The following is a 115,343-nucleotide window of genomic DNA, read 5'->3' on the forward strand; positions in this document are numbered from 1 at the left end:
CGTTCTGCCTCTTACAGTCGACGGAAAGAACTCCGTTATTAAAACGTCTAAAACTAATATTGCCTCTGGTCCAACTCCTACACCAGCTATAAATCTTAATATTCCAAAAGTTAGAATATTTGGAGAAAATGGTATCAACAGTAAGGTGATAGAGGTTATTGCCATGTTGATTATCAGTGCAGTCCTCCTACCTACTGAATCTCCTATATAGTTGAAAATTATCGCACCTACGAATGCTCCTAGAAAGAAGATTGCAACAGTATAGTAGATTCCAGTTGCCGATGATACTTTAAAAAACGATGCCACTTGTGATGCTACGAAGCCTCCAGTAAATAGATCGTAGAGCTCGAAGAACTCTCCCAGAGTTAAGAGGGCTAAGAGTCTCGTATGAAAAGAAGTCCAAGGTAGTCTTTCTATTCTCCCAGCGATACTCATATGTGTTTATAAATTAAATAAACTAATAAATTTTGCAAAGGGGAGATGTTCGAAATTTTATGCAAATAATCTTATTTATCTTCTACTTTTTAACGTAAGATATGGAGAAAATTAGGGTTATCGAACTAGGGAGTAATATATCCGCACCGCTAGTTGGAGAAATCTTAGCTGATTTAGGTATGGAAGTAATTAAGGTTGAGCCACCTCCTCACGGTGACGATAGGAGAAGGGTTAAGCCTGAAATTAATGGGATTAGTATTTACTTTGCTAGTACGAATAGGGGTAAGAAGAGCGTGGTAATTAATCTGAAAAGTGATGAGGGCTATGAGATCTTCCAAAGGCTAGTTAAAACTGCTAACGTTATAGTTACTAACTATAGACCCTCTGCATTAAAGAGGCTCAAGGTTGATTACGAGAGTGTTAAAAAGATTAATCCTAAAATAATTTACTGTTCAATAACCGGTTTCGGTAATTTCACTGAAGAAGCTGATAGATCAGCTTATGACACTATAATTCTCGCCTTAAGTGGATTAATGGACATGACTGGTGAGGAAAATCCGGTAAAGTTTGCTACGTCAATTTCAGATATCACTACTGGGCTACTCGCTAGTATAATGATATTATGGGCCTTAAATAGGGGAAGTCCATCTTTTATTGATGTTCCAATGATCTATACTCAATTTTATTTGACCCTAGAAGACGCTTACATGTATTTAAATACTGGGAAAGTTCCCAAGAGGATGGGCTCTGCGCATAGATATTTAGTACCTTATCAGGCATTTAAGACTGTGGATGGTTACATATACGTTGCGGTATTTAATGATGAGCAATATTTGAGGCTCTGTAAGGCAATAAATAGGGAGGATTTAGCTAAGTTCGATACTCTCCAAAAGAGGGTTGAGAATAGAAATTATATAATAAACGAGTTAAGCAGAATTTTTGAGAAAAACACTAGGGACTACTGGGTAAATTTATTAAGTAAAGCTGATGTGCCAATTGCTCCAATATTGAACCTTGAAGAGGCATTTAAAAAATATGGTAATAGGTTAGTTTACGAGAATGAGGGTGTTAAGTACATCAATTTCCCCATAAACGTAACGTCAAATAAGAGTAAAGCACCTAAACTCGGTGAGAACACTAAAGAAGTTTTACTTGAGTTAGGATATTCGGAAGAGGATATAAAAAAGCTTGCTGAAAAAGGAATATTAAATACTAATATGATTTAGGAAGACCTAATATATGATGAGAAATGTATGCTAATACTAAGTTTTGTGATATTGGGGCTACCTTATATAATCTAGTCTCTCTAAGTTTCCTTTCTATTCCAGTTTCTACAGCATATCCGTAACCTCCATAAACGTCCATTGCCACATTTCCAGCCTCCCAAGCTATTTCAGCTGCCAGATATTTTGATACGTTTGCGTAATTTCCGATAGTTTTTGTATCCTTCCCTTCTTCTAGTGCTCTCAAACCTTCACTAAAGTAAGAGGAGAGGGATACTAATTGAGCATACACTTTAGCTATTGGAAATTGTACGCCTTGGAAGCTACCTATTTGCTTATCAAAAACTACTCTATTATTAGCGTATTCCACAGCCTTATTTATGAACCATTCTGCGTTACCTATCATTTCTGCAGCTATCATAAATCTCTCAGCATTTAATAGGTCAAGCAAGTAATAGAATCCCCTTCCAACTTCTCCTATAACGTTATTCTCTGGCACTTTAAGACCGTCTATAAACATTTCGTAAGCATTAGTATTTGACATGGTCTTTATTTCCCTCATCTCAATTCCTTCCCTTGCCTCTCTTAGATCAACTAAAAACAAGGTTATGCCATCGGTCTTCTTTTCAACCTTGTCATAAGGTGTTGTCCTAGCTACCAATATCATAAAGTCAGTGTGTTTTACCCTAGAAATGAATATCTTGTGACCCTTTATAACGAAATTATTTCCAACTTTATCTGCAACTGTCTTAATCTTTGTTGTATCTGACCCCACTTCTGGTTCAGTTAGGGCTAATGATAATACTTTAGCGCCATTTGTAATATCCTTGAAGTATTTATCTCTTACTCTTTTACCAGCGTGTTTTGATAGTAGCGCAGTGTTGTAGTAGTGTCCATGTACAAAATACGAATTACCACCCCTTAGATTGAGAGTATAGAGGATTAGACAAGCTAGTTTAACCCCTTTCCCTATCCCGCCATATTCTTCTGGCATTAAAATTGACCCTAATCCTAATTTTATGAAGTCATTGAGGAAATCTATTGGAAATTCCCTCTTTTGATCTTTATCCAACCAATATTTCTCATCGTATTTTTTCATCAATTGGTCAACTGTTGAGAGGATCAATTTCTCTTCTTCATCTTTTGTTTGCAATAACATACAAATAAAAGGTAATTAACTTGTTTATATAGATTTTCCATTAAATTTCAACCGGAATTGGTAATTTCCCAATATAACCTCCTATAAAACTCTGCAAAATGAAGGAAAATCCCACCAATACTCCCATATACGTTAATGGAATTAGGATGAAGGAGTAAAATAGAGCTGGAATTTGGGCATAGAACTCCTCAGTTTGTAATGCAATGTCTTGTAAGACAAAGTTTTGGTTTTGGAGAGGGGAACTATTGGATATCAGTATTGGTAAAAGGGGGAGCCCCACGTAAAACACTATCGTAAAAGCTATTAACATGGCTCCAATTCCTTTACCCATCTGAAATGGGAGAGCCATCAATAGTATTCCAATTGCGATTAGTACCATATATGATGAGTGAATGAAAAGACCCAAGTCCATGTAGAAGTTTAATAGAATGAGTATGTCTGTTAGGAATGAAATATATTGTAAAAGTGGCGTTACTAAGGAGTAGAACTGGCTAGGTACCTTAAAGTAATAGAATATTAGTACTATAATACCGTATAAGAATTTCCCCATATTGATGGCTACACTTGTTTGGATTTGAAGAAGACCTATGTCTAAGTAAAAGATACTCCAATTTACTCCTAATATTTTTTGCAATTGGGATAGTATGGAAAGGAGGAGGCCAAAGATGTTAGCTAATACTGCTACGTAAATCGAGTTAACGATCATTTTATGACCCATCTCTTTTAATCCTCTCACTGGAATTGGTGAGCCGTAAAGTAGTGTACCTATGGTGTAAGAGAGGGAGTCTATTACAATTGCTAAATACAGTATTTCAAATGATGAGTACACGAGAGTTTTTAAGAGATTATATTATCTGAGGGAAGACCGATATTATTTTTTAGTTAAACGTTAAATGTTAAACGAGATGAGCTCACTCTCAAGCAGGGAAATTAAGTTAATATTCCTAAATTTCATGAGTTATACATTTCTGGTATATAATTATTCAATATTGTTAGTATTTAACTCACCATATATCTCTCAAACGTTATTTAAAGGTTCATACGTACCCTCACTATTAGGTGTTTATGGCTTACTATTGGTTGACGTAATAATGAGAGTCCCTGGAGCTTACGTATTGGGACCAATAAGCGATAGGTATGGTAGGAAAGTGGTTACCAGAATGTCCAGTTTAGGTTCAGCTTTGCCTTTAGTTGTAGTAGCGCTAATTCCGGATCCCTCACCCTCTTTGTTAGTGCTATTATATATGATACAAGGTTTCTTTACGGGAGGATTATCCACTGGAATTACTGTAGTAGGTGTTGAGGATTTGCCAGAAAGACATAGAGGTTGGTTTGGAGGATCTGGATTCGCTGTTGGCGGTTCAGCGTACCTACTAGCATCAATAGTGTTTTTCATGATAATTACCGTAATAGGTAGTTCTAACTATACTGAAATAGGATGGAGAATAATGTTCTTGACCTCTCTTCTTATATTACCCTTTGGACTCTTAATGCCTGAGTCCTTAAGGTTTAGGAGAAATAAGGAGAGAGTTAAATCACCTGCTAAGGTGTTAATCTCGTCATACAAGAGGCAATTTATATTGGCATCAACATTAACGGCCTTTTGGGCTTCAATGAATGCATTAGTTAACGTCATGTTACCTAACTTTCTTTATGCCGTCGATCACTTGTCAAAGGTTGAAATAGGATATATGTCCTTGATATATAGTGTAATAGCTATCATTTCAGCATTTATAGGAGGTGAATTGAGCGAAAGAATTGGCAGAAAGAAGATATCAATGATAGGTGGGATTTTGGGAATTTTGCTTTCACCAGTTTTCATATTAATGTCCATATCTTCAAGATCGTTAATTCCCATTTTTGTTTCAATCTTGGCTTTCGTATCTGTATTTGGAGGTGGTGGAATAATGAGCTACGTAAATGAGAACTTCCCAACTAAAATCAGAAGCACTGGGGTATCTTTAAGCTGGAATATAGGATTCCTAGTTGGAAATTTCATCCCGTTACTTCTCACAGCCATCCTTTATTTTACCTCAATAACGTTATTCCCACTTGTGGAAATGATAACTGTGCTTATTCTTGGTGCATTAATAAGCTCGGTAAGTACTATCTCGCATGAGACAAAGGGCAATATAGAGAAGGAGTAGTTTCATCAATTCTCCTTCAATTATACCTCAATTCTTAAATGATATTTAACTGTATACAATTCCCAATTTTTTTTATTTAGAAAACTTAATGCTCCAAGATCACGTTAAAATAGAAAACTAGGATAGGTTAAAGGATAAGTCAGTTCACATAGCTAGAATAAATCTATTCAGTTTCTTAACCTTACCTTCTAAAGAACTGATAGCAAAGGATTTAATGAGTGACGCTATGGGACCGCTTATTACGGTGTGCTTTAGCAAACCAATATAGTCTTCACCAATCTTAAATACTATAGCCTTCTGTACTGGTTTAAACTCGACTTTCTCATCTTTTATTGCATTATTCATAGCAACCTCACCAGCCTGTAAGGAAACTTGTGCTGATTGTGGTATGAACCCATCCTTAAAGTTAGCGCAATCACCAGCGCCATAAACGAAATCATAATCTACTGATCTGAGGAATCTGTAAACTAACATCCTATTGTTCCTATTTGATAATCCGATTTCATTTATTATTTTGGGGCCGGAAAAACCCGCAGAGAATATTATATAATCACTCCTTATTCTTCCTTGCGTGGTAATTACCTCATTTTCCTTTACTTCCTCTACCTTAGCCCTTAAAATTACGTTAACGCCTTGCTTTTCCAAAACCTTTTGAACCTCATTAGAGAAATCTGGTATCAGATAGGGTACTAATCTATTTTCTGCCTCAACCAAATTTACAGTATAGCCCCTCTTCCTTAACGCTCCAGCTAACTCAACGCCAAGTGCTCCTCCTCCAAGAATCGTAACTATCGAACCTTCTCTAAATGACTTGATCTTTTCTACATTTTCCAAGGTAAATCCTATACCGTACTTTTCAGCTCCCTTTATCTTACTTAAATCTTGCTCATAACCCAACGCAATTATTAGCTTATCGAACCTAATTTCACCATCACTCGTTATTACTTTCTTCTCCTTAAAGTCAATCTTTAAAACCTTAGCCTTAACGTCAACTTTCCTAGGAATTAAAGCGTGAGATAAAGGGAGGCTTTTCTCTATAACCTCTACTAACCTTGGAGTAACCACCATGAAATCCTTTTCGTCAACAAGTATTGCATTAGGATATACCAACTTAGCTGCAATTCCAGCAAATCCTCCTCCTAATATTACTACTCTTTCAGTTTGCATATGTTTATACTTTACACATCGCTATTTAAATATTACAGCTAATCTCTTAACTAATGAGCCGTTCTTTAGTATGTTTTGTTTCAATACATGATGGTACCTATATTTCTAACAACTTTTTAAGAACATAAGTGTTTATCATATAGTGTGAAAAGAGAGGATTTTTTATTAGTATTAGCTTCTTCCGTAGAGGGAATAACTTGGGGAGCAGATACTGTAATAATGGCGTTATATCTGAAATCACTAGGTCTAAATCCTTTAACAATAGGAGCAATATTGGGTAGCGATATAATAGTTAATACATTATTATCTTTACTCTGGTCAGTATTGGGAGACGCTTATGGGAGAAAGAAGTTCGTATACATATCTAGAGGTATTGGAGGACTCTCCTTTCTCCTACTCCTAATAGCCCCCTATGCATATCTTTTTGCAAACCAAGGCTTTGGTCTAATAGCTTCAATACTAGCTGAGAAAAGTGGAGATTTAGATAAGGCAATGGCTTATAGGTCATCCTTGAACATTTTATTTTCAGTTATTGGTTCCTTACTGCCAACAGCACTAAACTTTAAAGGTATTATAATAGTTGACGGTATCGTAACATTCCTATCCTTATTACTAGTAATTCCAGTTAGGGAAAATTATAAGGGAACAAGTAGAGTGACACTTAAGATCTCTTCCTTTAAGATTTTAGGAAAGCTTTCAACTGAGGCGATTATAGGATTAGGTGCTGGTGTTCTATTACCAATGTTATCTCTATGGTTCAACTTAAGGTTTCACGCTACAGCTTCCTCACTTTCTCCAATATACGCCATATCCGAGATAACTTTAGCGCTAAGTACCTTATTCTCACCAATTTTAGCCTCAACGCTAGGGCGAATTAGGGCAATACTGACTTTCTCACCGCCCTGGAACGGTAGACCCAAAATCACCTCCTTAAAAATAAATCTATAGTGTAAATAAGTGTTTCAATTACATTAAATGTAAAATTCTCTGGATTGAATAAATCAGGAAATAAAAGAATTAATAATAATCTAAACTCCTCTCTCCCCACCTCCCCCTTGAATATGATATATAAGGAGTAGAGTACAAGGGCCAGCACGAAGATCAACGTGCGAAAAACAAACTTAGTAGAACCAGTAAATGGAAGAAAAGCCTTAATGTTCCTATAAGAGGTCTCTATGGGACCTCTTACCTTATTGTACAAATCCAACACTTCCCTCTTGGATAGGTCTAGGTTAGTAGCCCTAGCAAAATAAACAACACTCTTTCTCCTCACTTTTTCCTTGCTGTACACGAGAAGCCTGAACTCGACCTGCTCATCCCTCCTATGCCTCTTACTATTAGTCTTGTAATCCCCGTCAAACTCCTCAAACACCTTAACATCTTCAACAGGCACAGCAACTATATACTTAAACTGTGAAATGAAATTGAGCACATCAACAGTATAGAAACCAGCGTCAAGAGTTATCAACCTTATCTTGAATCCCATTGCCATTACTTGCTCCACAAGAACCTTCACTATCTCGTCCTTAGTCATACCGTTCACTTGCGGAATAAAGGCAAGTAAAAGTACTTTCCCCTTATACTTGGTTGTTGCGTAGTTCCACGAGTTTCCTTTTTCAGAGCTCCCTTTCACTGGTTTCCCATACCACGTCTTGGTTGTCCAGTCTATTGAAAGATCTATCTCCTTTACCCCCTTTAATATCTCCAAGGATATTTTCCTAGCTCTTTCCAATAGCTTTTCAATCACTTCCATCCCTTGCTTCTCTACGTAATTCCTCACGGTCTGTGGGGATACGTCATACGCTCTGGACTTGTTCTCTACAGAGTCGTTCCACAAACACGCGGAGATGAGAGTTTTCGCTACCTTCTCTACCTTTTCCCCTTGGAAGTCTAACATGGAAAGTAATTTATATCCTATTTGTTGAATGTTATTTTGGTGAGGGAGACCGGGTGTTACCATCTTCCTATCTCACGTGGTAATACTCCATCTCCCTCACCTTAAACCCTTTCTTCAATTGAATTCTTTATACTCTTATAAATTTCTTTATCGTTTATAAATTCGATATTATCCTATCAGAAATATTTTTTCTAATATGATTTTGGGTCTACCGCAGAGAGGCGAGGCTTTTCGCCCCCTTAACCCCCCAACTTTGTAATCCGTAAATTCCCGTAATTGCCATAAAGCCTCCTAAGGCGAGAAGTGGTACGTAAGTACTCTTCATAGCATTCTATAGTCGACTACTGTACTGTGAACTCTAAAGGTCTTAATTAAGGAATAGGCTAATACGAAGAAGCTAACTGCCATGGCTATAAGTTGACTTGTTAACGGATCTATGAATAAAGCCATTTTATCACCAACTATAATTATGGATAAAGTTAGCTATAAGTAAAGTATGTTAAAGTATATACTTTTGTAGAACAATAAGATATAACAGGGATAGAATTTACATAATTTTAAATGGTTATTCTTTTTTAACTCTTTTAGATTTATTTGTATAATCCAATAAATTAAAAGGAAATAAGTGAGCATATATAAATGTTATGTAGATAAATGTTAGGGTCATTCACGCATCCTTTGCGAATTCAGTTTATTTAAAGAATCGTAATGAATTTAATCAAATACCACCCCACTGACTAGGTGGAGATCCACGCTCAGTAGTTTACTTTGTTTTATCCATCTTATTCACAAATTACAATTCGCAAAAGAGACCTGAATCGCCCAAATGTTAATGTTATATGGTTTTATGATCCTAATGTTAAATTATCTGGAATTTGATTAGACAGTAAATAAGCCTGACAATTTAGTTTCCTCATTCTTTGGAGCAAACTTTATATTTTAAAAATCAATAATAGTATTTTTAATATTCAGTACTCTATGAACAAGATCTGTTATTACGTAGGAAAGCGGAGAAAAATTTTAAGCTATTAACGGTGTTATAGAAATATAGGTGATAAAAATGATTGGAAGAACACTAAGTGGTATAGGTGGTATTATTGTTCTAATAGCTAGTTTGGTGAGTATAACTACAAGAGAACCACTAATTGATCATCTTATAAAAATATTACTCATCACTGGAGATGCAGTAATAGGTTTAGGAATAATAGGGCTAATCGGTTCTTTAACAACATTATATGGTGTATATAAGAACAACTGGAAGTATATGGTTAGTGGAGGTATACTGGGCCTCTTTGCACCGTGTATACTTTCAATTCTGAGCATAATAGGAGGAGTTTTGGAGATTAAAGGGCAAAAGGTTTCTAAATAACTTTTTTGACTAATTTTACTTAAATCGATATTTTTTATCTCTAGCTTAGTTGACTTTTTTAGTTGTCATGAAACTCTTACCTTATGGAATGCCCTAAAATCCTTGTCCTATTCTATGGATATGGTTCGATAGTGGATTTAGCTAAAAATGTAGCAGAAGGAGCTAAGGAAATAGCAAAAGAAGTCAAATTGGCTAGAGTAAAAGAATATCTTCCAGAGGAAATGGTTAAGAAGTTTAGAATCCCTATTGATACTGTTAAGGATATACCGGAGGCTACGCTATCAGATCTTGAATGGTCTGATGGAATTGTAATGGGATCTCCAACTAGATATGGAAATATGACTGGTCAACTAAAATTATTTTTAGACCAAACTGCTGAATTGTGGACGAAAGGGGCATTGTACGGAAAACCAGTGGGATTCTTCACAGAGGCATCAACAATACATGGAGGACATGAGAGTACAATATTAGCAATGGCGAACTACGCTTATCATCATGGAATGATAATAGTTCCATTAGGATATGGAATAAAGGAAGTCTCAAGTACTACGACTGGAGGAAGCCCATATGGGGCATCGCACTTGGGAAATAAGAAGGAGTTAGATGAAAATGAGATTAAGATTGCGAAGTTCCTAGGTAAAAGAGTTGCAGAAGTTGCAAAGAAGTTGAGATGTTAACGTTTATAAATGAACTCTTTTTTGGAGTACTTTTCATTAGCCAGCCTCATTGCATGCTTCAATTCCCTATCACTTATATCGTCTAAAAAATAATCATCACAATGTAAGAGTGACGAGAAACCTCTTATGAAAACTTCAACTACTTCATCATAGCTTATATTGCCGTTTATCAGGTTTAGGAGATTGCTGACTTTATACTTTATCATGTTAATATTGTCTTTTTTTATGTAATTTTTAGGAGGTATGATTAATACCTTATGCAATATATCCAAATTAGATGAAACGAGAAGAGTGCCATGTAAAAGATACCTATCTTCATTTATATATCCAGCATTACCAGAAATCTTGTAACCCTTAAACGCAATATCAGTTTCGTTATAAACCTCAACTCTATCATTTATTAAACTCTCTATAGCACTAATCGTGCCTTTTAGTAAATAGCCGTAAAGGTAATCTATGCCACCTTGACCGTTTGTTATGAAAGTATAGTTTATGTTCCCCATATCATGAAAGACTGACCCTCCCCCACTAATCCTCCTAACCAATTTTACACCATATTTCTTAATCATTTCTAAATTAACCTCATCATTAACAGTTGACAATATTCCTAAAATTACGCTCTTATCATTTCTCCATATTCTTAAAGTAGGAACATCTTTACTATTTAATAAAAGTGCTTCGTCCATTGCAACATTCAAATAGGGATCATTAGGATATTCCTTTAATAATACCCTAAGCTTCACTATGTTTTTATTTTCCATTATCAATTTATAGTTTGTGCAAGCTGAGTTAAAGATCCCTGAAGATATATGGCCTAGAAGAAGAGATTGGGGAGGCGAAATAGTCTCATTATACATAAAAGAAGGAAGTGAGATTAAAATAGGAGATGTTATAGCTGAGGTTGAAATTGAGAAAGCAATATTGAAGATTTTATCCCAGTACAATGGCAAGGTAATTAAAGTTTTGGTAAAAGAAGGAGATAAGATATTGCCGGGATCAGTTATAGCATTAATAGAGGTTTAGACGATGGAGAAAAAAGTTCAAATTACAGTTTACGAGAATGAAAACTTCAAAAGAGTGGCAGAGATCGTAAAGACAAAAAGTATTGCTACTGTATGTGAAGAGGCACTATGTCCAAACATTATGGAATGCTGGGGATCTGGGACTGCAACATTTATGATCATGGGAAGCATTTGTACTAGAGGTTGCAGATTTTGTTATGTATTAAAGGGGAAGCCATCGCCATTGGACGATGAAGAGCCTAAGCGAGTTGCAGAAGCGGTAAAGGAGATGAAACTGGATTATGTTGTAATAACTAGTGTTGATAGAGACGATCTACCTGATAGGGGAGCACAACACTTCGTTAACGTAGTAAAAACAGTAAAGGAACTTAACCCATCTGTAATAGTCGAAGTTTTAGCTCCAGACTTTAGGGGAGATATTAATTCAGTCAAAAAGGTAATTAATGCGGGAGTTGACGTATTTGCACATAACGTTGAGACTGTAAGAAGATTAACGCCAATAGTAAGAGACCCTAGAGCATCATATGAACAAAGCCTTAACGTTTTAAAATACGCAAAAAACGTAATAAAAAAATCCTCGATCCTCTTAGGTTTTGGTGAGACCTGGGATGAGATAATTGAGACCATGAGAGATTTGAGAAGTGTAGGAGTTAATATATTGGTACTTTCACAATACATGAGGCCTAGTCGTAAACAATTGGAGGTTAAGAAGCGTTATACTTTTGAGGAATTTAGGAAGCTTGAGGAAATAGCCTACTCTATGGGTTTTTCAGCAGTGCTCTCCTTACCATTAGCTAGAACCTCTTATAAGGCGAAAGAGGCATATTTTAAGGCGATTGAAAATGCTAAGAGTAATAGTCGATGGTCCTAGAGATCCATGTTATAATATGGCAATTGATGAGGCAATAATGCTGAATAGAAATACTGTTAATTACGATACGTTAAGACTATATATGTGGTCTCCCTCTGGAGTAAGCCTAGGGAGGGGACAGAACGCCAACGCATCGTATTTGGATAAGATTAAGGAGTTAGGCTTTAGGTTAGTGAGAAGACCCACTGGTGGTGGGGCATTGTTACACCCAGAGGATAACGAGATTACATATAGTGTAGTATTGTCAACAAATAGTACAATAGCTAAGTCTAGTGTTGATGAATCTGCCATAGAGATCGCTAAGGGCATATTATATACTCTTCAAATCTTAGGGGAGAACGTTGATATTAGAGGCTTAGGGGATATGAAAAAACATGACTTATGCTATTTGAGGAGTGGATCAAGCGATGTGGTAGTAGCCGGGAGAAAAATATCTGGATCAGCTCAAGTAAGGGATGATAAAGCGTTATTACAACATGGTACATTGCTGCTTAAGTTTGAACCAGAAATTTGGCTAAAGGTTATTAGAGCACCAGAAGTTACTGAAGAGTTCTTAAAAAGTAGGATAGTGGGCTTATTTGAGTTTATGGAAGTGGGATTAGATCAAATATTCGACGCAATGATAAAAGGCTTCGCTAAGGCGTTAAATGAAAAAGACGTATTTATGGGGAGTCTAACTCCGAACGAAATAAAATTAGCTAATAGACTTTACAAGGAAAAATATTCTAACGAGAGATGGAATTTATTAGGTATCCAATAAGTCAGCAATATGATATACATCATAACCCATTGACCTTATGGCTAATGCACAAACGCTATTTGTTACAATAACCTTTTTAGCTTTACTTTTAGCTATCTTTTCCTTCTTAACGTTTATTACCATATCAGACAGCTTAGGATGAGATATCCAATAGTCTCCACCAGCACCACATTCAAAATGTGGATCTTCCATTTCACTTATTTTAACCCCCATTTTCTCGACTGCATTACGAATATGCGTAGTTAGCTTTTGCCTATATGCATGACAAGGATAGTGAATAGTAAATGTATCACTAACCTTAGGTAATTCTATGCCTTCTTTGATTAAAAATTCTGCAAAATCATTTGAATTGATTTCTATACCAAACCATTCCTTATACTCCTTCATAAATGCAGCACAATTAGACTGTAATGTTATGACCTTTTTACCCTTAACCTTTTCAGCAAGTTTCATTGCTAACTTTCTAGCCCCTTCATGATTTCCATTACTTATATGAGCTAAACCACAACATCCATTAATAATTTTTATCTTATAATTTTTACTTAAGAATTTGTAAGCCTTTTCAACAGTTCTTCTAAATATAACGGATTCTATACAACCAGGAAATAATATTATGTCCCCCTCATCATTAGTTTCTAATGGTTCTGAGATCTCATTAGGTTTAATGAATTTCATAAACCTTTCCACCTCTGGATAGCTACTTACCTTATCTAACAGTTTTAATGACTTGCTTAGTAATTTTGGGTTCTCTAACATCTTTTCCATTAGGGTTTTCTTTGTGGAGCTTTTCCTAACTGGCGTGATAATTTGACCGTATTTAACGCCTGCTGGACAAGCAGTTTCGCATAATCTACAATACATACACGTCTCAAATCCAACACTGTTTATTCCAAGCCTTACGGCCTCAATTCTACCCCTTGGTGAGTGAACTTCGTTTCTAGTTACAACATAAGTTGGGCAAGTTTCTAGACAAAATCCACAATGGGTACACATTTCAGTTAATTTCAAAGATGAGATCATATATCTCCCTCCAACAAGTAAGTATGCACCCTATTAACGGTATTACATATTTCATTCTTAGCTGGGGGGACTAACTTACATGGATTTAGAAGTCTCTTGGAATCAAATACTGTCTTCAGTCTTCGCATTAAGGTTAAGTCGTCTTCTGAGTAATAAAGCTTCATAAACTTTATCTTTTCTATTCCGATACCGTGTTCCCCGCTAGGTACCCCACCTAATTTTATAGCAAGTTTCGTTATCTCCTCAGCTGCCTTAATTGCATTAATTGTCTCATCAACGTTTTTAGGATCGAATCCTATTAGCGGATGTAAAGTGCCATCCCCTGCGTGAAAACTATTTGCAACTGGCAATCCATATTTCTTACTGATTTCATATGTGAATCTCAACATAGTTGGCAAAGTTGATCTAGGAACATTGGCGTCTAATGTTAAATAAGCTGGAGAATAGTAGGCAAAAGACGGAAAAGCTCCTTTTCTGCCCCACCACCATCTGTTTTTCTCTTCATCATCTTTGGGAATGAAAACTTCACCATTATTTTCCCTTACCACCTTTACTACTCTAGCCTCTTCCTCTTCTACATTTGCACTGTATCCGTCTAGTTCTATTAAAAGGATAGCTTCAGCCATAGGGTAATTTGCCTTATATTGAGTACTCTCTATTGCAATTATGGAATTCTTATCCAGAAACTCCATTGCAGCTGGTGTTACCCCAGATTTATAAACACTTACAACGGCTTTTCCGGCATTGTCAATTGAATTGAACGCTGCTAGAAGGGTCTTACTAACTTCGGGTTTTGGAAATAACCTTAACGTTGCTCTTAAAATAACCCCTAAAGTACCCTCTGCACCTACAAATATTGATGTAGGATCAAAGAAATTATTACCACCAATTTCCTCAACCTTTCCATCACTTAAAAGAACCCTTAATTTTATTACACTATCGAAAGTGGTGCCGTATTTTGGAGTGTGCATCCCCCCAGAGTCGTGACTTATATTACCACCTATTGATGATACTACATAACTTGAAGGATCTGGGGCATAGAAAAGGTTAGGATTACTTAACGTTTTATTAATTAGAAAGTTTGCTAATCCTGGTCCTACGGTGATTTCAAAATTATCCAGTGAATAAATTCTGTTTAGTCTTGTTAACGAAATTATGACCTCTCCTTGTGTCGGAGTAGTTGCCCCGCTTAAACTTGTCCCAGAACCCCTTACTAGATACTTTATATTATTCTCGTTAAGAAAATTCACTAAGGAAATTACTTCCTCCTCGCTTCCAGGTAAAACAACTAGTGGTGGCTCTATTTTCAAAGGTATAAATGCAGGATAAGAATACAGCTTGGCTTCATCACTTGATATTACCCACTCCTCGCCTACTATCTCAGCTAATTTTTCAATCACATGGTTAATGTCTTCAAGATAGTTTATAAAATACCCTTTCTATTTTCTCTTTGCCTTATATAAACTTAGTTACTAAAGTAATAATCCGGGTAGAAGAGTATTATTGGGATCAAAAGCTTCCTTTAGCTTGCGCAATATTCCTTTATCATTAATTCCCCAGTAATCTCCCTTATAATCCCCTTTTTCAACAACCACATGTCCGCTTATTTCTCGTCTTAATACCTCAAGATTGTCAAATGAAGCTATTTCCAATCTACAATACCCAGTCCCAATTATTCCTATTGCCCTTTTAACCTTCATAATACTTTTAGCCCTCTTAATCTCTTCAACTTCTCTCCCTCTTACGGTATGGATTGAAACAATCCTTTCATTCTCAACATAGTTTATATCATAGAAACCATCTTGTCCTTTTACTCCAATCTCCTCCTCTATTTTGTTCATTGCTTTTCTAAATCCGATAAATGTAACGTGAGTCCTCTCACCTTTCTCATCAACTTCATATATTATGGAAATTGGTCTATATTTACTAATTAAGGCAACTTTATCGGTCTGAAATGTAGCAATCACTTCTGGAAATGGGTATACCTTTAGTGTCGCCTCCAGATAAATACCTAACCAACCTAGCATACCAGATAGAATTTTGTGTATTTTATATCCGGAAGAGAACTTAAGGGTCCTACCACCACCCTTAGCTATAATACCGTCTCCAGTGATTATCTTAGCCATTAATATTAAGTTTTTAGGATAGCCGTAAAATGAAGAGAAAGGTGTAGGTAAGTTGGTTGCCAATAATCCTCCTAAGGATCCATCATAATATGCTGGAAGAAATAAGCCATTAGCTTTTATCATTTCAAATAAATCGGAAACTTTTACTCCAACTTGCGATGTGACATAAAGATCCTCGTCTGAAATTTCAATAACGTTATTAAATTGGCTTAATTTAACTCCTATATCGGTATTAATAGGAGGACCTATATGATGCATATTGAATGAAAAAGGGTAAATAGATAACTTCCTCTCATTAGCAAACTTAATTACGTCCCTAAGTTCTTCGTAAGTTTGTGGTATGACTGTAATTTTCCATCGAGTAGAATCATCATTTTTTCCGTCAGATATCTTTACGATTCTGGCTAATTCATCAATCCACTCCATTAATAGATAAAGTGGATAAATCATAAAAATAGTTTTTTATCGAGAGTATATTTATGTCAAGATACGTTTACTGCGTAAATAAAGATAAACTGATACATTGTAAGGGTAGGGAATTTTATTATGTGTTTGAATATACGAGGAATAATGGGTTGTTGTTATCTAGATGTCAAAACGGTCACTGTGAACAGGTTGACGATATCATTTCGGAATTAGCGAAATATAGGTTTGCTTACGAGATAGATATCTTTGATGAGATAATGGATAAAATAGATGAAATAATTCCGTTTCTTATAAAATATAATATAGAAATCTATTTTATTGGTGACAACTCCGTATTAGAGGCAGTATATACACCATCACTATTTTATTATAAATATTTTGGACTAAAGGAAGCTAAGGACAAGGTAAATTTCGTAAAATAGTGGCTTAATAAAATCGTTTTAGCTAAAAGAGTTCTAGATGAAATAGGAATTATGGAATTCAAATCTCATATGGACACTATAGATGGAAGGTATGCAATGTGGTTGAACACTGAAGATGAGTATGCTTCTTTCATCTCACGCGAAGGAGATCTAGTTAAATTTTGGATTTCACATAATGGCTGCGATGTATTTATCAAGAGAAAAGGAAAGAGAATTTGTAGTAGGAGTGAATAGCTTCTTTCCTCATTTTCTCAATCCCAATTTCTATTAATCTTCTAATTGCACTATATGCATCATTTATTATTTCATAACCATTTATTGTAAGAATTTTATTATCTTTAACCTTACCAACGCTAATAATATTTGCACCTTTCATTAGTTTTAGATCAAAATCCCCTCCTTCAAAGTAATCAAAATTTATCCTTAGATTAACGTCAGAAGCGATATCACTAATAGCGTCTATAATGTTCCTTATAAAAATAAACCTTTCGAATAGAGTCCCTATGCTGTTTATCGTTAGCAACAAATAATTATCAGTTTCTTCCTCCTTACTCTCGTCATAATTAATTATATAATCAATTATCTTATTTATCCCAGTCTCGATGTTATTAATAGTCTCAAATTTTAACCTATCAACATAGTATATCTTATCGTAGAATAGGATAGCTATTTGCCTACTATCGTCTCCATCTTCGATATTAGCAAAAGCGTAAATTTTCTTGCTTTCTATTGAAGAGACTATTAGGCTTAACATTATTATCTTATCATTAGCCTTTATCAAATATTGAAATTGATCTTCAATTTTATTCCTACCAATTATTGGATAATTCTTTTCAATAATATTGATTATACTAACAAAAATTTCAGAATTAACGTAAAGAAATTTCTTGGAAGAAACCCCAATAGATTTCTCCTTAACAAATTTTGAAATTGAAAACAAACAATACTTTACAGATTCCTTATATTCATTAAACTTGTAGAGACCTTGATTAACGTAGTCATGGACTTCATTTAAATCAAAAATCTCACATAGTTTTTCCTGTCCATAGTAGAAAGTGGTATTACTAAGTCCAAAGCCAATGTAACTTCTTATTTCAATTAAAGAATCGTCTAACGATATTAGGACAACATCTTCCATATCACTGACTACTATATCTTTTATTGCCTCTTGAAAAGTTTTATATAACGATATTGGAATCTCAGCTCTTATCATTCAATTGCCGTTAACTATATATAAAATTTAAATTTTAAGTTCAGCTATTTCAAACAATTTAGAAAGTATCCTATACGTCATCCCCCAAATTCTATATTGCTTATAATAAAACGCGTTATCGCCCCTTGCAAATTCACTCTCGTGAACCCAAAATACCTTATCCACCTCCGCTGGATTTGGCCTTGGTTCTATTAGCTCATCAAGTAATGCAATATATGCCCTAACTTTTATTCTAGCATTATTAGGTGAGAATACTCCTAGACTGGACCTTATATTTGGCCTGATTCCAATTTCCTCCTCACATTCTCTAATAGCTGCTTTAAGAGTAGTCTCATTATCTTCTCTATGACCACCTGGCAACGCCATTTGACCTGACCATGGGTCCTTTGGGTTAATAACTCTTTTTATCAACAAGATATACTGGCCTTTAGCTATTAATACTACAACTGCAGCATCGCTCTCACTATCATCAGTTAGTGGTAGCTGAAGAAGTTTGCTTATGTTCATAATTAGAAACTCAAAACAGTTCCAATTAATTTTTATGCGCTGCTACCTCTACATCTTATCAAATGGAAAAATGCTTAAAAAGATGATAGAAAAAAGAGGTATTCTATGGCTAGAAGAACTTGTCCTAAATGCGGTAAGGTTGTTGAAATCTTAGTGGAACACGTTAATAATAAGGTTGTGAAAAAGTGCCCTAATTGTGGTTATGTATTTATAGAGTATGAAGTTAAGTCTAATTCCTCTTTGTTATCATCTTTCTCTCCATCTGCTAAATCTAACAGAGAGGAAAAAGAACAATATAGATTCGAGTAACAGAACTAGAAACGATACAACTAACATTTCTACGCTTGTATTTACCAAATTTGTGATTCCTTGTGAGAATATTGCAGAAGCTGTAGTTGGCAATATAAGCAAGGGAATGTAAAGAGACTTAGGGAGGAATGTATAAGGATAAAATACTGGTGGTATTATAGTTAAAATGCTAGATAAAAGACCAGCAAGACCCCAACCATATCTCGTATGAGGAACTAGACTAGCTAAGAAGAACCCTATGGAGGATGTTGAGAACAGGAGAAGAGTGACATCAATTAATAATGGTATGAAGTTGGTTAAAGTCAAAACGTGGTAAATTACTGCAAGCATAATGTATAGTATAACACCTGGGGAGGAATATAGTAAATTTGCAAGCATTAATCCCATGATATAGTCACTAGGCCCTATGCTAGTTGCAACCAATAAATCTTGAAGTCTACTTTCAAGTCTTAAGAACACTAGATCGCCAATTAGTGAAAATCCGTTATTGGCCATAACGCTAATTAATCCTCCAACGATGGCGAACTTTACGAAATCCCCCCTCGTGATAATATATATTAAAAATAATTCAGCTAGAGGTATACTGAGATAAGTTAATACGTACACAAATCCTCTCCTTATTGAGGACCATCCATAAAATATTGTAAAAGCTAACAGAAAACTACTCCTCAAGACTCTCACCTCCGTAAATTATGAACAGATCCTCCAACGTAATTGGCTTAATAACATATTTTCCTACATAATCAGATGCTTCATTCCTATCCACATAACTAATCCTTAATCTTCCTATCTTATACTCACCAATTCCCTCCACTCTAACCTTATTATCAAATTTAGCCAAAAGTTCCTTTATGCTTCCTTTAGCTATGAGTTTACCCTTATGCAAAAGGATTACCTCATCCGAAAGCTCTTCAGCCTCTTCCATATAATGTGTAGTTAACAAAATCTTACTCTTTATACTCTTTAACACAGACCAGACTTCTAACCTAGAATATGGATCTAACCCTGTAGTAGGTTCATCCAGTAGTACTAACTCAGCATTTGATGCTAAAGCCATAGCGACAAAAATCTTCCTCTTCATTCCACCTGAAAGTTCATCACTTGGTTTATCTTTAACTTCCCATAGCCCGACTTCTTTGAGAGCACTCCTAGAAATTTCGGTAGCCTCTTTAAACGATAATCCTCTAGCTGTTAAGTACATGACTAAGTGTTCCATAGGACTAGCTATGCCTATTGATTTAGCCTCTTGGGGTATTGAAGCTATTATTTTTCTAACTTTCTTAGCGTCTTTCACTACATCAAAACCTTCGATCCTCGCAATTCCGCTAGTGGGTAATAATTGAGTAGAAAGAATTCTAGTTAGCGTTGTCTTACCGGCCCCATTCCTACCTAAAAGCGTAACTATTCTACTATTCGCAATAAACGTTAAATTATCCAATGCTATAGTCCCGTCTCTATAAATCTTAGTAAGGTTAATAGTTTCAAGCACAGAACTATATTAATGGAAGCTTGCTTTAAGTATATAGGTTTTATAAAGAGAAATGACAATTCCGCATCTAGAAATGCAACCGTGGAAATCCATATAAATGAGGAATATGAGGAGAGGTTAAAAGGATTAGAGGAGTTCTCGCACATTATAGTCCTTTATCATTTACATTTAGCTAACTTTGATGGAAGATTATTGAAAGAAAGGGAAGGAGTTATGGTAGGAGTTTTTGCAACCAGATCCCAATTTAGGCCGAATCCTATAGGTATATCTGTAGCCGAATTGATTGAAATTAAAGATAATATAATAATAGCCAAGGGCATAAATGCATTTAACAATACTCCAGTTCTCGATATAAAACCATACGACAAATGGGATAGGGCAGAGGAAGTTAGAGTTCAAACATGGCATGATGTTGTGTGATATTTCCATATATTAGAGAAAAAATAAATAGTCTAATCGAGTTTATATAATATTATGTATGTTGCAGATTTGATTGTTAGAAACCCAGTTACAGCCAAAGCTGAAATAAGTATACGAGATGCTGCGAAGATTATGAAAAAGGAAAATCTAGGCTCACTTATAATAGTAGACGAGACAAATAGGCCGATTGGGATAGTTACTGAAAGGGATATTTTGAGAGCGGTAGCCGATGAGATATTATTAGACTCTCCCGTTTCTACAATCATGACTAAAGGTTTGATAACTATTGCCCCAAATAAGGATATTACAGAGGCATTGATAATCATGTATCAAAATAACGTTAGACATCTAGCAGTAGTTGGACAAAATGGGGAGCTAGTCGGAGTAATATCTATAAGAGATGCCGCTAAGGCAGTTAATCTGTTGGCACTTGATCTGGCAATATGGTAGGTTATCTTACTGAAGTAAATTGTTAAAATCACAACGAATTAAATATTGACAACAATCTAATTCCATATTATAAATATTTTTTAGTACTAATTTAGTAGATGAATTTAAATGGGATAATCCGGAAAAGGAGAAGATGAAAAATAGATTTATAATGTATTTTATTTTATTCTTATTTCTGATATCATTGGGTATTATACCTCTAGAACATGCTAATATACAAAAAGAACAAGTAATTATCCAACAATATTCGACATACTTAATGCAAAATGGTAACTATCTAAATTACACCGTGGTAAGTGGAGTTGAGGACAAGATACTCTACAGCAATGTATCACAGATAGTAATCAACTATAATAAAACCACATATTTGCTTAAACCGTTGGGTTTAGTATATTATAACAACTCAATCATAAATGTTACAATAATTGGAGAAAAACTAAAAATATATAGCGGCATTCCACAATTAATTAAGGCCATACTTTATACCCCAGGTTTACAAGAAGTAATATGGGCCGGGTATCTATCAAAACCAGCCTTTATTTCGGCTTACGCTTATGTAAATGGGACTGGAACTCTAGAATTACAATACCTAAACGGTTCTTCAACATATAGCTTAAACGTTTCAATTGGGACCAACCTAAAACTCTCAGTTCCCCTTATAGGCCTAAACTATACAATGCTTACATTCAACTCTTATCGCCAAATAACGATTTCAACTGAATTACCTATACCGTATAGATCATTTGAAAATATAAGTGACTTTTACATCTCAATGTCATCTTTTTTCAATAATACGTTATTACCCTCGATGGTATGGAAATCAGGTAATATCACAGCAGTAGAGTTCTTTGGAATTGATGGTACTATTGCAGGATTCCTAGAGGTAAATGGACCAAGACTATTGATCTTGAAGAATCTTAACGCAGAATACTATACACCTAAGTACGTCATTACTACAACAATTAACAATATGACAATAATATTGGGAATTGGGAATAACAGTGTGGAAAGTACTGATAATATTGCGTTTTCTTACTTCGTAGATGTTAGTAAACAAATAGGGTTATTATTTAGTACTGAAAATACATCAAGTGTGTTCTTAGCTTTTAATAATGGTAGTGTCTATGATATTCAAATCTCATATCCAAAAAATATATCTGTTTCCAATATTACAATTCAAAACACAGTATTCTTAGCAGAAAAAATAATTGTCTCCCTTAACTCATCAATCTCACTAATACCGATAACTCCTAAATATAATTATACATTTTTCATATTAAAAGAGTTGCCTAATGGTTCAATATTATTTGTAAATGAAACAGACTTTTTCATGCGTAATAATACCTTATACATAGTAGCTTCTAGGCCTAGTGAAACGTATTATATTGTCTACTCTAACCATCCATTACTAACTACAACACAAACTAATCAAGCTTTAATACCATATGGAGCTAGTAATCTTGTTTTAATCGCTGGAATAGTTGTAATTTTGTTGGCTATTGCATCAATAGTAGCAATAAGAAAAAGAAGATTATAGCACATAAAGTATATAAGACGTAACTTCGTTAAGTGTAAATAATGAGAGTTTCTAAATCTAATAAACCAAAGGAAATATGCCCAATAGTTTCCGCAATAGCTGTAATAGGAAGTGAACCAAAGCTGTTAACAATAAGGTATCTACTCGAAGGACCGAAACGATTTAATGAGCTTCAAAAGCTTACCTTGTTAAGCTCCAAAACCCTCTCAAAGACACTAAAAGAATTGGAAAATTACGGAATAATTGAGAGGAAAATTATAAACTCTCACCCGGTTATAATAGTTTATGAATTAACAGATAAAGGTAAGGAACTGAAGAGAGTATTCGATGAACTTAGAAAATGGGGAGAGAAATTTACTCTATCACAAATTACTATAACAAATAGCATTCGCGTAAACGAGAATTTTTAGAACTAAAAGGAAAACTGACTTCCTTATATAAAACATATTAGTCAGATCTGTGTAATACAGATCTGACTGGGGTGTAGACCGTTGACTTCCTTGAGCGTAAAGCTCAACGGTGAGCTTTACCTCCAATTCGGACCGGAAGTTGGGCTTAAAGCCCGAATAAGGGTGAATATACACGGAGGCCCCAATTGCAGGAATAGATGTATCAAAAGACAAACTAGTCATATATTTCCAAGATAAATTCTACGAGTTACCAAATGATAGGCAAGCGTTTGAGGAGATAAGGAAGATCTTGCCTAAGGGCTGTAAGAGAGGTATAGAAAGTACCGGAGTTTACCACATTAACCTCACCAAGTACTTGGGTAAAGAGTACGACGTGAGGATTATTAATTCCTTCATACTCAAGAAGTTCAAGGATTTTGGGGGAAGAAGAGCGACAAGAATGATGCTAAACTTGTTGAACTAGTTGTAATGTAGTGAGTTTGCAATGAGTGATGTTAGGGAGTTAACAAGCCAATGGGATTTTGTTACTAGGAGCATTGCTAGAGTTAAGAACAAGTTTTCTGGGGTTCAAATCCCCTGCGGCGGCACCTTAACTAAATTTGCTGATAATTTCGGACAGTTTTCTCGATGAGGAACTGCTAAAAAGTAAGGATTAAATAATAATATCTTAATAACATCGTATAAGTTTAAGCTTTTATCTTTCTCCGAATCTATACTTGTAAGTCTTAATTTTACTCTTCAAATTCTCAACAAGTGCTTTAGTCTCGAAGCTTACACTCTTCCCCTCCATGGCCTCCTCAGCCCTTGATAAGTATTCCTTAGCCCTCAAGTAGAGATCCTTGTTATCATAAGCTACAGCGTTTTGCAAATACACCATACCAATCATAGCTAACTGCTTGATATATTCCTCACCCTTAGCAAACTTGAGATTAGCCTCAAAGCCCTTAATGTATCTTTCATCAATCGGTTGCCCGCTATCCGGTAAGATTGTAATTGTCACTTTTTTCATAAAGGGGGATATAAGACCATGGCTTCTAAGGTATCTATCAAAGTAACTTGATGAAGTCGCAAACACTGCCAAGGGAATTATAATAATAAGAATATTGGCTAACGTCAAGTTATGCAATAAGTAGTAAGTGATGGAAAACGATAATATAAAGGCTATTGCTATAGGTAAGCCTATAAACAGTAATGCTAAACCTAGCCATTTAGAGAAGGACAGTCTTTTTTTTCATTCATTGCTTTCCCCTAAACAATTTCTGCTTTTTAGGATAAAATATCTAATGTATCTGGTTTACTGGGTAGCTTAACACTTTAAAAATCTAAAATCGACTATAAATTTGATTATCTAGCTTATGATTAGAAAATGCTCTAATAAGCTTCAAGGACTAGAAAATGTTAAAGGTTAAGTTTATTACAAATAGTATGTATGCTCATTAAATTCTGAAATCTCTAATGTGGTGAACGAAAGGTAGATCGCTTACCTTTCTGAGCAATTTTTCATCAGCAGTGTAAACTTTCTCTCCTAGAACTTTTCCAAGAGATATGTATGCTGAATCGTAAATAGTTATTCCGTATTTAAGGGATAGGGAGACAGTATCGTTTAATATCTCGTCAAGAGGATAGAGGGTTATTTGAAAATCGGATAAGATCTTACCCACCTCTTGTAATTCCTTTTCTCCCAAACCGTATGTGTATTTTAGCCCATCTAATACCTCAAAGGGGAGAATTCAAGGGGCTGATAAGTCTTCCAAACCCTTAACGTAAGCTTCTCTTACTAAAAGTGCTTCTTTACTGTAATTCTCGTTAGCGAACCACTTTATTACTACTGAGGCATCTACAACTGCCAATTCTTATCACGCCATTCCCTTATAACCTCCTCAGACTTCTTTCCTCCATAATTCAGAAAGAATTCGTATGACTTGATTGAGGCTTCAGCAATTCTCTTATAATCCTTCCCCCTCTTTTTCTTCCTCTCCTCCTCTTCAATAACCTCTTCAATTTTCCTCCTTATTACATCACTCCAGTTAATTTAACTGAGCTCATCCATATTTTTCTTCAACTCATCATCAATCCTTTACTAATTATTGGCATATTTTATTGTTCTCGCCGTATATTATAAACCTTACGTCCGTGTAATAAATGTATTACATCCTGAAAGAACTTTACTAAAAGTGATTCATTGTGCACGGTTGAGCGTAAGTGTTAATGCGTTTTTAGAGTCCAATACTAATTTGCGCAAGAATATAATAACGTTTTAACCCTTACTATCTTGCAACTTCAGCATACCTTGACTATAAACATTCCTTGAGAGGATGCTAGTAAATATGCTAAAATAAATTAGAACTATTACGTTCCATAAAACCATCAAATTGATAAAAAGCCATATTGAAATAAAGATTATTTTTTTAATAATATAAAAACTTCTTAATGACAGCCTTCCTTCCCCTGATCATGATAGAACAGTTTAAATATTTAAGAGTACTATTATACTACTGTATGCCAGAAACTGTGGTCACGAGAAAATACCAAGTTACAATCCCTAAGGAGGTTAGGGAAGCCTTAGGAATAAAGATGGGGGACAAGCTAATTGTGAAAGTTGAGGACGGTAAGATAATAATGGAACCTGTAAGAGCACAAGATGCGTTAAAAAGGTTATCCACGCTTGCTGACAGATATCTTGGAGGACCGAGAGCCATTGATGCGGTGAAACTTGTTGAAGAATCTATTGAAAGGTGCTTTGTGGGCTACTTCAGAATTATACAAAAATTTATAAATAATTATACCGAGTATTACCCATGGGAAAGAGTAAGTACAAGAGGGATTGGCCAAGTACGACGAGAACGTTATAACGAGATATACCCTAATGTTCCCCTTCTACGTCTTCGAACACTGGTGGGATTTACTAGCAGAGGAGAATAGGAATGCCAAGAAAACCTACAAGGCACCAAAGGAGTTCAACGAATTCCTAGCATTCCTCCACACCTTCCTACCTTATAGGGCCATAGAAGGAGTATTGAGAGCACTAGAGAGACTGAAAATCATCCCAACAAGCCTAGACTACTCAACAATATGGGAAAGAGTAAGAAACATGAACATAAAATTCCCAGAGGCAAATGACCAACTTGAAGTAATAGCAGACGCAACGGGAATAAGCACAAACAAGGGAGGACAATACATTATAGCAAAATGGGGTAAAACCAAGGACTCAAAATTCCTCAAAATCGAAATAGTAATTGATAAGGACCAATTCAACGTAATAAACGCTGAAGTAACCAGCAACGAGGTTGAGACTGCAGTTAAGACAGTTAAGGATTTACAAGATAAGGGAAAGAAGGTCAAGAAGTTTTATGGAGATAAAGCTTATGATGCTAATGAGGTTTACAAGACTGGGGTTGAGATTGTTGTCCCACCTAGGAAGAACGCTTCTACTAGGCGTGGCCATCCTGCCAGGAGAAAGGCTGTAAGGGAGTTCAAGAGGTTGGGTTATAATCGTTGGAGGGAGGAGAAGGGTTATGGTGTTAGGTGGAGGATTGAGTCCTTATTCTCTGCTGTGAAGCGTACTTTTGGGGAATCTGTTAGGGCTACAAGTTTTTTAGGACAAGTGGTTGAGGCTAAGCTCAAGTTCTGGGCTTATGCATGGATGGTCCACTTGGCTAATTCTTTAGTTGGTAGAGCTCCGGGTATTAGGGTGTGAGCTTGCGAATAACGTTGAAATAAATATTAATTACTGAAAAATTCTCAGTGTATCATATCATGCTTATGAAATAAATTGAAGAGATCAACAAAGCAATTGAAAGGGAAACGGGTATATATTGATACTAATATCTTTATTTATGTAGCATTAAAAAACCCAGAGTTTTACGATGAGTGTTATAAAGTTTTGGAAATGCTTATATCTAACGAATTTGAGGGTTACGGCTCTGATCTTGTTTTATTTGAGCTATTCGGTAGCTTAGCTAAGATCAATGTTAATGTAGCGTATGAAGCGGTTAATTCGTATCTAGATCTTCCAATAATAATTCTTAAATTAAATAGGGATACGTTTGGTTATGCCAAGGAAATATCCGAGTTGGCTGAAGTCAATTACGATTCCCTACATGCTGCTCTAGTTGCACAAAATGAGGTTGAAGTAGTTGTTACAGAGGATGTAAATGATTGGAGTAAAATATTGAAAGTGTGGCCTAAAATTAAGGACAAATTTAGTGCTAAAGAACTGACTGTCATTTCACCTACAAAAGGTAAATTACCAATATGAAAATTACCGATTTTAGGTGAGTTATTAAAGTTTCTAATACTTTTTTGTAAAAGTTATTGAAATAGTTACTTATTCTATCTGTTACTTGCTTCAGTTACGCTACTGGTGGTTAGAGAAAAATATCCACGGTATATCAGTCCGTTAGTATTTCTGGAAAATTCTTAGACCTCAATTTTATCTAATCCTAAGTACGTTATTATATTAAGATTAAACCTATACTTATTTTCCTCAAAGAACTACTTAATACAGTTTTTTAACGTCCTTTATCGTATAAAATATTTTATTACTCATGTAGTCCTTGAGGGACTTGAAGACCACCTCAACCATGTTAACCTCAGACGAGTAGTTAGGAGTAAAAATGGGATGAATACCCTTTCCTACCACAAACCTCAAGCCTAGTCTTGTGAGGAGAATAATTATCCATATAAACCCCTCCATTACCAAAACTTAAAATACCTCAAAAAGTACTTCAAAGACTCGGAATTAGGCCTACTGAAGATACCAGTAATTACATCACCAAGCGTTTATAGCAAGAAAAACGCGAACCGAAGAAAAACCCATATTGACGCACATAACAAGCTTACTACCAATCTTAACCATCTTGATCAACGTACTAATTACTGCCCTACTCTAGAAAGAACAGCGCCTCTCCTTCCAATTTTAAAGTCTTCCCGCATGTTCTTTTCCGCTTGAACGTTTGTTGGTCTAGGTTTCACTAGGTTATATCCTAGTTCGTGAACTAGCTCGTATAATCTTGATTTCTTGTACTCTATTCCTTGTTGTTTTATTTTTAGTGTTCTCATTGTCCAATATTCTTGTTGCATTCCGTACTTTTGTGGTTGGTCTTCCAGTATTTGTTTTTCTTTCTCAGCTTTTCTCGGTCTTCCCGATCTGGGCTTGTCTCTTAGTCCATTAAGACCTTCTTTCTTGTACTCGCCAACCCACAATTTTATTGTGGAATAACCCTTGTTCAGCATTTTCGAAACTTCCTTCTCCGATTTACCGTCAACTAAGTGCAACTTTACTGCGAGAATTCTCTCCTTAATCCTAGCGTCCTTCTCTTCCTCATAAGCTTGAACCAAATCTTGTATAATTCAATTTGGAAATACTAGTCTATAAACTTTTTGGAAATACTAACAGACTTCGAGACCTTAACATGGGACGCAAAGAGGTTCTTGCGCTCCATATCTAAGAAAGTAAATGACCTCATATACAGTGTGAATAGATGCGGTGAACCTTGGACGTTAATACTGAATGAAGTTACCTTGCCCTTTAAAGTCTGACTAAGTAAGAATAATCTGTAAAACCTCATTGCATATTATATCGCAAGATACTGAACATATAGCATATATAATCGGATCCTCAATGAGTATTATACAGACATCCACTTCACATACTTCATCACATGCAATTGCACTAGCTACTTTAGTTGCAATTAAATTACATAATACTTGGCATATTTCAAATTCTATCGGATTCGGATCTTTCCCTTCTTCACTCTTTTGTTGCAAAGGGTAAGGGTGGTATAGCTTATCTGGTATCAATACCTCCATTCTCTATCTTTCTAGTCTTGGTTCCACATCCCGTTACCCCTTCCTTAATCAAAATTCTATGCTTGTCCCCTTCTCTTCCTAAATACTTCACTTTAAAACTTCTAAGTACACTTTCAGAACCGTAGTTTATCCTATAAGTTATCTCGTGCTCACCGAAAGGATCACCCTCTATTAACTGACTCCACTGAATTATCTTTGACGGTTGTCCTTCATACTCCATTAATGTCACTCCTTGCCTAAAAACTTGCTTATTATCTTTCTTCTCCCCATAACGCAACAATTTAACACTTTTAGGCTTTAAACTCTGAAGCATAAAAGAATTGAAATCTTTTAAAAAAGTTAACTATAATGGAATACCTTAACATTACTCATCACTTATTTTGCTTCTAACCTAACTAGGTTATAGTTTGAAAGAATAGGCCTCTTTTTGAAACTGGAGGCAACAGAAAAATTCCTTAACTCAGCATAGAGATGCTAACAGCCTTAACAAATACTCAAGGTATAAGCGATAGTAAGAGAACAAAGTTAAGTTAAAACTCCATAGTAGTTGTTTCAATAAATCATTTAACACAAAGGCGTTAAATCAAACCTATTAATTTAACGTTTTATACATCCGATTTTCCGGGGTTCAAATCCCCGCGGCGGCACTCTCATATCTACGAATTTATCTTTCTCCGAATCTGTACTTATACATCTCAATCTTACTCTTCAACTTACAACTAATATTTTAACCTCAAAACTCACATCCTTTCCTCGTATCACCTCCTCAGCCCTTGCCAGATACTCCTTAGCCCTCAAGTAGAGATCCTTATTATAGCCTTTTTCATAATAGTTTTAAAGGCTTATAAGGATCAGTTTTAACTTAAGATGTTGAAAACGAGCAAATTGATCAAATCAACCAGTATACCTTGTATTGATAAATATTGATTTCCCTTAGTATTTAATGATAAAAACATTATATTTATATTTCTATGAGTTTTTAGCGCATAGTAATGTGTTAATTCAATATTCCTACTCATTATAAAGAAAGAACATTTAATAAATTTATATACAAATGATGGCAGCATATCTACACTGGATATTCTGATAGTTAAGTTTAATTATTGGTGATTAGACTATTCTTTGGTAAAAGATGGAGAAAGTGGTAATAAAGAGAGTTGACATCCAAGGAAGGATAGTTATACCAAAAGAATGGAGGAACAAGTTTAACACTGACGAGTTCATCCTAGTTCTAAAAGACGATAGGATTGAGCTTTACCCCCGTGTTTCAAACTTAACAAAACTTATTGATAGCATTAATGTTGAAGAATTGCCAAGTGATTGGCATGAGCTTAAACGTAAAGTTTATAGACTCTAACGTGTTCATATATGCATTACTGAAACCAAAACGTTCAGTTGATGAAAAAATTGTGAAAATGAAAGAGAAAGCAAAGGAAATATTGACGCGAATTGATAACGGGGAGGAAAAAGTTCTAACTACTGTAGTTCACATCTCTGAAATTGCTAACGTAATTGAGAGCTTATCTAACCTCACGACCTCAATTAAGGTTATCGAAAACGTGATTAACAACGAGAATATTATCGTTAAAGAAGTCACAGTGCAAGATTACACTGAAGCTGTTAAAATAGCCAATGAGGAAAACCTAAGCATTAATGATGCTCTGGCTTATGTTATAATGATGAAAAATGGTATCAACGAGATTTACACTTTTGATGAAAAACATTTTAGGAAATTGAATGTGAAGATTTTGTGAATGTCTACCTCAAAGTGTAACTATTAAGCTAAATATTACTAGCTAGCTTAGAGTTTTTCTTACTGAATTAACTTAAAGTTCAATGAGTGTACCAGGTCTAACTTTCAACAATCCTCTTCCTCAATAATAAAAGCTTTTTCAGCCTCCTATTTCACCTTAATGAGTCCTTAAACCCATCGTTCATGGATAGGCTCGTTAAAAGGAGTATAAAAGCTGTAAATAGGAGTTTAGAGGTTATCAAATATTCACAAGATGCAGTCTTATGGTGAAGAAAATTAATACTAGAATTTATACCTTAATTACGATACCATCTCTACACTTTAATCCGTTATTAGCAAGAAAATTAAAGGATATTAACATATATATACGATCTATTTAGGTGAACAAGCTCTTCCTCATCTTTACAAGACGACTAGTGTTTCTTAATACCTTAGACATAATTTATGTAAATTGTCTTTTTATGGTTCTTAAGTATTCTAAACTATGTATGTTCAATATGCATACCTTATCAAGTTCTCACTTCTTATGTTAGAGAAAACTTTTGTAATTACGAGCCTAGCTCTGGTATTGTAACCGTTTGTCCCTAAACTTTTATTTCACTCGTTTTATAGAAATAAAGTGAATTCGTAATGTACACTTGAATCTCCCCAACATAAGATTTAGAATTTATTTTGCTTCTTCTAGCTTAAGACCTAAGAAATCTCAACTAATCCACAAAGCAAATAACGCGAGAAAACCTAACTTTCATAAAAATTTTTATATGAGAATCATCACACTGTACGTAATGCCAATTAAGGGAAAAAGGAAGTATAAGGTGGAATTCGATGATTACACATTGACTTCAGTAAATGGAGAAATATCACTAATTGATCAATTAGGTTCAAAGGTAGATTTCTCAAGGCTGGAGATAGGAGACGATATAGCCAGTAAAATAAATTCTGATCGATATTTCTATTACAAAATAATCCCACTATCCAAATATTCTGATATAATAACGTATAGTCTCATCGATAGTATAGTAAAAGTGGGTGGATTCTATGGAGATCTATTGGAAGCGTGTTATTTGAAAGATAGGAAAAGTGGAAATAATGATTATAATTATTTAAAATATGCCTTTGGCAAGATTTCAATAAACAACGTGAAAATATACGACACGATAGCAGATGAAGCAGTACAGAAGCTTATAGAAGAATATGGATGGGACTTCATAAATATATATGAGAATTTACGAAGTTTATTTAGAGTGTCAGTTGAAAAAGCTTACAATAAAGTAATCGAAAGCTTAGACAGCAAAAGAGAATTGGACGCCTTTATGGTCTATATTACATACTCCTACGATAAAAATAAGGCTAAGGAAATTCTAGAGAAAACTGTGATTACACCAAATTTAGACTACAATTATGAGTATGTAATCCCAAGATGGGGGCTAGTAGGAATTGATGATAATATTATAAAAATGTTTAGCGAGATGGGGGTAAAGGTTCATATAGACTCGCTTAAATTCAATGAGGTTAAATTCCTTCTGGCAAAAATAAATAATGAAAAAGTTGAATTAATTAGTTAGATAATTCACGTTCCTACGTAGACCTTTCTTCCATCTTTAAGAACTAATAATAGGCATCTCTCCCCTTTCCTCACATTATAATACATTACCTTACCATCTATCGTGCTTCCGGCAAATATAACTCCCTTATATCTCGCAAAGCTACATATCTCATCTGGAGGTATCGCTTCTTCAATTTTTTCAATTTGATCTCTAGGGAATGAAATGAAAGTAGATAATGTACAGCAGTTATGGGACTTTAACGTATCTTAAAGATTTTCATCAGCCCCAGCGGTCCGCCTAAATGACGTTCAACGAACCTGAGGAACGCCTCCACGCTCCTCAGGTTAAGAGCCCCCACCAGCTCCCTGACGACGTTGGTCATGATGGTGAAGATCGCGAGGTAGCCCTGGAGCCTCTCCCTCCTCCACGGTAGACCCAAAATCACCTCCTTAAAAATAAATCTATAGTGTAAATAAGTGTTTCAATTATATTAAATGTAAAATTCTCTGGATTGAATAAATCAGGAAATAAAAGAATTAATAATAATCTAAACTCCTCTCTCCCCACCTCCCCCTTGAATATGGTATATAAGGAGTAGAGTACAAGGGCCAGCACGAAGATCAACGTGCGAAAAACAAACTTAGTAGAACTAGTAAATGGAAGAAAAGCCTTAATGTTCCTATAAGAGGTCTCTATGGGACCCCTTACCTTATTGTACAAATCCAACACTTCCCTCTTGGATAGGTCTAGATTAGTAGCCCGGGGCTACTGGGTATAGTTGTGTAAGAAAATATGTAAGCAGAAGGTTAAAAGTCTTCATCAAGACTCACCTGGAACCTTGAAGCGTGGAGTTGTTTGAGATGATATGAGTAATGCCTTATCACCGACATGGGCCTGAACTTCCAACGCGAATTACTTTCATGGATCGAAACGTAGAGATAGACCTCCAAGGAGCGAAGAGAGGGAAAGTAACCTCCGAGCTCCTCCTCGAACCTAGCCAGGATCGAGTTGAAACTCTCCGACGTGTTATTAGTGTAGAGGTAGTGTCTAATCTCCCTGGGGAAGTTGAGAAAGGAACAATAGGGGCTACCAGTTATAGTTGTGGTAGCAAAAGGTGAAAAATAATGACAAAAAGTAAAAATAACCCCGGAAGGGGTAATACCATAAGGGAGAGTAATACCATGAAGGTAATGGAAGAAATAAGAGAAAAGATAAGAAAGGCAATCAAAGAAGGAGTTAGCCTAAGGGAAATAGAGGAGATAATCTTGCAAGAGGCCATGATGGAAGAGAGGGAAGCCTACCTAGAAGTTGAGGACGACCACAAGAACGGGACCTACTTCAGATATCTGGGAACCGGAGACGGAGTATTAAGACTCAGAGTACCGAGAACCAGAAAGGGTGGCTTCAGACCCAAGATCCTTCCGGAGAAGTACGAGAGGACCAGCCCAGATTACGAGGACTTCCTCCAGCAGCCTATCAGGCATGACTCCAAGTCAAGGCCGTGTTAGCAGCCAAGGGAATACCGTATAGTGAGATCGTAATGAATCGGGTTGCCGAGAGAATATCCAACAAACTCAAGGAATACAAGAGCCGCGAACTACCTCACGATCTCCTAGCCCTTTACATCGATGTGAAGATCGTAAAGGTCAGAATCAGCGAGTCGATCATGGAGAGAGCCATTTACATTGCCATAGGAGTTGACTTAGAAGGGAATAAGTTCGTCTTGGACTACGAAGTTAGGGATAGGGAGGACTTGGACGGTTGGAAGTCCTTCTTGAGCGGACTCGTAAGCAGGGGAGTCAGCAGGGTTGACGTAATCGTGAGCGATGACTTCTCTGGACTCGATCGCGTCGTGTCCACGCTCTTTCCCTCCTCTCAACACCAGCTCTGTATAACACACATGGTTAGGAACCTCATGAGGGTCCTCCCAGACAAGGAGAAGGAGGAACTAATGATTAGAGTTAGGGATCTAAAGTCCTCCAGGAAGGTGGAGGAGGGAAGGAAGGCTATATTGTCCCTCAGCCAACTTGTCCAACCCTTTTCTCCAGCTCGAGCCAAGAGGCTTCTTGACGCTGCTGACAAGTATTGTTCCTTTCTCAACTTCCCCAGGGAGATTAGACACTACCTCTACACTAATAACACGTCGGAGAGTTTCAACTCGATCCTGGCTAGGTTCGAGGAGGAGCTCGGAGGTTACTTTCCCTCTCTTCGCTCCTTGGAGGTCTATCTCTACGTTTCGATCCATGAAAGTAATTCGCGTTGGAAGTTCAGGCCCATGTCGGTGATAAGGCATTACTCATATCATCTCAAACAACTCCACGCTTCAAGGTTCCAGGTGAGTCTTGATGAAGACTTTTAACCTTCTGCTTACATATTTTCTCACACAACTATACCCAGTAGCCCCGGGAAAAGATTGTAGTCAGCGTATTAAAAACAGGTGCACCAGTTAACGTAGCTAGGAAGATAGCTTACATGACTGTCGGAAAAATATACATGGATGGAAAAGATAAGGTGACAGCAAGGGAATTAACAGGTATAATTCTAGGATTTCTAAAGAAGGAAAATGAGGAATGGTATAAGAACTGGATTATCTACGATAGGGCAGTCAAGAAGAGGGAGACTGAAAAAGAATTACAAAAATAAAAATAAAAAATATTTGTCTTTTAACTATTATCATCGCCTTGTGGATGGATAATGAGTAGTGGCTCATTACTAACGTTTAAATCTCCTCTAGGATCTTGGGATACTTGGAATAGTATTAATATTGAAACCTTATAGGACCCACTCGCTAAACTGACATGCTCACTATCATTTTCTGGTGTAAGAATTATAGTATGGTTGTTTATCTTCAATTCTACCGTGAAATTGCTGAAAACCTTTTGAAGTTTATCAGCATGGAGCAAATCTATTGTATATGTTCCATTAGATGAAATGTTGATCACTGCAGTAGCAGTTGTATTTCCCTTTTCCCCAGCAGATAGATTACCTAAGTTAATATATGCTGGTATTACTTGCGCTTGACCTTGTTGTTGACTTACCATGATATGGTATGATATATACGCTAGTGGTCCATAGCCCGCTACACCTGCAGTTGTTAGTCCCGCTACAAATGCACCCGCTATCACTAAGGCTAGTAGAGCCGTTTTCATTAAGATAATTTAAGTGTTTAGTTCTTTTAAGGATCACGTTTCAAAACGCGTTCCAATTAAAGTGAGACGGAAAAGAAACACCAAAACTTAATGAATCTCCGAATATAATAGCTTTATTTAGTAATTATTTCAAATATTAAGTTTGACTAAGATTTATCAAAATATTGTCAGTCATATTTATAATACTGACTTACCCTTAGTAGGAAGTCTTATTATTAATTAGCAAATTGAGAAACTGATAGAGCTCTAGTAGTCTATTTCCGTTGGACTAAAAATTTATAACTCCACATTTTATGTTTAATTTCAATACTTAAGAGGCAAGAGAAGTATGCGAAAGCGTTACCTCTTTCCATAAACTACAGAACTACGTAAAGAAAACATAAAACTAATAATCCTAGAACGCGAATGGAGGTTCAAAGTAGAGGAAATGGAAAAGTTAACGACCCTTAACTAAGTTAGGATAAATTGCAGTATCTTTATCCTTATATACCACCTTTCTCAACACCATTTAACTTCCCAATAATTGATTCAAATGTTACACAACTGAAATTTATAATGACTAAAGGTTCCTCACCATAATGTTATCATATGATTCAAAAAAAAATAAAACGTAAAATTTCCGTATTAAAAGAGAAAAGAAATACCACTAACTAAAATGATGTCATTTAAAAAAGACTTTTTACATATAGTTAATTTATGCAGAGGCTTTTTCTTCTTGAACAATTACCTCTTCTTCACTTACTTCCTCTAAACTCTTACCTTTAGTCTCCTTAACAGCTATTATAGTTACTATCGCGCCTAGTATTGATAGCACTGAAAGCATTAATAAAATATTCTTTATTCCTATCGAGGCCAAAAGCGTAGGGAATAGGTAAGTAGCTATTGCAGCCCCCAATTTACCTGATGCTGCACTAATCCCATGGCCAGTAGTCCTAGCCCTAGTTGGGTAAGTTTCAGCAGGGAGTACAAAGGTTGTAGTATTAGGACCAAAGTCTATGAAAAAGAATGATAGTGCATATATCAAGAATCCAAGTTCAGCTGGAATCGTTAAACCAATTACCTTAGTTCCACTAACTATTAAGAATGAGGAAACAACTGCATAAATTATACCCAGTAATATAAAGCCTTGTAACTGTATAATTTTTCTTCCTAACTTATCCATCAAGGCAACTGCCGTAAAGTAACCGAAGAATCCTGCCATGTATGGCAAACCTTGTTCTAATATTAAATTTGCTATACTACTGGGTTTCCCTAATATTAATTGAGTTATTGCACCAGAGTATATTCCAGTTCCATATAACGCTATATCAATGATAAACCATGAAACTGCAGTACCTATGAGTGTTAGCCAGTACTTAGATAGGAACTGTGACAAAGAAATCGGCTTTGAGTTAAATTTCTTTTCCTCAATTCTAGCACCTAGGAACTCGACAGCTTTCTTAGCCTCTTGTACGCTACCCTTCACTAACATTGAATATCTAGGAGTTTCTGGAGTTTTTCTTCTAAGATATATTACAGTAGCAGCTGGTATTGCACCTATGGCTGCCATTATTCTCCAAGAAATATTTAAGGGAAACGCTAAAACACTACCAATCCCTATTGCAACTGCAGCTAAACTACCTAATCCTTGATTTGCAAACACTAAAGCTATCAGCTTACCCCTATCTTTAACATTAGCATACTCACTCATTATAGTAGCGGAAATTGGGTAATCTCCACCTATTCCCAAACCCATAATTGACCTAAAAATTATTAGCCAGTATATATTTGGAGAGATCGCAGAAAGTAAAGCACCAACCGCCATCAACATTGCTTCAAACCCATATATTGCCTTCCTTCCTATCTTATCACCTAAGAAACCAAAGACTAATTCCCCAATTACTGCCGTCCATATCGCAGATGACGCTAAAAGACCCTCTGTAAAACTATTTAGTGGAAAATTAGGATCATGCAACTGTATTAAAACGTCCAGAATTGCACTTATTATGAACAAATCATAAGCATCAGTAAAAAATCCCATACCAGAAGTGTACCAAACTTTAATATGGTTGAAAGTTAGCTTCAGTGAATCAATAGAAGCAAAAGGCGTTTTTGAAATTCCTTTATCCATTTTTTCTCATGCCTATCTCAGCTTCGACTATTATATATTTTACCTATAAAGTAAATATAATCTATTGTCAACTATATAATTTATATAGTCCTCTTTTTTGCTTAAACATTTGTAGATTAGATTTAAAAAACTCTAGCGGAATATCTTATTTATAAGCAAAATTAGAATAGTTAATAGAGAAGATATAATAGCTGCAAAAAGAAGCTGAATAGTGTCTATATTTAACAATAAGGACTGGGGTAAAGCAAAATAATATCCCTTGTTAAAGCTTATGAAGTAGGTTGATCCTTTAGTGGTTACGTATGGAGCATTAACCAGACTATAGTGCCCACTTACGTGGTAAATTCCTGGAGAGCTAACAAAAATTGAATAGCCTAAGAGTATTTTGCCGTACATGAAAATGAAACTAGGCTCTTCTGAGGTTATATTGTAGATTGGTAAATAAATTTCACTTTTGTTCACTATTATCAATGCAGTAGCTGAGTTAACAATTACAAATGATAAATTTTCACTAGCTAACGAGGATTTGACTGGAAATGGAGTTTCTACTCCATTGGTTGTTATTACAAGGTTTTTGTCAATTTCAACTGCGGGAAATACTCGTTTATTTGATATGTTATAGAAGTAAAATGTGAGATTATTGGAGTGCACTAATCCAACCTCTAAGACGGATATCCCATTAACACCCCTAACAATGTTAATTAGATCTTCAGATGAGTTAAATACTGTAACTGGAGCATAGGTGTAGTTGTAAGTTAGTATATAATATGAGGGAGGAGAGGGAAGAGGAGGCAACGTGTCGTTTATCTTTAATGTATTCAAGATTTCTGTTCTAAAAGTGTATAGATTAGTAATTTCGCCCGGAAGTGCAATTTCTTCTCCCATTTGTATTATTCTGTTCAAATAAATTGGATTAGGATAATTCATTATCCATATCGTTAAGTTTAGGGGGTTCATATAAGGGATAAGAAATGTTGCGTTAAATCCACTAGTCTCAAAACCACTCCATAGTAAAAACTTTCCTACAAATATTGAGAATATATTAGGCAGATTTGTTGAAATACTCAAGGTCCAGTTAGGGAAATACGATATTCTAACTACATAGCTAACTGAAGTTATGTTTATTGGAATGAGCTTTTCGTCTATAATACATGATGAGTTAGAATAAGAGTAAAGAATCTCTGAACCGCGAAGTTGATATGAAGAGTAATTTACTAAGACATTACCATACGATATTAAAGATGAAAGTAAGAAAATTAGAGTTAGCATGATAAGTGGGAATACTCTCATATAACATACACATTGGGCTAAATATTTTAAGTGTTACCAGTAAAATAGTAATACCATGAGGAATAATCTGTTACAATACATTGCTGGATTTCTAGGATTTATAGCATTATTTTACGGAATATTCTCTCTACTTAGTGAATACAAATTTCTTGAAATTAAATCTTTGGAAGTGTTTATATTAATCTTTTTTGGTTTTTTTGCCATAACTTATGCATTTACTGGTAGAATCATGATAGAAAAACCGTTTGCACTTACGTTTTCTGTAATATTGTTTTATCTTGCACTCTTTAGTCCATTGCCCCTTACAAGTAAAATACTACTTATTACAGGTGGGATAGTTGAGACACAATTGACATCGAGAAGGGGTATCGGAGGAACATTATACATAATACTTGGTATCTTAACACTCCTTTACTTCATATATGTACATTTCGTTGAATTATCATCAACACTTTCCTTGATAGGAATTGGATTATCCTCCCTTATTATAGTGTTAGGTAATAGGGATAGAAAAGTGAAAGCTATCTCATATTTCGCCTTCCCAATTGGTATCCCGTTAATAGTTTATGGTATTAATGGGTTCTTTCCTCTGTCACTAAATCCAATATTCATTATAGTGGGATTAGCTACAGTGTTGCTAAACTTAATTCCGAGCAAGGGAGCAACCAGTAATGATAATGACCTAAAACTTGACGAGAAATTGTGTAATGATATCCAAAGAAATGAGTGCAAGGATGTTATTGAGGTTTACAATAAATATATGGTTTACATTCCTCAACGTTGTCTCGACAAAGTAATATTATGTATTATAGATCAAAATGATATGCAGAATTTTAATTTAGTTGTAAGTAATAACCTAGCTCGAAGTGTCGCTGAAAAATATATAGATAAAATGTCACCAGAGATGATATATTCCTTAGCATTCTTATCAAATAGAAAGAAAGAACTACTAGAATTAGCATGTAATAAGGGATATAAGAAAGCATGCGAGCAAACAAAACCGGTCCTAGATCTGAAGAATTGGGATCCTAAGGTATGGGTAGGAAAGGAGATATACAATTACAACATTGTCGATATAATCGGAGTTGGCGGCACAAGCTATATACTAAAGGGTGAAAAGGATGGGAATTTCTATGCCCTCAAGGTACCTTTAATAAATTACTTAAATAACGTAATGGATTTAGTTGGAGAATCGTCCAAATTGATAGAACTTTCCACTAAATCCCCCTATATAGTTAGATTATACGCAATTTATGCTGATCAGCTTGATGTAAAGGAAATCTTAGGAGGAAATTCAGAAATTTACTACAATAAACCACCGATGTTAGTAATTGAATTGATGAAAGGCGGATCCATAAATGATGTAATAAATGTCAAAGAGTTAGTGAGGAGCGAATATTGGAGAAAAATAGTATTTATTGCTACAGCGAGGATTGCTGAAGCACTAGAGACCATACATTCCGAAGGCTACGTTCACTGTGATATTAAACCTCAAAACATATTGTTCAACGAGAAATTACCTCCTAACGCCAGACTAGCCTATGATAACTTGCAGAATGGTAAGATTATAGCTAAGTTAGCGGATTTAGGTTCTGCAGTCAGAGCTGGTGCAAAACCATTTAGTTATACTCCAGCATATGTACCATTTGACCTAGTTAAGTCAACTGCCTTTGGAGGAGTTTCCCCAATGGCTGATATATACGCATTAGGAGCTACTGTGTACAAATTATTAACTGGAGTCCCATTAAATACTAACGCAATGATAGAAGCTATAGATAAATTTGATGTTAGTAAGGATATGAGGTATTTGGATAATTCTTTATACAATACCAGGAATTTGGACTTGCTAAGAAAGTACGTAGATAAAAATACTTATACCTTTATAGCGAAAATGGTGGATCAAGATCCTAATAAAAGGCCAACTAGTAAGGAAGTAAAGGAGTTTTTCTATTCCAAGATATAAATACTATTTAAGGAACTTATTTAACGACTAAAACTGGAACATTGGACTTTGAAACTAAAGCATTCGACACACTTCCCAATATGGCCTTCTTAATCCCTGTAAGCCCTCTACTACCAGTTACAATTAGACCGCATCCTATATTATTACAGTACTGTAATATTGAGTCAGCTACGTCATTACTTTCCAAAATTTTTTGCACTATCTTATAATCGCTAAGTTCACTTACTACCTCATCTTGCATTTGCTTTGCCCTTTGCTCACTCTGTATTATGACTTGTTCTGGACTTCTGGGTGCTTCTTTTACTATTGTAACTAGGTGTATTTCGTCTTCCTTTTTAATTAGATTTAATGCAAAAAATAAGGCATTTTTAGCATGATCTGAACCATCATATGCTACAACCACTTTCATATAGATAATTCTCTATCTACACTATTTTAAAAATTCCTATCATAGATATTAAAAAGTTTGTAGAAATAAGATGGGTAAGTTAACCGTTAAGAAATATATTAACGAACATTTAAAGCTTTTATCTTTTTAAGATATTCATCTATGGTTATTACATTATTATTTTCATCAACAACTAGTGTTCCCGGAAATCCTTTTCTAGCTTTTAATATATACCAAGAAACCACAATACCAGCAAATACGGTGATCATTAAAAGCTGAACAATATCCATTTGTAGTACAGATTGAATATCTCCCCAAGAGTTTACTGCAGTTGCTGTAATGGGTATTACTATATTCGCTATTCCTAAACTATTTATCCTCCAGTAAAATACTGGAGCTCCGAAACCATCTAATATTCTACCTAGGAGCCACAATACTCCCTCAACTGCAGCTACCTCAGTGAAAGCCCCAGTAATACCTAATACAGAAACAGATAACACTACAATCATGGCTGTTGAAATACCGATCATTGCAGTAGCTACCAATGGTTCTCCACTCCTATTAACTTTAGTAAAAATCTTAGGTGCTGCGTTTTCCCTTGCTAAATTAAATAGGATCCTAGCTGCCCCTATAGTTGTCCCTATATTAGACGCTAACAGACTATTAATTGATAGCATTAATGCTATATAAAATGCGATTACTCCATATTTTATCATTTCTACGAATAATGGTTGATTCGAGTTAGCCAGACTATTTATCGTGCCGGGCCACAACACTATCATAGCGTAAGTTCCTAAAAACATGGAAATACCGCCTATGATTAGAGCTAACCACATTCCCTTAGATACATTCTCATGAGGATTCTTTGTCTCTTCGCCTAGGTAGGTAGCGGCTCCAGCTCCAGATATGCTTACAGTAGTTAGCACGTATGCTGTAGCCAGGTCTCCAAAATTCCTAAATTTAGGTACAAAATAATCGAAATGAATACCCTTACTTAACGATAAGAAGAATAGTGAAATTAACAACGCTGCTTCAGCCGTAGCGCTTATGGTTACAACGTACCCTAGTAATTTTTTAACGTGAGTAAATGAAATCAATGTAGGATAAGCTACACTAAAACCTATTATAGAATAAATTACCCAGCTTGGAATTATAATTCCCAAAATTTCAGATACCACTGATAAGATTGTATAAACTGCAATTACATTGACAACGTTTAAAAGTGTATAGGCTACCATCTCAGTAAGTGCTTCTAAAAACGCAAGTTTTTTACTTCTCCACGCTCCATAATTGAAGTTATAGTATCCTCCAGCAGATGCAAGCTTTTTAGTGTACATTGATAAGGTGTAAATCCATAAGGCACTTGTTAGTAAGGATAAAAATGTGGTGAATATGACTGAAGATCCAGCATACAATATGGCTGCTGTAGTTGTTGAAACTACACTACCTAAAGGCGCTGTAACTGCCATTGCTTGAGCGTAAGTTTCCTTAAACGATAAAACGGCTTTCTTAAGCTCCATAGTATCTCCCTTTAAGCTTTACTGTCCTAAAAGTTTAAAAATTTTCCCTAAATTAGGGCAGAGAGTTTCATGAAAGCTTAAAAGACTTTCCCTTGAAAAGGTTAAAAATTGGCTTATAGGACTGCTAGAAAGCATTCAAATCAAAGACGATTAATTCTTACAAACACGTTTAATAAAAGATTATAAGGGGAAAAATTATTTATTTATTTATTTTCACAATTAACTCCAGATTTCTCTTTAAATCTTCAAATCGTATTTTCATTTCAGGTGGCATTGGTTTCTTAGGAGAAATAGAATTTATAATTTCTAGAGATTTCCTAGCTTTCTCAACAGCAACGTTCTCGTTTTTATAAGCGTCATGATATGCCTCTCTAATTAACCTAATCGCTTCCCTCCACTTCTTTAAGTCATCCTCTGTTAATATCCCTTCCTTGATGTGATACATCTTTATATCGTCATCAACTAATGGGGCTTCATTATTTAGAACCTTCCATAAAACATTCTTCACATCTTCCATACGTTATAATCTAAAATAAAAAGTGGAATAAAAAGTCTCATGTGTATTTTAATGAAGTTTGTTGTTGGGGTTCATAAGGTCCAAATCTTTGGGTGAATTTCAACATTATACTAACGCCAGCATTTCTCACATCTAATAAAGTATTGATAAATTCGTTTGCGGTTAAGCCGTCTATAAATATTGGTTTAGATACTTGAATAACATTAGGAATTTCTTGATTTGGAGGTAGGGCTACGAAATCCACTCCATACCGTAAAGCTTCCAATTGTAAATCTATTATAAATTTGATTCTTTCCTCCCTATTTAGAGTCATTAAAGCACTGACATGAGATGGATGTATCCCTATTCCCATTGCTATAATATAGAATTTTGAACTATCATTTACCCTCACCACACTAATAGTAGGCCCACCTTGCGGAGGTGTGGCAACAACGTGAAAGAATTCTTTAGCTTGAGGCGGTCTACTCGCAACTAGTCCTAATTCCTTTAACCAGTCCTCTATTTGTTTATCCATCGATTTGTCAAACATAATCTTCCCTTCTTACTTCATTATCTGCAACTCCCTTATCTATATATTTTTTCACATTCAAACAAGCCATGAACATTGCCCTCTTCATTATGCTCTCATTACCATAAGCTCCAGCAGTGTGAAGCGTTCCAGTAAAGTTATCTAATTCCCATAGCTTTGTATTATAGAAATCCTCCTTACCGTTTTTTCTCCAAAATACATCAGTCCCAAACCTCACGTCTTGCCTCTCCTTAAGCAACCTATAAATACCTTCTTCATCCACTGTCTCACCTCTGCCTACATTAACAATTATAGCATTACGCTTTACATCTTTTAGTAGATCATAATTTAAAAGACTCCTAGTTTGCTTGTTTAGAGGTAACGTATCGACAATTATATCAGCCTCTTTAATTTTCTCCCTTATCATTATCATTTCGTGCTTTTCGTCAAACCATTCAGGTTTTCTGAATGATCTGGAAATTCCTATTACATAATTTCTAAAAGCCGTTTTACCTATCCTGGCAACTTCAGACCCTATGCCACCACCACCTAAAACCAACAACGTTTTTTCAGAAACGTCGTAAACTATAGTCCTCTTTTTTGTTCCCACACCTTTGGCTAATGCTAAAATTAGAGCCCAAGCGTGTTCAGCTACTGATAAAGAATAGGCACCGGCATTTGAGAATACTTTAACATGTGGAGGAACTATAGAGAAATTTAAATCATCAACTCCCGCTGAGAACGTTTGTATTACCTTAAGGTTAGGCATCTTATCTATGAGATCGCTATTTACTCTTCCTGGCCACGTTAGTAAGATCTCTGCATTTTTATAATCTTCTTCTGTTAGATTTTCGTCTTTAATATTAATTATATTTTCGCACTCTTCAGGGACTTTTTCTGTAGATATTATCTTCATAAACCCTACTTTACTTCATAGGTTTTTAATTTTTAATACAAGGAAAGTCATCTTCAGAAACCGCTAAGTTTCAAATTCTCTATTAGTTTTTTTCCCTCTTCAGTTATTTTGTATTTATCCCCAACACGCCTTATTAATCCATGAGACTCCAATTTATTTAAGTAGATCCGAGAGTGTCGTTATTAAGCTACAAATGAGTAAATGAGCTTAGAAGGGCATAGGTAACGTTATACTCTATAACGGATTACCTTTGTGACATAATTTATAGCTTAATATTGACACTTATCTCCGCACTCAAAAATCTTATAAGCTATGATTAATGCTGAAAACACTAAAGAATAATGACTCAACATAAAGAGAAACTCATACCAAATTCCAGACCCTCATTAATTGGGTTTATAGTTACAATTAGAGGTATCAATGGTACTATTAGATTTTTGACTTTAAACTCCTCTCTTATAAGTTTCATAATTAAAAAAAATAGCTAATTTTATTTTAAAAAACTTTATTCGGGTGGTATTTCCTTGAATGCCAAATCTATATCAATACCTTTCCTTTTGTGAATAATCTTTGATATAATGTATATTAATGCACTAACAATAAGTGTCCCTATTACAAATACAGTTGTAATTAAGTTAGGTCCACTAGAAGTCATGAATCCGAAGTCTGAATTAGTAGCTGCCACATAAGTCAGATATGCGAAATAACCAGCCGAAATTAAACCTGCTATAGATAATATATAATTTCTTTCTTTAATTCCAAATGCAATACCAGCTACACTTACCACGAGAAAATATAGGCTTCCTAGTATTGTAGCACCATAAAGGGAAAGTGCAGCGCCTATGGAAAATGCCGGAACTAAAAGCAACAGTAAAGTTAATGAGAGATCAAATACGTGAGCGTATACTGGTGAACCATGTTTATTAACCTCACTGAACTTAGTCGGTAAAACTCTATCAAAGGACAATGCAAAAACGTATCTGGCAAATACTATAACACCGTAAGCAAGTATGTATATGTTCCATACTATTAGCCCTAATGCGATTATCCATTGTAATATTGGATTTGACGCTACAGCTATTGCAGCCGTCCAGAAGTTGTATAAAAAGGTTGGATAAGCTTCTAAGTTGAAATTATAACCTCCAATTAAATCCATCTCAAGAAACGCTAATGTAACCAATATTCCAGTGAGTATTAAAGCTATTGGTAAGTTCCACTTTATGGTTTTCTTTCCTTTAAATTCAGCTGCAACTGCTGGTCCAGCTTGCATCCAAGGATATGTATATAACGCGAAGAACGGTAAGAGGAATAATGTAGCAGACCAAGATATCGAAGAAGGCAAAAATGATCCTCTAGATGAGGGAATAGTTACATTAAGATTATTAGCGGTTATTAGTGTTGAAATTTTCGAGTAAAAGTCACCTGAATTAAGCGCTAAAACTATCATTGCTAAGACTAACGTGGCCATTGAAAATATTCCCAACACTGATACTACTCTATACCCCCACTTAGCCCTAAATATGTTAAGGAGAATTATTACTACGAAAACTAACGCCGAAATGCCATAAATTATTAAACTTTGTTGTAAGGTTGGTGTTACTGCATATGGGTCCACTATTATGTTGTTGGCTATACTTAAGAGCGCAGGAGAGTGTTGATATTCACCTATTACTGTTAGGGCAGTGTTTATGGCGGAAGATGTGAAAAATGCTACTAGTGCGAAGTAAGCTGTAGATTCTATCATCACAGCCAGAGCCATTGTAGATCCTAAACCACCATTTAGGCTTCTCGAAATCCATATGTAATCTCCACCAGTTCTTGGAATTTTTGACGTTAAAATTACATAAATTAATAATTGCGGTATAGCGAAAATAAAACCAATTAACGATGCTAACCATAACACTCCTCCTTGTTGTATATATGGTGATATTGATTCAAATAGAGCTATTCCAGCTGACATATTGCCTATGTTAAGTGCAACTGCGTCCCATAACGATACATTCTTTATTAAACCGGAAGTCTCCCTTACGAATATTTTGTTTTTGCTGCTCACACGCTATCTTCTAAATTCCCCTATTTAAATTTACTTATCTATTGCAAAAGTATGATTAAATCCTTGTAGAAAATTTACTTACATAAGTAAATGTTATAAGAATCTTCTCACTAATAAATTTTTCTTCCAAAATAACATGGTCAGCTCCATGTAAAAACCTAAAGAATTGGGAACAAGAGATAAATATTATGCCTTATTCGTATTATCGATGGCTACCAAAAGATCAATATTATTTACCGTAACTATTACTCTATTTCATATAGGTTTGTTAATATCTAAACATCATAATTATAGGTTCTCTAGCTGTCCGTTTTTAGCATATATTCCCTTAACTTCCGATTTTATAGTGGATACAAAATGTAGATATAACCTGCTCAAAATTCTAGATTTGATTGAAGAAGCGGAAGATGGCTTAACAGTAGAATATATATCCACTAATCTAAATGTAAGTAGAAAATCTGTTAGGATCTACTGATAGTGTCGTCGTTAAGCTACAAATTCTGGGATTAACCTTCTCTCCCATAAGACTAGGGCTATGGAGTACATCATGGTGCGAATGCTCCTATTTACTGCCTTCGTTGCTCTCTTGAATCTAATTAGCCTATCCCTTAATGAGGAATGAAAGGACTCGTTCGGGTTAACTGGCGAGACAACCGTGTGGTCTTTCAACCAGAAGTACAAGTTATAATCATCGCTCACCCATCTACCCTCGTCAGGCAAATACTTTTTGACCTCAAGGAAAGTACTCTCATCCCTATCCCCCACAGAGTAAATGAGGTAAACTCCCAGCTTCGTGTACACGTAACAAGTGAAAACCCACTTGTAAAAAGCCCTAGCATTCTTGTACAAGTAAGTCCACATCTCATCAACAACCTTAGCAACAACCTTACCCTTGACCAGCTCCTTAGCCCTACCCCACAACTCAACCAACTTCTCATGCTTTTTCCTACCATAACGCTTAATCCAAGTGAAAACAGTACCAAGAGGTACGTTAAGCACCCTAGAAATAGCCCTCATACTCATACCATTAGCATACATTCTCAAAGCCTCCTCCCTCAACTTCCTAGAATGATGATGATAACTAGCATCACCCAAGAAGTACTTACCACAATCCCTACACAAAAACTTCTGCCTACCCAAAGGCCTACCACACTTAACAACATGATGACTACCACAAGAGGGACAAGAAACGTCTTGCCTAAATACAGGCTTCCTACCCATAAGTAATACTCGTTATACAAATATAAATAACTTAACGACGACACTACCTCCACACTCGGTGGGATATTGGTTGGATCTTATATACCGTTAATGAATACCTCCGTAAAACTGGGCTTATTAGTATTATGGATGACAGCTGATAGTGTAGTTTCAATCATACTAACAATCGAATGGCCCTATTATTCAAATTCCATTTACTCAATCTCACCTTGGCCATTGGACCAAGAAGTTTTAACAGCGGCACTGATGTTCCTCGTTATGACAACGTTCTTCATAATTGCCCTTAGTGAAAATACTAAAATCGTCAACTTTCAAGCTTTTATAGTCTCCACGTAATCTATATTAATAATTGGAGTATTACCGTACTTTCCCTTAGCAAAACCTATAATACTATTAATAGGCTTACCCTCAAGATCAAACAAGAAAGATTTATGAATGAAGAAAACTCCTCTCGGGATTGAAGCATCCCTCTTAAACATAACCTTAACCTTACCGTAGTTTGTTGATAAATAACCTATTCCCTCAAATTCTGAATTATACACAATGCCCTTCTTATCACCATAAATTTCCTTAAATTGACTATTAGTATAATTAGGATGAGAGGAAAAAACGATGATATTTCCATTAGGCTTCTTGAGCTTATCTGGAAGTGGTTTAACTCTCACCTTACCTTCTGGATATTTAGGTAATAACTTTACGAATCCTTTAGTCTTTAGCTCTGTTACATTAACCCCAGTAGCTTTACCTATAGCCAGCCACTCGTCCTCAGATATAACGTCGTCGTCAATTTCTAGTTTTACAGCCAACACTCTCATTAATTCGACCTCAGTAAAGCCTCTTTTAGGTAGGATTGGTTTATTGTAAACTAGATAATTGTGCCAATAACTGTAGACGACATCCTCTTTCTCAAGATACGTAGGAGCAGGTAACACTACATTAGCTATCTTCGTAGTCTCAGACCAATAAGGATCATGCACAACAAGAAATAATCTACCCTCCTTTACAGCCTCATATATTCTGTCAGACATTGGCAATGAATGTAAGGGATTAGAGTTCCAAACAAACATAAAAGTTATCCTACCCTCTTCAACCTCCTTGCCAACTTCTGCCATGCCTACAATTCTTGAAGGAGAGTACCTGTGCAGCCCTCTTAAATATCTAAAATCTATTCCAAGTCCTTGAGAATTGGCATAGAAAAATCCCTTTTTCATCCCAATAAGTGCAGGTATTAATGAGATTAGTGAAATAGCGTCACCACCGTTTATGCTCCTGCCTAGCGCAAATCCAATAATCGTTAAAGGTCTTCTATAATGATACATTTCAGCTAACTCATTAATTTTAGAAGAATCCAAACCAGTGGCCTCCTCGATTTCTTCATCCTTAAATGAAAAGACATATTCCCTTAATTCTTCTGGATCATCTAGGAGTGATAAATCAGCCCAGTTTCTCTCAAATAGTTTTTTCATGATCCCTATAGCCAAATACGCGTCACTTCCGGGTTTCACAATGTAGTATTTATTACTCCTTTTAGCTGTTTCAGATATTCTAACATCGATCGTTACCTTATACTTATCTTTAATCAAGTTCCAACCATGAATGAAACTAAATACTAATTCACTTCCCCATATGACAAATGAATCATATTTAGGGAAATCCTCTGGTAAAGCACCTATTGAATTACGATAATGTAACTTAATTGCCTCATGACCTTCTGAACTGCATATTGAGTAGTCAGTTGATGCAGCACCTATTACATTCCATAGTCTTGCCGGAAAATACCACGTCAATAGACCTTGGTTTCCATCATAGTCGACATGAAGAATTTCCTCTTTTTTCCGTTTTCTTATCTCCTTAACTATTAAATCTAATGCCTTATCAATACTATTTGGCTTTCCTTCTATATAAACATTATCAATTCTATTCAACGAGTTCCTCTTTAAATCCGCTATACCCCTAGAACATGTAAACCCATTAAAAGGAAATATATCGAGTGGTTTATGGGTATCGTCAAATATACAAGTGTCATAACAATCTCGCGTACAAGCGTGAACCATTATTTTATAATGGGAAAATACAGAATTTAAGTTTGAGTGAAGAGAGCGACCGTAGCTGAAATGTGACGAAATTCCTTTAAGCTGAAAACCTTAGCAGAATTGCGATTAGAATTGCGTAGATTCCAAATAGAGATAATCCTTCTTTGACTTTTATATTTCTATCCTTTATTATTCCTAAAGCCAATAGACTTGTAGCTAGTATTAGCAAAAGGTATAGTAGAGATGGTCTAAGACTAACTGTTTGAGAAATACCTATTATACCTAAGAGTAACGTCATGTTTTCCAATTTACTACCTATGAAATTCATTAATGCTGTGGTTACACTTGATGGTGAATCAGATATTAATTTTATTGCAGTCAAATTTTCTTCTAACTCTGCGGCAATAGGAGTTATTAGTATTGCGAGTATTAGTGGTGAGACATTAAACATACTTGCAATGCTACTTATAGTGGAAACCAAATACTTGGATGTAAAAATCAATGGTAAACCTCCTATTATAACGTAAATTAGTCCCTTTATTATATTGCCCTTATTCTTTCCATTTTTAGATATATTTCTGTAAGTTTTATATCTTCTATAAATATAGTATATATAAGGGGAAAGCAAAAAGAGACCTATATAATAGTTTAGCTTACCATATGCAACCGCTATACCTAAGATTATAACTGCTATAAGAAATGAGCTATATTCTATATTTATATCATAATCTAAAGTAATAGTATTTGACTTATACTTTAGATAATAAAAAATAGAAACAAGCCCTATCCCTAAGGTAAGTAGCAATATGTTCCCGCCTAAAGCAGAACCTAATGCAATATCATAAAAACCGCTTAAGACGGCTTGAATTACAATAATAGTTTCCGGTAATGCGTTTATAAAGCCTAATATTAATCCCCCCGCTATTCCTTTGCCGAAAGACCTCTCTAACTCTCGTGTCCCCTTAGCCATTAAAGTAGCTGACAATGCAACTAAAATAAGTAAGGCTATCAGCTGTAATATTAAAAACCATACCAACTTAATTAAAATTTATGTTTTACTTCCCTATAAGCTATAATTAAAAAATTACAAGTATTCCCAAATACCTTTCCCTTTATAATTATAGACTATTGATTTGTAGGCTGTTACATATTGAATTGTGTACCCAATACCCTCTCTACCAATTCCAGAATCCTTCCTTCCGCCAAATGGGAAGTAGCCAATTCCATGTCTGGGATAGTCGTTTATATAAACAGCACCTACTTCTAAGAACCTTTGAAGCTTCCTAATCTTGTTTATGTCTTTTCCAAATATTGCTGCATCCAATCCATATTTTCTACTATTGGAAATTTCTAAAGCCTCATCAATGTTTTTAACTTTAATTAAAAGCGCTGCAGACGCAAATACTTCCTTATTATAGAAGTACATGTCTTTAAGGGTCTCTTTTGGCGCCTCTATTAATACTGGTTCAATATACGTAGGACCTAATCTCTTACCTCCAAATAGTATTTTCCCACCTTTTTCAACAGCATCTTTTATAGCCTTTTCCCATTCATCTACTGTTTTTACGTCTATAACGGGTCCAACGGTCGTTGATGGATCCCTAGGATCTCCAACCTTAACTGATTTTGTCAACTCTTTTACAAGCAAGTCTTTCAGTGTATCATACACTTCTTCTTCAACCAGAACTAACTTTACTGAATCACATCTTTGTCCAGTATAGCTTATTATTCCAGTTGCTATTCTTTGCGCAGCCCATGCCAAATCCGCATCACTCAAAACTATTGCTGGATCTCCTCCTCCTAGTTCCATTATGAATTGTTTAATTCCAGCGTTTCTTACTACCTCTTCTCCAGTTTCAGTACTTCCAGTTAATGATATCGCTTGAATCCTTTTGTCTCCAACTACCTTATTCATCTCTCTGCCGGGTAGAGTAATTATGGCAAACGAATCCTTCGGAAAACTCGCTAATTCCATAACCTTAGCTAGCATTAAGATGGGTAATGGAGTTGAAGATGGTGGTTTAATAATTATTGCATTTCCAATTACAGTAGTGTAAACTATTTTATTTACAGTATCAAATAGGGGATAATTAAATGGCACAATGGAAAGAACAACTCCCACTGGTTCTTTTCTTACTACAGCTTCTGTCTCTAAAGTCTCTGAGCTCCAATCGCCAGGTACATAATCTCCTCTTGTTTCTTTGACGTCTAAATCTGCGCGTAATAACCTCTCTATTGCAGCTTTGACTTCACCTTCTGCAGCAGTTCTTATTTTACCGTTGTTAATCATTAGCACATTAACGAAATCTTCCTTAAATTTATCCAACAAAGATGCCATCTTCTTATATATGTCTAATCTCTTTTCCCCCGGTGTATCTCGTATAGTCCATCTTCCCTTTCTATATATGTGCTCTAGGGTATTATCTACTTGATTCCCGCTTAATTTAGGAATTTTTGCTATAACGTTTAAGTCAATTGGACTAATTACATCTTGCCACTCATCTCCACTAATCCACTGGCCTGCTAAATAAGCCTTAAAGTAAGATATTCCATCTTTTAGTTCATAGATTCCCGTAAGCTCCTTAGATTTTATCAACAATGAAGTTTTCTCCATAATATATAATCATTAATGAAAAATTTAAATGTTAGGCTTTACGTTTTAAACTCATTTAAAAATCTTTCGGCATCCTCAGTAGTGGGCGTAAGTTCATTGTCTCCCCTTACTGTTATAACTAGAGTTGACGCCGCAATACCATGAGCTAACGAATATTCTACATCCTTTCCCTGCAAATACAACGAAACAAATGTCCCTGCCATTGCATCACCAGCTCCAGTAGGATCCTCAACTTGTACTTTATAGCCTTCTTTAAAGGCCTTTACGCTGTCTTTATATGCCATAGCACCTTTAGCACCTAATTTATAGAGTAAGACTTTGACTCCTGACTCTTTATATTTCCTATATGCGTCATCTGGATCCGTAACATCAAGCAAAATTTTAGTGTCATCTGGATCCGTTATTAGTACCTCAATATCGTATTTCTTTAATATTGAAAGGATTGTTTCCCTAGCTTTTTCAAGGCTGCTCCAAAGTTTAGGTCTGATATTTGTGTCTAGACTCCTAGATTCTGCCAATTCAAACGCTTTAATCACAGCCTCCTTAGCACTGTCGCTTATAGCCAATGTTATCCCAGTTGAATGAATTAACCTAGCACTCTTAATGTATTTTTCATCTACGTCTTCTGGAGAAAGTCTACTTCCTGCACTGCCTCTTCTGTAGTAGACTAGTTCACTTTTCATTGGTATCGGATAACCCCTCTGTATAAAATATATCCCGGTGAAAGACTCCTTATCAACCTTTATATAGGTAGTATCAATACCTTGAGCTCTGGAATACTCTATGATATTTCTTCCAAACTCGTCATTACCTACTCTCGCTATTAAACCGCATGATAGATGATTTCTAATAACGGCAATGCAGAAATTCAACTCAGATCCTGCTATATGTTTTTCAAAATAGTTTACGAATCTTAATGGACCAGAGGTAAAAGAATTAAATTGGACTAAAGGCTCTCCTAAAGCTATTACATCAACCATGATAGTATACTATTCTTTCAATATTTTAAGCTCTACAAGTTTAGCCCTTATACCCTCAACTTTCTTAATTAACTGTCTCTCTTCTTCCTCATCTAATGGGAATATTGGAGGTCTAGGATTTCCTAAATCGTATCCTTGGAAGTACTTAGTTAGAACATAATTTGAAGATAAGCTCCCGAATATTCTAGATGCCTCTATTATCTCGTCATGAAGGAACTGTAACTTAAGTGCTTCATCAATTTTCCTTTCCATGGCTAATTTCTTAATTGACACAGTAACCTCAGGAAGATAGTTTGAACCAGCAGCAACGTTACCATCTAAACCCGTAGAAGCTACTGTGGCAATTAACATGTCAGATCCACTATACACTAGCATGTTGGGATTTAAACGCTTGTAATCTAAGGTGTGAATTATGTTTTCGATAGTGTCCTTTACTCCCGCGAAACAGCCTATCTCCTTAGCAATTTTTGCGTCTATATCTTTACCCGTAGCCGTTGGATAGTTATACAAATAAACAGGGTGTGGGGACACTTCGCACAACATCTTAAAATACTTTATTAAGTGTCTTTCTGGCATTCTAGGGTAGTAATATGGGGCATATGAAGCTATGCCAACAATATCGAAATCCTTACTTAACTTAGCTAATCTTATAGCATCGTCTAGATTTAATCCACCAACTTGAAATATTATCTTATTGGTAACGTCATAAACTACCTTTAGATTCTCTAACTTCTCCTCTGGAGATAGTGAGGGACCAAGACCAGTAGTACCGTTCACAAATAACTTATCTATCCCTTTCCTTATGAGATTCTCCGCATGTAGCGTTAACTTATCCTTATCTATTCTATTATCTTTAGTAAATGGAGTTATGATTGGAGTTACGATCTCTGGCATTTTCAGACACCGTAATTCTTCCAAGTTCCTTTAACAACCCATACCGGTTCTTCAATTACATCTAATGGTATTGGTTCAGCTCTTAATTGCTCTATTATTTTTTCATTAATTGAAACACCTATACCGGGTTTATCTGGAACCTTAACATGACCTCCTTCAACTGGTGTTTCATTATACACTAAATCCCTTTTCCATTGAGGGAACCAATCATAGAAATTTTCAAGCAAATATAAGTTCTGTGTAACTGCACTTAGTTGTATTTCGACAGCATTCTGAATTGAACCAAAGGCGTTATGGAAAGCCACTTCTACGTCATTAGCTTCAGCTATCTTTATAACGCTCTTACCTACTGTCACACCGCCTATATTAGTTAAATCTGGTTGCAATATGTTTACAAGACCTTCCTCAACGTAAAACGCGGCTTCCTTTTCACTTAGCAGCCTTTCTCCCAATGCAATCCTCAAATGAGTATTAGCTCTATACTTCCTTAAACCGATGATATCCTCATGATGTACCGGTTCCTCCATAAATCCTGGATTGTATTTTTCTAACCTTTTCGCTATCATTATTGCGGAATTTGCATTAAACCTACCGTGATGCTCTATTAAAATATCGACGTTGTTACCAACTGCCTCCCTAACAGCCCTTACTCTCTCCTCAGCTTCTCTTAAACCTCTCTCGTCTATCCAATCGTAGTAGGGTCCAAATGGATCAAATTTTAGAGCCTTATATCCCGTTTTTACAATCTCTTTTGCCTTTTCTGCAAAGTCCTCTGGAGTTACAGAGTCTTGATACCATCCATTTGCATAGACTGGTACCCTATTCCTAACTTTTCCACCTAATAACTTGTAGATTGGGGCTCCAAGCTCCTTTCCTATTATATCCCAAGAGGCTATATCAATTGCACTTACTGCAGTTGTTGATTCAAAAGACCTAGCTAAGTAGAAGTCTTGTTTATACCATTCATGATAGTTCTTCTCAACCTCTTCTACTTCTTTTCCTATATAACCCTTAGCAACTTGTTTAATAGCATTGTATACGGATATAACTCTTAGTGTTGGTACAGCCTCGCCATATCCTACAGCTCCATTTTCCGTTATTATCCTTACAATAATCATCGTAGACGCCCAAGTTGCACTACCTTTCTCTTTCGAGGTAAGTACTATTGGTTCTATTTCTCTGATTTTCATAAACTATAATTTGGACAACAAATATAAACTTGCATAATGGCAAGACTCAGTGATAAGGATTTAATAAAATTTATAGGTTATATTATCCGAATCATTTTATTATTTGGAATAGGAGTACAAATGGTAATAACTATTTATGGTATAATATCTAGCATATTTTCTCTAAATTTATTAGATTTGGTAAACGTAACTATAACTGGTCCATTACTAATTTTAGTATTAATAGAATTATACATTGCCGTAAACAGCTACTTGTCTGGAAAAGAAAGAAGTATAATCAACGTAATAGATGCTGGTATATCATTCTTCGTTAGAGAACTAATTCTTGAGCTGTTCTCCCAGAATTACAACATTACTAACATATTGATAATAGCGGGCGTAGTTGGAATATTATCATTCTCTAGATTTATCGCAAATCGTTGAACTAAGTTCTTTTAAATCACCCACTATAAATAAATGAGATATTGCATTTTTGTTATCGCTACATCCAAATTTTTCTATGTATGCATTATTTTTACTTAATAACGAGGTTAGTTCTTTCTCCTCAACATGCTTTATTGCAAATACTGCAATTGGTTCACAAACTCTTGTTAAGTAGTTAATATGTCAAATGATATTTGTTCTTATTTTTATTCAAATGCCTACTTATATGCCTACTACAAGATCTTCCACATGATCCAACATACGCATAAGCACTCTTCCTTATTAAAACTCCATACCCTTAGTCCTTACAATAACATCGGTCTTGCATTCAATTAATAGAACGTAACTTTTCATAGAACCGGTCTTCTTCTTAAATGTTTACCCCCTTGACCTTTAAATCTCTCTTCCTCCCACACATTTCCTCTTTCATGATATCCTCTTTCCTCCCAATATCCGTCAACATAATCCTTTATGAACTCAATTTCTGTTAACCACTTTGCGCTTTTCCACGCATATAAATGAGGAATTATTGGTCTAGCTGGAAAACCATGCTTTAAAGGTAACTTTTCCCCATTCATAAACAATGCGACAATTACATTATCCTTTAATACATCCTCATAGGGTATTATTGATGTATAACCGTCTAGACTGTAGAACATGACCCAATTCACATCCTTTTTCACCTTAGCAGTCTCAATCAATAATTTAAATGGAATTCCCTCCCATTTAACGCTCTTTATCGACCAACCAGTTACACAATGGAAATCCTCGATTATTTCCCTTCTTGGCAATTTCATTAATTCGTCATATGTAAATGAGAGAGAATTCTCTACCTCCCCACTTACTTTTAACCTATATGATTCTAAGTTAACTTCTGGTATACCAAACTCAGCATAGACAATAAAATTCTTTATATATTTTTGATTTGGTGGTTTCTGAACTTCTTCCATAATTATTGTTGCAAAACTACGTTTAAAAAATTGTGTTAGAGATATTTAGTCATGAATTCTTAATCGCGTTTAACTCTCTCTTATACGCGTCTATAATACCATCGTATGTAACAATTCCTAAAAGTTTCCCCTTATCCACAACCGCAACCCATCTAGCTTTGTTAGTAGCCATTACCTCCAACGCATGTTCCAATGTGGAGGTTAAGGATACTGAAGGAGAACCTCTGGTTATATATTTTCCCAGCGAGTCTTCAGGGTTAGCCCTTTCCAAATCTCTTAGATACACTACTCCAAGAAACCTATTATCGTAATTTACCACGGGTAGGCTCATGAAATTATTCTCAAGCATTATTTGTATAGCCTTTCCTACTTTATCATCAGTGTAAGCCTTAATATCTCTCAATTCACACTTTTCCACACGTACGGTCTCCATTAATGGAGTTTCATATTCAGCTTTGTGAGCTGGAGAGTCTCTTCTGGTTGGCAATTGAGAAATATATATCGTATTGTTTCCGGAAACTAAATAGGAAATTGCTACGGCAATCATGGCTCCAGGCAGTAATTGGAGACTTGAGGTCATTTCAGTAACCATTATTAAAACTGATAATGGAACCTTCCCTGCACCTGCAAAGAAGCTCATCATGCCAATGATAACAAATGGGGCTATGGTAGGTACAATGTTTGGGAATAAGTAATGGAACAATAACCCGACACTTGTACCTATATATGCCCCTATAAATAAACCGGGAGCAAAAACTCCACCACTACCTCCAGAACCTATAGAAAACGAAGTGCCTAAAATCTTTAAAAACGGTAATATTACTAATAATATGATTGTAGGGATAAGCGGAGAATATAATGTGAAAAACTTTTCATACTCAACCAAGTTAATCCAGCCATAACCTGTTCCAAGAATCTCTGGGGCCAATAATGCAATTAAACCAGTAATAAGTCCACCTATTGCTGGCTTTACATGATTAGGTATTCGTAATTTTTTGAAAAGTGAATTAACTCCATAGAAGGTTTTAGGATATAGTATTGCCATCAAACCAGAAACTAGTCCTAGGACCGCATACATTGGCAATCTGAGCGGATCAAAAGTACCAGTATAATAACCAAATACTGGAGTGAAACCAAATATGCTTCCGAATATGGTATAACCTATTGCTGAAGCTACTAATGCAGGATATATTACTTCTGGCTCTAGATCCCTTCTATATAGGATTTCAGCTGCTAAGATTGCACCTCCAATTGGTGTTTTAAAAATTGTACCTATTCCAGCTCCAATCCCTACTGCTAAGGCCCTTCTCCTATCCTCTGGACTGAGATGGAGTAAATCAGCAATAACTGAACCTACGCCAGCTGAAAATTGCGCAGTTGGGCCTTCTCTTCCTGCACTACCACCAGAACCTATAGTAATTGCTGAAGCTATTATCTTAACTGGGATAACTACCCATCTAACCTTGCCTTGAAAATAATGATAGGCCTTTATTGCAGCATCTGTACCATGTCCCTCAGCTTCCGGAGCGAATGTGTAGACTATTATTCCAGAAATTAATCCTCCAATTGCAGTAGATATGGGTATAAGAAGATAATTTCCAGGATGAAAGATGAAATTTAATGTTCCTCCCTCGCCAAGCGGTCTAGGATAACTCATTCCAATAAAATGAAACAGAAATATATCTTCGAACAAGTGTAATAACAAATAAAATGTAGTCGCAGCCAATCCTGCTACAACACCTAAAAATATTCCAAGGATGAACCACTTCTCGAAATAAGGTAATGAGGATAAGTTCATACAATGGTATAGAAGGGATACGAACTAAAAAATTTGTCTAAGTATGGAATGAGTACCATTATTCTCAATCTACGTTTTTTAAGTCTATAATTACATTCAATCCTAAGTAAAGTTTTTTAATATCTTACAAACAGATTTATATGATACCATATGGAACAAGAAATTACAGAGAATATTAAAGAAATAGAGGAAAAGGTAGATTATAATATAAGACTTTACAAGGAGATTTATAGGGAAAGTATAGAAAATCCAAGTAAATTCTGGAGTAAACTAGCTGAGGAATTGATTGACTGGTTTGAGCCCTGGAAAGAAACCTTTACGCAAGAAATTCTTACAAAGTGGTTCGTCGGGGGAAAATTGAATGCTAGCTATAATGCAATCGATAGACATTTGAACAGTAGTAAGAAGTTTAAGGCTGCGATAATTTGGGAATCCGAAAAGGGTGAGAGAAAAGTACTTATTTATCAAGATTTATTTTACGAGGTAAATAGATGGGCCAATGCGTTAAAGCAATTAGGTGTACAAAAAGGTGATAGGGTTACAATTTACATGCCTTTAACCCCAGAAGGAGTTATATCAATGTTAGCTTGTGCGAGAATAGGTGCAATTCACAGTGTAGTCTTTGCAGGTTTTGGTTCACAAGCATTAGCTGATAGAATTGCGGATGCCCAATCGAAGGTTGTAATTACTGCAGATGGGTATTATAGAAAAGGTAGGCTGGTAGAGCTTAAGAAGACTGTTGATGGGGCACTATCAAAATTACAGAATAATCCAGTAAAGAATGTTATAGTATTTAGGAGAAGTGGAACAGAAACACCATTTAAAGAAGGAAGAGATATATATTTCGATGAAATAGGGAAGTACAGATATGTTGAACCAGAACCAGTAGATGCTAGTCATCCGTTATTTATCCTTTATACTTCTGGAACTACAGGGAAACCTAAGGGTATAGTTCATTCCACTGGTGGATATTTGGTAGGTACTGCAGCCATGTTGTTATGGAGTTATGGGTTAAGTCAAGAAAACGACGTGTTATTCAATACTTCAGATATTGGATGGATTGTAGGACATTCATACATTACTTACTCACCGCTCGTGATGGGTAGAAGTGTGATAATATATGAGAGTGTACCCGATTACCCATATCCCGATAAATGGGCTGAGCTAATTGAGAAATATAAGGCTACTACTTTTGGTACTTCTGCGACGTTCTTAAGGTATTTAATGAAGTATGGTGAAGAGTACATTAAAGCTCATGATTTATCCTCACTTAGAATAATGGTGACAAACGGGGAACCCCTAAACTATGCTCCATGGAAATATGGGTTAGAAGTAATAGGTAAGGGTAAGGTGTTCATGTCACACCAATGGTGGCAAACCGAAACTGGAGCGCCAAATCTTGGTTACATGCCAGGATATCCAATCTTCTTAACAATGAAGTCTGGACCCGCATCTGGATTCCCATTGCCAGGAAATAAAATAAAGGTAGTTGATGAAAACGGAAATCTTGTCAAGCCTAGAGAGAGAGGTTACTTAATAATGGAACCACCATTCCCACCATCAATGATGATAGGTATGTGGAATGATGAGGACAATGAGAGAATTATAAAGACTTACTTCAGTAAGTTCCCCAATGTGTACTATACTGGAGACTTTGCCATGATAGATGAAGATGGGTATGTATGGGTATCTGGAAGGGCAGATGAGACGTTAAAAATAGCTGGACACAGAATAGGAGCTGGTGAAGTAGAGTCAGCAATAACTTCACACCCAGCAGTAGCTGAAGCAGCTGTAATAGGTATTCCAGATCCCGTAAAAGGAGAGACCGCTCACGCATTCGTTGTATTAAAGCAAGGATATCATCCCGGCAATGAATTGGCTAAGAGCATAAACGAACATGTAAAGAAGGTTATGGGACCAATTGTAATATTAGAGGTACATTTTGTTAACGCGTTGCCTAAAACTAGGTCTGGTAAGGTAATGAGAAGAGTGATAAAAGCAGTTATGATGGGCTCTGCTGTGGGAGATATCTCTACATTAGAAGATGAAGCTTCAATGGAAGAAATTAAAAAAGCTATAGAAGCGTTAAGGAGTCAGTTAAACCCATGAAATTATTGTCTTTATTTCTCCTCTAGGTTTTGTATATAATATTTCTGAGGCCTCCTCCGGCTTAACTACTCTAGTTATCATTTTATTTAATACATTTGGATATCTATATTTCCAGATTGTAAGGTAATTTACACCCTCTTCGAAGTCCCTCTTACTAGCGTTAACGCTCCCAAACAATAAAACGTTATTTTCAACAAGATATGTTATTAAATCAGCATTTACCTCAAACTTCTCTCCACCAGTAGTGCCGAACAATATAACAGCTGAGTTTTTGTTTAACTTATTCATTAAAGGAATAAATGCTGATGGATATCCAGAAGTGTCAATAAGTACATCTATTACATAAGGTAATTGACCCTTAGTAGTGTTTATAAATTTAGCGTTAATCTTCTCTATAATCTCAGCCTCAGTGGGAAAAGGATCTCTCTTATTTAAAACGAATGTGTTAAAACCTTGAACGGAGAATATTAGCGAAAAAAGGAGACCTATTGGCCCAGATCCCACTACTGCAACGTTTTTACAACCATAACTGCCATCCTTACACCACCATATCATTCTCCTTTGCGTTAACATTAGCTCATTATAAGCCTTTACTACATTGGAAAGAGGTTCGAGCAAAACTGCGATATCAACTATTTCATACGGTATTCTAACTAAATAACTTGTATTATCTATATAAAATTCTCTCATAAAGCCATCTAATCCTCTTATGCCAGCTTCCACGAATTCACCTGTTTCACAAAAATCTTGCCTTCCGGCTAGGCAATTGGAACACTTTCCGCATCCCCTTCTAACAATCGAAACAACATAATCCCCTTTACTTAAACCTTGTACATTGGATCCCTTATCGATTACTTGACCTAGATTTTCATGTCCTAATACTAGACTGTTTTTCCCTGTGGGTGGACGTGAGAATTTAAGTAAGCCAGAAACAATACCACGATCAGTTCCGCAAATACCATTTGCTATTGTCTTAATTAAAACTTCATTTCCATTTAATGATCGATCTATATCACTTATCTCTTTAACTTCTACTCCTTTATTAGGTGGATGAACAACTAATGCCTTCATAGAAATATAGCTACAGCTAGATTTTTAAATCTAAGAGAGCATCTATGAATCTTTCAATTATCTAAAATATACGTTCGGTTATCTTACGTATAAAACTGTAAGCATCCAATATTTATCATGACGTTATAACTGAAAGCCTTGATAAGGAAAGTCATCAATTTTTTCCTAATACTTTATTAAAATTTAGTTTTTATTAATAATTAAATCTAAATATCTAACCTTTCCTGCGTTGAGGGTTTTCCATCATCTATCTGGGTTTAATATCTAAGGACCATTTATTTCATCTTGAGATTTTCCACCAAATTCATCATACACACATATTTATAAAGTAAAGGTAACAAATAATAAATGTGAATATAGAGACTTTAATGATAAGAAATCCACCAATATTATCCAAAGAAGATAGATTAGGTTTAGCGTTTAAGAGAATAAATGAGGGAGGTATCGGTAGAATAATTATAGCAAATGAAAAAATAGAAGGACTGTTAACCACTAGAGACCTCCTATCTACCGTAGAATCGTATTGCAAAGATAATTGTAGCCAAGGTGATCTCTATCGTATTTCTACTACTCCAGTAATAGATTATATGACCCCTAATCCCGTTACAGTTTACAATACTACCGATGAGTTTACTGCATTAAACATAATGGTTACAAGGAATTTTGGATCATTGCCAGTTGTTGATATAAACGATAAACCAGTAGGAATAATAACAGAGAGAGAATTTTTACTACTCTACAAGGATCTGGATGAGATCTTTCCCGTAAAGGTTTTCATGTCAACTAAGGTTAGAACTATTTATAAGGATGTGAGATTGGATCAAGCAGTTAGATTGATGTTAAGAAGGGGATTTAGGAGATTGCCAGTCATTGATGATGATAACAAGGTAGTTGGAATAATAACTGTAGTTAATGCTATTAGACAGTTAGCTAAAGCAGTGGATAAATTAGATCCAGATTACTTCTATAATAAGGCAGTGAAGGACGTTATGGTCACAAACTTAGTGACTATTGATGAGCTAGCTTCAGTGAATAGGGCAGCCGCAGAGATGATTGTAAAGAGAATAGGCTCGCTGCTTATACTGAACAAGGATAATACTATAAAAGGTATAATTACTGAGAGGGATTTGTTAATAGCTGTACATCATATTCTAGTTATGGAGAAATTTAAGGAAAAACTTTAAACTATTTTCGATTTAGTAATCCACATGAAGGAAATAGTTTTCACGGATAAAGCTCCTAGGCCAATAGGTCCATATTCTCAAGGAGTAAAAGTAGGAGACGTGCTTTACGTATCTGGACAAATCCCAGTAGATCCTAATACAAATGAAATAGTAGGTAAAAATATAGAAGAGCAGACAATTAGAGTTATCGAAAACATAAAAGCTATTCTAGAATCAGCTGGTTATATGCTAGATGACGTTGTAATGTCATTTGTATATCTAAAAGATATAAAGGATTTCCAAAGATTCAATGAAGTTTACTCAAAATATTTCAGTAAAAGTCCTCCCGCTAGAGTTACTATAGAAGTTTCAAGATTACCAAGAGACGCATTAATAGAGATAAGTGTTATAGCTCAGAAGGGTTAAGAAAAAATCTTTTTCAATAGCTTTTCTACATGTGGGCACTCTAGATCGAATAGATTATGATTCCCGTGTTCAACGCAGCTTGCTTGGATTGGTTTACCTTCTAATAGAACAACGCTAGCTTCGTCGTCCTCCCATATCGTATATGCTAGTCCTTCGAACACTTTCCTAGCCATTGGCTCTATCATTCTTTTTCACCGACTCTTTTATTTTATATAACTGTCATCAATAGCTTATAAGCTTTTCTGCTTCACTGTTCGAATTATTAATGTCTATGTTATAATCTTCAATCAAAATTTCTTCCAGTTTCCTGTTTATCTCTAACATACCAACTTCGCCCTTTAGCCCACTCATTATAAGGTCCTTAAATTCCACTGGTACATAATCAAGTCTTGGTGCTGCTTTATGAAAATCGTCCAAGGCTTGTTTTCTTTTCTCTGGATTCTTTACTGCTTCCTCAATTTCATTTTCTAACCATTCTGGGTATGGAAAGTTATTGGTTAGAGATACGTAAAGGGATACTGTAAACGAGTAAACGTCGAACATAGTTTCGGCTTTATTCCCGAATCTCTGTAAGGGATGGGCATAATAGGGAGTATAATGCATTACTGGAGTACCTATTTTTACCGATGAACCTAGATCAGATAGTTTAGGTACAACTTCAAAATTAAGTAAAGAATTTAGCGCATCTTCTCCGTACCTAGGTAGCTTCTTATTGAACAGAATATTAGATGGTTTTATGTCACAATGCGTATACCCTTCCTTATGAACTTCGATAACGGCTTTTGCGAGTTTAGAGAACACGAATGCAACTACTTGAGGCCACTTGACGGAATGACGTAATGCAGAATACTCTTGATCGACTAAGACTGACCTTAAGTCACCCCCTTCCATATATTCCATTATTATTGCGGGTGGAGAACTAAAGTAATCTGTCCAATTCTCATCTAGAAAACTAGCAAATATTTTAACTAAGTATTCAGATCTCTTCGAGATTTCTTGCATTTTAGCAACTTCATAAAGCATTTCTATAAAAGTATATTCCTTCTTCATCACTTTCATAGCATACTTCCTACCATTCCTCTCAACTAATAATACATAACCCATACCACCATTTCCCAACAATTGTTTTACTTCGTATCCATAGAGCACATAACCTAACCAAGCTGCAGCATCAAAGGGCTCTGGTACGTAAAGCTTATACGATCTAATCTTCATACACGCATCAATTATCCCTTCCCTACACGCATAGAGGAACTCTCTTTCAGCTTGAGATGGGGCATTTAAACCCTCTAAAGCTAATCCTTTTATGTATGCGGAACCGGCATTCCGCTTAACCCTTTCCGCCTTCTCAATAACCTCTAATGCCTCCTTATATTTCTCACTACTTATAAGAGACCATGCGTATAGCAACAGATTATGGAACGTAGGTACTCTTTTAACAGCTTCCTCGAAGTATTTTACAGCATCATCAAACTTCCTCTTGTTAACGAAATACCAGCCTAATTCAATAAGTGGTGCGTCATACGTTGGTAACATCTTAACAGAGTCTATTAAGAGTTTCACGTTTCCCTCTTTCTTATACTCCTCAATAATTGAGTTTACCTTACCTCTGATCTTATTCTCCAACTCCCTATACTTCTCTTCAGACAGAAATGAGTAAATCTTTAAGGCCTCCAATTCCTCTCCTATTTTCTCCATACATTGAGCTACTGCTAAGGAAACCTCTGGGTCAGAAACTCTCAGTTCCTTATAATATTTTACTGCATCCTCACATTTCTCAAATTTGACTAAAGATAAAATAGAATGATTTACTATGCTAGGGTCATTCCTAAAATTGTCTAATGCATATAGTGCAACCCTATAGTCCCTTTCTATAGCTTCTATTATCTCAGTTTTAGAACCTAATGCTATAGGTATCCCATGTATAATCATGTATGGAAAGTTTAATTTAGGATTAGGGACATTTCCAAAATATGCGTATATAGTATTACCGTTTTCAAACAAATAGATATTCAAATTATCTATTTTTTCCTTCAATATTGCTTGTGTAACTACACTGAAGTCACTTACTCTCACCACCTTATAATCGTATAAAACTTTTACCTTACCTGCGTCATAAATAACACCGTAACCTATCACGTCATCTCTAGTCTTTATCTTACCATCAAAAGGCCTAATTATACCATCAACGTATAAATATTTCTGATCATCTAACTGTAATACTAACTGCACATTAACTCTGTTTAAAGGAATATCTTAAGTAACTTAAATCATATAATACCTCATGTTCAAAACGAGTTCATGTTATAGCAAGATTATGGACACCACACTTTTTATATCTTTTAAAACGGTTTCTATTCATTTCAAAGTTTCCAAGTTATTTAGATTTGGAAATTCTCTCATAATCCTCGTCACTTAAATTCCATCCTAAAGCTCCCAAGATCTCATCAATATGATCTTTACTCGATGCCTTAGGTATTGGTATCGATCTCCTCATAAGGTAGTTTAATGCCACTTGAACAGAAGTTCTGTTATATTTTCGTCCGATCTCATCTAATATCTTGTTGTTCTTGATATTTCCTCTAGCGAGAGGAGAATAGGCTATTAGTTTTATATTATTCCTTTCACAGAACGGTATAACATCCTTTTCTGCGCTTTTATTCTCAACATTGTACTCTATTTCATTTGCAACTATTTCATATTTTTTAGTTAACGACATGGCCTCTTCTAAAAGTTTGACATCAAAATTGCTCACTCCAATACAATTTACAATGCCTTGATCTACCAATTCCTCCATTGCCCTTATACTTTCCTCTAAAGGTACTGAGGAATTTGGCCAATGGATTAAATATAGATCAATATACTTTGAGTTGAGCCTTCTTAGACTATTTTTAGCAGATCTTATTAAATCATCATATCTCAAGTGATTAGACCATACCTTGGTTATAATGAAAATTCCATCTCTATCTAAATCTTGTATAGATTTTCCAACTAGTTCTTCAGAATGCCCTCCACCGTACATTTCCGCAGTATCGATAACGTTTATTCCCTTACTTATTACATACTTTAATATCTCGATATAATAGGAATCCATAGAATAATCTGGATTCCAGTAACCTCCGCCAATTTTCCAGGTCCCAAACCCAATTTGCGATATCTCTTTGTTACATAACTTCATAATTACCTCACCTTATCCACTATAACTTGAATCACAGCTATTTTATTCTCTTTTCTCACTTTCTCTAAACCCCTTATTAAGGCAGACTTAATCTCCCAAGGATCCTCAACTAGTTCATAGTAGCCATGAAAAGCTTCAACAGTCTTTCCGATCTCGAATCTCTTATCAAAATCTGCTCCGGGATAGTACCTTTTACTTTTTGCCAAACCCTCAGGGAAAACCTCATCTACTGCCTCAGCTGACGCTAACCAACCACCGTTGTCAAAAATCACAACCATTGTAGGATACTTTGAGGACACGTAATAATAGGCTTCTGGAACGCCAAATATGAAGGAACCATCACCTGTAGTGATAAGTACGTCCTTATTAGTAGCCATTTTATACCCAACTCCAGCTCCTAATGCAAGGCCTAGATAACCTATGGATAAGTCAGCAAAATAAGAACCAAATTCGTTTAGCTTAGCATATCTAGGATTAAACTGATATTCATTAAATATCGCTAAATTATACTCAGAAGCAACATTCCCGATTTCATACGATAAGTACTTAGGATGAATTGATTTCCTATCTTTTAACCTCTCAATCTCTTGCTTCTTATATTCTTCCTGCCTTATCTTTAGCTCTCTAATTTCATCATAGCTCTTTGCTCTTATTGAGATATAATCAAAGAAGTTGCTGGGAATGGATTGTATACATAGATCACATCTAAAACCGTAGTATGGAATATAAGAATATGAAGGTTCTACATCAACCTTAATTATTGGGATATCTAAATCAATTTTCTTAGGAAAATATGGCACTTCAGCCTCCACTACTAATAATAAATCAGCATTTCGTAAATCAAATCTATCCAAGGCCATTGCCCCATTACTGGGATAATTCAAAACCTCCCCAGCATAATTGAGAACTGGAATATTGTAACTATCTGCAAATCTCCTTAGGGACTCAAACCATTCTTTTCTCCTTCCAGCCCTCCACGTGATAATTACCGGTCTTTCAGACTTTTCCAGCATCTCCTTAGCTTTGTTGATTTTCTCTGGCGAAGGTGCGGGTTCATAATAGTCCATTGGTATTCTCTTAACTTCATTAACTTCTTGAATGCTTACCTCTCTTGGCAATACAAGATATACTGGACCTCTAGGTTCACTCATCATTATCTGGATTGCTCTAGATATTGCTGCTGGTATCTGATCAGCCATCCTAATTTCAAAATCATACTTAACATATTGCCTTACCAATTCTCCTTGATCCCTAGCCTCTTGCGTCCAATGAATTCTCAAGTTCCTGCTTGCAGTACTACCTTTCTCAGTATATGGACTCCTTCCCGCAATAACTAAAAGTGGTATTCTAGAAGTATACGCACTCATTATACCTCCTAACGCGTTTGCAGTCCCGGGTGTAGTGTGAACTGCAACTGCACTTAGCTTATTGCCCAGTGCATAACCTATTGCGGTCGAAATTGCGGTAATCTCGTGGGGTACTATTTCAAAATCTGGCAAGCTAGGATCTTCAACTTTAGCCTCTATTAATGAAGCGTAATCCGTGCCAGATACTATAAATATCTTATTAATTCCACTTTCTTTAAGCAGAGATAAGAATATCTTTCCCGCATTCATATCTTGATATTTTATCATGAATATAAAATACTATCTTTTACTCCAAAGAAAATATTAAATGGTGTTAATTTATTGTTTACGATAAATGAATACTCTGCCTTGTTACTTTAAGAATTTAGGAAAAATTAATATATTATAAGTTCGAATTTTAAACTATGAGTAAGAAAGTAGACGAGTTAGTAAAAGAGGATCAAGAATATTTGATGCAATCCTTTAGGAGATGGTATCCATTCGCCATAGACCGTGGTTCTGGTGCTATAGTCTACGATATCGAGGGAAAGGAGTACATAGACTTTAACGCGGGGATAGGAGTAGTAGCATTAGGTCACAAAAACGAGAAGATCATTAGTGCAGTAAAGGAGCAAATGGAGAAGTTTTTCCATTATAGTCTTACAGATTTTTATTATGAAATTGCAGTAGAAGTAGCTAAAAGATTAAGCTCCTTAATGCCATTCTCAGCTAAGGTATTTTATACCAACAGTGGTACTGAAAGTGTTGAAGCGGCAATAAAGATAGCTAGAGGGCATACGAGACGACAATGGATTATAGGTTTCATTAATTCCTTTCACGGAAGAACTCTAGGTTCCTTAGCCTTTACCTCAAGTAAAGCTATCCAAAGGAAGTCCTTCTCTCCTCTTCTACCATCGACGTATTTGATCCCATATCCAGATAAGAGAGATCCCTTATGTAAAGAGGATTGCACTGAAACGTTATTGGGATTTATAGAGGACTGGATTTTCAAGAAGGTAGTTGATCCTAATGAAATAGCCGCTTTTATTGCTGAGCCTATACAAGGAGAAGGTGGGGTTATTGTACCTCCTAAGGATTTCTTTTATAAATTAAATAATTTACTTAAGAAATTTGGAATCTTACTTATCCTTGACGAGGTACAAACTGGAATCGGAAGAACGGGTAAAATGTTCGCATTTGAACACTTCAACGTAACACCGGATTTAGTGTGTTTAGCTAAGGCATTAGGTGGAGGACTTCCACTCGGCGCAGTTATTGGAAGAAAGGAGATCATGGATTTACCTCCAGGATCTCACGCAAACACTTTTGGAGGAAATCCATTAGCATTGGCTGCAGCAAAGGTTATTTTAGAAGAGGTTCCGAAACTTTTAGACCATGTGAGTAGTATAGGCAAGAAAATTATTGAGGAATTGAAAGATACTAGATCACCTTACTTATACGATGTTAGAGGATTAGGTCTTCTCATAGGTGCTGAGTTAAGAAAAGATAATAAGCCATTTGTCGAAGGTCTAGAAAAAGTGTTATATAATTCCTTTAGAAGAGGTGTATTAGCAATAGGTGCTGGAGAGTCTGTGGTTAGAATAGAACCCCCATTGATAATAGAGGAAGATTTGGCTTTAAAAGGTACTAGAATATTAATAGAAGAAATAGAAAAACTTTAACTTCTCTTATCCACAAGGATTAGTACTAACGATAATACTATTAGGATTGCATCAAGTGCTAAGGAGATATCGACATAATAGTTAAATGGGAGTTTCTTTCCTACGAATAATGCTGGTCCTAATCTAGTCTCGCTAAGTAATGCTAAGTCGATGGCATAAAATGCAGTAATTAATGGATAGCTATACTTTATTCCTTGAATTATTAAGACCGCTGCTATTATGGCTAATGCCGACGTAAAACCAAAGAATGTATCGTAAATCATTGTTGCAGTTGAATTAGGCAATATTGCATGTGTTAGTACCATGTGAACTCCTGCCCATAGTGCAGATAGTATTGCAGTTGTCCATCTTAATGTTAGCTTAGCAATTCCAACTTCTTTTTCCGCCATTGATTACTTTTTCCACAAAGATATAAATAGAATTTTTCCCAAATCTATTATTGTTTTGAAACATATTTACCAGATGTTAACTACAAGCTAAAAGAGATTTTTAAGGTATAAAATCACTATTAGAATGATGATTTTAACTTACCTTTCAGCACTTGAGACAATATTGGCTGGAACAACGATAGTTTTTGGTGGAATAGTAGAAGGCTATGGATATGGCTTATCACTAGGAACTAATTGGCCATATACGCATGATATAATGCAATTGGCTGCAAAAAAAGATCCTGAGGCAATACACAGAATTTTAGCTACGTTAGTCGGAATTTTTTCTCTTGCTATATTAATAATCCGTCCCTCACTTATATCAATAATTGGATTTGTGTCCGTAGTTTTTACAGCACTTTTAGGTATGGCGACACTATATGTACTAGCTGGTAAGCTACCTTCAATATTCCAGGGATTGCATGACATAGCAGCTTATACGACTTTCGTATCTTATTTTCTCATTATGTTACAAGGATTGGGAATGTTTAAATTGGATATAGTGTCCTTTCTGATTAGCGCGATAGTTCCTCCACACTTTTTATACTTCGTTATCTTCATGGGAGGTGTAGTAACTGGGACTAGGAGAATGAAACTAAAGATAGGCAGACCTTGGGAAAAAGATAAGGAGAGAAACCCATGGTTACAAGCTGCATGGGTAATTCACGGTATTGTGTCGTTAATCTTCATTATTGCTGTAGTCCTACTACACTACTGGTTAACATTAATTTTCACAGCTTTAGAAATAATTGTTGGCTTATGGGTATGGGATTCTAGCAATAGAAATCCATTAAAGCCCGGCATGTCTATTGGATTACATCAACTATTCTCGATTCTCGTGGTAGTGGCAATTATACTGAATAGCATCAGTTGAGGTGCATCCATTCACCTATTCATATTGTTGTGAACTCATCACATCCTTTAATGTTAGACCTACCTTACTATCAGCGGTTAAGTTATAATATTTTTGCATTATTTTTGATATAGCAGAATATATTAATTCATATATATGTGTCCTATTACTATCAAGTATAGTAGACACATAACTCCATGGCTTACCTTGAATAACTTTAGCAATTAACACCAATTCTTCATCTTGAGTCAAACCCCAATCTCTTTCTCCATCCCAGAAATACTTTAATGTTAACATATGTATTCCATCAGCTGAGGATTCATATGGACTTACACCTTGAAGAAATGAGATAGTTTTGTCTAATAGTATTGGATTCACATCAACGGTCTTATGAGCAACACTACTTCCTTTTAATATTAACCTAACTACTTCAGGGTTCATATTAAAGTACACATCGTGTAAGGTGTTAAGGAGCTTTTCTTTTAACATATACACAGATATTTTTACAATCTTCGTTGCTATATCACTTATAGGTCTAATAACAACAACTGGGTAATCACCTAATTTCTCATTTTTCTTTGGTGATATATGAACTGGGGCAAAGCCGTTCTTTATCCAGAAATTTAGAACTTTTTGATCAGACATAAAAGAAGAACCTACCCAGTCCATTCCTTTATCCTTAGCCTCTTCATATATCATTTTTAATAGCTCACTACCAAATCCCTTATCTTGAAGTTCTGAAGCAACGGCAATTCTAACAATCCTCCACCCTCTTAATCTAGCAAAATCCTTAATCCTAACGTGCTTTATAATTCTGTCAGGTATTAGATCACCATCAAACGTACCACCTTTTAAAGCAATATCTACCATATTGTCAGAAAGTTCACCTTCTTCAGCTATTTGACAAGCCGCAACGTATGAGTTCTCCCCTATCCGTATGGCCTTTATCTTATGATGAACGCCATCCAACATTATCATTAAGTCATCTGGATTATTTTTGTAGTGAGCTGTTACCATTATTCCGTAAATTGCTCTTAATTTGATATCATCGTTGGCTAGTTCAGATTTATCCACATCTTCATAAATCATTGTATGATTAAGATATTGTGGTTCTGAAGGTTCTGCGTCAAGTAATAACGTGTCGTAGAGCCACTTTTCTATTGGATCTCCATTTGCATATCTTAAAGGCTGTTCTATATTTATCCATTTAACCCTAATCCTTTTACTTTCAATTAATCTTCTTAAATATCTAAGAAAAGCCTTGTTAGAACCCTCATATCCATGTACTGTAGTTACTAGCGCCACCTTTTTCCAAGCTCTTAGCGCTAAATCTATATAATTGATGCCTAAGGCTGCGGCTTCATCTACGATTAAAAGCTCACCATCATCTTCAATCGCTGCGTCCGGTGGAACATACTCTACCTTGAAATAATCACCTCTTAATGTCTTTATATGTCCGGTATCACTAACTTTTACTGACAGCTCTTCACCTAAAACTTTTAAACCTAATTTAGCAAACAACATTACTTGAGATGCGCTAGCTATTGATGGAGCAGTAACTATTACTCTAATGCTTTTCCCTTTTCTTTCCCTAAGCTTTTCTATTAGCCCCGCTATAGATAATCCAGTAGCTGCACTTTTTCCTCTGCCCCTAGCAGCTGTTAAAACTAAAGCTCTTTGCCCTCCACTTAATAAATAAGTGAAATTCTCTATAACTCTGTTTTGATCCTCACTTAGTGATAATTCGTGAATTTCTCTTGGCATTACGGGATTTCTTGGTACTTTCTTCTCTGATTTTAGCATTATGTTACCGGAAAATGGCTTAGAAACATATCCGTTAGCATCAACGATAAATATCCCTTCATGCTCATACAATTTTCTTTTGAACCTCTTCTCATATTCGTCTAAAACTAAACCGTTTCTCACTATTGAAGTTCTAAAAGCCTTATCTTTAGTTAGATTATTTGTATAAATTATTATTAAACCTCCACCTCTAGCAAGATCAACAAGTCTACCTATGTTAATTGGCTGAAAGTTATCTATAGTATCCAATATGACCAAATCATAAGTATTACCTAGGTAATATTCAGCATTAGCGTAATCGATATCATCAAATTTAGAGAAATATTCTTTTATAGTCTTCATCCTCTCTTTAGAACCACTTGCCCAAGGTACGAAACCATACGCTACTGAAGGATCTTGTTTAAATTTAAGAAATAGATTTATAATTTCCTTGACATAATCTAGATAATCCTCCCTTTCTATGTAAACTAAGTTCCTATAATATCTAATATTACCGTCTTCAAATGCCTTTATTATTTGATCATAAAACTGTTCTTTATTTACCATTGCTTACAATTTATACTTCTTCTTTAAAGCTTCTTCTATGTCTATACCTTTTAAGTTAGCTATCGATACTGTCCAAGCTATAACATCCGCTAATTCCTCTTGTATAGAATCTGAATCGTTAGATAGAAGTGCTTCAGCTAATTCTCCTACTTCCTCTACCAACCACGTGAATGTAGCGTAAATGCCCCTTTGTGAATCTTTTTCAAAATACATTTCTTTCATCTTGGACTGTAGTTCCTTAAGTTCCAAGTCCGATTTCCCTCCGCATCACTCTTATCTCATCATCAGAAAAAGTTAGTCTTAACTTAATCTTCTCGTTAAAGTTCTCATCGACAAAATGTATGTTAATCCATTTCTTTCGTGAAACATTCTCAACAAATTTAGTATCTACTGAATATTCGACGGTTAGTGGATTTGAAGGATCATCCATGATTATATGCCTAAAAATTACTTCTCTACCCTCCTTATCTATTTCAAATAATACCTCAACATTGGCATTTTTAGGATAATCACTGGTCATGCATACTACTGAATCATTACAGCACGTGAGACATACGCCCTCATTTAGATTATTCTTAACTTCTTCTGGAAGTTCCATGATGGGGATGGATATTTTTATGTTTGCCAAACTATTAAATAATTATGCCTTCCGCAGTAGGTAAAAAAGTCGTCACAACGCAAAACTACATAGCAAGTTACGTAGGAGCTAAGGTTTTAGAAGAAGGGGGAAACGCATTCGATGCAGCTATAGCAATAAGTGCTACCTTATCAGTGGTGATACCACATACTAGTGGTCTTGGAGGTGATGGATTTTTATTGGCCAAAACACCAGAGGGTTTAATAGCGTATAACGCATCTGGCTGGGCTCCTAAGGAATTGAAAGTAGAGAAAATAGACAACGACAGAAGTCCACTTACCGTAGTAGTTCCAGGATTGATAGACCTATGGGAATTCATTTATGAAAATTACGCCTCGAAATCGTTAAACGAATTACTTAACTCTGCAATTTCATTAGCAACAAATGGCTTTATGGTGGGAAGAGGGTTACATCACGCAATAGTAAGTTCATTCAAATTATCAGATGATTGGAATAGAATTTATGGCAATAAAAGGTTTGGAGATGAAATAAGACTCAAGGGAATTGCTAGGGTTTTGAAGGAGATTGCAAAAGATCCTAGAAACTTTTATGATGGAAAAATAGCGGAAGAACTAACTAATGGATTAAGAGAAAGAGGGGTACCAATGAGTTATGAAGACTTCAGTGAATTTCGTGGCGAAATTATTAGCCCAGTAAAAATGAAATACAAGGACTTTACGCTATATGAGTTACCGCCAAATACTCAAGGAATAACTACATTAGAATTACTCAAAATGGTTGAGATTACTGAACTAAACAAATTGCCTTTCAATGACGTAAGGAGAATAAATGATCATGTACGATTAAGTGCATTAGCTTACGCTGATAGAAATAAATATATTGCTGATCCAAAATTTGTGAATGTACCAATAGAGATGTTATTATCAGAGAAATACATTGCAAATAAGGTTGCTGAGTATGGATTCGAGGTAAAAGTAGACGTCACTGGAGATACGACGTTTTTCGCCGTTTCTGATGGTGAGAATGAAATTGGATTTATACAGAGTCTATTTTATCCCTTCGGTTCTGGGATAGTAGTAAACGATATACCATTTAATAATAGAGGCGCAGGATTTTCTGAGGGAAATAACAAACCAGAACCTAGGAAGAGACCCTTACATACCCTTTCTATACTAATGGCTGAGAAGGAAGATGAGAGAGTCTTTATTGGTTGTGCAGGCGGAGATCTAAGACCCCAAATTCACGCTGAAGTATTTGAGTATTATGCGGATTATAATATGGAAATTGATGAGGCCGTTCAAGCACCTAGATTCATGTATTTAGGAAATAAGGTTGTTGCTGAAAAGAGATTAGGTGTTCCAGCCACACAGACAGATTATTATTCGCCAGAGGTGGGGATAGTACAAGCCCTAAAGTATAAGATGGGAAGATATATTGGAGTTGCTGATATTAGAAGTGAAGGAGTAGTATTACCCGTTAAATAACTCGAATTACTCCTTATTAGTCATTAGAAGGTTAAATGGCAATAATTTATATCATTCTTAGGAAACTATTAACGTCATTAACATGACATCTCCTAAACCACTTCTCTTTTTTAGGGACTATACTTTCCATCTCGCCAATCATCTCACATTGAGGGTTTTCTTGAGAGTCTTAGAATTATTTCTAACTGAGGAGAAATTAAAAATCTAGCACGTTAATATCACATCCCGCTTGTTTAAAGGCTAAAAGAAGAGCACCTTGCTCCGGTTCGTGTTCTGCAACTATACTCCTTATATTATTACTGTCTAGATAACTTCTGAAGAAACTGAAATATATTGGTGAGCTGAACATCCCGCCTTTAAGGTATATCTTATCAACACCTATTTTCACCGCCATTTTAACAGCGTCACTAGCAAGTTCGAAAGCCGCACTTTTCAGTATGTTTAAAGCTATTTCATCCCCCTCATTGGCTGCCTCATCTACTATTTTTGATAATGACGCAATCTCTTTAACCTTATGCCCCTCATGATAAGCCCACTTGATGAGATCGTCAAGATTGTTTATATTTAAACTTCTCATGATCTTCTCAGCTATTAAAGTCTTATTCATTCTTCCATCTAACATTTTTCCGAAAGCTCTTAGTGCCTCTCTTCCTATCCAATAAGCTGAACCTTCGTCAGCTATTAACCATCCTAGACCACCAAATCGAACTCTCCTATTACCATCATAGCCAACTATGACGCTTCCAGTACCAGCTATGGCTATAACACCGGGATTTCCTCTAGTTTCAGCATAGAGCGCTACAAAACCATCATGATCAATATAGACGTCCTTTGCAACAAGTCTCAGCGCTTCTGACATTACGTTATAATCATATTTAGAATCTATTCCTGCTAATCCTATATAAGCCACGTCGGGTTTCATACCTTTTGTGGCTAATAAAATAGCCTTGTTAACGTTTTTTACAGTCTCTTCAACACCTACGTTATGAAAATTTGCAGGCCCAGCTAGACCTTTTCCTAAAAAAGACCCACTACAAGTATAGGCTATTGCGCTTGTTTTACTTCCTCCGCCATCTACTCCAACAAGTATCATCAAATATATTTTGTTGTTAAAGAAATTTAAATGAATAGTTTAATGCGTCAAGATAGCTTTTAGGATCTCCCACATTCAACCATTTTTCATCTTCATTCATTTCTAACGCATAAACTTCTTTACCATCTAGCAACAAGTTATGTATTCCATAAGTCAATTCTATCTCTTTACCTTCTTCAACATTAATTTGTTTCAACGCACTAAATATACTAGGCTTAAAAATATAAACCGCTGCTATAGCTAAATTAGATTTTGGATGTAATGGCTTTTCTTCGGCGTCAATTACCTTATATAATTTATGACCATCATATACCCCTTTATCTTGGATAGTTACCACACCGTATCTACTAGGATTTTCAACTCTTCTCACGAAAAGTACAGCATCTGGACTTACTTCATCAAATAGCAATTTAAGCGAATCGTATCCTTTAGTTAGAACGCCATCGTCTGCATGAACGAAAAATGGCTCATTGGATGAGAAGTCCTCTGCTCTTAATACAGCGTCACCAAATCCCTTAGGCATATCTTGGAATACAAAGGTTGGTGTTCTATCGAATAAGTATTGCATTAGTAACATTCCGTTTCTTCCTACTACAATACAAAATTTTTCAATACCTACCTTGTTCAATGAATCCATTATTAAATCTATAACTGGTCTAGTTACCTTACCTCCGTTTTCGGTGACGAATAAAGGAAGTAATGCCTTGGGTAATACACTCGTTATATGTTTCATCCTACTACCTTTTCCAGCAGATGTGATTACGGCTTTTTTAAGCATCAATTGATATTAAAATTTTCACATTATATAAACTCATTGCAAACCTATTCTTCTTCCTCATTTTCCTCTTCTATCATACTTAACGTCTCCGCTGCTAGAAAACCTATTATTATGAATGACATAAAGATATATACTTCTATAGGAGATGCAGAAGATATAGAATTCACTAGCTCAAATACACTGAATATTACAGCAGAAATCCCAATTATAATTTGCAACAGTCTCTTTCTAAACTTTTTAATTGAAATTTTTATTAACGAGAAATTAGCCGCTACGTGTACAAACAGACTTGAAAACAATGCTATAGTTCCTAGGACTCCAAATGCAAGAAATGGATTATTTATAAAATATAAACCTAAAAGTGAAGTCAAAAAGTATAATAGGACTGACAATACCACAGCGTTAGTAGGACCTTTGTAACTTTCAAACTTGCTGAAAACTTTAGGTAAGAGATTAGTATAAGACATTGCGAAGATTGTCCTAGACGTTGCTATTATAAAGCCTAAACTACCTAAGATACCATCGTTTATAGCTGCAAATAAAACAAATATAAACGTAATAAGACCAAATTTATTTTCTATTAGATGCAAAATATCAACATTATTTGCAGATATCTTATAGAATAATAAATGATCACCTATTGCATAAATATCGAATGCAGCTAGCAATCCTCCTAGTAAGATAACTGTTATAATTGCTCTACTGATTGTCTTTTTAGCATCTTTAGCTTCGCCAGAAACTGGTGTTATTGACCCATATCCAGTAGGTATACTGGAACCGAATAGAATAGCATATGCTAAAGTTCCTAGGCTTACATGAAAGGATAATGGATTATACAAGTGAAATCCAGTAGAGCTTAAAAATACTATTGCAAGAATAGTCATAATACCTATTTCTAACAAGCTTGTAAAAACAGCGTACTTTGTACTAATCTTTATACCCATTATGGCAAACAAGGATGCAATCGATAATAGACCTAGCCCTATTATCCATGGATTTACCCCTAAAATATGATAGATTATGTACGTAGTTCCAAAAACATATGCAACACCGTATGTAGTTGAATACAGTACATAGAGCCATCCAGTCTCGAAACCTAAACGCTTTGTTAAAGAATAGAATGCGTATGTATAATAACCACCAGCTTTGGTAAATCTTTTTGAAAGTTCATAAACTACAAATCCATTTAATAAGACTAGTAGGGTACCTAAGATAATAGCTATTGGAGCTAAGAAGCCGGCAATAATAAACGCCTCTACACCATATGTCAGAATACTCAGAAAGGGTGCTTGAGAACCCATTGAAAGGAAAACGATATCAATAAAGCCTAAATGTCTTTTTGGTTCTTGGCTTTGTTGAGCTTTGCTGAGTGACGAAGTACTCATCCGAAAATCACTTTTCTACGACTATTATTTAAACTCTTTCCCTTATATAGGTAAAAAATTACTTTAGAATATTTATCTTTTTAACTAGTCTAAATAATGACACTACTACGTACGTATCAGCTACTGGCATGAAATCGGTTACGTAAAAACTGAAGAGAGTGTGATTTCCTAGGAAATACACAATTACAAATCCTATCCACATAGTCCAAGCCCACATTGTAGTGGTTATCATCTTGCTGTCCCTAAATATAAAAGCGAGTGGAGTTGTGATTATCCATAGTATTAAGACATAAGGATTAGTATTGGCGTATAAGTTGTAACCAAGGTAGAAAGAATGAATATTTAAAAACCAATCCCATGGCGTTGAAATTTGAGAAGTTGCCGTTAATGTAATATGACCATTAGTAATGTCCCATGACGCGCTATGGATCACAGTAGCGTCTAGCCATGCTTTGACTCCACCATAATAAGCTATTAACGGTGTAGAGAATAAAACATAAATCAAAATTGGTAATCCTATACCATAGATTGCTCTTTTCTTAACATTATTTGAAATTTCCCCTAAATAGTATAGAAACGGAAATATTAGAACATAAGCTGATTCCTTTGACAACATAGCCAACGCTAACGCTAAACTAGCCCATAATGGTTTATCCTTTAATAGAAAATAAAGAGATAATAGACTAAAGAAGGATACGTAAATTTCAAGAAGTCCTATCCCGTGAAGAGACCACACATTAGGATCTAATGCAATGAGAAGACTAGAAAGTATTCCGGCAAGGTTACCTAAAATTCCATTCCCGATCATTTTTTTAGCAAGAAAATAACCTACTATAAGCATTAAATCGCCTAGAATCCAACTTGGTAATCTCCAGGCTATTGGATAGTACCCAATAAAGTAGATGAAAACTGCCATAATGTACTTAGCTAAAGGAGGATGCTCTGGGTTAATATATGTTTGAATATTCTGCTCATTCGGATACCCTATATTTATCATTGGTGGAGGAGTTACATGAAAGACCAATTTTAACATGTTATAGGCAGCGGTAGGGTACCATACCTCATCTCCTATATAGGAGTTAATGGACGAAAACGTAATTATTGTTTCATAAGTATATACTGAAATAAGCACGACCAATGCCAAATAAAAGAAAAAGTTTATCCATTTTAATTGCATAAACAAGCCTTTACTTCAAAATTTTTAAAGCTTCTCCAATATCTAAATTTTCATGAACAACCTTCGATATTGCTTTGGCTAGCTTATCTGGTTCATCTGCTTGCCATAAATTCCTACCTACAGTTACACCCTTAGCTCCAGCCTCTAGAGCATCTCGCAACATCTTTAAGAATTCCTCATTGGTGTTGGTTTTTGGACCTCCTCTAATTAGGATCGGGCTAAACGCTACGTTTACGACTTGTCTAAATGACTCCTTACTTCCCGTATAGTCAACTTTTAGGATATCAGCACCTATTTCTGATGCTAATCTAGTCACATACTTTACGAGATCTAGTTCTTTTACTGAATCTGGATTATCTTTTGTAACATATAGGGGTTCTATGATAAACGGTATCCCATAATCATTAGCTTCTTTCCTTAAGGAACCCAAAGCACTCAAATTATACCCCTCTACTATATCGCTCCCATAGCCAACTACAAGATACGTAACTACAGCGTCTGCTCCAATATTAATCGCGTCCTTTACTGTATAAATACTCGCATAGTAACCTTCATTATAGACCTTGTATTTTTGCCTCCATACATTCGCAGTATCCAATCTAGCAATTAACATGGGTGAACCTCTTGAGAAGAAATTTTCCTTAACTAGCTTAACCATAGCGGGAGTCATTTGCAAGGCGTCTGGACCATTCTTAGCAATTTTGGCAACAACTTCAATCGGGTTTTCTATTCCCTTTAATGGTCCCATTACCAATCCGTGATCTAGTGCCACGACAAATGCTCTACCTTTCTCGAACAACCTAGCCATCCGAATTTCTGAACCAACCATATAAAGTAGATTAAACTCTTTGCTTAAATTCTCTTATAATCGCTATTACTAACCTTCTACCGTATGGGTTAAAAGCGTAATTATATAGTGTAAAGATCGAAATTATCATTATAGCATATATACCCATCGCAAGAAAACTTACTGGCCTATAAACCACTGATAAGGGCAAACTAAGTGCACCTAAGCCTAATGGTACCAGAAATTCTTTAACTGGGAAATTAAACTTGTAAATTTGTCTACAAGCTCTATAGGAAGTAAACAGCATTGAGAATGAATTAATTATTATCCCGATACTCATGAAGGCTGCTAATAAATAAGGTGAGTAAGAGGAGAAGAGGTAAATCAGCAACGTGGAAATTCCTAAACCTAACAATGAAAAAAGCAAATTGGAAGTAGTCAGCTTAAATAGGTGACCTTTGAATTCATTCTTAGATTCTACTGATAGAGTAGGATCAGCCATTGTTATACCTTGATAGAAGATATTATAGAAACCTCTTATGAAATTTGAAAAAGTAAGTATATAGAGAGAGAAAATAGCAGCTGTATACTCAGGTCTTAGTTTGTATAAAAGCCCATAGCCATCTATGTAAATAAGAATTAAAAATAGACTACCTACTATTGAGTAAAGTTTAATGGCATCACTAATTATAGATGGATTCTTATCTTCAGCCAACTTAGCCATTAGACCAGTATATATTGCTTGTGACCAAATCTGGACATTACTAACTATAATGGCAGACTCAAAATATGCTACTACTAAATCTGATTTTACGATAGCCAGAGTAATCCATACTATTGACGCTTCTAGAATATATTGAATATAATTCGCTATATACACCACTGCTTTTCTAACAGCCGAAAAAGCTACCTTAAAGTCAATCTTGAGATTAGCTCTTATGAAGAATAAATTGAATAATATTTGAGCAAGATAGCCTATGCTATAAGCTAGGATTACTGCCAGAATCGAAAGATTAAATAGGAACATGAATACAATCCCCGAAACTAATCTCAGAACTTGAAAGATTAATGCGGAAATTCCAATTATCTTGGGTGTTCTTCCTTGAGCTATTGAATTCGTTACAGTCAGCAAGTAGGTTAAAATAATTAGCGATATTGCAGAATAGAAATAAATAGGAACATTGAGCTTAGTTAAAGAAATGTAGTATGGGACTAAAAGGGCAAAAACTAAACCTGATATAATTCCTGCTATCAAGTTAGTTATTACTATTCCACCAACATTCTTCCTTTCTGCAGAATATCTTGACGTTATTAATGAGAATAGATTTGCGGGTATTGTAAAATAGCCTATTGTGAAAACATACAAGGTTTGCCAAGTAGCAAAATAAATAATACCATAGGGAGGATTCGACAGATACCTTGCAACTAATAACGTGAAGATAAATGAAATAGGCGCCCCTAAAGTCCTTGTTAGTAAGTTAATAATACCTATTCTTGTTACTCTTACACTCTCTTTTTTATCCACATTTTTACGTATTAAAAATAAAGTATTTATAGTCTATCGAGTCAAAAAGATTTGACGCGATCTTAAATCAAATTAACAAAGTTGTTAGCCTTCTAAAATATCATCTATCGCCCGCGCAATATCTCTTATAGATATTATTCCCCTTAAGTTTCCATCATGATCAATAACTGGTAAATGTCTAATATTATATGTCCTCATAAGGCTTAATGCCCCAGTTATCGGTGAATCTTCCTTGATAGTTATAAGGGAAGCAGTCATTATCTCTTCTGCTTTTACATCTAAACTTTTACCTTTTCCAATGGCCCTAACTACATCGCGTTCCGTTATTATGCCAATAGGTTTCCCATTATCTACTACAATTACTGAGCCTACGTTATTATCTGTCATTATTCTAGTTACTTCTCTAAGTACAGTGTTTTTACTTACCGTTACTACATTACTTTTCATATATTCTCTTACAAATTCTTCTTTCATATTTACTATTGTTGATAAAAAAGATAATATAAGTTTAGGTTATGCTCTCACTAATTCCATTTGCGTGTAATGAAAAATAATATAAACTCCCCGCAAGAAAATAACATATGAATTGGGAAGTAGTAAAATTAAGATTAAATATGGCGTTAGCAACTCTAGGAATTGTTTTACTAGGATTTGCATTAGCATTAGCGGTTGCTGATTATGCATTCGGAGCACAATTTGGTGTGGGATTAATGTTATCTATCTTAATGTTCATATTCTTCCTTAACATTATTCAGTGGCTATTTGGGCCATATATGATAAACTGGGCATACAGAACAGTAGAAGTAACCCCTACTGATCCAGTTTACGGATGGTTATACAGTACAGTAGCCGAAGTTGCAAAGTATAATGGATTTAGAGATGTTCCAAAAGTGTATATCGCTGATGTACCATTCCCTAATGCTTTCGCATATGGAAGTCCAATAGCCGGTAAAAGAATAGCCTTTACATTACCAATATTAAAATTACTAAATAGGGATGAAATAATGGCCGTTGCAGGGCATGAACTGGGACATCTAAAGCATAGAGATGTAGAATTGCTAATGGCTGTAGGTCTAATTCCAGCTTTAATTTATTACTTAGGTTGGTGGATATTCTGGGGAGGAATGTTCGGTGGTGGAGGAGGAAATGGCAGAGGAAATAATGGAGGATTACTTTTCTTAATAGGAATTGCAATGATGGCAGTAAGCTTCGTTTTCCAACTACTCGTACTATCTATAAATAGAATGAGAGAAGCCTATGCTGATGTTAATTCAGCCTTAACAGTACCAGGTGGAAAAGAGAACTTACAATTAGCCTTAGCTAAACTAACACTTTCAATGGATCCCGGGGCATTAGAGAAATTTAAGAAAAAGAGTACTACCAATCAAATGGCTAGTATGCTATTCTTCACCAACGCCATTGAAGAAGTTCCAACATGGAATGCTAGAGAGCTAGTGGAGATTTGGAAGACTACAAAGGTTCCATGGTATGCTGAAATATTTATGGATCATCCACATCCTGCAAAAAGAATTCAATTACTTGAAAAAGTTTCTAAATACTAATCACTCAAACTCGATAGTTGCAGGTGGTTTAGAAGTAACATCATAAAGTACTTCCTTTACATTAGGTATTTTTTGTAATATTTCAGAACTAATTTTCTCTAGGACTTCTTTAGGTATTCTAGCATAATCTGCAGTCATGAAGTCTTCCGTAATTACTGCCCTTATTGCAATGCTGTATTTCCCATTACTCCTTTCATCCAAGGAACATAATACGTGGGTAATATCATATTTAACCAGAGTATCGACAAAGCTTTTCGCTGCATTAATATCACTACACTCAACTTTTGCTATATTGCCATAAGCCCTAACGTCACCCTTAACACCAGTTGCCCTTGCCTTATATAAAAATGCATCAATACCGTCCAAAATTACAAAATTACCATCAGATTCAAAAGAAACCGCAAAGTATTGTGAATAATTAAAGGGATCTAAATATTTTTCAACTATGTCATTAGCTTCTCTTACTACTTCTAACTTCTCCCTAGTCAGTTTTCCAATTGTCCTTACTAGGAGGCCAGGACCAGGGAACGGCTGCCTCTCTGAAATTTCCTTAGGTAATTTAAGATATCTAGCTAGTTCTCTGACCTCATTCTTATATAGGTCTGCCAACGGCTCAATTAATGTAAAGCCCCATTCTTTCTCTGTATCTATACCTATTTGAACTAAGACATTGTGCTGTGTCTTTATTCCGCCTTGTGTTTCTACCCAATCGGCTGCTATGGTTCCTTGCATTAAATACTTTGCATTGAACTTTCTCATTAATGATGAAATAGAAGAATAGAACAGTTCTCTAAATTTCTTCCTTTTCGCTTCAGCTTCTTCCATTCCCTCAATCTCAGAAGTGAATGTCTCCCTCTCGTCCACTACGATAAGGTTAGGTAAGACATTACTTAAATAAGCTTTAATTTTCTCAGCTTCATTTTTCCTTAAAAATCCAGTATCTATTAAAACGGGAATTACTTTGTTACCCAACAAATTATAAGCCAGAACTGCAGCTGTAGTACTATCTACACCACCACTTACTGCAGCTAAAACTCTCTCATTACCTACCTTCTGTTTCAGCTGTGGTCCTATTTCCTTAACGAACGAAGCAGGATCAAACATTAGTTAAGACTAAAAATTCATTGCTTATAAATTTCGACTATTTCGTCAATATGTAAATATTTCCTTAAAAATTGCTCTACACGAATTGCTTGTTGTTGGATCTCGTCTACCATTGATAGTGAGTAAATATTAATATTAAACTCCTTCAGTAATTTTTTCATTCCTTCAGAAAATAAGCTTCCGTGTACACTTAAGCCAATAATACTATCCTTTCTTGCCCCATCCTCAACACTTACTTTTTCACCATTCCTCACGGTTATTTTAAGTAAGGGCTTTTCGTCCACATACTTTACTACTCCCCTTCTAATTTCATAACCATCTATTTTGCCATATTCTGAAACACCAGAACTAATGGAAACTACCTTAGCCTTGCCATAGTGTATGTTAACATCAAATACTCCTAAACCCTCATATTCTATAGGATATCCCGCCTCAATTCCATAAGGATCTATAAGCTTTTTACCTAAAATTTGAAAACCACCGCAAATACCTAAAATTCCCCTAGTCTTTTGCCTTAGATATTCCACGAACCCATTCTCTACCAACCATTTTAACGATTCTAGAGTATTCCTACTACCCGGTAAAATTACCAGATCAGCCTTCACAATTTCTTTAGGCTTTTTCACAAAGGATACATGAGCATTAGACTTAGCTAAGGCATACAATTCGTTAAAATTGCTCATATAAGGATAGGCTATTATGGCAACTTCAACATCACCTTCACCAAAATTGTAAATATTCATGGAGTCCTCTGGCATTATCGGGACTTCGCTGAGAAAAGGCAAATAACCTAAGTATTTCATACCTGTTTTCTCTTCAAGCCATTTTATAGCATCATACAGAAACTTTTCATCTCCTCTGAATTTATTAATAATGAATCCTTTCAATTTCTCTCTGATAGATTGGGGAAGCATCATATAAGTGCCATAACCAGACGCAAATGCACCTCCCCTATCAATATCTAATACTAGAATTGCTGGAATTCCCTTATCTTTCATTACTTTTATTGCTGTAATATCCTTATCAATAAAATTTGGTTCTCCTATGCCTCCAGCTGCTTCTATTACAACATTACTTGATAGGAATTGTGAGATTTTTTGCCACAACGTGTTGGTTGCTAAATTATAATACTCATTGCCACTCATAATACCAAGTGAGTTTCCCATAAAGATTACTTCAAGGCCCTTACCCATTGGCTTGAGCAAAATTGGGTTCATATGCCTTTCTGGTCTTATTCCAGCCCCCCATGCTTGGTAAGCTTGTATGAAGGCTATTTCTCCACCATCCCAAGTTGAAATGCTATTTAAAGACATATTCTGAATTTTAAGTGGTTTTGCATTTAGAATTCTAACTAGTCCAGTGGTTACAAATGACTTACCTGAATCACTCATGGTTGAGGCTACTATTATTGACACTTAATCATATCAACTTGGCCAATAAATAAATCCACATGCGATTAAAAGGAGTACTTGCATTATTCTCGTTTTTTACCGCAATACCAATAAAGAGCAATGCGTCTTTGGAGGAAATTGCAGAATACTCCTACATATCGCCACTAATTATTGGCATATCGTTGGCATTAATAGAGAGTGCAGTGTATGTTCTCTTATATAGAATTCTTGAAGCTCTTGCTGGGATAGTATTGTTAGGTGTAGTAGAATTGCTTAGGGGATTTAATCATCTAGATGGTTTATTGGACTTAGGAGACGCATTGATGATAAAAGGAGATAGGGAGAGGAAGATAAAGGCATTAAAGGACGTTGAAATAGGTTCTGGAGGAATAGGTTTACTTTTAGTATACCTATCAATTCAAATAGTGGCTTTATTAAAGCTAGGCTTCTCATTCTACACTATATTCCATCTGATATCATCTAACGTACTCTCGATGACAATAGGGCTTTATATACTTTCAACCATAAGTCCAATTCCAGAAAGTAATCTTGGGAAAATCTTTCATAATAAATTGAAAGGAAAGTCTACGGTATTACTTTTGGAATTAATTCCGTTTATTTCATTATACAATATAATAGTTTTCCTAGTGTTCTACATGATAATGCATAAGATATGTAGATCGCTTGGAGGTTCCTCAGGTGATATAGCCGGGGCTTCAATAACTCTTTCCTTTCCACTATTCCTATTAACCAATGAGATAACCAATTTAAATTACTCACTATTATCTATCTTGTGTTATTTGTTCTTGCACTTGCATTGATATGGGATCTAACAATTTCAGAACCGCCTATTTACATACATCCTGTAGTTTGGACTGGAAAAATATCGGAAGCACTAATCAAACCCTACAAGGGCTATTCTTACGGAGTTCTCTTATGGATAATGTCGGTTTTACCCCCATTATTTATTTTCGTGTACTTACCAGTAGAAGCACCAATTCCAATTTACCTTAATCTAATAATCTTAGCGTTTTCGTTGAAAACGACATTTTCGATTAAAATGCTCTACGATATTGTAAAAAAGGGATCAAGGTTGGATGAGCAAGCTAGGTATTATGCACAACAGATTGTCAGAAGGGATTTAAGTAAAAGTGATAAAGGCCATATAGCTTCTGCATTAATCGAATCACTATTTGAGAGCACTGTTGACGGGATAGCTTCTCCAATTTTCTGGTTTCTTATCTTTGGAATTTTCGGAGCAATGTTACAAAGACTTGCAAATACAATGGACAGCATGGTAGGATATAAGACTCCGGAGCTTAGAAAAGAGGGTTGGTTCTCAGCTAAAATTGACACTATACTCAATTACATCCCAGCTAGGCTAACTGGAATGATAATGCTTACATCTGGTTTTATCTTGGGACTTAACGTGAAACAAGGATGGAAAACACTTAGGGAGGCAAAAATGGAAAGTATAAATGCTAAATACCCAATAGCTATTGCTGCAGGTTTACTAAATGTAAGTTTAGAAAAGGTTGGTCACTATAGAATAGGCAATGGAAATTTGCCAGACGAAAAAGATGTTAAAAATGCGCTAAAATTATTTAAATTAAGTTTAATCTTGTACTTTCTCCTCATCCTAACTATATATTATTACCTTTATGGCATTTCCCTCCTTAGCTACCCTTACGGCCTCATTGAACTCATCTAACGGGAATCTATGTGTTATCAGCTTAGTTACATCAATCTTCTTGTTAGCTATTATAGACAGTGCTTCCTTTGTGTCCTCCTCTACAGCAGCATTACTGGGAATTATTGAAATTTCGTTATTTAAGAGATCACTAATGTCATAATTAAGTATCGTCCCCTTATATGGTACTCCAAATAACAAAACTCTACCACCCTTTCTAGTAGCATTAAGACCAGAGATTATTGCAGAGGGAGATCCAGAGGCAATTATAGTAACATCCGCACCTCTTCCATCAGTTAATTTCTTAACTTCATCAACCACACTAACTTTCTTCACATTAAGCGAATAATCAATACCTACCTTATATCCAAATTCGACTCTGAACTCACTTACATCTGATGCTATAACGACTCCCGCATTATTTACCTTAGCCATCATTGCGTGTAATAATCCCATAGGGCCTACTCCAACGATAAAAACTATATCATCCTTGTTAATCATTACTCTCCTTTGCGCTCTAATAACGGTAGCCAAGGGTTCTATAAATGCCCCTTCTTCAAAGCTCACATTGTCTGATAGCTTTAATATTCCGCCTCGTACAACATTCCAAGCTGGAACTCTGAAGTACTCCGAAAATCCACCAGGATCTAAGTTGGTTTTTCTATAATATGGACACATGGTTGGACTTCCCTTTTTACAATAGTAGCATTCATAACATGGAACGTGATGGTGTGCAAAAACCCTATCTCCAGGCTTTAACCAATCAACCGTGGATTCTTGGATTATTCCAGCTGGTTCATGGCCTAATATTGGTTGCGATGCAGTGTATTGTCCACAAATCTTCTCTATGTCAGTACCACACAATCCACAAGCCTTCATTTTAACTAATACGTCACCTTGATGTAATTTAGGTAATGGCAGCTCTCTTATTGCGACCTTTCCATTTTCAATAACTACGCTTTTCATATGTGAGAATTCCTCCACCATTTTAAAAAGGAATATATGGTAATACTTACGTTATATTAATTGTGGATTTAATTATTACTTTCGGTTTACTCACACTGGTTATTTTGCTTGAATTCGTCGTAGTACCAGCAATAGTGCTTAAAAGAGTAACAAAATTTTCCACCCTTTATGATTATCCTATATATATTGTAAACTCTAATGAAGTAAATGCGTACTCTCTGAACTCGGTTTGGGGAAAATTTATCGTTATAACTAGGGGATTGGTAAATGAAGAAGATGAGGAGCATGTTAGAGCAGCTATCATGCATGAACTTGGACATTTAAAGCTAAATCATCACGTTAAAATGAGCCTTTATATTATTTCGGTAATCATAGCCTTCACCTATCTTCTTAATTTAAATTTATTTGTATTGATTCCTTTTGGGCTTTTCGCCTTGTTTATGCAAAGATATTTCCAGAGGAGATTTGAGTTGAGTGCGGATAAGTTTGCCTTGAGGTTTACCAATAGAAGATTATTAGAAGATTTAATAACTAAATATGATGTGAAAGAAACTACGTTTTTATCTACACATCCAAATATTCACGTAAGGCTTAAAAACATCGACCAATAGATTAATTTGTGTACGTTGGTAAACCCATCAAGCGAATTGAAGATCCTAAATTCTTAACCGGAGGCTCAACATACGTTGATGATATAGAATTTCCAGGAACGTTATTTGTGGCATTTCTTAGATCTGTTAAACCACATGCAAAAATAAAAATAAAGAAGAACCATAACGGCATATTCACCGGTGAGGATATAAATCCGGGTAGTGATTTTCCCATACCGGTCGAGGAGACTACTTACGTTGGCCAACCGCTAGCAATGGTGGTAGGAAGAGATAGATATGAGGCTTATGACTTATTAGAAAGTATAGAAATGGAGTATGAGGAATTACCTTACGTTATTGATCCACAAGAGGCTTTAAAGAATGATGTAAAAGTTTACAGTAAGAAGGAGTCTAATATTTACGAGTATAAGAAATGGGAAGCGGGAAACGTTGAACAAAGTCTTAGAGAGGCTGACCTAGTAATTAATGGAGAGTTATATAACCAAAGAGTAATAGCGAATCCCTTAGAAACAAGGGGTGTCTTAGCTTACTTTGATGGTAATAGATTAAATGTATGGTCATCTACCCAATCGTCCCATTATCTAAGAAGAAACCTCATAAATTTTCTAGGAATTGATAACATAAGAGTGATTCAGCCTGATGTGGGAGGAGCGTTTGGGAGTAAAATTATAGCTCATCCGGAGGAATATGCCATATCTAAGCTAGCCTTAAAATTGAAGAGGCCACTAAAATGGATACCCACGCGCTCCGAGGAAATACAGAGCGCTGGTCATGGAAGAGATAAGAGATTAAGGTTTAAGGTTGGAGTAAAGAGAGACGGTACGATACTAGGTATAGAGGGTACTTTAATTGCTGATTTGGGTGCGCCTTATCCAGACGCAAACGATGACGAAATAGGTAATGTTCACAGTACAGTTAGAATGATGTTGGGACCTTATAGGATTCAAAACATAAGGATTGAGCATTACGCAGTAAACACCAATAAGGCACCAACTCAGTCGTATAGGGGAGCTGGTAGGCCGGAAGCCACATATTTTATAGAGAGAATAATTAACATAATTTCGTTGGAACTAGGAAAGGATGAATTTGATATAAGGGAAAAGAATTTGATTCGAGAATTACCATACAAGAACGCCTTAGGTATAACCTATGATACCGGCGATTATGTGGGACTACTAAATAAAGCAAGAGAATATTATCAGAGGTTGAAAAATGAAGCTAATGTGAATGAGTGCGTAGGTTCAAGCATGTATGTAGAGATAACAGCATTTGGTCCTTGGGAGACAGCTAGAGTTCTAGCTAAAAGTGATGGAAAAATTATGATAATAACTGGTAGTGGTCCACATGGACAAGGTGATGGAACTGCCTTTGCTCAAATAGTAGCTGATGTTTTAGAGGTAACAATAGAGAACATTGAGGTTAGATGGGGAGATACCGATATAATTTCAGATGGAATCGGAACTTGGGGAAGTAGAACATTAACAATTGGAGGCTCAGCGATATATAAGGCTGCCGAAGAATTAAGGAGAAGACTAATTGAGGTTAGCGCAAAAATGCTAAATGCAGATACGGAAGAGATAGAATATAAAAATGGCGTACTTTTTCATAAGAAGAGTGGTAAGAGTGTTACTATTAAGGAGGTAATACAGAACGCCTATTCAATGGGATACTCCTTAGATGTAACTTATGTCTATAACGTGGCTAAACCAGGTTACACTGTACCCTATGGGGTTCATATGGCATTAGTTAAGGTAGATAAGGAGACTGGAAGCGTAAGAGTGAAAAAATATATCGCACTTGACGATGTGGGAAAAGTTGTAAATCCATTACTTGCGGAAGGTCAGATAGTTGGCGGAGCGGTGCAAGGGATAGGGCAAGCGATATATGAAGGAGCAATATACGGCAAGGAGGGATACTTACTAAATTCAAACCTAACCGACTATGGGTTCCCGACTGCAGTAGAAGTCCCAAGGATTGAATGGCATTACATAGAAAAGGGGTTCTCAAGTCACCCTACTAATTCTAAAGGAATAGGCGAGGCTGGAGCTATTGCATCAACTCCTGCAGTAATAAATGCGATAGAAAAGTGTACCGGAAAAAGAATAGTCAACATTCCTCCAAAACCAGAAGAGGTTATTTAATTCATGCAAAGGCATATTATGTCATCTAAGGATGCTAAGATCTTCATTAACAAGATAAAAGAGAAATATAATATTGACATTTCAAATGCAAAATTAGAGGTAGGCAAGGAGAAAAAGGAAACGTGGTACTATGTAAACGATATTTTAGCTTTCTTTGACGACTTGATTCCCACACTTTGTGCAATAATGAAACTAAAGATCAGTCTCCCTTACGTAATTATAGATGAGGGAGCTGTAAGAGCGGTCAGTAAAGGAGCTGATCTTTTCGCCCCTGGTATAGTAGAATATGGTTGCGAATGCAAAGAGAATGATATTATTTTGGCTAAAACCAAGACAAATCAACCTGTTGCCGTACTAAGAGTTTTAATGTCAAAGGATAAGGCTCTGGTTGAAAAGAGGGGAAAATTCGCTATTAATCTCCACCATGTAGGAGATACGATATGGGAGATGTGTAATGGCTAACTTTTCTATCGTTATACCCACTTATAATGAAAGGGACAATATCGTAAAATTAGTTGAGGAGATAAAAAAGATAGTACCGTATACCTCGAGGATCCTCATTGTAGACGATAATAGTCCAGATGGAACTGCATTAATATTGCAAGACTTAAACATCCATAATCTAACTGTGTTAGTAAGATATGATGAAAGGGGTCTGGGATCAGCAATAAGATATGGAATTAAAAAGGCAATAGAACTGAAATCAGACTTCATAGTTACAATGGATGCGGACTTTAGTCATGACCCAAAATATTTACCAGAAATGATGAAAATTGCCTTAAATGAAAATTACGATCTAGTCATAGGTTCTAGATATGTAAAGGGGGGTGGGATAGAAAATTGGCCCTTTAGTAGGAGAATTATAAGTAGGGGAGCCAATTATCTATTTAAGTTGGTATCACATTCGCCTATTAACGATAATACCTCAAATTATAGAATATATTCACGTAAAGCAGCGTTATTGGCGTTAGAATGTGATACCACAAACGGCTATGAATTTCAAATATGCTCCATATTCAAGATTATAAGAAATAATCTCACGTTTAAGGAGTATCCCATTATTTTCGTAGATAGGAAAACTGGAAAAAGCAAACTAGATTTTAGAGAAATTTTAAATTGGTTCCTTTATATAGTTAAGCTTTCCCTTTCTTCTTGAGTTTTTCTAACTCTCCTTTAATCGCTTCTATCTCCTTCTTAAGTAATGTTATCTCGTTCTCATGATTCTCCAAGGTTTTTAACAATTTCTCGCTGTCTGGATGTTCTACCTTATGTTCCTTAAGTCTTATATTACCATCTTGATCCATATCAACTAGTCCTAGTCTTTGTAGTTCTCTAGCGTAACCCTTGGCAGTCTTTGGAGATACTTTTATTTCTAGAGCGAGATCCTTTACATTTATACTACCCTTGTTTTTTAGAATATTTACTATATCTTGAAGCCTAGGAGTAAGTTCCATATATAATAGCTAATCATAGAATCTCTTTTAAATATAAAGTCATATCAAATTAAGAGAGAATTGACACTACTACTAAAAGAGAATGATGTAATAAATTTACTGGATTACAAACAAATTTATGAGTCATTATTAAACGCATTTTTACTTTTTGATAATAAACTAGCAATAAATTTAGAAAGAAGTAGAATATCATTTCACGGAACTACTCTTACGTTTCAAGCTGCAGCTATGGAAAACTATATGGGATACAAAACTTTCATTTCAAGTAGCCATTTAACGTTCTTATATGATACCGCCGGTAATTTCCTAAGCATAATAGAGTCCGATAGGCTCTCACAAGTTAGAACTGCTGTATTGTCAATACTTGCAACAGACTATATATATGGAGACTTCTCCTCACTAGGAGTAATTGGTTTGGGAAAGTATGGTCTAGCAATTGTAGAGATTGTAAGTCAACTAAGGAAAGGAATTAAAATTAATATCTTTACCCCCTCCCAACAAAGAATGGAAAAAGCTTTAGCCATATTTAGGAGTGAAGGTATAGATGTTTCGCCTAAAGATTCTATTAAAAAGATTTGTGAAGAAAGTGAAGTTATAACAACAATAACTAAGGCTAAGGATCCATTTTTGAAATTAGAATACGTAAATCATAAAAGAATACACATTAATGCAATGGGTTCTAATATACCAGAAAAGATTGAGATTTTCCCAGAGGTAATAAAAGCGTCAAATTTGATTGTAGTTGAAGAATTAGAGCAGAGTTTAAAAGAATCTGGAGAGTTGGTCATTGCAAAGAAAATGGGAATGCTAGATATGAGTAAGATAACTCTCTTGTCGTCAATACTATCTAGAAGGATTAATGTAGCCAGAGAGGGAATAACAATCTTCAAATCTGTAGGTATAGGTCTTGAAGATTTAGCAGTAAGTAGACTTATCTATGAAAAAGCTTTAAGCAAGGGTTTAGGTACTGAAATAGAGGTAAAAGGAGTTTGGTATCGAGAATCGGAAAAGAAATAGAGATTTCACCAGTTGAATTAGGATCGCAAATAGCCAAAAGAGTTAAAATTAACATGGCCAGCGGGACGCCAGATCCTAGTAAAATGCCCTTAAAGGAAATAGAAGAAGCGTATAACGAAGTTCTGAACGAACTAGGTTCGAAGGTATTATTTTACCCTGGAGCTGGAGGACAAGACGAACTTATAAGAGAAATAAAAGACAAATTCCTACCTCTTTTAAACTTGAACAAGAGAAAAGGTGAAAGAATAGTTGTTACAAGCGGAGCACAACATGCAATGGAATTATTAGGCAAATACTTCCTAGAGAACGATGTTATAGCTGTTGAGAATCCAACCTTCATAGAAACTTTTAACGCGCTAAAATTCAGAAGTTCATCTGTAATTCCAATATCGTTAGATTCGTCCGGAATTAACGTTAATGAACTCGAAACCCTACTGAAAATTGTTAAAATTAAATTGTTATATGTTATTCCAAATTGTCACAATCCAGCTGGAGTTAACATGTCCGAATGTAAAAGAAAGACATTAGTAGAACTGGCCGAAAAATACGATTTCTACATTATAGAAGATGATCCATATAGGCCAATAGCTGGAGAAATTCCAAATCCAATAAAGAACTACGACAATACCGGTAGAGTAATATACGTAAGTAGTTTCAGTAAAATAATAGCACCGGGGTTAAGAGTAGGATTTCTCGTAGCAAAGGAAGATATAGCTGAAAAAATTAGCTTAATGGAACAATTGGACTTCTCTACATCAACCATAAACCAATATGTAGTAGCCAGATTGCTAAGAAAAGGGATTATAACTGAGAGATCAAAGGAGCTTTATGAACATTATAAGATTAAAATGAGAGCATTAATAGACTCCCTTAAAGATAAAGGATTAGACAAGTTTAACGAGCCTAAGTGTGGTTTCTTTCTTCTCCTGGATGTAGGTAGAGATAGTTGGAACGTTTTCCATAAGGCCGTGGAGAAAGGTCTAAGTTTTGTTCCAGCAAAGCCTTTCTTTTTAAGGGGAGGAGATACAATGGTTAGACTAAGTGTTTCAGTGGCAACTAAGGAAGAAATAATTGAGGGAGTCAGAATCCTTAATGAAGTCATAAGAAACAGTTAGCCAAAGACCACTTCTTCTACCTTAGAAATGAAATCCTTTACTTGATTCTCATAAAACGGAATGTCGTCTTGATCCACATTCCCACTTAAATAGCAATCATAATGTAATGTTAACCCTAAGCTCCAATAATATTCTACCCAATCTCCTAATATGTTAGATAATTCCTTTACAACCTCGTTTCTTGGTTTATATTGTAAAGAGAAGTAATAAGTGAGGAGTTTTATTCCAGCATTTATTGCCTCATACAACATTTCGCATACTACTATTGGAGAATTAACTGTACTACTGAGATCATAATAGAATTTTGATGTTGAAATGAAATATGTGTAGAACTCCTTTTTAGGCTCATTTACTGTTTCCACGATATTATACTTGTACTGTATTATTTTAAAAAGTAAGCGTCGCGCTACTACACTTTAATAACAGAGAATAAGGAAAAAATATATGAAATAGAATGAAGTTAATTTACTTTTCACTTATCTTGACTGCAGTATCTCTATTGGTAGGAAGTATAATGCTATTGAATTTTGTACCGCGAATTTTCACAGTTGGTACATTAGTTATTGTGGTATTTCTAATTATATCTTTATTTTTGATTAATAAATATAATTTTTTAAAATATATATTATTCATTTTAGCAATATTAGCTATTATTATCTCATCTTCTTCCGGAGCACATATACAAGCTTTTAGAGAGTTTGGCCAATCGTTATATATCACAGCACTGGATATTTTAATGATCTTGGGTTTCTATGTAGGGCCCATCTTATATATAATAGCACTCCTTAGAGATAATTTAAAAAGGTAAGATTACTATAATTTTACTCTGTGGAAATTATAGATCCGCATGCGAGAGTAGCAGATTTGGTAGGACTCTTGTACTCTTTGGAAAACACGTTTAATGGAAAGACGGACCTATATATGTTAGAAAAGGAGATGGAAGTAGATTTGGACGATCTAATGCCAATAGTATATACAGCAAATTCCTTAGGTTTCATAACAGTAGGTGAGGGAGACATAATAATAACTGACAAAGGTATGGAATTCCTTAAGTCAAATCTCAAAAGAAGGAAGGAAATCATCAGAGATTCCATAAAGAAAATTGAACCGTTTAAAACTACTCTAGAATTGAAGTATTTTACAATAGAAGAATTGAAATATATTCTTGAAAAGAAAGGAATCCAAGTTTATAATAGCCCAGAGGGTCTTTACGATTTACAAATAACTTTAGTGGAATGGGGGGTCTATTCAGGATTACTGAAAAAGGAAGGAGACAAGTTTATTGTAGTTACGACTTAGCGTAATGCTAGAGAAGTATATAAATATATTAAACAAGAAGAGTCTTATGAAACAAGAAAAGGGAGAGGAACTCGTTCATTATATTCATGAAGCTGACACTTTTAGGACTAAAGTCTTTGGTATACAAGATGGTCTAATAGGAGTAGGTGCAATAGTGTTAGGAGCTGCCGGATTTTCACACGACGCAATTGCAGTATTGGTAGCTGGTTTAATTGCAACGATTGGCCAAGCGTTTTCAATGGGTATTGGAGAGTATATAAGCACAAGAGTTAGAATGCAAGTAATTCAGAACGAGATAAGAAAGGAAAAATACCAGTTGAGAAATTTCCCAGATATGGAAAAACAAGAGTTGGTTGAATTTTATATTAAGAAGGGCTTCAATAAGGAGGTTTCAGAAAAAATAGCAGATTACTTACTAAAAAATGAGGATGTAGCCTTAGAAGAGATGCTAATGCATGAACTTAAAGTATTTCCAGAAGAATTCGATAGCCCAATTAGGCTTGGCTTCCTCATGTCCTTTTATTTGATAATAGGAGGCCTCATACCAATATTACCATTTGCAATAGGCGCCTACTTTAGGCAATCCGAGTTCAACTTTGCGTTAATCACATCAATATTACTAGTGATTATAACTCTTGGAATATTTGGCGTATTAGGCACTAAGTACACTGGATTAAGCAAACATAGAGGAGCCCTAGAGCAAATAGGTACTGGACTAATCGCACTTATGGGAAGCTATGTAGCTGGAATGGTATTAGCACACTTTATACCTGTTTCATATTTACCTTAACCTTCTCCTGCACTTAATAAATTAGCTAATCCTCTAGGTATCCTGGCTGGCCTATTATCCTCCTTAAATAACTCTTTTCTTCTTGCTTCCAATATTAATGGCTCTAAATTTAAATACTCAGCAGCAGTAGTCACTCTTACGCCTAAGTCCTTAGCGATATCATAAACTGGTTTTAAAACTTCAGCGTAGTTAATGTCCCTTAGGACGTGATGATCAATAATTACTGTTTCAAGTCCATTCTTGACTATTTCCTCCATATTCCTAATTGACTTTTCTAGTTCTTCTTCTTTTAACACCCTACCTAAAAGATAACTTAGAGGGCCATCAATTATAATAGTTTTTGGCATCTTTTCCTTTGTGAACTTTAAATGTACATCTTTTGGGGCTCCTTCTATATCAGAAGTAAATATTACTGTCGAGTCCTTATCACTTATCGCAACTTGAATTACATAGCCTAATCTTTCATCGGCACCATGTGGAACTGCTGGAGAAAAGGAGATAGTAGTATGACCAAGCTCTAATGTCTTACCATCTGCTATTTCTATTTTACTTGGTTTATCTTTTATAGATCGCAGGAACCTAGGAGCCCTCCTATATTTTTGGCTATTATTTATCATATTTTGAGGATCTTTTATAAATACTAACTTATTCTTGTAGATATCCGTTGGTATAACGTATCCAGGGTCATGATGATCATAATGATAATGAGACACTATTATTACATCAACATCTTTTGCAACATCTACTAAAACCTTAGCCAATTCCGTTAGTCTATCCACTTCTCTCTGATGAGGTGGAAGATTATATCTTCTTGGGGCTAAGGAAATAGCAGGGTCTACTAGAACTCTAAGGTCTTTAGTTTCTATTAAGGTTGCTTGAGATCTTACACCTAAACTTTCAAACGCTATTGGTGTAATTTTCATTTAAAAATACCTTTATCTTATATGCGATTAAAATCTAATAGTAGAAATGTCTAGTGTAATTTCCCTTAAATCTTTCCTTACGTTTTCTATGTCCATTTTAGTCATCCTGATTCCGTAGTTGGTCCTTTTCTTTTCTATATATTTACCTAGCCCATATATCGTAAACCCAGATATGGTAGTTATGTGAAATGGGTCGTCTAGGCCAAGAGCTATAAATCTTCCTACTCCTTGAATTACTCTACCCCGTGGCTCATAATCGCCCAATAACTCCTTAAACATATATACATTATTGACTTCTAAGATTAAAAGAGATTAGGACATCAGAAGAGTATGACAATAAACAAAAAATATATTATTAGAGATGGGTATGAAAAATAATGCTGGAAATTCTGCTAATAACGTTAAGTGGTATAGTATCTTCATGGACTGTGTATAATGGCATACTATCAATAGTTGGCGTAGCATGGAAACCATTTGAAAGTAAAAATCATAGTGGAATAACCTTTAGTCTGATAGTTCCGGTTAAAAATGAGGAAAGAGTACTTCCTAGGTTATTAGATCGACTTGTAAATCTAGAATATGATAAATCTAAATACGAAATAATTGTAGTGGAAGATGGATCAACTGATAGAACTGTCCAAATCTGTAAAGAATATGAGGCAAAGTATAACAACCTTGTAAGATGTTATAGTCTTCCAAGAGCTAATGTACCAAATGGGAAAAGTAGAGCATTAAACTTTGCCTTAAGTATCAGTAAGGGAGAAATTATCGGTATATTCGATGGAGATACAGTACCAAGATTAGATATTTTAGAGTATGTTGAACCGAAATTTGGGGATAGTAATATTGGTGCTGTTCAAGGAAAGTTAATTCCAATAAATGTAAGGGAAAGTATAACCAGTAGATTAGCAGCCATCGAGGAATTGATATATGAATATTCGATAGCTGGAAGAGCTAAGATGGGTCTCTTTGTGCCAATAGAAGGAACTTGTTCTTTCATAAGGAAAAGTTTGATAATGGAATTAGGAGGATGGAATGAACATTCTCTAACTGAAGATTTAGATATTAGCCTTAAAATTGTAAATAAAGGCTATAGGATTATTTATTCCCCAACCACTATCAGTTGGAGGGAAGTTCCAGCTAGTTTGAGAGTTTTGATTAGACAAAGGTTAAGATGGTATAGGGGACATTTAGAAGTACCTTTTGGTAAGCTTAGAAAGATCGATCTAAAAGTAATAGATGGAATGCTAATAGTACTTACACCATTCTTCATGGTCTTAAATCTTGTGAACTATTCTCTAGTATTAGTATACTCTTCATCCCTATACATTGTCGCAGCCGGCTTAGTTTCTTTGGCCTCTCTGCTTTCGTTAATACTTATAATCTTAATAGCAAGAAGACACATGATAGAGTATTTCTATATGATTCCTTCGTTCGTTTATATGAACTTTATTGTAGCGCTAAACTTCACTGCAATATTTTTAGAGTTAATGAGAGCACCGAGAGTGTGGATAAAGACTGAAAGAAGTACCAAGGTTACGGGGGAGGTTATAGGATGATAACTGAGTTTCTACTAAAAAAGAAATTAGAAGAACAGTTAAGCCATGTAAAGGAAGAGAATACTATATATGTAACAGATTTGGTAAAATGCCCCAGAAAAGTAAAATATGAGAGCGAATATAAAGAGCTCGCAATTTCTCAAGTTTATGCACCTTCAGCTATTTTAGGAGACATATTACATCTTGGCCTTGAAAATTTATTAAAGGAAAACTTTACTGCAGAAGCTGAAGTTGAGACTCAGAGAGAGATTCAAGTTGAAGGTAGAGTTTACAAAATTAAGGGAAAGGCTGATGCAATAATCAAAAATAGTAGCGGTGAAAGTATAATAATTGAGATAAAAACTTCTAGGAGCGATAAAGGACTACCTTTAATTCACCACAAGATGCAACTACAAATATATTTATGGTTATTTAATACAAAAAAGGGGATATTAATCTACATAACTCCAGATAGGATTGCGGAATATGAAATAAATGAACCTTTAGATGAAGCAACAATAGTAAGACTTGCAGAGGATACAATAACGTTAAGGAACTCGCCTAGATTCAATTGGGAGTGCAAATATTGTATATTTTCCGTCATTTGTCCAGCCAAACTAACCTAAAATTAATATTTTTTATCGGTATAGTTAAATTGTGCACACTAGACCAGTAGTAGCCACAATAGCTGGTAGTGACAGTGGAGGAGGTGCTGGATTACAAGCTGATCTAAAGACGTTTACTGCATTGGGAGTTTTTGGTACAACAATAATAACCGGTTTAACCGCACAGAATACAAAAGCAGTAACAAAAGTATTAGAGATACCACCAGATTTCATTGAAGCTCAGTTTGATGCAGTTTGTCAAGATTTACGACCATCTCACGCAAAAACAGGTATGCTAGCTTCAGGTAAAATAATAGAACTTGTGCTAAGAAAGATTAAGGAATATCAAATAAAACTAGTTTTAGATCCCGTAATGGTTGCGAAATCTGGATCGCTATTAATAACGGAGGACATCTCAGAACAAATAAGAAAAGCGATGAGAGAGGCTATAATTTCTACTCCCAATAGATATGAAGCTGAGATAATAGCCAATACCAAGATTAATAGTCAAGATGATGTTATAAAAACTGCAAGAGAAATATATTCTAAATACGGGAACGTGGTTGTTAAGGGATTTAATGGAGTAGATTATGCTATAATTGACGGAGAGGAAATAGAGTTAAAAGGAGATTACATTGGCACTAAAAACACGCATGGTAGTGGAGACGTATTTTCTGCCTCCATAACTGCATATCTCGCCTTAGGATACAAACTTAGGGATGCAGTAATTAGAGCTAAAAGATTTACTTCATTAACAATTAAATACGGTTTAGACTTAGGAGGAGGATATGGACCAGTTGACCCGTTTGCTCCTGTAGAGTCTATAGTAAAGAGAGAAGAAGGAAGAAATGAGCTAGAAAACTTACTTTGGTTCTTAGAGTCTAATCTCAACATTACACTTAAGCTAATTAACGATACTTCTAAAGTAAATGTGGCATATATGACAAATTATAATGACGTGTTAAGTTTAGCTGGGGGGTTGATAAAATATTTAGAGAAAATAAAGATTGACGGACCAATACTTAATAACGTAAGTAATGAGATAACTAAGATCATGAGAGAAACATCTAGTGAAAAAATAGGGATATTATTACCGTTAACTGATAAAATACTAGATGCAGCGGAAAAAGGTAAAATAAAATTGAGTAAAAGTGGTATTAATGGTGACGCGATATTACGGGATAATATGGTATTAGTCGTGGGTAAGGATAAGGATGATTTAATAAGAAAGCTAAAAGAGGTAGTCCTAGGTTGATAGCTGTAGTAGGAAGTTATAACGTTGATGTAATACTGAGAGTAAGTAAAATACCGGAAATTGGAGAAACGGTAATAGCTGATGAGGTATACATAACTCACGGAGGGAAGGGCTCAAACCAAGCAGTATCAGCTTCAAGATTAGGAAGTCATGTTAAAATAATCGCTGCAGTGGGAGATGATAAGCATGGAACGAATGCAATTGAATTCTGGAAATCGGAAAATATTGACGTATCTAAAGTTAAGATAAAGAATGGTATAAACACTGGCACTGCATATATATTCGTTGACAAGAAAGGAAGAAATATCATTGTCGTAAACAGAGGCGCTAACTACAACTTGTCAGAAGACGATTTAAATAATAGTCTTGAGGGCGATATATTGTTAATACAATTGGAAATAAGAGAAAACGTAGTTAAAAAGGCTGCAAAGGAGTTTAACGGAATAAAAATACTTAATCCCGCGCCAGCAAACCTTAAAGATACTGAAATCTTGTCATTAGTAGATATTATAACACCTAATGAAATAGAGTTTAAAGAGTTAGTAAATACTGATGATTTTGAGTATGGCTTAAATGTATTACTAAAGAAAGTAAAAAAGGCAGTTATAGTTACGTTAGGGGAAAGAGGAGCTTTATTAGCAACTAGGGATGGAAAAAAGGTACTTATACCATCTCCTAAAGTAAACGTTATAGATGAAACGGGAGCTGGAGATGTATTTAACGCAGCACTTTCCGTCTATTTGGAAAAGGGATTCGATCTTGAGACCGCAGTTGAATATGCAAATAAGGTTGCAGCACTTTCCGTAACTAAGATAGGAGCTTTAGGACCAAAATTAGATGAGGTGAGAAAATTCCTTGAGGAAATCGATAACGAGTAAAAGAAAAAGTAATAGAAAAGGGAAGGAGGAACATTGCACTACAAGTTTTTGTGATTTGGATTTTGTAGATATAACGGAGCGTGACGACATGTGAAAATAACTTTTATTGGAACAGGTGCTGGTTCTAGCTTAGGGTTAAAAAGGGTTAAATCCAGTATACTAATCAACGATAAAGTACTTCTTGATTTAGGACCTGGGGCTGAGTTAAGACTGGAAGATATGAGTACACATCCAAAGGCCCTCTTTATTACTCATTTGCACGTCGATCATTTTAATGGAGTTTTCGATTATTTAGTCCAAAGGAAAATAAGACAAATTCCGGATTTGGAAATCTACTCTACTAAAGGTTTCTTAGAAGTGCTAAACTCATACATTAGAGTAGGAAATAATATTTCAGCTAAAGTATACGAAAGCGATTTACCCAGAGGTAAAATTGACGATATGGAAATATATTCGATTCAAGCTTGTCACTCGATATATGCTGTTAGTTATATTATAAGTGATGGTAATACCAAGGTATTATATACTGGCGACACTAAAGAGCCTTGTAATACCATTCTAGAAAACGTAAAAGATGTAGATTTGATTATTCATGAAACGACTTGTATGAATGACTGTAGTGCTTGGGGACATACTTCAATCAAACAAATATTTGAATTGTTTAGTAATAAGAGAATTATTGCCACTCATATTCCAGTTGAAATTGAAGAAAAAATAATAAGCTTCGCTAATAATAAAATAATTATTGCTTCTGATGGGTTGTCATTAAATGTGTAGAATTCTGGCTTTTCACACTAAGGCCGAAATTTCAAAAAAATATGTCAACGCATTAATAAAGGCGAGTAGAAATGATATTTTCTCTAAATATGGTAGCCATCCTGATGGATGGGGTCTAAGTGTGTTTCTCAAGAAAAATGATAAGTGGAAGGTAATTTATTATAGATCAGAAGATCCAATATTTGAAGATCCTAACTTTAATTATTTAATTGATATTGCCAAGGGAGAAGAGATAATTGGAATTATTCATGCAAGAAAAGCCGGTAGAAAATTTCTTACTGGAGTATCTCATGCTCATCCCTATTACGTAAGGGCAAACATTTATGATCTCTACTTTGCTCATAATGGTTCAGTTAGTAGAACGAGCTTCAAGGATAATAATAGGCCATTTACTGATAGTTATCTAATTCTGGAGGAGATAAAGACATTGATAGAAAACAACATGTCTCCATTCGAGGCGTACGTAAATACTCTAGATAAACTAAAGGATTACTCTACGAGCTTAAATTCCGGTTTAATTTATTACAATAAGAAAGAAGGGCCATCTCTTTTAATTGGATATTATTACAATAAGAATAGATTATCAAAAGAGACAAATGAGGAGTATTATAAGCTCTATACAGACAATGAAAGATACGTATTTTCGTCTACAATAAAATACTATCTAGGAGTAGATGCAGAAGAACTTATGATGGGAAGTATTATGCATCTTTGAGAAGTATAAATTCTTAAGCATGAAGATTATAATATTAATTTATGAAGGAGAGTCTCATAGAAGCAAAAGTTATAGATTATGGTAAATTAAAGGATATTCAAAAGGAAATTGTATATTACAAGCTCTATGTTGACGCATTAAGAAAGAAAGGGATTAAGGAAAAGGTAGATCCACCTCCTACCTTACCCAAATCTATTGTAACTTCAATACTTACTGGAGGAATTCCTAGAGATGGCCCCCTTCAGATAGAAGTAGTTGACGACGATATGATAAAAATAAAAGAGTATAATACTTTAGTTAAAATAAAAAGTGATTCTAGGCCACCGTTATACGCCATAGTGGAGTATACGGATACCGATGTAAGAGTGTATTTAGCTTATCAAGAGAACCCTAGTATAGTTGGAGTAGACCTAGGTTTACGTCACCTAATAACAATTGTTGCGTTAAAGGATAACAAACCATGGAAAGTGAGATTCTTTAACGAACCTAAACTTATGGAGCAGTTTGCAAATTTCTTAAGTGAAAATCAAGGAATTATTAAGTTAGAGGAAATGAAGACTAATGCTAGAAAAATCCTTTACGAAGCTGTAAGCTTTATTGAAGAATTGGAACCAAAAATAGTCGCAATGGAGAATTTGGAATATTTTGAGACGAAAACGGGTAAAGGATTACGAGCTTTACAGAATATGCTAGAAAACGAGATACGAAAGAGAGGTATTAGATATAGAAAAATAGACCCGTACAATACATCAAGAGTGTGTGCAAAATGTGGATATAAGAAAGGTGAAATACTAGGTTCGCTATTTGTATGTCCAGCTTGTGGATATAAAGCAGATAGAGATTATAATGCTGCCTATAATATAGCACTAAAATGCTACTACACTTGCTAATACTAGATACTCCAATAATTCCTCAAAATATTTTTCTCTTCACTTAGATAATTCATAAACCTAGACTTAACTGTGTCACTTGATTTATATTTTTTATATTCTATTTTCAAGTTTGCAAATCCTTCTAAAAATGCCTTTAAACCTTTTACTAAACCTTTATTATAACCTCCCTCTAAAACTGCATATTTTCTAGTAAATTTATTGCTAATCATACCAAAATTATAAAACGTATACTCAGTAGCGTTAACTGAAGCCAGACCATCACCAACATAAGAGTCAAAACCAGCAGAGTACGCAACAACCACTGGCTTGAAATCGTCTAGAATAGCTTGAATAATTGGAATTAATTCCTCATATAAATCATCACTACCTAAAGGAGGTATCAGTAAGTTGATCTTAGTCCCCTCAGCGTCTTTCCCACCTATCATATCCACAAAGCCGGTACCCGGATAGATGGTCCTAGGATCTTGATGTACATCAATATGCAGAATATCTGGATCATCATAAAAGATTTCTTGCGTTCCATTACCATAATGTACATCAAAGTCAATAATAGCCACTCTTTTTAACTTATACCTCTTAATAGGATATGCTACGCTGTTGAAAATACAGAAACCTAAAGTAGGAGCTCCTAAAGCTCTTCCATTGACTCCAGCGTGATGACCAGGAGGTCTCACTAATGCAAATCCGTTAGTCTCAAAAGCCTTTAATGCACCACCCATCGCATAAAGTGCGGATTCGTAGGTGTATTTGTTAGTATAAGTATCCGCATCTAAGTTCTCTTCTAATTTAGAGTGCTTTTCAACTAATTTAATATAATCTTCTGAATGTACTATTTGAGGATCATCAACCCTAACTGGTTTCTCAAACTTAACCTCAAGTTGATTAATTGCAGATAATGCCTTGTCTATCCTACTAGGGTTCTCTACGTGATACTTTTTTGGAGCGTGATACCTATATATATCGTCATAAACAATAGTTATCATTTAGCCTATCTTTTTATAACACGTCTATTTAAGTTTAGAACATGGATCGAATACAGAGATTACAAAAGGAATTGGAGAAGACTGATACAGATTATCTGATAATTGGAACTACTAGTAACATGTTCTATTTAGTAGGATTTTCAGAGGAACAGATGGAAAGGCCGCTTTTACTTTTCGTCACTAAAGACGACTATTTCATGCTCGTTCCAAAACTCTATGAGCAGCAATTAAAGCAATTACCACTTATCGTTTATAGAGATGGGGAGGATCCATACTCCAAACTAAATTTAAAGGAGAGTTCCAATATTTTAATTGACGATACGACCTTCTCACTATTCACTATAGAAATACTAAATAGGTTCAGGCCTAGAAGAATAGGTAAAGCTTCAGCTATATTGCGAAAGCTTAGACAAGTAAAGGATGATGAGGAAATAGAAAAAATGGAGAAAGGTGTTAAGAAAGCAGAAGAACTTCTTTTAGAATTTGTACCGAATATAAAGGAAAATATAACGGAGTGCGAAATAGAGAGAAAACTAAAGAGCTTCTTGATTGGAGAAGCTGGTTATATCTCATTTGATCCAATAGTGACCTCTGGTCCTAACTCTTCTATGCCCCACTTGAGATGCAGTGATAAAAAGATAAAACGAGGTGAGGTAATAGTTATAGATTACGGAATAAAGTATGAGGGATATTCTACAGATACTACAAGAGTGTTTACATTAGGTAGACCTAATGACACTTTAGCTTTAGAAATTGTAGAAATCGTCAAAAGTGCGAATGAAGAGGCTGAAAAACACGTAAGAGAGGGTATTAGGGCTAAGGAGATTGACGATATTGCTAGAAAAGTTATAACTGATAAGGGATATGGGGTTTACTTTATTCATAGGACTGGACACGGTATAGGAATCGACGTTCATGAAGATCCATACATTTCTCCAGATAACGATGATGTAATAGAGCAGAATATGGTGTTTACTATAGAACCTGGAATTTACCTACCAAGCAAATTTGGTATAAGAATAGAAGACGAAGTAGTAGTAAAAAAAGGATATGGGAAAGTACTAAATACGTTGCAAAAAGAATTATACATTCTATAAATACACTACTAATTTTTTAAATTCATAATTTCTCTTTAAGTGGTAATATAGCATCTATGATCATTCTTCGTGATATTAAGAACAAAAGAAGGAAAACACTTAAAAGCATTTAGATATATCTTTTTGAAGGTGATTTTGATGAGAAGGAGTTTAATAATATTATTTTTTGTAATATTATCTCCTCTAACATATTTAGCATTACCAATATCATCACAATCCACGCCGATTCAAGGATATGCAACAAGCAACGAACTAATAACACCTGGCGAAATCGAGGTACCAATAACCTTCCATCTGATTAACCTAGGCCAAACCTTAACTGATGTAACAATAATTCCTGCAGATACTTATCCGTTTTACCTTTACCCCTATAATAATGGAACTGAACTTACGCATATTCCCTTGTGGAATCAAGGACAAACAGTAAATGTTACTTACCTATTTGATATAGCCAGTGCTGCTAAGACTGGTACATACACTGATGTAGTAATAGTCCAAGGTGTCACTACCTCGGGTACCCAGGCAACTTATGACGTTTTAGTACCAGTAGTAATAGCTGGCTATGTTAATTTCTCTGCATCCTCAGTATGGGGAACAACATCAAACCCAATGGTAGTAGGACCAGGAGAAAACAACATACCACTAACAATAATACTACAAAACTTAGGTAATTCATTAGTTACTAATATAACATTAGAACTAAACTCACAGTTTCCAGTTAAATTCCTGCAAAATAATGCCACAATTTCTGCAATACCGGCAGGATATTATGGAGAAGCAACTGTAATGGCTTCAGTGTATCCTAACGTAACTCAAGGTTTGTATTATATCAGGTTAAATATAATATACTATCATAATGCAACTACAACAGTATTAGTACCCATTGATATTGGCTCATCTAATCAAGTATCATTAGAAGATGCGTGGGGTACACCATCTGATCCAATAGTTGCTGCTCCTGGGGAAACATTACTTCCCCTTACTATTTATGTAAAGAACCTTGGCGAGAACCTATTATCCAATGTCATGTTAATATTACAATCTCATTATCCGATACAATTCCTCCAAAATTATACAATGATAGGTTTCGTACCAGCTGGAGGATATAATTACGTAACAGTAGTAGCAAACGTCTATAAGAACGTAACACCTGGAGTATATTACGTACCGATAACGTTAGTTGCATATGATGGAGGATTCATGCAAACTTTTGAAATGCCAGTTTACATTTTAGGCTATGTTAATTTCTCTGCATCCTCAGTATGGGGAACAACATCAAACCCAATGGTAGTAGGACCAGGAGAAAACAACATACCACTAACAATAATACTACAAAACACTGGAATAGTTTCTATAACGAATGCAACCTTGTTCTTACAATCACAATATCCAGTAGAGTTCCTGCAGAACAATGTAACAATAGGAAACATTCCCGTAGGCTATCCTATACCAGTAACAGTACTTGCAAATGTTTATCCCAATGTAACAAATACTGGTGTTTACTACATAACCGCAAAAGTAATGTACTACGATGGTGTGATACAATATGTAAAAGTTCCAATATATATACAGTCATTGAATCAAGTTTCGGTAGAGGGTGTATGGGGTTCTTTATCTAATCCGATACTAGTAGCGCCAGGAGAGAATAACGTACCGTTAACGATAGTAATAAAGAATCTTGGAGAAAACCTAATGACAAATGTGAGCCTAATATTACAATCTCATTATCCGATACAATTCCTCCAGCAAAACGCCTCCGTTGGTTTCGTTCCCGCAGGTAGCTATAATTACGTAACAGTTACAGCTAACGTGTTTCCAAATGCGACACCAGGAGTATACTACATACCAGCAACCTTAGTGGCTTATGGTGGATTTAAAGAAAACATAATGATAACGGTTGATATCCTAGGATATATTACAATACAAGCTCAAAGTTTGTGGGGAGGAGTAACGTCCCCAATAACAGTTTCTTCAGGTGAGAACGATGTACCTTTAACAATTTTACTCAAAAACACTGGTGACGTTAATATTCTCAATGCTACCTTAGTTTTTCAGAACGTAGAGTATCCATTAATCTTCCATCAGACTAATGCACAAATTGGTATTGTGCCAGCTGGACAAGAAAATTATGCTACGGTAACTATAAGCGTGTTTCCAAATGCGACACCAGGAGTATACTACATACCAGCCACTCTGTATTACTTCAATCACAAAACCACAATAACGATCCCAATAACAATTTATTCACCAAATATTTCAGTAAATTTAATAACAATTCCACCTCAAGTATTTCCTAGCTATTACGATGTTAGATTATTGGTAATTTTAACAAACTTTGGAGGTGGCATAGCAGAAAACGCCAATGTGAGCATTCGATCACCATTCCAAGTCATATCTTCTAATCCACTACATTTAGGAGCACTACCAGTAGGAGTACCAGTTAATGCCACATTCCTCATAAATGTTCCAAATGATACTATACCTAAAACCTATATTATAAACGTTACCATTACCTATGATGGTGGGAAAGAAACTTATCAATACCCATTACAAATATATCCCAAGGCTAATCTGATCATAGCAGGAGTATCTTACCCTTCACTAAGTGCAGGAGATAGTAACGTACCAATCACAATAACTCTTAAAAACAATGGAAATTCCACAGCTAAGAACGTTATAGTTAGGCTAGGTACTTCTAATCTAATATATCCTCATGTAAGTTCATCAAACCCATTACAAGCACTGACGGCATCTGAGGTATTCGCTGGAGATATTGCTCCTGGACAAACAATAAATGTAACTTTTGTAGTCGATGTGAGCAGTGGAGCATCTTCCGGAACTTACCCATTGGCAATAGCTTTGATATGGAATCAAACTGGTTCGTTATTCCCATTTGAGCAGTCTGATACATTCTATGTAACAATATCTCCTCCATTCTATGAGCAGTTCTTTAAATCGCCCGCTGGCATAATAGCAGTTATAGTGATAATAATAATAAGTATAGTGATTGTCACAGTACTCCTAAGAGTAAGAAATAAAAGAAAATGAAACATCTTTAAAATAATGATAAGAGCTTTTATACTTTTAACATTATTTTTTAGACCAATTTATTCGGAATTAGCCTTACTCTTCTCTTTGCTATTCATACTTTTGATACTTCTTCTCTCGTCTTTATCAGTTTTGATAAAAATTTTAAGATTAATGAAAAAAGGCACTAAGCTGAAAATCTAATAGGTGAAAGTACGTAGTAAAAAGGACTAATCTATAATTTCATGAGACTATTAATTATATGTAAGTTCGAAATCATGAAGTTAAGTATATTCTTGTTAGAATTCAACATGAGCTCTCAACTTAGCAAGAATTTAAATTAGAAAGTCCTTTTATCTTATCAACTACTCCTTTTGAGAAAAAAGCGGATTTTTACTAATGTAATATTAATCTACCGTTTTGCATATAATTCTAATTACTATAATTTTAATGACTTATGATAGTCTATAGGAAAAAGTTATAGGTTGTAAAGAATCTCTTTGACAATGTATATGACCCTAGAATTACTTAACGTAGTTGGTATAATTGCATTTACAATCTCTGGTTCTCTTAAGGGAACTAATAAAGGGTTAGACATTTTTGGTGTAACGATTTTAGGGGTAGTAACTAGTTATGCTGGAGGTATACTTGCAGATATCTTACTAGGCATATATCCACCAGATATACTTAAGGAATGGAATTATCTTCTACTAAGTGTCTGTATTTCTATTTTCGTCTTTTACTTCTATAAATGGTTACAGACCAATCCAATAAAAATGGTAATTATAATAAGCGATGCCATAGGACTTTCAACTTTTGCAACATTAGGTGCGTCATTAGCTTATTCTTATGGATTAAATCCAATATCAGTTGGGTTAATCGCGGCTATTGTTGGTACTGGAGGGGGTGTAATAAGGGATCTTCTTGTAAACGAAACACCTATGATACTCACGAAAGAAATATATGCCACTGCAGCTCTTCTTGGTGGAGTAATATACTATTTCACTACTCCTTATTTGCATCATGGTAGTTTGTTTGCAAGCTTTCTAAGTACGTTTTTATTGAGAGTTCTTGCAATAAAATATAATTTTAATTTACCTAAACGAAAATCTAATAAAAGTTAGTTCTTGCTTACCTCTTTATGTAGTAGAAATATCTTCCTCTTCTCCCTACCTTATTTTCCTTAATAAGTTGAGATAATGCATCGTAAACTTCTGGAGCAGGATATGGTATGTATTTTAACAAATCATTGAATGTCACCCACTCTCGATCCTTTATTATTTTTTCTACAGACTGTTTAACATCTTCCATTATATTATAATATAACTATATGTAAAATAAGTTTGTGTTAAAAAGGTCCGTATATATGTTATAAGATAATTTTATATTTCTGGCCAAACTTTTACCACTGCATTGTTATTATACTTTAAGCCTGTAAAAAAAGAGAGAGATATAAACGTTGCTTTGGAAATCGTATCTGAATTATTCGCTTCAAAAGTCGGCAAACTACTAGGTTTGCCTATACCAGAAGTATTCTTAATAGAATATGGAGAAGAAACGGGACTTTTAATGGATTATTTGCCGGATAAAGCTTCAAAGGAGAACATAAGTAACTTAGATGAAATCAAGATGAGTTTAGCGTTCGAAGAGTGGATTTTGAACATAGATTTAAAGGAAGATCATGTACTATCAAAGAATGGAAAAGGATTTATCATCGATCATGGCCATTCGCTATCTGCTTGGAAACCATTGTATTACATAATACAAATCATCGATAAAAAGGTGAGTAGATTTAATCTGTGGGCTAATGAGGATGATTTTAAAAATGGAATAGAACTGCTATCTTCAATTGATTATAATATGATATTGAATACTCTCAAGGAAAGTTTCTCTGAGGTAGTTGAGAGTAATTTCTGTAAATTACTTACTAAGCAAGTTATAGATGAGTATACGGAATTAAATCTTAAGATTTTAGAAAAAAGAATGGAGTATTTGAAAGGTGGTAAAATTTTACTTACTTATGAGTATAGGTAATATAAATATTGAAAACATTAGATTGAAAAATACAATTATAGTTATTATTGTATATAATTTATTTCTCTCAGAAGCGAATTGTGCTATTCCTAATAACACCCTAAGAACTGGGGTAGCTATTAGAACCATTAGTCCTAAGTATATATAATCTAAACCGTATAGCTTAGGTAACCCAGTAAATATTTCAGAAGGTTTAAAGATTGAACTATTAATAATTGAGTTTGAATTTGATATCTGAGTAATAGTAAACCCGTTTGAACCATTATTCAAAAATAGTAGGGCTACTCCGAAAATTATTATTATTGCACTAATTATTACGCCTATTCTTAACGCATTACCTATAATACTGTTAAAGTCCATATCCTAGCCCCCTTAGTATCATTTGAATTCCTAGAAATATGAGAATTACAGTAAAAATATACCTTATAGTTTTATTTGTAACTCTCACTAATATTTTAGTTCCAATAAATGCCCCAATCAAAACGCCTAACGCAGTACCCGCTGCCAAAAACGGCTGTATATATCCGAATATCCAGTAAATTGAACTTCCAGTTGCAGCTGTTACACCAATCATGAAATTACTGGTAGTAGTACTAACTTTCATTGGTAGGTTCATCGCCCAATCCATACCTAAAACCTTCAGTGCGCCCGAACCTATTCCTAACAAACCAGAGATGAAACCTGCAAAGAACATAATTATTTCGCCAAGCCACCATCTCACACCGTGATATTCAACCTCTCGTTTTAATACCGTATCATAATATTTCCCATAAAGCTCAAAAACTCTAGTTGTCCAATCTGGTTTAATGGGTTTAGGAAGCTCAAATTTAGACTTATCAAGTTGTACATAAACTTGAGAAAGTAAAACAATCCCAAAAACAATATAAACTATAAATTCTAAATGATGAGCATAAATGTAGGCTACTGTCAAGGCTCCAGCTATAGAACCTGTTGTAGTAGCTATTTCAAGCCCCATACCTATTTTCACATTAGTTATTCTATCCTTAATATAGGCACTTGCCGCACCGCTAGAGGTTGCTATAGTTGAAATTAGACTAGCTCCAGAAGCATATGCAATAGGTACGTTTAGATATAATGTATAAATTGGTACTAAAAACGTAGCTCCACCTAAACCAGTCAGAGCGCCTAGTATACCTGAAAGAGCACTAATTAGCACAACTATAACAAAAAATTCTATTGGAGATAGCATAAAAAAGTACTATCCAAATGGTTATTAAAGTATTCGATCATTCTTCAGCATACTCAACTGGATCTCTAAGTCCATTAATCTTAAACGCCACTCTCCTCATATAACAAGGTCCACATTTTCCACAATGTTTTTGCCCTCCTTCATAACAGCTCCATGTTAAATGTAATGGAGCACCAATTTCGTATCCCAGCTTTACTATTTCATGCTTCACTAAATTACCAACTGGCATCAATACCTCCACTTTCTTATTTGGGCCAGTCGCATAGGGGCTTAACTTACTTAACATCCTTATGAACTCCATCTCGTTATCTGGATAAGCTCCAGCTTCCTCTAAATTTATCCCAGAGGCTATTGCGTCGTATCCATAAGCTTCAGCAATTGCTAATGCCGCGGAAAAGAAAATTAGGTTTCTTGCAGGAACCCATTCGTGCGCAAACTCTGCTCCTTCTTCTCCTTTCCTATCCTTAACTATCTCTCCCCCTCCCTTTATTAGCGTAGCGTGACCTATCATTTTAAATAAATCTGTATTTATTTCAATTAGAGGAACTTGCAAATGCTCAGCAATCTTCCTCACTGCCTCTCTTTCCCTTTCCTCAGCTTTATGATGGTAATTAAAGTGTATTAGGGTAACTTCATGACCTTCCCTTAAAAGTTTAGTAGCCGCAACAGTTGAATCTAGCCCACCACTTGCCACGACAAGTACCTTATGTTTTTTTCTTTTCTCTATGATCGGTAACGTAGTTATTTGCTTATTTGAACTCACCATTACTACAGAATAAGGTTCTAGTTTAGTTACGTTTACTAGGTCAAATGGTTTTACGTCAAAATACTCATCAAGAGACGTAAAGAATATTGACTCCAACGAGTAGTCATAAGCCATGTATAATGGCTTAAAGTTCTGAGCTAGAAATATTCTATCATGATTCCTCTTATCACCTATAACTAAAGCAAAGCTTCCTCTAATTTGTTCTAAAATTCCCTTTAATGTTCCAATATTACCATCCCATGTTTTATCTAAAAGTGATGGAAGAATTGCACTATCGATCTTAGTCTTTCTTTTAAGCTCGTATTTTTTCTCTAATTCTAAATCATTCGCTATTATTCCATTATGGGTTACAATATATCTATCTCCGATAAAGGGTTGAATATCCTCTTCAGTCTTCTGTCTAACATATTCAGTCGTAGGCTCTGCCCTATTATTAGCTATTACTACTCTAGAGTCTTCATCTAAAATTCCATACAGCAATTCCTCTTTTTCTGAAGGCTTCCCTACGGATTTTCTCACTTTCACCGTACCGTCCTTTTGAATTACAACAATTCCAAAACTATCCCTACCCCTATCCTCTGCCCTTTTGAGAATATCAGCTAATTTTCGCTCAACTTTGTCAAAATTTTTAGGGTTTAATATAAGGACTCCAGATACACTACACACTTGTTTATACCTTTATAGCTTACCTAAAAATCTGTCTAAGCTCTAATTTTATCATAATTAGATCTCCTTCTAAATTTTCACCATCAATCATGGAGAATCCATATTTTGACGCTATAAAAGGAATATCTTCTAATGTGTTTTCAGTTATTACAACCGTGATAACATCTCCTAATTTACATTTCTCTCTCTGTTTAGACAGAAATACCTCAACATCTTTTTTGGTATTAAGGACATCCACCATGCTTTTAACCTACATGAAATAGTTAATAAAATTGTGGAAATTCTAAGTGAAATAAATGATAAGCTAAAAACGTTCAATGCTAGGATAGCGCACGTTCATACGGAAACTTTTCTTGAACCCGAATTAGGACCATCCATAAATGAAATGGATATTGACAATAAGTTAAAGAAAACTATTACAGAATATGGAATTGAACGACTATATAAATATCAATATGAAGCATATAGAAAAATAAAAAATAAGGAAAACGTAATGATAGTATCGGGAACTGGAACCGGTAAAACTGAAGCGTTTTTGATACCAATTCTAGACCTAGCGCTAAGGGGCGAAAGAAGCGTTCTAATATATCCCACAAAAGCTCTGGCAAGGGACCAACTTACTAGAGTTTACAAATTAGCAGGAGAGTTGGGATTGAATATTGGGATTTTCGATGGAGATACACCGGAAAAAGAGAGAGAAAGATTGTATAAAAACCCTCC

Annotated in this window: 115 protein-coding genes and 16 pseudogenes (2 of these 131 only partly in view); 58 read left to right on the plus strand and 73 right to left on the minus strand. The window is 35.3% G+C overall.

Going from position 1 to position 115,343, the window contains the following annotated elements; translation table 11 throughout:
• Window positions 1-435 (minus strand): annotated as a pseudogene (locus tag YN1551_RS02690) (MFS transporter) (its annotated part extends 399 nt beyond the left edge of the window); the annotation flags it as partial.
• A 101-nt stretch (window positions 436-536) separates the two neighbouring features.
• Between YN1551_RS02690 and YN1551_RS02695 the strand changes: the two are divergent.
• Window positions 537-1,661 (plus strand): CaiB/BaiF CoA transferase family protein, encoded by a 1,125-nt coding sequence (locus YN1551_RS02695; RefSeq protein WP_012717151.1) that lies wholly within the window; start codon window positions 537-539, stop codon window positions 1,659-1,661.
• On the opposite strand, the gene YN1551_RS02700 is transcribed toward YN1551_RS02695, so the two are convergent.
• Window positions 1,648-2,817, minus strand: coding sequence for an acyl-CoA dehydrogenase family protein (locus YN1551_RS02700; RefSeq protein ID WP_012712181.1), 1,170 nt, complete (start codon window positions 2,815-2,817; stop codon window positions 1,648-1,650). The two genes, YN1551_RS02695 and YN1551_RS02700, sit on opposite strands and share 14 nt — an antisense overlap.
• A 40-nt stretch (window positions 2,818-2,857) precedes the next feature.
• Window positions 2,858-3,646 (minus strand): DNA import protein CedA, encoded by a 789-nt coding sequence (cedA, locus tag YN1551_RS02705; protein ID WP_012716566.1) that lies wholly within the window; start codon window positions 3,644-3,646, stop codon window positions 2,858-2,860.
• Between the two features lie 64 nt (window positions 3,647-3,710).
• Between cedA and YN1551_RS02710 the strand changes: the two genes are divergently transcribed.
• A complete protein-coding gene (locus YN1551_RS02710) occupies window positions 3,711-4,964 on the plus strand; it encodes an MFS transporter (RefSeq protein WP_012716565.1) in 1,254 nt (417 codons plus the stop codon).
• Between the two features lie 144 nt (window positions 4,965-5,108).
• Here YN1551_RS02710 and YN1551_RS02715 read toward each other — a convergent pair whose 3' ends face one another.
• The gene (locus tag YN1551_RS02715) at window positions 5,109-6,131 is read right to left on the minus strand and encodes an NAD(P)/FAD-dependent oxidoreductase (RefSeq protein ID WP_012716564.1); all 1,023 of its coding nucleotides are present in this window, start codon (window positions 6,129-6,131) and stop codon (window positions 5,109-5,111) included.
• A gap of 144 nt (window positions 6,132-6,275) precedes the next feature.
• On the opposite strand from YN1551_RS02715, the gene YN1551_RS02720 reads away from it, so the two are divergent.
• On the plus strand, window positions 6,276-7,079 hold the full coding sequence (locus tag YN1551_RS02720) for an MFS transporter (protein WP_012717152.1): 804 nt from the start codon (window positions 6,276-6,278) through the stop codon (window positions 7,077-7,079).
• Here YN1551_RS02720 and YN1551_RS02725 read toward each other — a convergent pair.
• Together YN1551_RS02725 and YN1551_RS18060 are read right to left on the minus strand one after the other, a co-directional pair.
• Window positions 7,054-8,091 carry an ISH3 family transposase gene (locus YN1551_RS02725; RefSeq protein WP_012717153.1) on the minus strand — a complete coding sequence of 346 codons (1,038 nt, stop codon included), beginning with the start codon at window positions 8,089-8,091 and terminating at the stop codon, window positions 7,054-7,056. The genes YN1551_RS02720 and YN1551_RS02725 overlap by 26 nt on opposite strands.
• 184 nt (window positions 8,092-8,275) lie before the next feature.
• Window positions 8,276-8,478, minus strand: a pseudogene (locus YN1551_RS18060) (DUF981 family protein); the annotation flags it as partial.
• Window positions 8,479-9,088: 610 nt separating this feature from the next.
• On the opposite strand from YN1551_RS18060, the gene YN1551_RS02735 reads away from it, so the two are divergent.
• Complete coding sequence (locus YN1551_RS02735) at window positions 9,089-9,397, plus strand: hypothetical protein (RefSeq protein WP_012712175.1); 309 nt, start codon at window positions 9,089-9,091, stop codon at window positions 9,395-9,397.
• A gap of 83 nt (window positions 9,398-9,480) precedes the next feature.
• Complete coding sequence (gene wrbA / locus YN1551_RS02740; protein WP_012714272.1) at window positions 9,481-10,074, plus strand: NAD(P)H:quinone oxidoreductase; 594 nt, start codon at window positions 9,481-9,483, stop codon at window positions 10,072-10,074.
• Here the strand turns inward: wrbA and YN1551_RS02745 are convergent.
• Window positions 10,071-10,835: a lipoate--protein ligase family protein gene (locus tag YN1551_RS02745; protein ID WP_012953163.1), complete on the minus strand. Its 765-nt coding sequence runs from the start codon at window positions 10,833-10,835 to the stop codon at window positions 10,071-10,073. The two genes, wrbA and YN1551_RS02745, sit on opposite strands and share 4 nt — an antisense overlap.
• Before the next feature lie 16 nt (window positions 10,836-10,851).
• Here YN1551_RS02745 and YN1551_RS17370 point away from each other — a divergent pair, with 16 nt between their 5' ends.
• The 3 genes from YN1551_RS17370 to YN1551_RS02760 are packed head-to-tail and all read left to right on the plus strand — an operon-like array spanning window position 10,852 to window position 12,727.
• Complete coding sequence (locus tag YN1551_RS17370) at window positions 10,852-11,097, plus strand: biotin/lipoyl-containing protein (protein ID WP_012712172.1); 246 nt, start codon at window positions 10,852-10,854, stop codon at window positions 11,095-11,097.
• Between the two features lie 3 nt (window positions 11,098-11,100).
• Window positions 11,101-11,967, plus strand: a complete 867-nt coding sequence (gene lipA / locus YN1551_RS02755; RefSeq protein ID WP_012717154.1) for a lipoyl synthase — start codon at window positions 11,101-11,103, stop codon at window positions 11,965-11,967.
• Entirely contained in the window at window positions 11,939-12,727 is a 789-nt protein-coding gene (locus YN1551_RS02760) for a lipoate--protein ligase family protein (RefSeq protein WP_012717155.1), read from the plus strand. The genes lipA and YN1551_RS02760 overlap by 29 nt, the downstream gene beginning before the upstream one ends.
• On the opposite strand, the gene YN1551_RS02765 is transcribed toward YN1551_RS02760, so the two are convergent.
• From YN1551_RS02765 to YN1551_RS02775, 3 genes are all read right to left on the minus strand, one after another.
• The gene (locus tag YN1551_RS02765; RefSeq protein WP_012714268.1) at window positions 12,713-13,747 is read right to left on the minus strand and encodes a (Fe-S)-binding protein; all 1,035 of its coding nucleotides are present in this window, start codon (window positions 13,745-13,747) and stop codon (window positions 12,713-12,715) included. The genes YN1551_RS02760 and YN1551_RS02765 overlap by 15 nt on opposite strands.
• On the minus strand, window positions 13,744-15,147 hold the full coding sequence (locus YN1551_RS02770; RefSeq protein WP_012717156.1) for an FAD-binding oxidoreductase: 1,404 nt from the start codon (window positions 15,145-15,147) through the stop codon (window positions 13,744-13,746). The genes YN1551_RS02765 and YN1551_RS02770 overlap by 4 nt, the downstream gene beginning before the upstream one ends.
• Before the next feature lie 72 nt (window positions 15,148-15,219).
• On the minus strand, window positions 15,220-16,299 hold the full coding sequence (locus YN1551_RS02775) for an FAD-binding oxidoreductase (RefSeq protein ID WP_048052037.1): 1,080 nt from the start codon (window positions 16,297-16,299) through the stop codon (window positions 15,220-15,222).
• A gap of 53 nt (window positions 16,300-16,352) precedes the next feature.
• On the opposite strand from YN1551_RS02775, the gene YN1551_RS02780 reads away from it, so the two are divergent.
• Entirely contained in the window at window positions 16,353-16,721 is a 369-nt protein-coding gene (locus YN1551_RS02780; RefSeq protein ID WP_012716556.1) for a hypothetical protein, read from the plus strand.
• Between the two features lie 51 nt (window positions 16,722-16,772).
• A complete protein-coding gene (locus YN1551_RS17375) occupies window positions 16,773-16,955 on the plus strand; it encodes a hypothetical protein (RefSeq protein ID WP_012717157.1) in 183 nt (60 codons plus the stop codon).
• On the opposite strand, the gene YN1551_RS02785 is transcribed toward YN1551_RS17375, so the two are convergent.
• The 4 genes from YN1551_RS02785 to YN1551_RS02800 all read right to left on the minus strand — a co-directional run bounded on the left by YN1551_RS02785 (window position 16,915) and on the right by YN1551_RS02800 (window position 20,239).
• Window positions 16,915-17,934, minus strand: coding sequence for a hypothetical protein (locus YN1551_RS02785; protein ID WP_012717158.1), 1,020 nt, complete (start codon window positions 17,932-17,934; stop codon window positions 16,915-16,917). The two genes, YN1551_RS17375 and YN1551_RS02785, sit on opposite strands and share 41 nt — an antisense overlap.
• A 27-nt stretch (window positions 17,935-17,961) precedes the next feature.
• Complete coding sequence (locus tag YN1551_RS02790; protein WP_012712163.1) at window positions 17,962-18,441, minus strand: NUDIX hydrolase; 480 nt, start codon at window positions 18,439-18,441, stop codon at window positions 17,962-17,964.
• Between the two features lie 246 nt (window positions 18,442-18,687).
• The gene (locus tag YN1551_RS02795; RefSeq protein ID WP_012712160.1) at window positions 18,688-19,431 is read right to left on the minus strand and encodes an ABC transporter permease; all 744 of its coding nucleotides are present in this window, start codon (window positions 19,429-19,431) and stop codon (window positions 18,688-18,690) included.
• Entirely contained in the window at window positions 19,412-20,239 is an 828-nt protein-coding gene (locus YN1551_RS02800; protein WP_012712159.1) for an ABC transporter ATP-binding protein, read from the minus strand. The genes YN1551_RS02795 and YN1551_RS02800 overlap by 20 nt, the downstream gene beginning before the upstream one ends.
• Before the next feature lie 12 nt (window positions 20,240-20,251).
• Here YN1551_RS02800 and tsaA point away from each other — a divergent pair, with 12 nt between their 5' ends.
• The 5 genes and pseudogenes from tsaA to YN1551_RS15695 form a co-directional block, all read left to right on the plus strand.
• Entirely contained in the window at window positions 20,252-20,659 is a 408-nt protein-coding gene (tsaA, locus tag YN1551_RS02805; RefSeq protein WP_012717159.1) for a tRNA (N6-threonylcarbamoyladenosine(37)-N6)-methyltransferase TrmO, read from the plus strand.
• 54 nt (window positions 20,660-20,713) lie between these two features.
• Window positions 20,714-21,109: a CBS domain-containing protein gene (locus tag YN1551_RS02810; protein ID WP_012712157.1), complete on the plus strand. Its 396-nt coding sequence runs from the start codon at window positions 20,714-20,716 to the stop codon at window positions 21,107-21,109.
• Window positions 21,110-21,242: 133 nt separating this feature from the next.
• On the plus strand, window positions 21,243-22,646 hold the full coding sequence (locus YN1551_RS02815; protein WP_012717160.1) for a hypothetical protein: 1,404 nt from the start codon (window positions 21,243-21,245) through the stop codon (window positions 22,644-22,646).
• Between the two features lie 41 nt (window positions 22,647-22,687).
• Window positions 22,688-23,056 (plus strand): winged helix-turn-helix transcriptional regulator, encoded by a 369-nt coding sequence (locus YN1551_RS02820; RefSeq protein WP_012712155.1) that lies wholly within the window; start codon window positions 22,688-22,690, stop codon window positions 23,054-23,056.
• Between the two features lie 166 nt (window positions 23,057-23,222).
• Window positions 23,223-23,612 (plus strand): annotated as a pseudogene (locus YN1551_RS15695) (IS110 family transposase); the annotation flags it as partial.
• A gap of 138 nt (window positions 23,613-23,750) precedes the next feature.
• Here YN1551_RS15695 and YN1551_RS02825 read toward each other — a convergent pair.
• From YN1551_RS02825 to YN1551_RS17380, 3 genes and pseudogenes are all read right to left on the minus strand, one after another.
• Window positions 23,751-24,278 carry a hypothetical protein gene (locus tag YN1551_RS02825; RefSeq protein ID WP_048052273.1) on the minus strand — a complete coding sequence of 176 codons (528 nt, stop codon included), beginning with the start codon at window positions 24,276-24,278 and terminating at the stop codon, window positions 23,751-23,753.
• 214 nt (window positions 24,279-24,492) lie between these two features.
• A pseudogene (locus YN1551_RS17275) lies at window positions 24,493-24,906 on the minus strand (type II toxin-antitoxin system VapC family toxin).
• Window positions 24,894-25,150 (minus strand): annotated as a pseudogene (locus YN1551_RS17380) (VapB-type antitoxin). Before YN1551_RS17380 ends, YN1551_RS17275 begins: the two co-directional pseudogenes overlap by 13 nt.
• Window positions 25,151-25,510: 360 nt before the next feature.
• On the opposite strand from YN1551_RS17380, the pseudogene YN1551_RS02835 reads away from it, so the two are divergent.
• From YN1551_RS02835 to YN1551_RS02845, 3 genes and pseudogenes are all read left to right on the plus strand, one after another.
• Window positions 25,511-25,792, plus strand: a pseudogene (locus YN1551_RS02835) (AbrB/MazE/SpoVT family DNA-binding domain-containing protein); the annotation flags it as partial.
• A 62-nt stretch (window positions 25,793-25,854) separates the two neighbouring features.
• Window positions 25,855-26,753: pseudogene (locus YN1551_RS02840) on the plus strand (IS5 family transposase).
• 75 nt (window positions 26,754-26,828) lie between these two features.
• Window positions 26,829-27,314 carry a type II toxin-antitoxin system VapC family toxin gene (locus tag YN1551_RS02845; RefSeq protein ID WP_012717162.1) on the plus strand — a complete coding sequence of 162 codons (486 nt, stop codon included), beginning with the start codon at window positions 26,829-26,831 and terminating at the stop codon, window positions 27,312-27,314.
• A gap of 161 nt (window positions 27,315-27,475) precedes the next feature.
• On the opposite strand, the pseudogene YN1551_RS15705 reads toward YN1551_RS02845, so the two are convergent.
• A pseudogene (locus YN1551_RS15705) lies at window positions 27,476-28,405 on the minus strand (IS630 family transposase).
• A 30-nt stretch (window positions 28,406-28,435) separates the two neighbouring features.
• Here YN1551_RS15705 and YN1551_RS16495 point away from each other — a divergent pair.
• Window positions 28,436-28,597: pseudogene (locus tag YN1551_RS16495) on the plus strand (IS630-like element ISC1078 family transposase); the annotation flags it as partial.
• 247 nt (window positions 28,598-28,844) lie between these two features.
• Here YN1551_RS16495 and YN1551_RS17385 read toward each other — a convergent pair.
• The gene (locus YN1551_RS17385) at window positions 28,845-29,087 is read right to left on the minus strand and encodes a hypothetical protein (protein ID WP_238527870.1); all 243 of its coding nucleotides are present in this window, start codon (window positions 29,085-29,087) and stop codon (window positions 28,845-28,847) included.
• A 912-nt stretch (window positions 29,088-29,999) separates the two neighbouring features.
• Between YN1551_RS17385 and YN1551_RS02870 the strand changes: the two genes are divergently transcribed.
• The 3 genes from YN1551_RS02870 (at window position 30,000) to YN1551_RS02880 (ending at window position 32,185) form a co-directional block, all read left to right on the plus strand.
• Entirely contained in the window at window positions 30,000-30,224 is a 225-nt protein-coding gene (locus YN1551_RS02870; RefSeq protein ID WP_012714257.1) for an AbrB/MazE/SpoVT family DNA-binding domain-containing protein, read from the plus strand.
• Complete coding sequence (locus YN1551_RS02875; protein ID WP_012714256.1) at window positions 30,193-30,621, plus strand: type II toxin-antitoxin system VapC family toxin; 429 nt, start codon at window positions 30,193-30,195, stop codon at window positions 30,619-30,621. The genes YN1551_RS02870 and YN1551_RS02875 overlap by 32 nt, the downstream gene beginning before the upstream one ends.
• Before the next feature lie 637 nt (window positions 30,622-31,258).
• The gene (locus YN1551_RS02880) at window positions 31,259-32,185 is read left to right on the plus strand and encodes a hypothetical protein (protein ID WP_012717167.1); all 927 of its coding nucleotides are present in this window, start codon (window positions 31,259-31,261) and stop codon (window positions 32,183-32,185) included.
• A gap of 5 nt (window positions 32,186-32,190) precedes the next feature.
• On the opposite strand, the gene YN1551_RS17390 is transcribed toward YN1551_RS02880, so the two are convergent.
• From YN1551_RS17390 to YN1551_RS16500, 4 genes and pseudogenes are all read right to left on the minus strand, one after another.
• Window positions 32,191-32,391 (minus strand): hypothetical protein, encoded by a 201-nt coding sequence (locus tag YN1551_RS17390; protein ID WP_048052277.1) that lies wholly within the window; start codon window positions 32,389-32,391, stop codon window positions 32,191-32,193.
• Between the two features lie 32 nt (window positions 32,392-32,423).
• A pseudogene (locus YN1551_RS15710) lies at window positions 32,424-32,591 on the minus strand (IS701 family transposase); the annotation flags it as partial.
• 17 nt (window positions 32,592-32,608) lie between these two features.
• Window positions 32,609-32,929: pseudogene (locus YN1551_RS02890) on the minus strand (ISH3 family transposase); the annotation flags it as partial.
• 44 nt (window positions 32,930-32,973) lie between these two features.
• Window positions 32,974-33,249: pseudogene (locus YN1551_RS16500) on the minus strand (transposase); the annotation flags it as partial.
• Window positions 33,250-33,291: 42 nt separating this feature from the next.
• Here YN1551_RS16500 and YN1551_RS02905 point away from each other — a divergent pair.
• Window positions 33,292-34,526: pseudogene (locus tag YN1551_RS02905) on the plus strand (IS256-like element ISC1332 family transposase).
• A gap of 53 nt (window positions 34,527-34,579) precedes the next feature.
• Entirely contained in the window at window positions 34,580-34,810 is a 231-nt protein-coding gene (locus YN1551_RS02910) for a hypothetical protein (RefSeq protein WP_048052279.1), read from the plus strand.
• 20 nt (window positions 34,811-34,830) lie between these two features.
• Here the strand turns inward: YN1551_RS02910 and YN1551_RS02915 are convergent, their stop codons facing one another.
• From YN1551_RS02915 to YN1551_RS02925, 3 genes are all read right to left on the minus strand, one after another.
• Window positions 34,831-35,316 (minus strand): hypothetical protein, encoded by a 486-nt coding sequence (locus YN1551_RS02915; RefSeq protein WP_012714253.1) that lies wholly within the window; start codon window positions 35,314-35,316, stop codon window positions 34,831-34,833.
• Window positions 35,317-36,010: 694 nt separating this feature from the next.
• Window positions 36,011-37,426 (minus strand): MFS transporter, encoded by a 1,416-nt coding sequence (locus YN1551_RS02920; protein ID WP_012717170.1) that lies wholly within the window; start codon window positions 37,424-37,426, stop codon window positions 36,011-36,013.
• A gap of 132 nt (window positions 37,427-37,558) precedes the next feature.
• Window positions 37,559-38,716: a hypothetical protein gene (locus YN1551_RS02925; RefSeq protein WP_012717171.1), complete on the minus strand. Its 1,158-nt coding sequence runs from the start codon at window positions 38,714-38,716 to the stop codon at window positions 37,559-37,561.
• A 55-nt stretch (window positions 38,717-38,771) separates the two neighbouring features.
• On the opposite strand from YN1551_RS02925, the gene YN1551_RS02930 reads away from it, so the two are divergent.
• Entirely contained in the window at window positions 38,772-40,679 is a 1,908-nt protein-coding gene (locus YN1551_RS02930) for a serine/threonine-protein kinase (RefSeq protein WP_012716542.1), read from the plus strand.
• A gap of 16 nt (window positions 40,680-40,695) precedes the next feature.
• Here YN1551_RS02930 and YN1551_RS02935 read toward each other — a convergent pair whose 3' ends face one another.
• The 8 genes and pseudogenes from YN1551_RS02935 to YN1551_RS02960 all read right to left on the minus strand — a co-directional run bounded on the left by YN1551_RS02935 (window position 40,696) and on the right by YN1551_RS02960 (window position 46,581).
• Window positions 40,696-41,088 (minus strand): universal stress protein, encoded by a 393-nt coding sequence (locus YN1551_RS02935; protein ID WP_012712139.1) that lies wholly within the window; start codon window positions 41,086-41,088, stop codon window positions 40,696-40,698.
• A 98-nt stretch (window positions 41,089-41,186) separates the two neighbouring features.
• On the minus strand, window positions 41,187-42,587 hold the full coding sequence (locus YN1551_RS02940; RefSeq protein WP_012717172.1) for an APC family permease: 1,401 nt from the start codon (window positions 42,585-42,587) through the stop codon (window positions 41,187-41,189).
• A gap of 199 nt (window positions 42,588-42,786) precedes the next feature.
• Window positions 42,787-43,104, minus strand: coding sequence for a hypothetical protein (locus YN1551_RS02945; protein WP_012712137.1), 318 nt, complete (start codon window positions 43,102-43,104; stop codon window positions 42,787-42,789).
• Window positions 43,105-43,141: 37 nt separating this feature from the next.
• Window positions 43,142-43,633, minus strand: a complete 492-nt coding sequence (locus YN1551_RS02950) for a DUF2299 domain-containing protein (protein ID WP_012714248.1) — start codon at window positions 43,631-43,633, stop codon at window positions 43,142-43,144.
• On the minus strand, window positions 43,626-44,528 hold the full coding sequence (locus YN1551_RS02955; RefSeq protein WP_012714247.1) for a glycolate dehydrogenase: 903 nt from the start codon (window positions 44,526-44,528) through the stop codon (window positions 43,626-43,628). Before YN1551_RS02955 ends, YN1551_RS02950 begins: the two co-directional genes overlap by 8 nt.
• Window positions 44,529-44,581: 53 nt before the next feature.
• A pseudogene (locus tag YN1551_RS15715) lies at window positions 44,582-44,698 on the minus strand (winged helix-turn-helix domain-containing protein); the annotation flags it as partial.
• 176 nt (window positions 44,699-44,874) lie between these two features.
• Window positions 44,875-44,997 (minus strand): hypothetical protein, encoded by a 123-nt coding sequence (locus YN1551_RS17860; protein ID WP_012717174.1) that lies wholly within the window; start codon window positions 44,995-44,997, stop codon window positions 44,875-44,877.
• Between the two features lie 36 nt (window positions 44,998-45,033).
• On the minus strand, window positions 45,034-46,581 hold the full coding sequence (locus YN1551_RS02960) for an APC family permease (protein ID WP_012712133.1): 1,548 nt from the start codon (window positions 46,579-46,581) through the stop codon (window positions 45,034-45,036).
• A 208-nt stretch (window positions 46,582-46,789) separates the two neighbouring features.
• Between YN1551_RS02960 and YN1551_RS02965 the strand changes: the two are divergent.
• Window positions 46,790-47,053: pseudogene (locus YN1551_RS02965) on the plus strand (DNA-binding protein); the annotation flags it as partial.
• A 14-nt stretch (window positions 47,054-47,067) separates the two neighbouring features.
• On the opposite strand, the gene YN1551_RS02970 reads toward YN1551_RS02965, so the two are convergent.
• Window positions 47,068-47,802 carry an IS1-like element ISC796 family transposase gene (locus YN1551_RS02970; protein ID WP_012715555.1) on the minus strand — a complete coding sequence of 245 codons (735 nt, stop codon included), beginning with the start codon at window positions 47,800-47,802 and terminating at the stop codon, window positions 47,068-47,070.
• Window positions 47,803-47,853: 51 nt separating this feature from the next.
• Here YN1551_RS02970 and YN1551_RS02975 point away from each other — a divergent pair.
• Window positions 47,854-48,138: pseudogene (locus YN1551_RS02975) on the plus strand (DUF1404 family protein); the annotation flags it as partial.
• On the opposite strand, the gene YN1551_RS02980 reads toward YN1551_RS02975, so the two are convergent.
• The 6 genes from YN1551_RS02980 to YN1551_RS03005 all read right to left on the minus strand — a co-directional run bounded on the left by YN1551_RS02980 (window position 48,114) and on the right by YN1551_RS03005 (window position 55,513).
• Complete coding sequence (locus YN1551_RS02980; RefSeq protein WP_012716536.1) at window positions 48,114-49,856, minus strand: molybdopterin-dependent oxidoreductase; 1,743 nt, start codon at window positions 49,854-49,856, stop codon at window positions 48,114-48,116. The pseudogene YN1551_RS02975 and the gene YN1551_RS02980 sit on opposite strands and share 25 nt — an antisense overlap.
• 76 nt (window positions 49,857-49,932) lie before the next feature.
• Window positions 49,933-50,871, minus strand: coding sequence for a sodium:calcium antiporter (locus YN1551_RS02985; RefSeq protein ID WP_012712129.1), 939 nt, complete (start codon window positions 50,869-50,871; stop codon window positions 49,933-49,935).
• A 48-nt stretch (window positions 50,872-50,919) separates the two neighbouring features.
• Window positions 50,920-52,449, minus strand: coding sequence for an NADP-dependent glyceraldehyde-3-phosphate dehydrogenase (gene gapN, locus YN1551_RS02990; RefSeq protein ID WP_012717176.1), 1,530 nt, complete (start codon window positions 52,447-52,449; stop codon window positions 50,920-50,922).
• 38 nt (window positions 52,450-52,487) lie between these two features.
• Complete coding sequence (gene kdgK / locus YN1551_RS02995) at window positions 52,488-53,429, minus strand: bifunctional 2-dehydro-3-deoxygluconokinase/2-dehydro-3-deoxygalactonokinase (RefSeq protein WP_012714240.1); 942 nt, start codon at window positions 53,427-53,429, stop codon at window positions 52,488-52,490.
• 9 nt (window positions 53,430-53,438) lie between these two features.
• The gene (locus YN1551_RS03000; protein WP_012712126.1) at window positions 53,439-54,323 is read right to left on the minus strand and encodes a bifunctional 2-dehydro-3-deoxy-phosphogluconate/2-dehydro-3-deoxy-6-phosphogalactonate aldolase; all 885 of its coding nucleotides are present in this window, start codon (window positions 54,321-54,323) and stop codon (window positions 53,439-53,441) included.
• Between the two features lie 2 nt (window positions 54,324-54,325).
• The gene (locus YN1551_RS03005; protein ID WP_012714239.1) at window positions 54,326-55,513 is read right to left on the minus strand and encodes a mandelate racemase/muconate lactonizing enzyme family protein; all 1,188 of its coding nucleotides are present in this window, start codon (window positions 55,511-55,513) and stop codon (window positions 54,326-54,328) included.
• Between the two features lie 36 nt (window positions 55,514-55,549).
• Here YN1551_RS03005 and YN1551_RS03010 point away from each other — a divergent pair, with 36 nt between their 5' ends.
• Window positions 55,550-55,936, plus strand: a complete 387-nt coding sequence (locus tag YN1551_RS03010; protein ID WP_012716532.1) for a phosphate-starvation-inducible PsiE family protein — start codon at window positions 55,550-55,552, stop codon at window positions 55,934-55,936.
• Here the strand turns inward: YN1551_RS03010 and YN1551_RS17955 are convergent.
• The 3 genes from YN1551_RS17955 to YN1551_RS03020 all read right to left on the minus strand — a co-directional run bounded on the left by YN1551_RS17955 (window position 55,907) and on the right by YN1551_RS03020 (window position 58,684).
• Window positions 55,907-56,116, minus strand: a complete 210-nt coding sequence (locus YN1551_RS17955; RefSeq protein ID WP_338107039.1) for a GIY-YIG nuclease family protein — start codon at window positions 56,114-56,116, stop codon at window positions 55,907-55,909. The two genes, YN1551_RS03010 and YN1551_RS17955, sit on opposite strands and share 30 nt — an antisense overlap.
• A 170-nt stretch (window positions 56,117-56,286) precedes the next feature.
• The gene (locus YN1551_RS03015; protein WP_012712123.1) at window positions 56,287-56,886 is read right to left on the minus strand and encodes a sulfite oxidase-like oxidoreductase; all 600 of its coding nucleotides are present in this window, start codon (window positions 56,884-56,886) and stop codon (window positions 56,287-56,289) included.
• Between the two features lie 49 nt (window positions 56,887-56,935).
• On the minus strand, window positions 56,936-58,684 hold the full coding sequence (locus YN1551_RS03020; RefSeq protein ID WP_012717177.1) for a chloride channel protein: 1,749 nt from the start codon (window positions 58,682-58,684) through the stop codon (window positions 56,936-56,938).
• A gap of 150 nt (window positions 58,685-58,834) precedes the next feature.
• Between YN1551_RS03020 and acs the strand changes: the two genes are divergently transcribed.
• On the plus strand, window positions 58,835-60,793 hold the full coding sequence (gene acs, locus YN1551_RS03025; RefSeq protein WP_012716530.1) for an acetate--CoA ligase: 1,959 nt from the start codon (window positions 58,835-58,837) through the stop codon (window positions 60,791-60,793).
• On the opposite strand, the gene YN1551_RS03030 is transcribed toward acs, so the two are convergent.
• Complete coding sequence (locus YN1551_RS03030; RefSeq protein ID WP_012717178.1) at window positions 60,782-61,864, minus strand: glucose 1-dehydrogenase; 1,083 nt, start codon at window positions 61,862-61,864, stop codon at window positions 60,782-60,784. The genes acs and YN1551_RS03030 overlap by 12 nt on opposite strands.
• Before the next feature lie 350 nt (window positions 61,865-62,214).
• Here YN1551_RS03030 and YN1551_RS03035 point away from each other — a divergent pair, with 350 nt between their 5' ends.
• Together YN1551_RS03035 and YN1551_RS03040 are read left to right on the plus strand one after the other, a co-directional pair.
• Window positions 62,215-63,048, plus strand: coding sequence for a CBS domain-containing protein (locus YN1551_RS03035; RefSeq protein ID WP_012714233.1), 834 nt, complete (start codon window positions 62,215-62,217; stop codon window positions 63,046-63,048).
• Between the two features lie 24 nt (window positions 63,049-63,072).
• Window positions 63,073-63,453: a RidA family protein gene (locus tag YN1551_RS03040; RefSeq protein WP_012714232.1), complete on the plus strand. Its 381-nt coding sequence runs from the start codon at window positions 63,073-63,075 to the stop codon at window positions 63,451-63,453.
• Here the strand turns inward: YN1551_RS03040 and YN1551_RS03045 are convergent.
• The 4 genes from YN1551_RS03045 to YN1551_RS03060 form a co-directional block, all read right to left on the minus strand.
• Window positions 63,450-63,638, minus strand: a complete 189-nt coding sequence (locus YN1551_RS03045) for a hypothetical protein (protein ID WP_012712117.1) — start codon at window positions 63,636-63,638, stop codon at window positions 63,450-63,452. The two genes, YN1551_RS03040 and YN1551_RS03045, sit on opposite strands and share 4 nt — an antisense overlap.
• Window positions 63,639-63,675: 37 nt before the next feature.
• Entirely contained in the window at window positions 63,676-65,685 is a 2,010-nt protein-coding gene (locus YN1551_RS03050) for a protein kinase domain-containing protein (protein ID WP_012714231.1), read from the minus strand.
• Window positions 65,686-65,830: 145 nt separating this feature from the next.
• A complete protein-coding gene (locus tag YN1551_RS03055; RefSeq protein ID WP_012717179.1) occupies window positions 65,831-66,631 on the minus strand; it encodes an aldo/keto reductase in 801 nt (266 codons plus the stop codon).
• 2 nt (window positions 66,632-66,633) lie between these two features.
• Entirely contained in the window at window positions 66,634-68,247 is a 1,614-nt protein-coding gene (locus tag YN1551_RS03060) for a thiamine pyrophosphate-requiring protein (protein WP_012714229.1), read from the minus strand.
• 155 nt (window positions 68,248-68,402) lie between these two features.
• On the opposite strand from YN1551_RS03060, the gene YN1551_RS03065 reads away from it, so the two are divergent.
• The gene (locus YN1551_RS03065; RefSeq protein ID WP_012714228.1) at window positions 68,403-69,659 is read left to right on the plus strand and encodes an acetyl ornithine aminotransferase family protein; all 1,257 of its coding nucleotides are present in this window, start codon (window positions 68,403-68,405) and stop codon (window positions 69,657-69,659) included.
• On the opposite strand, the gene YN1551_RS03070 is transcribed toward YN1551_RS03065, so the two are convergent.
• Entirely contained in the window at window positions 69,656-70,048 is a 393-nt protein-coding gene (locus YN1551_RS03070; RefSeq protein ID WP_012712112.1) for a hypothetical protein, read from the minus strand. The genes YN1551_RS03065 and YN1551_RS03070 overlap by 4 nt on opposite strands.
• A 124-nt stretch (window positions 70,049-70,172) precedes the next feature.
• On the opposite strand from YN1551_RS03070, the gene YN1551_RS03075 reads away from it, so the two are divergent.
• Window positions 70,173-70,961, plus strand: a complete 789-nt coding sequence (locus tag YN1551_RS03075; RefSeq protein WP_012712111.1) for a hypothetical protein — start codon at window positions 70,173-70,175, stop codon at window positions 70,959-70,961.
• A 15-nt stretch (window positions 70,962-70,976) separates the two neighbouring features.
• On the opposite strand, the gene YN1551_RS03080 is transcribed toward YN1551_RS03075, so the two are convergent.
• The 3 genes from YN1551_RS03080 to YN1551_RS03090 are packed head-to-tail and all read right to left on the minus strand — an operon-like array spanning window position 70,977 to window position 73,887.
• On the minus strand, window positions 70,977-73,289 hold the full coding sequence (locus YN1551_RS03080; RefSeq protein WP_012717180.1) for a tRNA(Met) cytidine acetyltransferase TmcA: 2,313 nt from the start codon (window positions 73,287-73,289) through the stop codon (window positions 70,977-70,979).
• Between the two features lie 3 nt (window positions 73,290-73,292).
• Window positions 73,293-73,538: a MazG nucleotide pyrophosphohydrolase domain-containing protein gene (locus YN1551_RS03085; RefSeq protein ID WP_012712109.1), complete on the minus strand. Its 246-nt coding sequence runs from the start codon at window positions 73,536-73,538 to the stop codon at window positions 73,293-73,295.
• Complete coding sequence (locus YN1551_RS03090) at window positions 73,528-73,887, minus strand: hypothetical protein (protein ID WP_012714225.1); 360 nt, start codon at window positions 73,885-73,887, stop codon at window positions 73,528-73,530. The genes YN1551_RS03085 and YN1551_RS03090 overlap by 11 nt, the downstream gene beginning before the upstream one ends.
• A 44-nt stretch (window positions 73,888-73,931) precedes the next feature.
• Between YN1551_RS03090 and YN1551_RS03095 the strand changes: the two genes are divergently transcribed.
• Window positions 73,932-75,371, plus strand: a complete 1,440-nt coding sequence (locus YN1551_RS03095) for a gamma-glutamyltransferase family protein (protein WP_012717181.1) — start codon at window positions 73,932-73,934, stop codon at window positions 75,369-75,371.
• A 196-nt stretch (window positions 75,372-75,567) separates the two neighbouring features.
• Here the strand turns inward: YN1551_RS03095 and YN1551_RS03100 are convergent, their stop codons facing one another.
• The 7 genes from YN1551_RS03100 to YN1551_RS03130 all read right to left on the minus strand — a co-directional run bounded on the left by YN1551_RS03100 (window position 75,568) and on the right by YN1551_RS03130 (window position 82,590).
• Window positions 75,568-76,464 (minus strand): N-acetylglucosamine kinase, encoded by an 897-nt coding sequence (locus YN1551_RS03100; protein ID WP_012714223.1) that lies wholly within the window; start codon window positions 76,462-76,464, stop codon window positions 75,568-75,570.
• Window positions 76,465-76,480: 16 nt separating this feature from the next.
• On the minus strand, window positions 76,481-77,242 hold the full coding sequence (locus YN1551_RS03105) for a nucleotidyltransferase family protein (protein WP_012714222.1): 762 nt from the start codon (window positions 77,240-77,242) through the stop codon (window positions 76,481-76,483).
• 44 nt (window positions 77,243-77,286) lie between these two features.
• Window positions 77,287-78,627, minus strand: a complete 1,341-nt coding sequence (locus tag YN1551_RS03110) for an APC family permease (RefSeq protein WP_012712104.1) — start codon at window positions 78,625-78,627, stop codon at window positions 77,287-77,289.
• Window positions 78,628-78,685: 58 nt separating this feature from the next.
• Window positions 78,686-79,804: a glycosyltransferase family 39 protein gene (locus YN1551_RS03115; RefSeq protein ID WP_012717182.1), complete on the minus strand. Its 1,119-nt coding sequence runs from the start codon at window positions 79,802-79,804 to the stop codon at window positions 78,686-78,688.
• Window positions 79,805-79,814: 10 nt separating this feature from the next.
• Entirely contained in the window at window positions 79,815-80,633 is an 819-nt protein-coding gene (locus YN1551_RS03120) for a class I fructose-bisphosphate aldolase (protein WP_012716524.1), read from the minus strand.
• A 10-nt stretch (window positions 80,634-80,643) separates the two neighbouring features.
• Window positions 80,644-82,116 carry an MATE family efflux transporter gene (locus tag YN1551_RS03125; protein ID WP_012714219.1) on the minus strand — a complete coding sequence of 491 codons (1,473 nt, stop codon included), beginning with the start codon at window positions 82,114-82,116 and terminating at the stop codon, window positions 80,644-80,646.
• An 84-nt stretch (window positions 82,117-82,200) separates the two neighbouring features.
• Complete coding sequence (locus YN1551_RS03130; protein WP_012714218.1) at window positions 82,201-82,590, minus strand: CBS domain-containing protein; 390 nt, start codon at window positions 82,588-82,590, stop codon at window positions 82,201-82,203.
• Window positions 82,591-82,697: 107 nt separating this feature from the next.
• On the opposite strand from YN1551_RS03130, the gene htpX reads away from it, so the two are divergent.
• The gene (htpX, locus tag YN1551_RS03135; protein ID WP_012716523.1) at window positions 82,698-83,678 is read left to right on the plus strand and encodes a zinc metalloprotease HtpX; all 981 of its coding nucleotides are present in this window, start codon (window positions 82,698-82,700) and stop codon (window positions 83,676-83,678) included.
• On the opposite strand, the gene YN1551_RS03140 is transcribed toward htpX, so the two are convergent.
• Entirely contained in the window at window positions 83,679-84,782 is a 1,104-nt protein-coding gene (locus YN1551_RS03140) for a GMP synthase (glutamine-hydrolyzing) (RefSeq protein WP_012712098.1), read from the minus strand.
• Between the two features lie 17 nt (window positions 84,783-84,799).
• Window positions 84,800-86,197 carry a cobyric acid synthase gene (locus YN1551_RS03145; protein WP_012714215.1) on the minus strand — a complete coding sequence of 466 codons (1,398 nt, stop codon included), beginning with the start codon at window positions 86,195-86,197 and terminating at the stop codon, window positions 84,800-84,802.
• Between the two features lie 35 nt (window positions 86,198-86,232).
• Here YN1551_RS03145 and cobS point away from each other — a divergent pair, with 35 nt between their 5' ends.
• On the plus strand, window positions 86,233-86,994 hold the full coding sequence (cobS, locus tag YN1551_RS03150) for an adenosylcobinamide-GDP ribazoletransferase (RefSeq protein ID WP_012714214.1): 762 nt from the start codon (window positions 86,233-86,235) through the stop codon (window positions 86,992-86,994).
• Window positions 86,967-87,884: a cobalamin biosynthesis protein gene (locus YN1551_RS03155; RefSeq protein WP_012714213.1), complete on the plus strand. Its 918-nt coding sequence runs from the start codon at window positions 86,967-86,969 to the stop codon at window positions 87,882-87,884. The genes cobS and YN1551_RS03155 overlap by 28 nt, the downstream gene beginning before the upstream one ends.
• On the opposite strand, the gene YN1551_RS03160 is transcribed toward YN1551_RS03155, so the two are convergent.
• Complete coding sequence (locus YN1551_RS03160) at window positions 87,813-88,850, minus strand: zinc-dependent dehydrogenase (RefSeq protein ID WP_012716522.1); 1,038 nt, start codon at window positions 88,848-88,850, stop codon at window positions 87,813-87,815. The genes YN1551_RS03155 and YN1551_RS03160 overlap by 72 nt on opposite strands.
• A 41-nt stretch (window positions 88,851-88,891) precedes the next feature.
• On the opposite strand from YN1551_RS03160, the gene YN1551_RS03165 reads away from it, so the two are divergent.
• The 4 genes from YN1551_RS03165 to YN1551_RS03180 are packed head-to-tail and all read left to right on the plus strand — an operon-like array spanning window position 88,892 to window position 92,737.
• The gene (locus YN1551_RS03165) at window positions 88,892-89,440 is read left to right on the plus strand and encodes a M48 family metallopeptidase (protein WP_012714211.1); all 549 of its coding nucleotides are present in this window, start codon (window positions 88,892-88,894) and stop codon (window positions 89,438-89,440) included.
• 8 nt (window positions 89,441-89,448) lie between these two features.
• Window positions 89,449-91,581 carry a glyceraldehyde dehydrogenase subunit alpha gene (gene cutA, locus YN1551_RS03170; protein WP_012714210.1) on the plus strand — a complete coding sequence of 711 codons (2,133 nt, stop codon included), beginning with the start codon at window positions 89,449-89,451 and terminating at the stop codon, window positions 91,579-91,581.
• 3 nt (window positions 91,582-91,584) lie between these two features.
• Window positions 91,585-92,043: an RNA-binding protein gene (locus YN1551_RS03175; protein WP_012714209.1), complete on the plus strand. Its 459-nt coding sequence runs from the start codon at window positions 91,585-91,587 to the stop codon at window positions 92,041-92,043.
• Complete coding sequence (locus tag YN1551_RS03180; protein WP_012717183.1) at window positions 92,036-92,737, plus strand: polyprenol monophosphomannose synthase; 702 nt, start codon at window positions 92,036-92,038, stop codon at window positions 92,735-92,737. The genes YN1551_RS03175 and YN1551_RS03180 overlap by 8 nt, the downstream gene beginning before the upstream one ends.
• Here YN1551_RS03180 and YN1551_RS03185 read toward each other — a convergent pair.
• Entirely contained in the window at window positions 92,715-93,035 is a 321-nt protein-coding gene (locus YN1551_RS03185) for a winged helix-turn-helix transcriptional regulator (RefSeq protein WP_012712089.1), read from the minus strand. The genes YN1551_RS03180 and YN1551_RS03185 overlap by 23 nt on opposite strands.
• Window positions 93,036-93,095: 60 nt before the next feature.
• On the opposite strand from YN1551_RS03185, the gene YN1551_RS03190 reads away from it, so the two are divergent.
• Together YN1551_RS03190 and YN1551_RS03195 are read left to right on the plus strand one after the other, a co-directional pair.
• A complete protein-coding gene (locus tag YN1551_RS03190) occupies window positions 93,096-94,052 on the plus strand; it encodes an ornithine cyclodeaminase family protein (protein ID WP_012714207.1) in 957 nt (318 codons plus the stop codon).
• Entirely contained in the window at window positions 94,025-95,167 is a 1,143-nt protein-coding gene (locus YN1551_RS03195) for an aminotransferase-like domain-containing protein (protein WP_012717184.1), read from the plus strand. The genes YN1551_RS03190 and YN1551_RS03195 overlap by 28 nt, the downstream gene beginning before the upstream one ends.
• On the opposite strand, the gene YN1551_RS03200 is transcribed toward YN1551_RS03195, so the two are convergent.
• A complete protein-coding gene (locus YN1551_RS03200; protein WP_012712086.1) occupies window positions 95,164-95,529 on the minus strand; it encodes a hypothetical protein in 366 nt (121 codons plus the stop codon). The two genes, YN1551_RS03195 and YN1551_RS03200, sit on opposite strands and share 4 nt — an antisense overlap.
• A gap of 92 nt (window positions 95,530-95,621) precedes the next feature.
• On the opposite strand from YN1551_RS03200, the gene YN1551_RS17960 reads away from it, so the two are divergent.
• From YN1551_RS17960 to YN1551_RS03215, 3 genes are read left to right on the plus strand one after another with little or no spacing between them, the layout of a single operon-like run.
• Window positions 95,622-95,975 carry a hypothetical protein gene (locus tag YN1551_RS17960; RefSeq protein WP_012714205.1) on the plus strand — a complete coding sequence of 118 codons (354 nt, stop codon included), beginning with the start codon at window positions 95,622-95,624 and terminating at the stop codon, window positions 95,973-95,975.
• Window positions 95,976-95,995: 20 nt separating this feature from the next.
• On the plus strand, window positions 95,996-96,466 hold the full coding sequence (locus YN1551_RS03210; protein WP_012714204.1) for an AAA-associated domain-containing protein: 471 nt from the start codon (window positions 95,996-95,998) through the stop codon (window positions 96,464-96,466).
• A 4-nt stretch (window positions 96,467-96,470) separates the two neighbouring features.
• Window positions 96,471-97,256, plus strand: coding sequence for a VIT1/CCC1 transporter family protein (locus tag YN1551_RS03215; RefSeq protein WP_012717185.1), 786 nt, complete (start codon window positions 96,471-96,473; stop codon window positions 97,254-97,256).
• On the opposite strand, the gene YN1551_RS03220 is transcribed toward YN1551_RS03215, so the two are convergent.
• Both YN1551_RS03220 and YN1551_RS03225 read right to left on the minus strand, forming a co-directional pair.
• The gene (locus YN1551_RS03220; protein WP_012714202.1) at window positions 97,253-98,179 is read right to left on the minus strand and encodes an MBL fold metallo-hydrolase; all 927 of its coding nucleotides are present in this window, start codon (window positions 98,177-98,179) and stop codon (window positions 97,253-97,255) included. The genes YN1551_RS03215 and YN1551_RS03220 overlap by 4 nt on opposite strands.
• A gap of 27 nt (window positions 98,180-98,206) precedes the next feature.
• The gene (locus YN1551_RS03225) at window positions 98,207-98,458 is read right to left on the minus strand and encodes a hypothetical protein (RefSeq protein WP_012717186.1); all 252 of its coding nucleotides are present in this window, start codon (window positions 98,456-98,458) and stop codon (window positions 98,207-98,209) included.
• 98 nt (window positions 98,459-98,556) lie between these two features.
• Here YN1551_RS03225 and YN1551_RS03230 point away from each other — a divergent pair, with 98 nt between their 5' ends.
• The 7 genes from YN1551_RS03230 (at window position 98,557) to YN1551_RS03260 (ending at window position 104,837) form a co-directional block, all read left to right on the plus strand.
• A complete protein-coding gene (locus tag YN1551_RS03230; protein ID WP_012714200.1) occupies window positions 98,557-99,738 on the plus strand; it encodes a glycosyltransferase family 2 protein in 1,182 nt (393 codons plus the stop codon).
• Entirely contained in the window at window positions 99,735-100,343 is a 609-nt protein-coding gene (gene cas4, locus YN1551_RS03235) for a CRISPR-associated protein Cas4 (RefSeq protein ID WP_012714199.1), read from the plus strand. Before YN1551_RS03230 ends, cas4 begins: the two co-directional genes overlap by 4 nt.
• Window positions 100,344-100,374: 31 nt before the next feature.
• A complete protein-coding gene (gene thiD / locus YN1551_RS03240; protein WP_012714198.1) occupies window positions 100,375-101,577 on the plus strand; it encodes a bifunctional hydroxymethylpyrimidine kinase/phosphomethylpyrimidine kinase in 1,203 nt (400 codons plus the stop codon).
• Window positions 101,574-102,455 (plus strand): ribokinase, encoded by an 882-nt coding sequence (rbsK, locus tag YN1551_RS03245; protein WP_012712077.1) that lies wholly within the window; start codon window positions 101,574-101,576, stop codon window positions 102,453-102,455. The genes thiD and rbsK overlap by 4 nt, the downstream gene beginning before the upstream one ends.
• Before the next feature lie 90 nt (window positions 102,456-102,545).
• Entirely contained in the window at window positions 102,546-103,232 is a 687-nt protein-coding gene (locus YN1551_RS03250) for an MBL fold metallo-hydrolase (RefSeq protein ID WP_012712076.1), read from the plus strand.
• The gene (locus tag YN1551_RS03255; RefSeq protein WP_012712075.1) at window positions 103,225-103,947 is read left to right on the plus strand and encodes a class II glutamine amidotransferase; all 723 of its coding nucleotides are present in this window, start codon (window positions 103,225-103,227) and stop codon (window positions 103,945-103,947) included. Before YN1551_RS03250 ends, YN1551_RS03255 begins: the two co-directional genes overlap by 8 nt.
• A gap of 41 nt (window positions 103,948-103,988) precedes the next feature.
• Complete coding sequence (locus YN1551_RS03260; RefSeq protein ID WP_012716517.1) at window positions 103,989-104,837, plus strand: zinc ribbon domain-containing protein; 849 nt, start codon at window positions 103,989-103,991, stop codon at window positions 104,835-104,837.
• 2 nt (window positions 104,838-104,839) lie between these two features.
• Here the strand turns inward: YN1551_RS03260 and YN1551_RS03265 are convergent, their stop codons facing one another.
• On the minus strand, window positions 104,840-105,823 hold the full coding sequence (locus YN1551_RS03265; RefSeq protein WP_012714195.1) for a histone deacetylase family protein: 984 nt from the start codon (window positions 105,821-105,823) through the stop codon (window positions 104,840-104,842).
• Window positions 105,824-105,864: 41 nt separating this feature from the next.
• Here YN1551_RS03265 and YN1551_RS03270 point away from each other — a divergent pair, with 41 nt between their 5' ends.
• From YN1551_RS03270 to YN1551_RS03280, 3 genes are all read left to right on the plus strand, one after another.
• Window positions 105,865-106,920, plus strand: a complete 1,056-nt coding sequence (locus tag YN1551_RS03270; protein ID WP_012716515.1) for a M24 family metallopeptidase — start codon at window positions 105,865-105,867, stop codon at window positions 106,918-106,920.
• A gap of 69 nt (window positions 106,921-106,989) precedes the next feature.
• Window positions 106,990-109,968: a COG1361 S-layer family protein gene (locus YN1551_RS03275; protein ID WP_012717187.1), complete on the plus strand. Its 2,979-nt coding sequence runs from the start codon at window positions 106,990-106,992 to the stop codon at window positions 109,966-109,968.
• 485 nt (window positions 109,969-110,453) lie between these two features.
• Entirely contained in the window at window positions 110,454-111,071 is a 618-nt protein-coding gene (locus tag YN1551_RS03280; RefSeq protein ID WP_012717188.1) for a trimeric intracellular cation channel family protein, read from the plus strand.
• Window positions 111,072-111,078: 7 nt separating this feature from the next.
• Here the strand turns inward: YN1551_RS03280 and sul7s are convergent, their stop codons facing one another.
• Complete coding sequence (gene sul7s, locus YN1551_RS03285; protein ID WP_012712068.1) at window positions 111,079-111,258, minus strand: winged-helix single-stranded DNA-binding protein Sul7s; 180 nt, start codon at window positions 111,256-111,258, stop codon at window positions 111,079-111,081.
• Window positions 111,259-111,360: 102 nt separating this feature from the next.
• Here sul7s and YN1551_RS03290 point away from each other — a divergent pair, with 102 nt between their 5' ends.
• Window positions 111,361-111,981: a hypothetical protein gene (locus YN1551_RS03290; protein ID WP_012712067.1), complete on the plus strand. Its 621-nt coding sequence runs from the start codon at window positions 111,361-111,363 to the stop codon at window positions 111,979-111,981.
• Here YN1551_RS03290 and YN1551_RS03295 read toward each other — a convergent pair.
• From YN1551_RS03295 to YN1551_RS03310, 4 genes are read right to left on the minus strand one after another with little or no spacing between them, the layout of a single operon-like run.
• Window positions 111,958-112,341: a DUF1634 domain-containing protein gene (locus tag YN1551_RS03295; protein WP_012714191.1), complete on the minus strand. Its 384-nt coding sequence runs from the start codon at window positions 112,339-112,341 to the stop codon at window positions 111,958-111,960. The two genes, YN1551_RS03290 and YN1551_RS03295, sit on opposite strands and share 24 nt — an antisense overlap.
• Window positions 112,331-113,191 (minus strand): sulfite exporter TauE/SafE family protein, encoded by an 861-nt coding sequence (locus tag YN1551_RS03300; RefSeq protein ID WP_012717189.1) that lies wholly within the window; start codon window positions 113,189-113,191, stop codon window positions 112,331-112,333. The genes YN1551_RS03295 and YN1551_RS03300 overlap by 11 nt, the downstream gene beginning before the upstream one ends.
• Window positions 113,192-113,228: 37 nt before the next feature.
• A complete protein-coding gene (queC, locus tag YN1551_RS03305; RefSeq protein ID WP_012716513.1) occupies window positions 113,229-114,623 on the minus strand; it encodes a 7-cyano-7-deazaguanine synthase QueC in 1,395 nt (464 codons plus the stop codon).
• Between the two features lie 19 nt (window positions 114,624-114,642).
• Window positions 114,643-114,864, minus strand: coding sequence for a hypothetical protein (locus tag YN1551_RS03310; protein ID WP_012714188.1), 222 nt, complete (start codon window positions 114,862-114,864; stop codon window positions 114,643-114,645).
• Between the two features lie 33 nt (window positions 114,865-114,897).
• Here YN1551_RS03310 and YN1551_RS03315 point away from each other — a divergent pair, with 33 nt between their 5' ends.
• Window positions 114,898-115,343, plus strand: the 5' portion of a protein-coding gene (locus tag YN1551_RS03315; RefSeq protein ID WP_012716512.1) for a DEAD/DEAH box helicase. Its footprint extends 1,780 nt past the window's final position; 446 of the gene's 2,226 nt are visible here — the first part of the coding sequence; it begins with the start codon at window positions 114,898-114,900; the stop codon falls past the right edge of the window.

It is taken from the genome of Sulfolobus islandicus Y.N.15.51, from assembly GCF_000022485.1.
GTDB classification, from domain to species: domain Archaea; phylum Thermoproteota; class Thermoprotei_A; order Sulfolobales; family Sulfolobaceae; genus Saccharolobus; species Saccharolobus islandicus.

Coding starts and splice junctions, on each gene's coding strand:
- YN1551_RS02695 (WP_012717151.1), top strand. CDS start 537: ATGGAGAAAATTAGGGTTATCGAACTAGGGAGTAATATATCCGCACCG.
- YN1551_RS02700 (WP_012712181.1), bottom strand. CDS start 2,817: ATGTTATTGCAAACAAAAGATGAAGAAGAGAAATTGATCCTCTCAACA.
- YN1551_RS02710 (WP_012716565.1), top strand. CDS start 3,711: ATGTTAAACGAGATGAGCTCACTCTCAAGCAGGGAAATTAAGTTAATA.
- YN1551_RS02715 (WP_012716564.1), bottom strand. CDS start 6,131: ATGCAAACTGAAAGAGTAGTAATATTAGGAGGAGGATTTGCTGGAATT.
- YN1551_RS02725 (WP_012717153.1), bottom strand. CDS start 8,091: ATGGTAACACCCGGTCTCCCTCACCAAAATAACATTCAACAAATAGGA.
- YN1551_RS02735 (WP_012712175.1), top strand. CDS start 9,089: ATGATTGGAAGAACACTAAGTGGTATAGGTGGTATTATTGTTCTAATA.
- wrbA (WP_012714272.1), top strand. CDS start 9,481: ATGGAATGCCCTAAAATCCTTGTCCTATTCTATGGATATGGTTCGATA.
- YN1551_RS02745 (WP_012953163.1), bottom strand. CDS start 10,835: ATGGAAAATAAAAACATAGTGAAGCTTAGGGTATTATTAAAGGAATAT.
- lipA (WP_012717154.1), top strand. CDS start 11,101: ATGGAGAAAAAAGTTCAAATTACAGTTTACGAGAATGAAAACTTCAAA.
- YN1551_RS02760 (WP_012717155.1), top strand. CDS start 11,939: ATGCTAAGAGTAATAGTCGATGGTCCTAGAGATCCATGTTATAATATG.
- YN1551_RS02765 (WP_012714268.1), bottom strand. CDS start 13,747: ATGATCTCATCTTTGAAATTAACTGAAATGTGTACCCATTGTGGATTT.
- YN1551_RS02775 (WP_048052037.1), bottom strand. CDS start 16,299: ATGGAGTGGATTGATGAATTAGCCAGAATCGTAAAGATATCTGACGGA.
- YN1551_RS02780 (WP_012716556.1), top strand. CDS start 16,353: ATGTCAAGATACGTTTACTGCGTAAATAAAGATAAACTGATACATTGT.
- YN1551_RS17375 (WP_012717157.1), top strand. CDS start 16,773: ATGGAATTCAAATCTCATATGGACACTATAGATGGAAGGTATGCAATG.
- YN1551_RS02785 (WP_012717158.1), bottom strand. CDS start 17,934: ATGATAAGAGCTGAGATTCCAATATCGTTATATAAAACTTTTCAAGAG.
- YN1551_RS02790 (WP_012712163.1), bottom strand. CDS start 18,441: ATGAACATAAGCAAACTTCTTCAGCTACCACTAACTGATGATAGTGAG.
- tsaA (WP_012717159.1), top strand. CDS start 20,252: ATGGAAGCTTGCTTTAAGTATATAGGTTTTATAAAGAGAAATGACAAT.
- YN1551_RS02810 (WP_012712157.1), top strand. CDS start 20,714: ATGTATGTTGCAGATTTGATTGTTAGAAACCCAGTTACAGCCAAAGCT.
- YN1551_RS02815 (WP_012717160.1), top strand. CDS start 21,243: ATGAAAAATAGATTTATAATGTATTTTATTTTATTCTTATTTCTGATA.
- YN1551_RS02820 (WP_012712155.1), top strand. CDS start 22,688: ATGAGAGTTTCTAAATCTAATAAACCAAAGGAAATATGCCCAATAGTT.
- YN1551_RS17385 (WP_238527870.1), bottom strand. CDS start 29,087: ATGGAGTATGAAGGACAACCGTCAAAGATAATTCAGTGGAGTCAGTTA.
- YN1551_RS02870 (WP_012714257.1), top strand. CDS start 30,000: ATGGAGAAAGTGGTAATAAAGAGAGTTGACATCCAAGGAAGGATAGTT.
- YN1551_RS02875 (WP_012714256.1), top strand. CDS start 30,193: ATGAGCTTAAACGTAAAGTTTATAGACTCTAACGTGTTCATATATGCA.
- YN1551_RS02915 (WP_012714253.1), bottom strand. CDS start 35,316: ATGAAAACGGCTCTACTAGCCTTAGTGATAGCGGGTGCATTTGTAGCG.
- YN1551_RS02920 (WP_012717170.1), bottom strand. CDS start 37,426: ATGGATAAAGGAATTTCAAAAACGCCTTTTGCTTCTATTGATTCACTG.
- YN1551_RS02925 (WP_012717171.1), bottom strand. CDS start 38,716: ATGAGAGTATTCCCACTTATCATGCTAACTCTAATTTTCTTACTTTCA.
- YN1551_RS02930 (WP_012716542.1), top strand. CDS start 38,772: ATGAGGAATAATCTGTTACAATACATTGCTGGATTTCTAGGATTTATA.
- YN1551_RS02935 (WP_012712139.1), bottom strand. CDS start 41,088: ATGAAAGTGGTTGTAGCATATGATGGTTCAGATCATGCTAAAAATGCC.
- YN1551_RS02940 (WP_012717172.1), bottom strand. CDS start 42,587: ATGGAGCTTAAGAAAGCCGTTTTATCGTTTAAGGAAACTTACGCTCAA.
- YN1551_RS02945 (WP_012712137.1), bottom strand. CDS start 43,104: ATGGAAGATGTGAAGAATGTTTTATGGAAGGTTCTAAATAATGAAGCC.
- YN1551_RS02950 (WP_012714248.1), bottom strand. CDS start 43,633: ATGTTTGACAAATCGATGGATAAACAAATAGAGGACTGGTTAAAGGAA.
- YN1551_RS02955 (WP_012714247.1), bottom strand. CDS start 44,528: ATGAAGATAATATCTACAGAAAAAGTCCCTGAAGAGTGCGAAAATATA.
- YN1551_RS17860 (WP_012717174.1), bottom strand. CDS start 44,997: ATGAAACTTATAAGAGAGGAGTTTAAAGTCAAAAATCTAATAGTACCA.
- YN1551_RS02970 (WP_012715555.1), bottom strand. CDS start 47,802: ATGGGTAGGAAGCCTGTATTTAGGCAAGACGTTTCTTGTCCCTCTTGT.
- YN1551_RS02980 (WP_012716536.1), bottom strand. CDS start 49,856: ATGGTTCACGCTTGTACGCGAGATTGTTATGACACTTGTATATTTGAC.
- gapN (WP_012717176.1), bottom strand. CDS start 52,449: ATGGAGAAAACTTCATTGTTGATAAAATCTAAGGAGCTTACGGGAATC.
- kdgK (WP_012714240.1), bottom strand. CDS start 53,429: ATGGTTGATGTAATAGCTTTAGGAGAGCCTTTAGTCCAATTTAATTCT.
- YN1551_RS03000 (WP_012712126.1), bottom strand. CDS start 54,323: ATGCCAGAGATCGTAACTCCAATCATAACTCCATTTACTAAAGATAAT.
- YN1551_RS03005 (WP_012714239.1), bottom strand. CDS start 55,513: ATGAAAATCAGAGAAATAGAACCAATAGTACTTACCTCGAAAGAGAAA.
- YN1551_RS03010 (WP_012716532.1), top strand. CDS start 55,550: ATGGCAAGACTCAGTGATAAGGATTTAATAAAATTTATAGGTTATATT.
- YN1551_RS03015 (WP_012712123.1), bottom strand. CDS start 56,886: ATGGAAGAAGTTCAGAAACCACCAAATCAAAAATATATAAAGAATTTT.
- YN1551_RS03020 (WP_012717177.1), bottom strand. CDS start 58,684: ATGAACTTATCCTCATTACCTTATTTCGAGAAGTGGTTCATCCTTGGA.
- acs (WP_012716530.1), top strand. CDS start 58,835: ATGGAACAAGAAATTACAGAGAATATTAAAGAAATAGAGGAAAAGGTA.
- YN1551_RS03030 (WP_012717178.1), bottom strand. CDS start 61,864: ATGAAGGCATTAGTTGTTCATCCACCTAATAAAGGAGTAGAAGTTAAA.
- YN1551_RS03040 (WP_012714232.1), top strand. CDS start 63,073: ATGAAGGAAATAGTTTTCACGGATAAAGCTCCTAGGCCAATAGGTCCA.
- YN1551_RS03045 (WP_012712117.1), bottom strand. CDS start 63,638: ATGATAGAGCCAATGGCTAGGAAAGTGTTCGAAGGACTAGCATATACG.
- YN1551_RS03055 (WP_012717179.1), bottom strand. CDS start 66,631: ATGAAGTTATGTAACAAAGAGATATCGCAAATTGGGTTTGGGACCTGG.
- YN1551_RS03060 (WP_012714229.1), bottom strand. CDS start 68,247: ATGAATGCGGGAAAGATATTCTTATCTCTGCTTAAAGAAAGTGGAATT.
- YN1551_RS03065 (WP_012714228.1), top strand. CDS start 68,403: ATGAGTAAGAAAGTAGACGAGTTAGTAAAAGAGGATCAAGAATATTTG.
- YN1551_RS03070 (WP_012712112.1), bottom strand. CDS start 70,048: ATGGCGGAAAAAGAAGTTGGAATTGCTAAGCTAACATTAAGATGGACA.
- YN1551_RS03075 (WP_012712111.1), top strand. CDS start 70,173: ATGATGATTTTAACTTACCTTTCAGCACTTGAGACAATATTGGCTGGA.
- YN1551_RS03080 (WP_012717180.1), bottom strand. CDS start 73,289: ATGGTAAATAAAGAACAGTTTTATGATCAAATAATAAAGGCATTTGAA.
- YN1551_RS03090 (WP_012714225.1), bottom strand. CDS start 73,887: ATGGAACTTCCAGAAGAAGTTAAGAATAATCTAAATGAGGGCGTATGT.
- YN1551_RS03095 (WP_012717181.1), top strand. CDS start 73,932: ATGCCTTCCGCAGTAGGTAAAAAAGTCGTCACAACGCAAAACTACATA.
- YN1551_RS03100 (WP_012714223.1), bottom strand. CDS start 76,464: ATGATACTTGTTGGAGTAGATGGCGGAGGAAGTAAAACAAGCGCAATA.
- YN1551_RS03105 (WP_012714222.1), bottom strand. CDS start 77,242: ATGCTTAAAAAAGCCGTAATCACATCTGCTGGAAAAGGTAGTAGGATG.
- YN1551_RS03110 (WP_012712104.1), bottom strand. CDS start 78,627: ATGAGTACTTCGTCACTCAGCAAAGCTCAACAAAGCCAAGAACCAAAA.
- YN1551_RS03115 (WP_012717182.1), bottom strand. CDS start 79,804: ATGCAATTAAAATGGATAAACTTTTTCTTTTATTTGGCATTGGTCGTG.
- YN1551_RS03120 (WP_012716524.1), bottom strand. CDS start 80,633: ATGGTTGGTTCAGAAATTCGGATGGCTAGGTTGTTCGAGAAAGGTAGA.
- YN1551_RS03130 (WP_012714218.1), bottom strand. CDS start 82,590: ATGAAAGAAGAATTTGTAAGAGAATATATGAAAAGTAATGTAGTAACG.
- htpX (WP_012716523.1), top strand. CDS start 82,698: ATGAATTGGGAAGTAGTAAAATTAAGATTAAATATGGCGTTAGCAACT.
- YN1551_RS03140 (WP_012712098.1), bottom strand. CDS start 84,782: ATGTTTGATCCTGCTTCGTTCGTTAAGGAAATAGGACCACAGCTGAAA.
- cobS (WP_012714214.1), top strand. CDS start 86,233: ATGCGATTAAAAGGAGTACTTGCATTATTCTCGTTTTTTACCGCAATA.
- YN1551_RS03160 (WP_012716522.1), bottom strand. CDS start 88,850: ATGGTGGAGGAATTCTCACATATGAAAAGCGTAGTTATTGAAAATGGA.
- YN1551_RS03175 (WP_012714209.1), top strand. CDS start 91,585: ATGCAAAGGCATATTATGTCATCTAAGGATGCTAAGATCTTCATTAAC.
- YN1551_RS03180 (WP_012717183.1), top strand. CDS start 92,036: ATGGCTAACTTTTCTATCGTTATACCCACTTATAATGAAAGGGACAAT.
- YN1551_RS03185 (WP_012712089.1), bottom strand. CDS start 93,035: ATGGAACTTACTCCTAGGCTTCAAGATATAGTAAATATTCTAAAAAAC.
- YN1551_RS17960 (WP_012714205.1), top strand. CDS start 95,622: ATGAAGTTAATTTACTTTTCACTTATCTTGACTGCAGTATCTCTATTG.
- YN1551_RS03215 (WP_012717185.1), top strand. CDS start 96,471: ATGCTAGAGAAGTATATAAATATATTAAACAAGAAGAGTCTTATGAAA.
- YN1551_RS03220 (WP_012714202.1), bottom strand. CDS start 98,179: ATGAAAATTACACCAATAGCGTTTGAAAGTTTAGGTGTAAGATCTCAA.
- YN1551_RS03225 (WP_012717186.1), bottom strand. CDS start 98,458: ATGTTTAAGGAGTTATTGGGCGATTATGAGCCACGGGGTAGAGTAATT.
- YN1551_RS03230 (WP_012714200.1), top strand. CDS start 98,557: ATGCTGGAAATTCTGCTAATAACGTTAAGTGGTATAGTATCTTCATGG.
- cas4 (WP_012714199.1), top strand. CDS start 99,735: ATGATAACTGAGTTTCTACTAAAAAAGAAATTAGAAGAACAGTTAAGC.
- YN1551_RS03255 (WP_012712075.1), top strand. CDS start 103,225: ATGTGTAGAATTCTGGCTTTTCACACTAAGGCCGAAATTTCAAAAAAA.
- YN1551_RS03260 (WP_012716517.1), top strand. CDS start 103,989: ATGAAGGAGAGTCTCATAGAAGCAAAAGTTATAGATTATGGTAAATTA.
- YN1551_RS03265 (WP_012714195.1), bottom strand. CDS start 105,823: ATGATAACTATTGTTTATGACGATATATATAGGTATCACGCTCCAAAA.
- YN1551_RS03270 (WP_012716515.1), top strand. CDS start 105,865: ATGGATCGAATACAGAGATTACAAAAGGAATTGGAGAAGACTGATACA.
- YN1551_RS03280 (WP_012717188.1), top strand. CDS start 110,454: ATGTATATGACCCTAGAATTACTTAACGTAGTTGGTATAATTGCATTT.
- sul7s (WP_012712068.1), bottom strand. CDS start 111,258: ATGGAAGATGTTAAACAGTCTGTAGAAAAAATAATAAAGGATCGAGAG.
- YN1551_RS03295 (WP_012714191.1), bottom strand. CDS start 112,341: ATGGACTTTAACAGTATTATAGGTAATGCGTTAAGAATAGGCGTAATA.
- YN1551_RS03300 (WP_012717189.1), bottom strand. CDS start 113,191: ATGCTATCTCCAATAGAATTTTTTGTTATAGTTGTGCTAATTAGTGCT.
- YN1551_RS03310 (WP_012714188.1), bottom strand. CDS start 114,864: ATGGTGGATGTCCTTAATACCAAAAAAGATGTTGAGGTATTTCTGTCT.